111 protein-coding genes, 1 rRNA gene and 1 pseudogene (1 of these 113 running past the window's edge) are annotated in these 114,068 nt (G+C 64.8%); 59 read left to right on the forward strand and 54 right to left on the reverse strand.

Annotation, left to right across the window (positions count from 1 at the left end):
- Positions 1–226 precede the first annotated feature (226 nt).
- From rrf to ACZI8Q_RS10750, 4 genes are all read left to right on the forward strand, one after another.
- Positions 227–343, forward strand: a 5S ribosomal RNA gene (rrf, locus tag ACZI8Q_RS10735).
- A 137-nt stretch (positions 344–480) separates the two neighbouring features.
- Positions 481–1,836 (forward strand): magnesium transporter, encoded by a 1,356-nt coding sequence (mgtE, locus tag ACZI8Q_RS10740; RefSeq protein WP_463373517.1) that lies wholly within the window; start codon positions 481–483, stop codon positions 1,834–1,836.
- 72 nt (positions 1,837–1,908) lie between these two features.
- Entirely contained in the window at positions 1,909–2,556 is a 648-nt protein-coding gene (locus tag ACZI8Q_RS10745; protein WP_463373518.1) for a GntR family transcriptional regulator, read from the forward strand.
- Entirely contained in the window at positions 2,553–3,818 is a 1,266-nt protein-coding gene (locus tag ACZI8Q_RS10750; RefSeq protein ID WP_463373519.1) for an MFS transporter, read from the forward strand. Before ACZI8Q_RS10745 ends, ACZI8Q_RS10750 begins: the two co-directional genes overlap by 4 nt.
- Positions 3,819–3,848: 30 nt before the next feature.
- On the opposite strand, the gene ACZI8Q_RS10755 is transcribed toward ACZI8Q_RS10750, so the two are convergent.
- The 4 genes from ACZI8Q_RS10755 to ACZI8Q_RS10770 form a co-directional block, all read right to left on the reverse strand.
- Positions 3,849–4,097, reverse strand: coding sequence for a hypothetical protein (locus ACZI8Q_RS10755; RefSeq protein ID WP_463373520.1), 249 nt, complete (start codon positions 4,095–4,097; stop codon positions 3,849–3,851).
- A gap of 82 nt (positions 4,098–4,179) precedes the next feature.
- Positions 4,180–5,499, reverse strand: coding sequence for a M1 family metallopeptidase (locus tag ACZI8Q_RS10760; protein WP_463373521.1), 1,320 nt, complete (start codon positions 5,497–5,499; stop codon positions 4,180–4,182).
- Positions 5,484–9,392 carry a Pls/PosA family non-ribosomal peptide synthetase gene (locus tag ACZI8Q_RS10765; RefSeq protein ID WP_463373522.1) on the reverse strand — a complete coding sequence of 1,303 codons (3,909 nt, stop codon included), beginning with the start codon at positions 9,390–9,392 and terminating at the stop codon, positions 5,484–5,486. Before ACZI8Q_RS10765 ends, ACZI8Q_RS10760 begins: the two co-directional genes overlap by 16 nt.
- Positions 9,393–9,553: 161 nt before the next feature.
- A complete protein-coding gene (locus ACZI8Q_RS10770) occupies positions 9,554–10,111 on the reverse strand; it encodes a flavin reductase family protein (RefSeq protein ID WP_463373523.1) in 558 nt (185 codons plus the stop codon).
- A 254-nt stretch (positions 10,112–10,365) separates the two neighbouring features.
- Between ACZI8Q_RS10770 and ACZI8Q_RS10775 the strand changes: the two are divergent.
- A pseudogene (locus ACZI8Q_RS10775) lies at positions 10,366–11,131 on the forward strand (hypothetical protein).
- A 57-nt stretch (positions 11,132–11,188) separates the two neighbouring features.
- Here the strand turns inward: ACZI8Q_RS10775 and ACZI8Q_RS10780 are convergent.
- Positions 11,189–12,448 carry an MFS transporter gene (locus ACZI8Q_RS10780; protein ID WP_463373524.1) on the reverse strand — a complete coding sequence of 420 codons (1,260 nt, stop codon included), beginning with the start codon at positions 12,446–12,448 and terminating at the stop codon, positions 11,189–11,191.
- Between the two features lie 78 nt (positions 12,449–12,526).
- Between ACZI8Q_RS10780 and ACZI8Q_RS10785 the strand changes: the two genes are divergently transcribed.
- On the forward strand, positions 12,527–13,444 hold the full coding sequence (locus ACZI8Q_RS10785; RefSeq protein ID WP_463373525.1) for a LysR family transcriptional regulator: 918 nt from the start codon (positions 12,527–12,529) through the stop codon (positions 13,442–13,444).
- Between the two features lie 96 nt (positions 13,445–13,540).
- Here the strand turns inward: ACZI8Q_RS10785 and ACZI8Q_RS10790 are convergent, their stop codons facing one another.
- The 3 genes from ACZI8Q_RS10790 to ACZI8Q_RS10800 all read right to left on the reverse strand — a co-directional run bounded on the left by ACZI8Q_RS10790 (position 13,541) and on the right by ACZI8Q_RS10800 (position 15,935).
- Complete coding sequence (locus ACZI8Q_RS10790; RefSeq protein ID WP_463373526.1) at positions 13,541–14,014, reverse strand: YbaK/EbsC family protein; 474 nt, start codon at positions 14,012–14,014, stop codon at positions 13,541–13,543.
- A 34-nt stretch (positions 14,015–14,048) separates the two neighbouring features.
- Positions 14,049–14,735 (reverse strand): hypothetical protein, encoded by a 687-nt coding sequence (locus ACZI8Q_RS10795; RefSeq protein WP_463373527.1) that lies wholly within the window; start codon positions 14,733–14,735, stop codon positions 14,049–14,051.
- Positions 14,736–14,819: 84 nt separating this feature from the next.
- Entirely contained in the window at positions 14,820–15,935 is a 1,116-nt protein-coding gene (locus tag ACZI8Q_RS10800; RefSeq protein WP_463373528.1) for an alpha/beta fold hydrolase, read from the reverse strand.
- Positions 15,936–16,018: 83 nt separating this feature from the next.
- On the opposite strand from ACZI8Q_RS10800, the gene ACZI8Q_RS10805 reads away from it, so the two are divergent.
- A complete protein-coding gene (locus tag ACZI8Q_RS10805) occupies positions 16,019–16,849 on the forward strand; it encodes a crotonase/enoyl-CoA hydratase family protein (RefSeq protein ID WP_463373529.1) in 831 nt (276 codons plus the stop codon).
- Between the two features lie 63 nt (positions 16,850–16,912).
- Here ACZI8Q_RS10805 and ACZI8Q_RS10810 read toward each other — a convergent pair whose 3' ends face one another.
- Positions 16,913–17,404, reverse strand: coding sequence for an inorganic diphosphatase (locus ACZI8Q_RS10810; RefSeq protein WP_463373530.1), 492 nt, complete (start codon positions 17,402–17,404; stop codon positions 16,913–16,915).
- Between the two features lie 150 nt (positions 17,405–17,554).
- Here ACZI8Q_RS10810 and dacB point away from each other — a divergent pair, with 150 nt between their 5' ends.
- The 4 genes from dacB to hpt are packed head-to-tail and all read left to right on the forward strand — an operon-like array spanning position 17,555 to position 21,533.
- Positions 17,555–18,934 (forward strand): D-alanyl-D-alanine carboxypeptidase/D-alanyl-D-alanine endopeptidase, encoded by a 1,380-nt coding sequence (gene dacB / locus ACZI8Q_RS10815; protein ID WP_463373763.1) that lies wholly within the window; start codon positions 17,555–17,557, stop codon positions 18,932–18,934.
- Entirely contained in the window at positions 18,934–19,971 is a 1,038-nt protein-coding gene (locus ACZI8Q_RS10820) for a zinc-dependent metalloprotease (RefSeq protein ID WP_463373531.1), read from the forward strand. Before dacB ends, ACZI8Q_RS10820 begins: the two co-directional genes overlap by 1 nt.
- A gap of 14 nt (positions 19,972–19,985) precedes the next feature.
- Positions 19,986–20,975: a tRNA lysidine(34) synthetase TilS gene (gene tilS, locus ACZI8Q_RS10825; protein ID WP_463373532.1), complete on the forward strand. Its 990-nt coding sequence runs from the start codon at positions 19,986–19,988 to the stop codon at positions 20,973–20,975.
- 3 nt (positions 20,976–20,978) lie between these two features.
- On the forward strand, positions 20,979–21,533 hold the full coding sequence (gene hpt, locus ACZI8Q_RS10830; protein WP_463373533.1) for a hypoxanthine phosphoribosyltransferase: 555 nt from the start codon (positions 20,979–20,981) through the stop codon (positions 21,531–21,533).
- Positions 21,534–21,543: 10 nt separating this feature from the next.
- On the opposite strand, the gene ACZI8Q_RS10835 is transcribed toward hpt, so the two are convergent.
- The gene (locus ACZI8Q_RS10835; protein WP_463373534.1) at positions 21,544–22,506 is read right to left on the reverse strand and encodes an alpha/beta fold hydrolase; all 963 of its coding nucleotides are present in this window, start codon (positions 22,504–22,506) and stop codon (positions 21,544–21,546) included.
- A 30-nt stretch (positions 22,507–22,536) separates the two neighbouring features.
- The gene (locus ACZI8Q_RS10840) at positions 22,537–24,477 is read right to left on the reverse strand and encodes a serine/threonine-protein kinase (protein ID WP_463373535.1); all 1,941 of its coding nucleotides are present in this window, start codon (positions 24,475–24,477) and stop codon (positions 22,537–22,539) included.
- A gap of 84 nt (positions 24,478–24,561) precedes the next feature.
- Here ACZI8Q_RS10840 and ACZI8Q_RS10845 point away from each other — a divergent pair, with 84 nt between their 5' ends.
- The 16 genes from ACZI8Q_RS10845 (at position 24,562) to ACZI8Q_RS10920 (ending at position 41,245) form a co-directional block, all read left to right on the forward strand.
- On the forward strand, positions 24,562–25,917 hold the full coding sequence (locus ACZI8Q_RS10845) for an amidase (protein WP_463373536.1): 1,356 nt from the start codon (positions 24,562–24,564) through the stop codon (positions 25,915–25,917).
- A 186-nt stretch (positions 25,918–26,103) separates the two neighbouring features.
- On the forward strand, positions 26,104–28,503 hold the full coding sequence (gene ftsH / locus ACZI8Q_RS10850) for an ATP-dependent zinc metalloprotease FtsH (RefSeq protein ID WP_463373537.1): 2,400 nt from the start codon (positions 26,104–26,106) through the stop codon (positions 28,501–28,503).
- A gap of 63 nt (positions 28,504–28,566) precedes the next feature.
- Positions 28,567–29,184, forward strand: a complete 618-nt coding sequence (folE, locus tag ACZI8Q_RS10855; protein WP_463373538.1) for a GTP cyclohydrolase I FolE — start codon at positions 28,567–28,569, stop codon at positions 29,182–29,184.
- Positions 29,181–30,050 carry a dihydropteroate synthase gene (gene folP / locus ACZI8Q_RS10860; protein WP_463373539.1) on the forward strand — a complete coding sequence of 290 codons (870 nt, stop codon included), beginning with the start codon at positions 29,181–29,183 and terminating at the stop codon, positions 30,048–30,050. Before folE ends, folP begins: the two co-directional genes overlap by 4 nt.
- On the forward strand, positions 30,043–30,411 hold the full coding sequence (folB, locus tag ACZI8Q_RS10865; RefSeq protein ID WP_463373540.1) for a dihydroneopterin aldolase: 369 nt from the start codon (positions 30,043–30,045) through the stop codon (positions 30,409–30,411). The genes folP and folB overlap by 8 nt, the downstream gene beginning before the upstream one ends.
- 47 nt (positions 30,412–30,458) lie before the next feature.
- Positions 30,459–30,968: a 2-amino-4-hydroxy-6-hydroxymethyldihydropteridine diphosphokinase gene (folK, locus tag ACZI8Q_RS10870; protein WP_463373541.1), complete on the forward strand. Its 510-nt coding sequence runs from the start codon at positions 30,459–30,461 to the stop codon at positions 30,966–30,968.
- Positions 30,965–31,432, forward strand: a complete 468-nt coding sequence (locus ACZI8Q_RS10875) for a DUF3180 domain-containing protein (protein WP_463373542.1) — start codon at positions 30,965–30,967, stop codon at positions 31,430–31,432. Before folK ends, ACZI8Q_RS10875 begins: the two co-directional genes overlap by 4 nt.
- A 49-nt stretch (positions 31,433–31,481) precedes the next feature.
- A complete protein-coding gene (locus ACZI8Q_RS10880) occupies positions 31,482–32,405 on the forward strand; it encodes a DUF6779 domain-containing protein (RefSeq protein WP_463373543.1) in 924 nt (307 codons plus the stop codon).
- A 135-nt stretch (positions 32,406–32,540) separates the two neighbouring features.
- Positions 32,541–33,497 carry a Rossmann-like and DUF2520 domain-containing protein gene (locus ACZI8Q_RS10885; RefSeq protein ID WP_463373544.1) on the forward strand — a complete coding sequence of 319 codons (957 nt, stop codon included), beginning with the start codon at positions 32,541–32,543 and terminating at the stop codon, positions 33,495–33,497.
- Entirely contained in the window at positions 33,490–34,431 is a 942-nt protein-coding gene (panC, locus tag ACZI8Q_RS10890) for a pantoate--beta-alanine ligase (RefSeq protein WP_463373545.1), read from the forward strand. The genes ACZI8Q_RS10885 and panC overlap by 8 nt, the downstream gene beginning before the upstream one ends.
- Positions 34,432–34,449: 18 nt before the next feature.
- Complete coding sequence (gene panD, locus ACZI8Q_RS10895) at positions 34,450–34,896, forward strand: aspartate 1-decarboxylase (protein WP_463373546.1); 447 nt, start codon at positions 34,450–34,452, stop codon at positions 34,894–34,896.
- 2 nt (positions 34,897–34,898) lie between these two features.
- Positions 34,899–35,717 carry a type III pantothenate kinase gene (locus tag ACZI8Q_RS10900; RefSeq protein WP_463373547.1) on the forward strand — a complete coding sequence of 273 codons (819 nt, stop codon included), beginning with the start codon at positions 34,899–34,901 and terminating at the stop codon, positions 35,715–35,717.
- A 186-nt stretch (positions 35,718–35,903) separates the two neighbouring features.
- Positions 35,904–36,278, forward strand: coding sequence for a rhodanese-like domain-containing protein (locus tag ACZI8Q_RS10905; protein WP_463373764.1), 375 nt, complete (start codon positions 35,904–35,906; stop codon positions 36,276–36,278).
- Positions 36,279–36,355: 77 nt separating this feature from the next.
- Positions 36,356–37,867, forward strand: coding sequence for a lysine--tRNA ligase (lysS, locus tag ACZI8Q_RS10910; RefSeq protein ID WP_463373548.1), 1,512 nt, complete (start codon positions 36,356–36,358; stop codon positions 37,865–37,867).
- Between the two features lie 136 nt (positions 37,868–38,003).
- A complete protein-coding gene (locus ACZI8Q_RS10915; protein ID WP_463373549.1) occupies positions 38,004–38,351 on the forward strand; it encodes a histone-like nucleoid-structuring protein Lsr2 in 348 nt (115 codons plus the stop codon).
- 338 nt (positions 38,352–38,689) lie between these two features.
- A complete protein-coding gene (locus ACZI8Q_RS10920; RefSeq protein ID WP_463373550.1) occupies positions 38,690–41,245 on the forward strand; it encodes an ATP-dependent Clp protease ATP-binding subunit in 2,556 nt (851 codons plus the stop codon).
- 64 nt (positions 41,246–41,309) lie between these two features.
- Here ACZI8Q_RS10920 and ACZI8Q_RS10925 read toward each other — a convergent pair whose 3' ends face one another.
- The gene (locus tag ACZI8Q_RS10925; protein ID WP_463373551.1) at positions 41,310–41,879 is read right to left on the reverse strand and encodes a dihydrofolate reductase family protein; all 570 of its coding nucleotides are present in this window, start codon (positions 41,877–41,879) and stop codon (positions 41,310–41,312) included.
- 65 nt (positions 41,880–41,944) lie between these two features.
- Between ACZI8Q_RS10925 and ACZI8Q_RS10930 the strand changes: the two genes are divergently transcribed.
- A complete protein-coding gene (locus ACZI8Q_RS10930) occupies positions 41,945–42,517 on the forward strand; it encodes a TetR/AcrR family transcriptional regulator (RefSeq protein WP_463373552.1) in 573 nt (190 codons plus the stop codon).
- Here ACZI8Q_RS10930 and ACZI8Q_RS10935 read toward each other — a convergent pair.
- Entirely contained in the window at positions 42,503–43,114 is a 612-nt protein-coding gene (locus ACZI8Q_RS10935; RefSeq protein WP_463373553.1) for a TIGR03086 family metal-binding protein, read from the reverse strand. The two genes, ACZI8Q_RS10930 and ACZI8Q_RS10935, sit on opposite strands and share 15 nt — an antisense overlap.
- A gap of 62 nt (positions 43,115–43,176) precedes the next feature.
- Between ACZI8Q_RS10935 and ACZI8Q_RS10940 the strand changes: the two genes are divergently transcribed.
- Complete coding sequence (locus tag ACZI8Q_RS10940) at positions 43,177–44,130, forward strand: helix-turn-helix transcriptional regulator (protein WP_463373554.1); 954 nt, start codon at positions 43,177–43,179, stop codon at positions 44,128–44,130.
- A gap of 67 nt (positions 44,131–44,197) precedes the next feature.
- Positions 44,198–44,635, forward strand: coding sequence for an OsmC family protein (locus ACZI8Q_RS10945; RefSeq protein ID WP_463373555.1), 438 nt, complete (start codon positions 44,198–44,200; stop codon positions 44,633–44,635).
- Between the two features lie 4 nt (positions 44,636–44,639).
- Here the strand turns inward: ACZI8Q_RS10945 and ACZI8Q_RS10950 are convergent, their stop codons facing one another.
- The 11 genes from ACZI8Q_RS10950 to ACZI8Q_RS11000 all read right to left on the reverse strand — a co-directional run bounded on the left by ACZI8Q_RS10950 (position 44,640) and on the right by ACZI8Q_RS11000 (position 52,938).
- Positions 44,640–44,975, reverse strand: coding sequence for a ScnB (locus ACZI8Q_RS10950; protein ID WP_463373556.1), 336 nt, complete (start codon positions 44,973–44,975; stop codon positions 44,640–44,642).
- Positions 44,972–45,658 (reverse strand): thiocyanate hydrolase subunit gamma, encoded by a 687-nt coding sequence (gene scnC / locus ACZI8Q_RS10955; RefSeq protein ID WP_463373557.1) that lies wholly within the window; start codon positions 45,656–45,658, stop codon positions 44,972–44,974. Before scnC ends, ACZI8Q_RS10950 begins: the two co-directional genes overlap by 4 nt.
- Positions 45,655–45,939 carry an SH3-like domain-containing protein gene (locus tag ACZI8Q_RS10960; RefSeq protein WP_463373558.1) on the reverse strand — a complete coding sequence of 95 codons (285 nt, stop codon included), beginning with the start codon at positions 45,937–45,939 and terminating at the stop codon, positions 45,655–45,657. Before ACZI8Q_RS10960 ends, scnC begins: the two co-directional genes overlap by 4 nt.
- Complete coding sequence (locus tag ACZI8Q_RS10965) at positions 45,936–46,388, reverse strand: hypothetical protein (protein WP_463373559.1); 453 nt, start codon at positions 46,386–46,388, stop codon at positions 45,936–45,938. Before ACZI8Q_RS10965 ends, ACZI8Q_RS10960 begins: the two co-directional genes overlap by 4 nt.
- Before the next feature lie 63 nt (positions 46,389–46,451).
- Positions 46,452–46,649, reverse strand: coding sequence for a CbtB domain-containing protein (locus ACZI8Q_RS10970; RefSeq protein WP_463373560.1), 198 nt, complete (start codon positions 46,647–46,649; stop codon positions 46,452–46,454).
- A 167-nt stretch (positions 46,650–46,816) separates the two neighbouring features.
- Positions 46,817–47,755 (reverse strand): sulfite exporter TauE/SafE family protein, encoded by a 939-nt coding sequence (locus tag ACZI8Q_RS10975; protein ID WP_463373561.1) that lies wholly within the window; start codon positions 47,753–47,755, stop codon positions 46,817–46,819.
- Between the two features lie 41 nt (positions 47,756–47,796).
- The gene (locus ACZI8Q_RS10980; RefSeq protein WP_463373562.1) at positions 47,797–48,732 is read right to left on the reverse strand and encodes a TauD/TfdA dioxygenase family protein; all 936 of its coding nucleotides are present in this window, start codon (positions 48,730–48,732) and stop codon (positions 47,797–47,799) included.
- Between the two features lie 31 nt (positions 48,733–48,763).
- On the reverse strand, positions 48,764–50,125 hold the full coding sequence (locus ACZI8Q_RS10985; RefSeq protein ID WP_463373563.1) for an LLM class flavin-dependent oxidoreductase: 1,362 nt from the start codon (positions 50,123–50,125) through the stop codon (positions 48,764–48,766).
- Positions 50,126–50,168: 43 nt separating this feature from the next.
- Entirely contained in the window at positions 50,169–51,044 is an 876-nt protein-coding gene (locus ACZI8Q_RS10990) for an ABC transporter permease (RefSeq protein ID WP_463373564.1), read from the reverse strand.
- Positions 51,037–51,879, reverse strand: a complete 843-nt coding sequence (locus tag ACZI8Q_RS10995; protein WP_463373565.1) for an ABC transporter ATP-binding protein — start codon at positions 51,877–51,879, stop codon at positions 51,037–51,039. Before ACZI8Q_RS10995 ends, ACZI8Q_RS10990 begins: the two co-directional genes overlap by 8 nt.
- A 6-nt stretch (positions 51,880–51,885) precedes the next feature.
- Positions 51,886–52,938, reverse strand: coding sequence for an ABC transporter substrate-binding protein (locus tag ACZI8Q_RS11000; protein WP_463373566.1), 1,053 nt, complete (start codon positions 52,936–52,938; stop codon positions 51,886–51,888).
- 401 nt (positions 52,939–53,339) lie between these two features.
- Between ACZI8Q_RS11000 and ACZI8Q_RS11005 the strand changes: the two genes are divergently transcribed.
- Complete coding sequence (locus ACZI8Q_RS11005; RefSeq protein ID WP_463373567.1) at positions 53,340–54,590, forward strand: ROK family protein; 1,251 nt, start codon at positions 53,340–53,342, stop codon at positions 54,588–54,590.
- Positions 54,591–54,722: 132 nt separating this feature from the next.
- Here the strand turns inward: ACZI8Q_RS11005 and ACZI8Q_RS11010 are convergent, their stop codons facing one another.
- From ACZI8Q_RS11010 to ACZI8Q_RS11020, 3 genes are all read right to left on the reverse strand, one after another.
- Positions 54,723–55,517, reverse strand: coding sequence for a CbtA family protein (locus ACZI8Q_RS11010; RefSeq protein ID WP_463373568.1), 795 nt, complete (start codon positions 55,515–55,517; stop codon positions 54,723–54,725).
- Positions 55,508–55,702 (reverse strand): CbtB domain-containing protein, encoded by a 195-nt coding sequence (locus tag ACZI8Q_RS11015; RefSeq protein WP_463373569.1) that lies wholly within the window; start codon positions 55,700–55,702, stop codon positions 55,508–55,510. The genes ACZI8Q_RS11010 and ACZI8Q_RS11015 overlap by 10 nt, the downstream gene beginning before the upstream one ends.
- 170 nt (positions 55,703–55,872) lie before the next feature.
- A complete protein-coding gene (locus ACZI8Q_RS11020) occupies positions 55,873–56,184 on the reverse strand; it encodes an antibiotic biosynthesis monooxygenase family protein (protein ID WP_463373570.1) in 312 nt (103 codons plus the stop codon).
- Positions 56,185–56,216: 32 nt separating this feature from the next.
- Here ACZI8Q_RS11020 and ACZI8Q_RS11025 point away from each other — a divergent pair, with 32 nt between their 5' ends.
- A complete protein-coding gene (locus tag ACZI8Q_RS11025) occupies positions 56,217–57,002 on the forward strand; it encodes an alpha/beta fold hydrolase (RefSeq protein ID WP_463373571.1) in 786 nt (261 codons plus the stop codon).
- A gap of 38 nt (positions 57,003–57,040) precedes the next feature.
- Here ACZI8Q_RS11025 and ACZI8Q_RS11030 read toward each other — a convergent pair whose 3' ends face one another.
- The gene (locus ACZI8Q_RS11030; protein WP_463373572.1) at positions 57,041–57,916 is read right to left on the reverse strand and encodes an HhH-GPD family protein; all 876 of its coding nucleotides are present in this window, start codon (positions 57,914–57,916) and stop codon (positions 57,041–57,043) included.
- 99 nt (positions 57,917–58,015) lie between these two features.
- Here ACZI8Q_RS11030 and ACZI8Q_RS11035 point away from each other — a divergent pair, with 99 nt between their 5' ends.
- On the forward strand, positions 58,016–58,642 hold the full coding sequence (locus ACZI8Q_RS11035; RefSeq protein ID WP_463373573.1) for a carbonic anhydrase: 627 nt from the start codon (positions 58,016–58,018) through the stop codon (positions 58,640–58,642).
- A gap of 58 nt (positions 58,643–58,700) precedes the next feature.
- Entirely contained in the window at positions 58,701–59,468 is a 768-nt protein-coding gene (locus tag ACZI8Q_RS11040) for a hypothetical protein (RefSeq protein WP_463373574.1), read from the forward strand.
- A 25-nt stretch (positions 59,469–59,493) separates the two neighbouring features.
- Here the strand turns inward: ACZI8Q_RS11040 and ACZI8Q_RS11045 are convergent, their stop codons facing one another.
- Both ACZI8Q_RS11045 and disA read right to left on the reverse strand, forming a co-directional pair.
- Positions 59,494–60,033, reverse strand: a complete 540-nt coding sequence (locus ACZI8Q_RS11045) for a hypothetical protein (protein ID WP_463373575.1) — start codon at positions 60,031–60,033, stop codon at positions 59,494–59,496.
- A 150-nt stretch (positions 60,034–60,183) separates the two neighbouring features.
- A complete protein-coding gene (gene disA / locus ACZI8Q_RS11050; RefSeq protein ID WP_463373576.1) occupies positions 60,184–61,269 on the reverse strand; it encodes a DNA integrity scanning diadenylate cyclase DisA in 1,086 nt (361 codons plus the stop codon).
- A gap of 84 nt (positions 61,270–61,353) precedes the next feature.
- Here disA and ACZI8Q_RS11055 point away from each other — a divergent pair, with 84 nt between their 5' ends.
- Both ACZI8Q_RS11055 and pip read left to right on the forward strand, forming a co-directional pair.
- Positions 61,354–61,899, forward strand: coding sequence for a PaaI family thioesterase (locus ACZI8Q_RS11055; RefSeq protein ID WP_463373577.1), 546 nt, complete (start codon positions 61,354–61,356; stop codon positions 61,897–61,899).
- A gap of 81 nt (positions 61,900–61,980) precedes the next feature.
- The gene (gene pip / locus ACZI8Q_RS11060; protein WP_463373578.1) at positions 61,981–62,961 is read left to right on the forward strand and encodes a prolyl aminopeptidase; all 981 of its coding nucleotides are present in this window, start codon (positions 61,981–61,983) and stop codon (positions 62,959–62,961) included.
- 88 nt (positions 62,962–63,049) lie between these two features.
- Here pip and radA read toward each other — a convergent pair whose 3' ends face one another.
- Both radA and ACZI8Q_RS11070 read right to left on the reverse strand, forming a co-directional pair.
- Positions 63,050–64,438, reverse strand: coding sequence for a DNA repair protein RadA (gene radA, locus ACZI8Q_RS11065; protein ID WP_463373579.1), 1,389 nt, complete (start codon positions 64,436–64,438; stop codon positions 63,050–63,052).
- 142 nt (positions 64,439–64,580) lie between these two features.
- Positions 64,581–65,207 carry a copper chaperone PCu(A)C gene (locus ACZI8Q_RS11070; RefSeq protein WP_463373580.1) on the reverse strand — a complete coding sequence of 209 codons (627 nt, stop codon included), beginning with the start codon at positions 65,205–65,207 and terminating at the stop codon, positions 64,581–64,583.
- Between the two features lie 310 nt (positions 65,208–65,517).
- Here ACZI8Q_RS11070 and carD point away from each other — a divergent pair, with 310 nt between their 5' ends.
- From carD to rlmB, 5 genes are read left to right on the forward strand one after another with little or no spacing between them, the layout of a single operon-like run.
- The gene (carD, locus tag ACZI8Q_RS11075) at positions 65,518–66,006 is read left to right on the forward strand and encodes an RNA polymerase-binding transcription factor CarD (protein ID WP_005262216.1); all 489 of its coding nucleotides are present in this window, start codon (positions 65,518–65,520) and stop codon (positions 66,004–66,006) included.
- Between the two features lie 14 nt (positions 66,007–66,020).
- Positions 66,021–66,698, forward strand: coding sequence for a 2-C-methyl-D-erythritol 4-phosphate cytidylyltransferase (gene ispD / locus ACZI8Q_RS11080; RefSeq protein WP_463373581.1), 678 nt, complete (start codon positions 66,021–66,023; stop codon positions 66,696–66,698).
- On the forward strand, positions 66,699–67,175 hold the full coding sequence (gene ispF, locus ACZI8Q_RS11085; RefSeq protein ID WP_463373582.1) for a 2-C-methyl-D-erythritol 2,4-cyclodiphosphate synthase: 477 nt from the start codon (positions 66,699–66,701) through the stop codon (positions 67,173–67,175).
- Between the two features lie 11 nt (positions 67,176–67,186).
- Positions 67,187–68,581: a cysteine--tRNA ligase gene (gene cysS, locus ACZI8Q_RS11090; RefSeq protein WP_463373583.1), complete on the forward strand. Its 1,395-nt coding sequence runs from the start codon at positions 67,187–67,189 to the stop codon at positions 68,579–68,581.
- Between the two features lie 2 nt (positions 68,582–68,583).
- On the forward strand, positions 68,584–69,570 hold the full coding sequence (rlmB, locus tag ACZI8Q_RS11095) for a 23S rRNA (guanosine(2251)-2'-O)-methyltransferase RlmB (RefSeq protein WP_463373584.1): 987 nt from the start codon (positions 68,584–68,586) through the stop codon (positions 69,568–69,570).
- Between the two features lie 8 nt (positions 69,571–69,578).
- On the opposite strand, the gene ACZI8Q_RS11100 is transcribed toward rlmB, so the two are convergent.
- The 4 genes from ACZI8Q_RS11100 to ACZI8Q_RS11115 form a co-directional block, all read right to left on the reverse strand.
- Positions 69,579–70,286, reverse strand: a complete 708-nt coding sequence (locus ACZI8Q_RS11100) for a hypothetical protein (protein WP_463373585.1) — start codon at positions 70,284–70,286, stop codon at positions 69,579–69,581.
- 218 nt (positions 70,287–70,504) lie between these two features.
- Positions 70,505–71,437, reverse strand: coding sequence for a 5-oxoprolinase subunit C family protein (locus ACZI8Q_RS11105; protein WP_463373586.1), 933 nt, complete (start codon positions 71,435–71,437; stop codon positions 70,505–70,507).
- 39 nt (positions 71,438–71,476) lie between these two features.
- On the reverse strand, positions 71,477–72,088 hold the full coding sequence (pxpB, locus tag ACZI8Q_RS11110) for a 5-oxoprolinase subunit PxpB (protein ID WP_463373587.1): 612 nt from the start codon (positions 72,086–72,088) through the stop codon (positions 71,477–71,479).
- Complete coding sequence (locus ACZI8Q_RS11115; RefSeq protein ID WP_463373765.1) at positions 72,088–72,846, reverse strand: LamB/YcsF family protein; 759 nt, start codon at positions 72,844–72,846, stop codon at positions 72,088–72,090. The genes pxpB and ACZI8Q_RS11115 overlap by 1 nt, the downstream gene beginning before the upstream one ends.
- A gap of 318 nt (positions 72,847–73,164) precedes the next feature.
- Between ACZI8Q_RS11115 and ACZI8Q_RS11120 the strand changes: the two genes are divergently transcribed.
- Together ACZI8Q_RS11120 and ACZI8Q_RS11125 are read left to right on the forward strand one after the other, a co-directional pair.
- Complete coding sequence (locus ACZI8Q_RS11120; RefSeq protein ID WP_463373588.1) at positions 73,165–73,503, forward strand: hypothetical protein; 339 nt, start codon at positions 73,165–73,167, stop codon at positions 73,501–73,503.
- The gene (locus ACZI8Q_RS11125; RefSeq protein WP_463373589.1) at positions 73,500–73,730 is read left to right on the forward strand and encodes a hypothetical protein; all 231 of its coding nucleotides are present in this window, start codon (positions 73,500–73,502) and stop codon (positions 73,728–73,730) included. Before ACZI8Q_RS11120 ends, ACZI8Q_RS11125 begins: the two co-directional genes overlap by 4 nt.
- 90 nt (positions 73,731–73,820) lie before the next feature.
- Here the strand turns inward: ACZI8Q_RS11125 and ACZI8Q_RS11130 are convergent, their stop codons facing one another.
- Genes ACZI8Q_RS11130 through ACZI8Q_RS11140 form a run of 3 tightly spaced genes read right to left on the reverse strand, consistent with a single transcriptional unit; the run spans position 73,821 to position 76,577 of the window.
- Positions 73,821–74,723: a metal ABC transporter permease gene (locus ACZI8Q_RS11130; RefSeq protein WP_463373590.1), complete on the reverse strand. Its 903-nt coding sequence runs from the start codon at positions 74,721–74,723 to the stop codon at positions 73,821–73,823.
- Positions 74,720–75,598, reverse strand: coding sequence for a metal ABC transporter ATP-binding protein (locus tag ACZI8Q_RS11135; RefSeq protein WP_463373591.1), 879 nt, complete (start codon positions 75,596–75,598; stop codon positions 74,720–74,722). The genes ACZI8Q_RS11130 and ACZI8Q_RS11135 overlap by 4 nt, the downstream gene beginning before the upstream one ends.
- A gap of 25 nt (positions 75,599–75,623) precedes the next feature.
- Positions 75,624–76,577 carry a metal ABC transporter solute-binding protein, Zn/Mn family gene (locus ACZI8Q_RS11140; protein WP_463373766.1) on the reverse strand — a complete coding sequence of 318 codons (954 nt, stop codon included), beginning with the start codon at positions 76,575–76,577 and terminating at the stop codon, positions 75,624–75,626.
- 219 nt (positions 76,578–76,796) lie between these two features.
- On the opposite strand from ACZI8Q_RS11140, the gene ACZI8Q_RS11145 reads away from it, so the two are divergent.
- Positions 76,797–77,594 carry an SDR family NAD(P)-dependent oxidoreductase gene (locus ACZI8Q_RS11145; RefSeq protein WP_463373592.1) on the forward strand — a complete coding sequence of 266 codons (798 nt, stop codon included), beginning with the start codon at positions 76,797–76,799 and terminating at the stop codon, positions 77,592–77,594.
- Between the two features lie 420 nt (positions 77,595–78,014).
- Positions 78,015–78,713 carry a hypothetical protein gene (locus ACZI8Q_RS11150; RefSeq protein ID WP_463373593.1) on the forward strand — a complete coding sequence of 233 codons (699 nt, stop codon included), beginning with the start codon at positions 78,015–78,017 and terminating at the stop codon, positions 78,711–78,713.
- 503 nt (positions 78,714–79,216) lie between these two features.
- Here ACZI8Q_RS11150 and ACZI8Q_RS11155 read toward each other — a convergent pair.
- Genes ACZI8Q_RS11155 through ACZI8Q_RS11165 form a run of 3 tightly spaced genes read right to left on the reverse strand, consistent with a single transcriptional unit; the run spans position 79,217 to position 85,382 of the window.
- The gene (locus ACZI8Q_RS11155; protein WP_463373594.1) at positions 79,217–84,385 is read right to left on the reverse strand and encodes a putative T7SS-secreted protein; all 5,169 of its coding nucleotides are present in this window, start codon (positions 84,383–84,385) and stop codon (positions 79,217–79,219) included.
- Complete coding sequence (locus ACZI8Q_RS11160; protein WP_463373595.1) at positions 84,385–85,005, reverse strand: hypothetical protein; 621 nt, start codon at positions 85,003–85,005, stop codon at positions 84,385–84,387. The genes ACZI8Q_RS11155 and ACZI8Q_RS11160 overlap by 1 nt, the downstream gene beginning before the upstream one ends.
- Positions 85,005–85,382 carry a hypothetical protein gene (locus ACZI8Q_RS11165; RefSeq protein ID WP_463373596.1) on the reverse strand — a complete coding sequence of 126 codons (378 nt, stop codon included), beginning with the start codon at positions 85,380–85,382 and terminating at the stop codon, positions 85,005–85,007. Before ACZI8Q_RS11165 ends, ACZI8Q_RS11160 begins: the two co-directional genes overlap by 1 nt.
- Positions 85,383–85,492: 110 nt before the next feature.
- On the opposite strand from ACZI8Q_RS11165, the gene ACZI8Q_RS11170 reads away from it, so the two are divergent.
- Positions 85,493–86,584, forward strand: a complete 1,092-nt coding sequence (locus ACZI8Q_RS11170; RefSeq protein ID WP_463373597.1) for a LacI family DNA-binding transcriptional regulator — start codon at positions 85,493–85,495, stop codon at positions 86,582–86,584.
- 6 nt (positions 86,585–86,590) lie between these two features.
- Here ACZI8Q_RS11170 and otsB read toward each other — a convergent pair whose 3' ends face one another.
- On the reverse strand, positions 86,591–89,131 hold the full coding sequence (otsB, locus tag ACZI8Q_RS11175) for a trehalose-phosphatase (protein WP_463373598.1): 2,541 nt from the start codon (positions 89,129–89,131) through the stop codon (positions 86,591–86,593).
- Between the two features lie 89 nt (positions 89,132–89,220).
- A complete protein-coding gene (gene kstR, locus ACZI8Q_RS11180; protein WP_463373599.1) occupies positions 89,221–89,856 on the reverse strand; it encodes a cholesterol catabolism transcriptional regulator KstR in 636 nt (211 codons plus the stop codon).
- 93 nt (positions 89,857–89,949) lie between these two features.
- Between kstR and ACZI8Q_RS11185 the strand changes: the two genes are divergently transcribed.
- The 6 genes from ACZI8Q_RS11185 to ACZI8Q_RS11210 all read left to right on the forward strand — a co-directional run bounded on the left by ACZI8Q_RS11185 (position 89,950) and on the right by ACZI8Q_RS11210 (position 97,019).
- The gene (locus tag ACZI8Q_RS11185) at positions 89,950–92,106 is read left to right on the forward strand and encodes an acyl-CoA dehydrogenase (protein WP_463373600.1); all 2,157 of its coding nucleotides are present in this window, start codon (positions 89,950–89,952) and stop codon (positions 92,104–92,106) included.
- A 154-nt stretch (positions 92,107–92,260) separates the two neighbouring features.
- The gene (locus ACZI8Q_RS11190) at positions 92,261–93,301 is read left to right on the forward strand and encodes an acyl-CoA dehydrogenase family protein (RefSeq protein WP_463373601.1); all 1,041 of its coding nucleotides are present in this window, start codon (positions 92,261–92,263) and stop codon (positions 93,299–93,301) included.
- Positions 93,286–94,437, forward strand: coding sequence for an acyl-CoA dehydrogenase family protein (locus ACZI8Q_RS11195; RefSeq protein WP_463373602.1), 1,152 nt, complete (start codon positions 93,286–93,288; stop codon positions 94,435–94,437). The genes ACZI8Q_RS11190 and ACZI8Q_RS11195 overlap by 16 nt, the downstream gene beginning before the upstream one ends.
- Positions 94,438–94,444: 7 nt before the next feature.
- The gene (locus tag ACZI8Q_RS11200; RefSeq protein WP_463373603.1) at positions 94,445–95,434 is read left to right on the forward strand and encodes a bifunctional MaoC family dehydratase N-terminal/OB-fold nucleic acid binding domain-containing protein; all 990 of its coding nucleotides are present in this window, start codon (positions 94,445–94,447) and stop codon (positions 95,432–95,434) included.
- The gene (locus ACZI8Q_RS11205; protein ID WP_463373604.1) at positions 95,431–95,853 is read left to right on the forward strand and encodes a MaoC family dehydratase; all 423 of its coding nucleotides are present in this window, start codon (positions 95,431–95,433) and stop codon (positions 95,851–95,853) included. Before ACZI8Q_RS11200 ends, ACZI8Q_RS11205 begins: the two co-directional genes overlap by 4 nt.
- On the forward strand, positions 95,850–97,019 hold the full coding sequence (locus ACZI8Q_RS11210) for a lipid-transfer protein (protein ID WP_463373605.1): 1,170 nt from the start codon (positions 95,850–95,852) through the stop codon (positions 97,017–97,019). Before ACZI8Q_RS11205 ends, ACZI8Q_RS11210 begins: the two co-directional genes overlap by 4 nt.
- A 16-nt stretch (positions 97,020–97,035) precedes the next feature.
- Here the strand turns inward: ACZI8Q_RS11210 and lexA are convergent, their stop codons facing one another.
- From lexA to ACZI8Q_RS11235, 5 genes are all read right to left on the reverse strand, one after another.
- Positions 97,036–97,671 carry a transcriptional repressor LexA gene (lexA, locus tag ACZI8Q_RS11215; protein WP_463373767.1) on the reverse strand — a complete coding sequence of 212 codons (636 nt, stop codon included), beginning with the start codon at positions 97,669–97,671 and terminating at the stop codon, positions 97,036–97,038.
- A gap of 97 nt (positions 97,672–97,768) precedes the next feature.
- Complete coding sequence (locus ACZI8Q_RS11220; protein WP_463373606.1) at positions 97,769–97,939, reverse strand: hypothetical protein; 171 nt, start codon at positions 97,937–97,939, stop codon at positions 97,769–97,771.
- A gap of 73 nt (positions 97,940–98,012) precedes the next feature.
- Entirely contained in the window at positions 98,013–98,609 is a 597-nt protein-coding gene (locus ACZI8Q_RS11225) for a sugar O-acetyltransferase (RefSeq protein WP_463373607.1), read from the reverse strand.
- Between the two features lie 4 nt (positions 98,610–98,613).
- The gene (locus tag ACZI8Q_RS11230; RefSeq protein WP_463373768.1) at positions 98,614–100,971 is read right to left on the reverse strand and encodes an ATP-binding cassette domain-containing protein; all 2,358 of its coding nucleotides are present in this window, start codon (positions 100,969–100,971) and stop codon (positions 98,614–98,616) included.
- Between the two features lie 88 nt (positions 100,972–101,059).
- On the reverse strand, positions 101,060–101,953 hold the full coding sequence (locus ACZI8Q_RS11235) for a LysR family transcriptional regulator (protein ID WP_463373608.1): 894 nt from the start codon (positions 101,951–101,953) through the stop codon (positions 101,060–101,062).
- A 148-nt stretch (positions 101,954–102,101) separates the two neighbouring features.
- On the opposite strand from ACZI8Q_RS11235, the gene ACZI8Q_RS11240 reads away from it, so the two are divergent.
- Positions 102,102–103,412 carry an NAD(P)/FAD-dependent oxidoreductase gene (locus ACZI8Q_RS11240; RefSeq protein ID WP_463373609.1) on the forward strand — a complete coding sequence of 437 codons (1,311 nt, stop codon included), beginning with the start codon at positions 102,102–102,104 and terminating at the stop codon, positions 103,410–103,412.
- A 164-nt stretch (positions 103,413–103,576) separates the two neighbouring features.
- Here the strand turns inward: ACZI8Q_RS11240 and ACZI8Q_RS11245 are convergent, their stop codons facing one another.
- Positions 103,577–104,488 carry a VOC family protein gene (locus ACZI8Q_RS11245; RefSeq protein WP_463373610.1) on the reverse strand — a complete coding sequence of 304 codons (912 nt, stop codon included), beginning with the start codon at positions 104,486–104,488 and terminating at the stop codon, positions 103,577–103,579.
- 141 nt (positions 104,489–104,629) lie between these two features.
- Here ACZI8Q_RS11245 and ACZI8Q_RS11250 point away from each other — a divergent pair, with 141 nt between their 5' ends.
- The gene (locus tag ACZI8Q_RS11250) at positions 104,630–105,103 is read left to right on the forward strand and encodes a MarR family winged helix-turn-helix transcriptional regulator (protein WP_463373611.1); all 474 of its coding nucleotides are present in this window, start codon (positions 104,630–104,632) and stop codon (positions 105,101–105,103) included.
- A gap of 23 nt (positions 105,104–105,126) precedes the next feature.
- Here the strand turns inward: ACZI8Q_RS11250 and ACZI8Q_RS11255 are convergent, their stop codons facing one another.
- Positions 105,127–105,720 (reverse strand): TetR/AcrR family transcriptional regulator, encoded by a 594-nt coding sequence (locus tag ACZI8Q_RS11255; RefSeq protein WP_463373612.1) that lies wholly within the window; start codon positions 105,718–105,720, stop codon positions 105,127–105,129.
- A 72-nt stretch (positions 105,721–105,792) separates the two neighbouring features.
- Here ACZI8Q_RS11255 and zapE point away from each other — a divergent pair, with 72 nt between their 5' ends.
- Positions 105,793–106,839: a cell division protein ZapE gene (gene zapE / locus ACZI8Q_RS11260; RefSeq protein WP_463373613.1), complete on the forward strand. Its 1,047-nt coding sequence runs from the start codon at positions 105,793–105,795 to the stop codon at positions 106,837–106,839.
- Here zapE and ACZI8Q_RS11265 read toward each other — a convergent pair.
- From ACZI8Q_RS11265 to kstD, 3 genes are all read right to left on the reverse strand, one after another.
- Positions 106,790–107,335, reverse strand: coding sequence for a C40 family peptidase (locus ACZI8Q_RS11265; protein ID WP_463373614.1), 546 nt, complete (start codon positions 107,333–107,335; stop codon positions 106,790–106,792). The two genes, zapE and ACZI8Q_RS11265, sit on opposite strands and share 50 nt — an antisense overlap.
- Before the next feature lie 229 nt (positions 107,336–107,564).
- Positions 107,565–108,425, reverse strand: a complete 861-nt coding sequence (locus ACZI8Q_RS11270; RefSeq protein WP_463373615.1) for a MaoC/PaaZ C-terminal domain-containing protein — start codon at positions 108,423–108,425, stop codon at positions 107,565–107,567.
- A complete protein-coding gene (gene kstD / locus ACZI8Q_RS11275; protein WP_463373616.1) occupies positions 108,415–110,133 on the reverse strand; it encodes a 3-oxosteroid 1-dehydrogenase in 1,719 nt (572 codons plus the stop codon). The genes ACZI8Q_RS11270 and kstD overlap by 11 nt, the downstream gene beginning before the upstream one ends.
- A 121-nt stretch (positions 110,134–110,254) precedes the next feature.
- On the opposite strand from kstD, the gene ACZI8Q_RS11280 reads away from it, so the two are divergent.
- The 4 genes in view from ACZI8Q_RS11280 to dmpG are tightly spaced (at most 6 nt apart) and all read left to right on the forward strand, a layout consistent with a single transcriptional unit that may run on beyond the window.
- Entirely contained in the window at positions 110,255–111,868 is a 1,614-nt protein-coding gene (locus ACZI8Q_RS11280) for an FAD-binding protein (protein WP_463373617.1), read from the forward strand.
- A 3-nt stretch (positions 111,869–111,871) separates the two neighbouring features.
- Positions 111,872–112,657, forward strand: a complete 786-nt coding sequence (locus tag ACZI8Q_RS11285) for a 2-keto-4-pentenoate hydratase (RefSeq protein ID WP_463373618.1) — start codon at positions 111,872–111,874, stop codon at positions 112,655–112,657.
- A 6-nt stretch (positions 112,658–112,663) separates the two neighbouring features.
- Positions 112,664–113,569, forward strand: a complete 906-nt coding sequence (locus tag ACZI8Q_RS11290; protein WP_463373619.1) for an acetaldehyde dehydrogenase (acetylating) — start codon at positions 112,664–112,666, stop codon at positions 113,567–113,569.
- Between the two features lie 5 nt (positions 113,570–113,574).
- Positions 113,575–114,068: the start of a 4-hydroxy-2-oxovalerate aldolase gene (gene dmpG / locus ACZI8Q_RS11295; RefSeq protein WP_463373769.1), read on the forward strand. It continues 556 nt past the right edge of the window; 494 of the gene's 1,050 nt are visible here — the first part of the coding sequence; the start codon lies at positions 113,575–113,577; its stop codon lies off the right edge, out of view.

Genomic DNA, 114,068 nt, shown 5'->3' on the forward strand with positions numbered 1-114,068 from the left:
AGGCCAGAACTGGAAGTACAGCAATGTATGCAGGTGACTGGTACTAATAGGCCGAGGACTTACCACAAAGAAGCTACGCGTCCACTGTGCAGTATCTGAAACAGCACGCTCGCTCACGCGAGTGATTTCGGAGTGAACACTGCAACCCTTTTGAAGAGAAAGGGGGGGCTGTGAAACTATCGAGATCACTCGAAAAGCGTGAGTGATGTCGATAGTTTCACAGAGTTACGGCGGCCATAGCGACAGGGAAACGCCCGGTCCCATTCCGAACCCGGAAGCTAAGCCTGTCTGCGCCGATGGTACTGCACTCGACAGGGTGTGGGAGAGTAGGACACCGCCGAACATCCGTTACCTGAAGCCCCCCAACAATGTTGGGGGGCTTCAGGCATTTCCGGATCAGGGAGTGAAATAGTGCCTGATGGACCCACAGCCTGCTACTACACCGCGGCGCACAGGTGATGATTGTCCTAGGGTGTGGACGTGAGCCGTGACGAAACTACCGAGGACGGTACCCGCAGCCGCCGCATCGATCGCGCGCTTGCCGACAACGACTTGACGGCGCTCAGCCACGCTGTGGCTCCTCTCATGCCTACGGATGTCGTATCCGTCATGGAACGACTGGACCGAACACAACGAGCCGTCCTCTATCGGGTTCTCTCCAAAGATCGGGCATTGGCGGTGTTCGAGGATCTTCCGGTGATCCTGCAACGCGATCTGGTCGAAGCGCTCCGAGACGAGGATGTCGCTACCCTCTTCGGTGAACTCGACCCGGATGATCGAGTCGAACTTCTCGACGAGCTACCTGCCAAGGTCGCCGGCGAGCTCATGCGCGGACTACCGGACAAGGAGCGGCAACTGACCGCTGCGATTCTCGGATACCCGGCAGGTGCGATCGGACGTCGGATGAGCCCGGAGTTCGTAACCGCTCACCCAGAGATGTCGGCCGCAGACGCCATTGCCCGAGTGACCCGCGATCTCGAGGATGCCGAAACGGTGTACGTCGTTCCGGTGACAGCCGATCGGGTCATCGTGGGTGTTCTACACCTGCGGAATCTGCTGCTGGCCGACCCGCAGACCAGTGTTGCCGACATCATGGAACAGCCGTGGTGGGCGTACGCTACCGACGGCGCTGAGGAAGCGGCCAGGCACTGTGCACAGTTGAAGCAGTTGGCACTTCCGATCGTCGACGCGGAAATCAGGCTGGTAGGGCTGCTGACAGTCGACGACGCGTTGCGGATACTCGAAGACGCCGAGAGTGAAGATCAGGCCCGCATCAGTGGTGCAGAACCGCTCCGTCAGCCTTATCTGACGACTCCGATCGGACGAATTGTTCGATCCCGAGTGGTGTGGTTGCTGGTTCTGGCGATCGGCGCAACGCTGACAGTTCAAGTGTTGGAGGTATTCGAGTCGACACTGGACAGTGTCGTCACCCTGGCGCTGTTCGTTCCCCTGCTGATCGGTACGGGCGGCAATACCGGCAACCAGGCGGCCACTACCGTCACGCGCGCGTTGGCGTTGGGCGAGGTCGGATCCCGTGATGTCGGCAGGGTGCTGCTGCGGGAGTTACGTGTGGGAGTTCTGCTGGGTGCGCTGCTCGGATCGATAGCTTTTGCCATTGCCGGCGTCGTCTACGACCGTGACATCGGCTTCGTTGTCGGTCTGACTCTGCTTGCTGTTTGTTCGATGGCGGCCACGGTGGGCGGAATCATGCCGCTCGTTGCGCGAATGCTGCGGACTGACCCGGCAGTGTTCTCCAACCCGTTCATCACTACATTCGTCGACGCCACTGGGCTGGTTCTGTACTTTCTCATCGCCAACGCTGTCCTCGGTCTCTGATTCGAAGGTTCGAATTGCCAACCCGCGCCTTGCGCAGGTCGTTATCAACGCGTATAAATACATCTTGTGTCTATGTCGTATTCTGCCGCGGAGCAGGTGTATCGAGAGGTCAAGGAGTCGATCCTCTCCGGTGAGCTGCCCGGCGCCGAGCTGATCAGTGAAGGCGAGATCGCCAAACGTATGGAGCTCAGCCGCACCCCGGTTCGCGAGGCGTTTCTGCGGCTCGAGGCGGAGGGGTGGATGCGGCTGTATCCGAAGCGAGGCGCACTGATCGTCCCGGTTGCCGACGGGGAGGCCGAACATATCGTGGACGCCCGTCAGATGGTGGAGACCCAGAGCGTGCGTTCGGCTGCTTCTCGCCCCTCGGTGCTGAAGGACTTGGCCGCGGACCTGCGGGCGAACCTCGACGAACAACAATCGATCGCCGAGTGCGGCGACGTGGCGGCGTTCAGTAAGGCAGACGCAGACTTTCATCGCGCCATCGTGAAGGCCGGGGGAAACCCACTCCTCGACACCTTCTATGCCTCGCTTCGCGAGCGTCAGCGCCGGATGACCGCGCACTCCATCGTCCGTGACCCCGGTCAGCTGCCCAAAATCATGGATGACCACCGCAAGTTGGCAGAACTGGTAGCAGCAGGGGACGCGGATCGCTTCGGTGTGGCAGTTCTGACGCACATGCGGCAAGTGCACGGCCTCGAACCGAAAGGGGACGTGCGATGACTCAGTTGCGTGACGCTCCGCCGGTCACCGCGATGTCGTCGCCCCACTCCGCGTCGACGAGGTCGTGGATGCTGGTGGCACTGACGATGTTCACGGTCGCGTGGGGCGGAAACCAATTCACTCCATTGCTGGTGATGTATCGCCTCGACCACGGGTTCTCCTCGGTCGTGGTCGATACCCTTCTGTTTGCGTACGTATTCGGAATCGTCCCGGCTTTGCTTCTGGGTGGACCGCTGTCGGATCGTCTCGGCCGGCGTCCGATCCTGCTGCCCGCGCCGGCCATCGGGATCGTCGGTTCGCTGTTCCTTGCCGCTGGTGCGGACTCTGCGCTTCTGCTCGGAGTCGGCCGCATCCTGTGCGGGATTGCGCTGGGACTGGGTATGGCCGTCGGTGGCAGTTGGGTGAAGGAGCTGTCCTCGGCTCCGTGGGATAGCACCGCAGTCGACGGTGCGGGTGCACGGCGAGCGGCGATGAGTCTGACCGCAGGTTTCGGACTCGGCGCCGGCGTGGCCGGTGGATTGGCCCAGTGGGGGCCACTGCCTGATTCTTCTGCCTACCTCGTGCACATCGGGTTGTCCGTGGCCGCCGGGATCGCATTGTGGAATGCGCCGGAGACCCGCAGTGCACAGCCGGCGGGCGAACGCGGACGGCTGTGGGACGACTTGAAGATCCCTTCGGCCGGCCATCGCCGCTTCTTGTACGTGATCGTCCCGTTGGCGCCCTGGGTGTTCGGCACCGCGGCCGCCGCGTATGCGGTGATTCCGGCGCTGATGTCCGAGAACAGTGCAGGTGTTCCGGTGGCGTTCTCGGCCTTGCTGTGTGTGGTCGGGCTCGGATCGGGCTTCCTCATTCAGTCACTCGGCCGCAAGATCGACACCCCGGCCAATTCACGCGCAGTCGTCGTTGCACTGCTGTTCGTGGCGTTGGGGATGGCGGCTGCTGCGGTGCTTGCACACAACCTGACCATTCCGCTTGCGATCGGCGCTTCCGTAATCCTCGGGTTCGGGTACGGCATGGCGCTCGTGTCCGGACTGCAAGAAATCCAGCGTATTGCCGGCCCGGACGACCTCGCCGGATTGACCGCGGTGTTCTACTCGCTCACCTACCTGGGTTTCGCGGCCCCTGCAGTGATGGCGGTGCTGTCCGAGACGTTCCCGACGGTCACGTACACGGCGATGTTCGTATTCGGCGCCTTCGCGGCTCTCGCGTGCCTGGCCCTGGTGGTCGTCAAATGGCGCGCGCACCTGCCCAGCCTCGACTAGGTCGAGGGCGATCAGCGCCGGTCTGGACGACTAGAACGGCCAGATAGTGCCCGGTGGCAACGTGAAGGTGAAGTCGCCGAACGGGGTGTGGCACTGAACTGTCGTCGGCGGCGGCGGATAGATCATGATCATCGGCAGCGTCTCGCAATACGGCGCGGTGACCGGTGACGCGTGTGCCGGCTCGGCCGAAGCGAGTGCGGGTGCGGTGATGGCAATGGTCAGGGCGGCTGCCCCTGGTGTGATCCACCTGGTGAGGGTGCGGACTGAAGTCCGGTCCATGACGTCCTCCGAAGTATGCGGTACCTGCTCCGGCTATATCGTCGGAGGCTCGCGCAGGATTACCTGCCGTGTCCGTGTGTGATCAGATCTGCGGCAGCGCTTCGTCTTCCAACCAGGCATCCCACAGGGAGTGCAGTGATTCGTCGGTGTAGCGGCCCGCGAGGTCGGTGAACTGATCGGACGTCACGGTGGAATGACGGTGATCCGACGCCCACGTGCGGAGCAGGGTGAAGAACGTCGCGTCTCCCAGACGGCCGCGGAGAGCGTGCAGTGTCAGGGCCCCGCGCTTGTAGATGCGGTCGTCGAACATCAGCGCCGGGCCCGGATCGGCGACGATCAGGTCCTGTGGCTTCCGCTGCAGGCCGCGGTGGGCCTCTTCGGCGAGTTGCTGTGCCGATTCCCCTCCGGAATGCTCGGACCAGAGCCACTCTGCGTAGCACGCGAACCCCTCGTGCAGCCAGATGTCGCGCCACTGCCCGAGTGTGAGGCTGTTGCCGAACCACTGGTGCGCGAGTTCGTGAGCCACCAACCGTTCGGCAGGCCGATTGCCGGTGCAATGATTTGCGCCGAAGATGGACAGTCCCTGTGCTTCGAGGGGGATTTCGAGTTCGTCTGCGGTCACCACAACGCTGTAGTGCGGAAACGGGTACGGGCCGAACAGGTCGACGAACAGCTCCATCATCGCCGATTGCCGCCCGAAGTCGATGTCGAAAGCAGACCGCAGTTGCGACGGATGCACGGCATATATCGGCACCGAGCCCGTTCCGATGCGGCGGTGCTCGTACGGACCGATCTGGATCGTGGCCAGGTAGGTGGACATCGGCTCGGCCTGCTCGTAGCACCAGGTGGTCTGGCTGGCACGGGTCTGCTTGCGTAGCAGTGTGCCGTTGGCGACGGCGTAGTACGGCGAGTCCGTTGTGATCTCGATGCGGTAGCTGGCTTTCGAACTCGGATGGTCGTCGCATGGAAACCACGACGGGGCACCGTTCGGCTGGCCGGCGACGAGTGCGCCCTCGGTGAGTTCCTCCCAGCCCACCTCACCCCATTGGCTGCGAATCGGCTTCGGGGTGCCGCTGTACTGGATGGTTACGACGAAGGCTCCACCGGCCGGAATCCGGTTGCCGGGAGTGACGACGAGTTTGGCGCCGTGATGGGACCATTTCACGTTCCGCGACTTGTTCACCGTGACCTTGGCGACCTTCAGATTCTGGGCAAGATCGAGTGAGTACTTCGGGCGTTCTTCTGTGGCGACGGCGGTGATCGTTGCCTTGCCCGCCAACCGATTGCTGTTGACGCGGTATTCGAGGTCCAGTTCGTAGCGCGATACGCGGTAGCCGTGGTTGCCGCTCTGTGGAAGGTATGGGTCGACGGGGGACTTGCCCGGCTTCACTTCGTCCCCCACGGTGCAATCGGGTTGCCCTGCCAGCGGGTGGACGGGGGCACGGTGTCACCTCGCATCACCAGCGACGCAGGTCCCACCGTCGCACCGGCTCCGATTCCGGAGGCGGGCAAGGCAACACAATGAGGTCCGAGGGTGGCCCCGGCTCCCAACATGACGGTGTCCATGGACATGATCCGATCATGGAACAGGTGTGTCTGCACGACGCACCCCCGTTCCACGGTTGCTCCGTCGCCGAGCGTCACCAGATCGGCCTCGGGGAGCCAGTACGTTTCACACCACACACCCTTGCCGATCGTCGCGCCGAGGCCCCGCAGCCACACATTCAGAACCGCTGTGCCGGTTGCTGCGCGCGCGAACCAGGGGGCGGCCACCGTTTCGACGAAGGCATCGGACACCTCGTTTCGCCACACGAACGAACTCCACAAGGGGTGCTCGACCGTGCCGATACGGCCGACGACCAACCACTTGGCGGCAACCGAAATCGCGCCGGCGACCGCTCCCGCGACCAGAAGTACGACACCACTCAGGAGTGCTGCCAACCCGTAACCGGCGGAGGTGGCCACCGCTTCGAGTGCGAAGAGCACACCGAGACCGATACCGAACGTGATCATCACCGGAATCAGGCGGCACGTCTCGACGATGGCCCGGGCCACCTTCAATCGGAAGGGGGGCGCGAACGTGCGCTTCGTGTCGCCCGCGTTCGCGGCGCGACGCAAGCGAACAGGTGGACTGCCCAGCCAGGACGAACCGGACTTCGCTTTGGACGGGGTCGCGGACAGCACTGCGACGAGGCCGTTCTTGGGGACGCGTCTCCCCGGCCCGGTCATCCCCGAGTTCCCCAGGAACGCGCGCTTGCCGACCTTCGCATGTTCGATGTGGAGCCACCCGCCACCGAGTTCGTAGCTGGCGATCATCGTGTCGTCGGCGAGGAAAGCGCCGTCGGCAACCGTGGTGTACTTCGGTAGCAACAGAACGGTCGACGCCTCCACGTCGCTGCCGATCTTGGCGCCGAGAAGGCGCAACCAGCCCGGTGTCAGGAGGCTGGCGTAGAGCGGGAAAAGGAACGTTCGGGCCGAGTCCATGAGGCGTTCGGTGGCCCAGACCTGCCAGCCGATACGGCTGCGGACCGGGTGATAGCCCTCGCGCAGTCCGATGGAGAGCACACGCACCGCCACCACTGTCATGGCAGCGAAGACACCGAGGCTCAGAAGTGTTGCCAGAGGCAGGAACATGAGCGAGCGGAGAACGGCTTCGCCGATCGTGGTCGCGCCGTGCACGCCCCAACCGATGAGCGCGATCCCCGCGATCAGCGCGACAATCGGCAGACCCGCCAACACCATCGACGTCGCCCCGAATATCGGAACCCAATACGGCGCTCGCCTCGGATGCTCCCGGGGCCATGGATGATTGGCCTTGCCCGCCTTGACTGCGGGCGAACCGCCCCAGCGTTGTCCTGCCTTGACCCGGCCGAACACGGCAGAGCCCGGTTCGACAACGGCGCCTCGGCCGATGCGGGCGCCCGGCAACAGAGTCGACCGTGCTCCGACGGTGGCTCCCTCGCCGATCTTGATCGCGCCGATATGGACGACGTCTCCATCGATCCAGTGCCCGGACAGGTCCACTTCCGGTTCCACCGAACACCCGTCTCGCAGGTCGAGCATTCCCGTTACCGGCGGCAAGGTGTGCAGGTCGACGCCGCTTCCGACCTTTGCGCCGAGTGCTCTGGCGTAATACAACATCCACGGCGCACCCGAAAGATTCGACGCGCCACTGGCCTCGGTGAGGCGAACTGCCGCCCAGAGGCGGAGGTGCTCGCTGCCGCCGCGGGCGTAGGTGCCGGGTTTCAGTCCCCGAAGCAGTAGGCGTGAGCCGATCACGGAGGTTGTCATGCGGCCCAGCGGGGTGATGAACACGACGAAGGCGATCAGCACCCACCACCACGAGGCGGTCGGTGCCCACGGCACGTCGGCGAACCAGGCGAAAACGTTGTTGGCGAGGGCGAGCCACGTGACCCACTGCAATCCGGTGAGCGTGGTGAGGGGAACGGTGGCTGCGATCTGAATGATCTGACTTCGCCGGGGCGTCGGCGTGACATCGCGTTGCTGCACTACCGTTACCGGGTCCAACTCGTCGAGAAACTCTGCGAGAGACCCTAGTCGGGGATGGTCGTAGAGTTGGGCGACGGTGACCTCGGGGTAGTGCTCGCGAAGCGCTGTCACCAGTTGTGCCGCCGAGAGCGAACCTCCACCGAGTTCGAAGAAGTCGTCGTCGATCCCGCTCATCTGGGCGCCGAGGATGGATGTCCACAAACCTGCGACCCATGCGGCAGTGCCGCCCAGGCCCAGGGCTTCCGCGGCGTCCTCTCCCGTGCCCGGAAGAGGCCACGGCAAGGCGTTTCGGTCCACCTTGCCCGAGGTGCGGGTGGGGAGTTCGTCGAGCAGTGCCAGACGCGGTACGAGTGCGGCAGGCAACTGCTCGGCGAGTGCGTTGTGCGCGGCTTTCAGATCGAAATCGGGGTTGGTGCTGGCCAGGTAGCCGACCAGAATCTGGTGGCCGGCACCCGTCTTGCGTACCGCGGCCGCGGCGCCGCTCACGCCGGGAAGGTTCTGCAGCGCGTTGTCGACTTCGCCGAGCTCGATACGTCGCCCACCGAGCTTCACCTGATCGTCCGCGCGCCCCTGGAACAACAAACCGTCCAGGTCCAGGCGGACGAGGTCGCCACTGCGGTACGCACGGTCCCAGCCCAGAGTGGGCATGGGCGCGTACTTTTCGGCGTCCTTGGCCGGGTCGAGATACCGGGCGAGTCCGACGCCGCCGATCACCAGTTCGCCGACCTCGCCGACCGGGACGGGCCGGTCCTGCGTGTCGACCACCGCGAGATCCCAGCCGTCCAAAGGCATTCCGATACTGACCGGGCTCTTGCCGTCCATTTGAGCGCCGCATGCGACGACGGTGGCCTCGGTCGGCCCATAGGTGTTCCACAGTTCGCGCCCCTCGACGGCCAACCGCTCGGCAAGTTCCTGTGGACACGCTTCGCCGCCGAAGATCAGGAGACGGACCGATTCGAGGGCTTCCGCGGGCCACAGCGAGGCCAACGTCGGCACGGTCGACACGATGCTGATGTCACGCGACACCAGCCATGGACCCAGATCCATGCCGCTGCGAACCAGCGAGCGCGGGGCCGGCACCAGACATGCCCCGTGGCGCCAGGCCAACCACATCTCTTCGCACGACGCGTCGAATGCCACGGACAGGCCGGCCAGGACACGGTCACCGGGGTGGATCGGGTCGGACTGCAAGAACATGCGGGCCTCGGCGTCCACGAACGCGGCCGCGTTCCGATGGGAGACGGCGACACCTTTCGGGGTGCCGGTGGACCCGGAGGTGAAGATGATCCACGCGTCGTCGCCCGGTGTGGGGAGCCGTGCCGGTGGGGTGTCGCCGCGTTCGGGTGCTGTTCCCGGACGCACGCCGTCACCCGTGATGATCACCGCGACCTGTGCTTCTCCGAAGACCAGTTCCGCACGTTCGTCGGGATCGTCGGCGTCCACCGGTACGTAGGCCGCACCGGCAGCCAGTGTGGAAAGGATCGCAACGTACAACGAGCGCGAACCGGACGGCATCCGGATACCGACACGGTCACCGGCGCCCACACCTGCGGAAGAGAGCCGATCGGCCCCTTCGGTGACCGCCGTCATCAGTTCTTCGTACGTGAGGGTGGTCGTGCCGTCGTCGATGGCGTGCGCATCGGGATGGGCGGTTGCGGTGGCGCCGAGAATATCCAGGAGCGTTCGCGGCGGGGGTGCGTGACCCGCTCGCAGGAATATGTCGGGGACACCGGGCGAAGGGGTCGAATCCGGGTCGTCCGAGCGAGATTGCGATTGGATGGTCAACCCGAGAATCCTTCTGCTGCGTACCGGTGTTGCGTTCCGCTCGTTATCTCACGCCCAGGTGGACAGTTGGTGAACAGGACACCCCGCGCCCGCCCCCGACGAATGTCACACCGGTTCGCGTGAGTTCAGCCGCGGTGACATTGGTCGGGGAGGGGCGGATGTCATGGGGTTATCGGCGTCGGCCGGTAGTACCGACCGGCATGGTAGAGGAGGGGTGCGGCCCGCGTTTCGTCGTCCGTGTCGCTGTGTACCCGGGTGACCAGACCGATGACGAGCGTGTGGTCGCCGACGTGGATCCGCTGGTCGATCTGCACACGAAGCCAGCTGGGAGTGCCGTGCAGGACGGGTTCGCCGGTGTCCAGACGGGTCCACAGCGATTCGTCGGCAAATCGCTGATCCGCGCTGCGGGCGAAGCGTTGCGCAAGATGCTGCTGATGCTCACCGAGGAGATGAATCACCAACGTTTCCGCGGAACGAACGGCACCGATGCTCGACGACGTGTTCGCGATGTTCAGCGACACCAGCGGCGGGTCGAGGGAGAGCGACGCGAACGATGTGGCGGTGAAGCCGACCGGTCCGGACCCCGCGTCCAGAGTGACGACCGTGACGCCGGCCGGGTGTCGGCCCAGGGCGGTCTTGTACTCGGCGGCACTGATACCGGTGCTCCTCGGGGGCTCGCCGCTGCGGTACTCGGAAAGATTCTTCACTGTGTCGGCCAACGAAATCTCCAGGTTCGCCCTGTTCTCCAGGTTCACGCTGGTGGGCTCGGGTTCAGACGTGCTCCCCACTATAAGGGAACACGCTTTCGTTCCACATCGAGCTCGCTTCAGGTCGAAGGCTGGTATGCGAGGCATTCCCAATGCGCGTCGCTGGGATCACCGTTACCTTGGTTCTTCGTTGTCCGACTGGAACGAGTTCAGGAGACGGTGTGACGAAGCGAGTCGTGGTCTGGGGTACCGGTGTCGTCGGGAGCATGATGATCAGGGAGATCGTCATGCATCCGATGTTCGAACTGGTCGGGGCCGGGGTCCATGATTCGAACAAAGCCGGCCGGGACGCGGGCGAGGTATGCGGGATCGGGCCGATTGGGATTCGCTGCCAACGATCTCTTCCCGATGACACTGATGGGCCTGTGCGCAGAGGTAACCAGTGTGAGAGCCAGTGAGCTGCTTGATTACACCGACTACGAAGGCGACTACGAAGATGAAATGGGGATCGGCCGGTCCCCCGACTTCACCGCGATTCTCGAGAGCCCGGAGATCTTGATCATGGCCTGGGGCGGGACTGTGCCGATGATCGCGCACGCCGCCGGGATCGAACTCGACGAGATCACCACGACCTGGGACAAATGGGTCACGCCCAACGACCGAACGACGGCCAAGGGGGTCATCGCGGCGGGAAACGTGGCCGCGATCCGGTTCACGATCAACGGGATCCACCGTGGCCGTGAGGTGATCACACTCGAGCACATCAATCGGATCGGGCACGATGCCGCGCTGGATTGGCCGGCAGGCAGTATCGACGATGTGTATCGGGTCGACATCGTAGGCTCTCCGTCGATCAGTCAGGAGACGTCGTTCCGGTTCACCGACGGTAGTGGCCGCTCGCCTGCAGTCGCAGGGTGTCTGGCCACCGGTATGCGGGCACTCAATGCAGTTCCGGCCGTCAATGACCTGCCCGCAGGCTGGGTGACGCCCCTTGATCTGCCGTTGATCCCGGGCGCGGGCTCCATCCGGTAATCCCGCACCGGCAACCACCGATGGGAAGTGCTACGCGGACCTGTCGTCGCCTTGCTCTCAATCCTGCGACACCTGCGCGAGGAATACTGCCGCGCCGATGGCCGCGATGGCGACGACGGCCGCCGCGAACGCGATCAGCGATGCTCTCATGCTCAACATCAGGGTGGCGGCACCGAGCCCGACCACGGGGACAGCCAGGCCGGCGTAGGCGCTCAGAAAGATCCCGGCAAGCGCTTCGCCGCGATTGTCCGGGGCGGCAGCCTGCCCGGCGGCGCTGATCGCAGTGGAGAACAGGACGCCCGCAGCGCCGCCGGCCAGAACCCCGCCGATCAGGAACAACACCAGGGAGACCGTGGTCACTGCCGCGATGATTGCTGCGAAACCGGCGACATAACATGCGACCCCGGTGAGTACTGCGGCCGTCGAGGACAGCTGTCGGATGCCGATCTGCAGTCCCGCCGCGGAGGTGAAGGTGACCAGGACGACAGTGCCACCGACCATGGGCGCGCTGTAGTGGAGTTGGTCGGAGATGAACGAGGGGGCAAGGGAGGTGAACAGCCCGAGTACGGCGAATCCGGCGAACGCGAGAGCCGCTGCCGCGAAGTAGTGGGTACGTGCCGCGGCGGGGATCTGCACGCGCTGCGGCCGATATCGCCGCCGCTCGGTCGGTGGGGTCACGGTCTCGGGAGTGAGTGCGATTGCCAGGGCGGCCAGCAGCAGCAGTATCAGGAAGACCACGAACGGCGTCGTGACCGGTGCAGGGAGGAACTGGACGAGCGCACTGGTGACGAATACTCCGACCCCGAACCCGCCTATGTTTGCCGCGGTGGCGACGATATCCGCCCGGGCCCCGCCACGGCCGGCGTGGGCTCGGCGGTACAACTCGGAGATGTGTGCGGTCGCCGTGGCAGTGAACATGCCGAGCCCGAGCCCGGTCACGAACCGGGCGACGATCAGTCCAGGCAGGTCGTTCCAGAAGATGAACCCCACTGCGGCGAGTGCCTCGAGGAGTACGGCCGGCAGCATGATCGTGCGCCGCCCCATCCAGTCGCTGACATGTCCGGCCAGAAACAGACTGACCAGCACGCCGACGGCGTAGCTGGCGAACGCGACGGTGACCATGAAGGTGCTGAACTGGTCACGCTCCTGGTAGATCGACCACAGGGGTGTGGTCACGACGGTGAAGCTCGTCGCGATCAGGAACGACGCGGCGACCGCCCAGACACCGGCCCCGTGACTGATCGCGCGGCGACCCCCGTGGGCCTGCGCCGTGTCGGTGCTTTCCGGTGGGATCATGGTCTGCTGTGTCCGGCTCATATGTCTACGGTGCGCCCGCATTCGCATCACGTCCAACGATTATCAGTGATGCGCTCCATCTGTGTTTACGATGGGTTTGTGGATGTTCGTCAGTTGCAGACGTTCGTCGCGGTCGCGTCGGCGATGAGCTTCACCCGCGCGGCGTCCGAACTGCACACAGTGCAGTCCGCCGTGTCCGCGACGATCCGGTCGCTCGAACGTGAAGTCGGTGCACCCTTGTTCGATCGCACGCTGCGGCGGATTCGCCTCACGCCTGCTGGGGAGGCGCTGTTGCCCGAGGCGCGTCGCGTACTCGATGCCGTACGTGCGGCACGTGATGCGGTCGACGCGACATCCGGGGTTGTGACCGGAGAAGTCGCCCTGGGTTATATGACCTCGGTGGCGCTGGTCGACGTACCCGGACTGCTGGGGGCCTTCAGGCGGCGACACGGCCGGGTGGCGGTGCGCCTGCGGGCCGCCGAACATGGCACGGCCGGCCTGGTCGGCATGCTGCGCAGCGGCGAACTCGACCTGGCCCTGGTCGTGCACCTCGACGATGCCCCAGGATTGGAGATGATCCCGATGAGCCGCTCGCCGATGCGACTGACGGTGCCGTCCGGCCATCGGCTCGCCGCCGCCGGTCCGGTGGAAAGTCTCGAAGAGCTCAGCTGCGAACAGTTCGTCGACCTGCCCGAGGGCTTCGGCCCCCGCCGGATCACCGACGCCGCGTTCCAGGTGGCCGGCGTGGATCGTCAGATCGCGTTCGAAACCATGGATGTCGCCAGCGCCGGCGACCTCGTGGACAACGGACTCGGGGTGGCATTTCTACCCGAGTTCATAGCGGACCCCCTCCCGCACGTGCAGGTGGTGCCCCTCGACCATGAACTGCCCGACATGGTCGTGTCGGTGGCAACACTGCGGCGGCGCCCATTGAGCGCCGCCGCCCGGGCGCTACGGTCCCTGATGCTCGAATCCCATGCTGACAGTGCGGCGCTCGTCGGTCCGTTGCCGTACTGACACTCGAGGTGCCGGTCGACGAGTCGAGCACACCGACGATGCCGCAGCCGGCGCCCACGATGGTTTCTGCCTGTCCGCGCCCTGTAGGGACGAGTTTCAGTCCATGTTCACGGTCAGCCCGGCGGTCACGCGAAGCAGCTCCGAGAACGTCGTCCGGAACATGAAACTCGGGTGACCGGCCGATGCCCACAATTCGTGGTGCTCCTGAAGAGCTACGTCGACGAACGTCGGCAGGTTGGTGGGGTGCCCGAGGGGTGCGACACCGCCTACCGGTTGGTCGGTCGCAGTCGCCACCATGTCGAGGGGTGCCCGCGTCAACGTCCCTTCGAGGCGCTTGCCGGTGTTGGCCAGATCCGCTTGGTGTGCGCCCGACACCAGAAGCAGGATTGGCTCGTCGTCGAGCAGGAACACCAGCGACTTCACGATGGCGCCGACGTCGACTCCCATTGCGTCGGCTGCCTCCGCCGCGGTGTGGGCGGCGCCGGGGCTGGCCACGATCACGCCGTGATGGCCGCGCGCGATCAAAGTCTCGGAGACGTGCGCCGCATTGGGATGCAGTGGCGTCGACATGATCTCAGGGTAAGCCGCGTCGCCGTCACCTGCTTCACTTCACGAACAGTGCGTCGTCGAGAGGCGTATCGACTGCGATGATATGGACGTCGAGTTCCACGGCCCGTTCGGGTTGGATGCGTTCGATGTACACGCAGATGCCGGTCGTGACGTCGAGCCGGATCACAGCCGGCGCGAACTGCGTCCAAGTGTCGTCTCCGGGTAGCAACGAACAGCACGGGCACCGCGGATCGTAGGACTCGTTCGCGGTGACCCGGGCCTCCCACGCGGCCCGGCCATGGTGTGCGACGTGCCGAACATCGATCAGGGCGACGCCGTCGTCGGTGAACTCGACGGGATCGAGCATCGCGACCCAATGATAGTTCTGGTGGAACGGCTGGTCGTAGTCGACATCGAACTCGTCGGGGCGGCTCGCCACGAACCCGTCGGTATCGAATGCCGGTTCGGTGTCCGTCGGCCAGGCGCCTTCGACGGGCAGTGCCGGGCCGCCGGGTTTCGCCCGCATCATGCCGTCGAATGGACGGTCCACAATGGACGTCGTGATGCACCGGCCGAGCGGTCGCTCGACCCGTAGGGACGCCGGCCGTCTGATCCACGCCCGTGCGGAATCGGCGTAATGCGGGTCGTGCCAATCGAACGTGACGGTCTGCCAACGCCACGGCGACGAGCGCGCCAGGGCCCGAAAGCGCTCGGGTGTCGGGTCCATCGTCGTCTCGCTCACGCTGCAACCTGCGCGAATGCCGAAAGTCGGGTGCGTACCAGTCGTGCGACCCAGTCCGGTTTCACTTCGTCGACCAAGGCTGCCCTACCTGCGAGATGGGAGCTGATTGCCCGCAACTCCGGCCGGCAGTGCTGGCAACTCGTCCAGAAACGAATCGATGTGCGCCCAGGAGGTTTCCCGTGCGTTCGGTCCGGCAACGAGTCCGAGATGGCTTCCCGGCGCCGTTTCGAACCGGACGCGGGGTGATCCGGTGAGGACAGTGGACGCAAACGCCACAGACGCGGCCGGAGCGAGGACGTCTTCCGTACCGCCGACGGCGAGCACCGGCACCGACACATCGGCGAGGTCGATCCGGCGGCCCGCCACCCTCACGCGACCCTTTGCGAGAGCGTTGCGGAGCACCAACTGCGCGGACATCTGGTGAAACAGACGCGCAGGATAGCCGGGCATTTCCGATTGGAATCTGTCGACGGCTTCCATGCGGGACAGTGCCTCGGTTTCGTGCAGGTTGCGGGCCACGAACCAGGGTTTCGTCAGTTCGCGCTGCAGTGCAGTGAGGCGAAAGCCCACCTGTACGAGGGGTGCGGGCACGCCACCCAACGCCCAGGTGAACGCTGTGACCGGTCGTTCCGTGGTGACTCGACCGAGTACGCGGAGAGGCTCGAAACCCGTCTCGGAATAGTCGATGGGTGTGCCGATTGCGGTCAGAGAACGTATCGGTAGCTCGGGATGCGATGCTGCGGTGAGCAGCGAGACGGTTCCTCCGAGGCTCCAGCCGATCAGATCCACGTCTGCACCGTCGTGCGCGTCGCTGACCCGGCGGATCGCCTCGGGGAGGACGTCCTCCGTCCAGTACTCGAACCCGAGATGCCGGTCGGAGTAGTGCATCTCGCCGTAGTCGACGACGTACGTTGCGCGGCCCTGGTCCGACAGGTGGGCTGCGAGGCTCTGTCCGGGTCGCAGATCGAAGCACTGCGCAGGAGCAGCGAGCGGCGGCACCAGCAGGACCGGTCGCTCGGTGCCCGTGCCGGCGAACCGGTACAGATCGCGGTGGTGGCCTTCGAAGATCAGCTCCGACGGCGTGCGTTCGACCGGGGCGATACCGTCGCCGAAGGAGAGGTTCCACGCATTGCGTGCGGCCATGCCCAGCTGCGGTGAGTTCAGAGTGTTCTGGGCCATTTTCCAGGCGAAGTCGAGCACGTGCCCCCCTCGGACGTCCATTTCGATTGCTCGGCAAACCTACAGGTAGCTGGTGGGGTATTCGTAATCGCTACGCTCGACCCATGACCGAAGAGAAGACTTGGACAGCATTCACTGTCGAAAAGAAGGACCACGTTGCTCAGGTGACGTTGATCGGCCCGAGCAAGGGCAACGCACAGGGGCCGGACTTCTGGCGGGAGCTGCCGGAGATCTTCGCGGATCTCGATGCGGATCCGCAGGTGCGCGCCGTAGTGCTCGCCGGGTCCGGAAAGAACTTCACCTTCGGGCTGGACCTGCCCGCCATGAGTGGCGACTTCGGAGCGGTTTTGGCGGACAAGGCGCAGGCGGGGCCGCGTACGACGTTCCACGAGATGATCAAGCGGATGCAGAAGTCCATCAATGCGGTCGCCGATTGCCGTAAGCCCGTCATCGCGGCGGTGCAGGGTTGGTGCATCGGCGGCGGTGTCGATCTGATCTCGGCTGCCGACATCCGCTACGCAAGCACCGATGCAAAGTTCAGCATCCGCGAGGTCAAGGTCGCGATCGTCGCCGATATGGGTAGCTTCGCCCGCCTGCCCGCGATCATCGGTGACGGCCACCTGCGCGAGTTGGCCCTGACGGGTAGGGACGTCGACTCCGGGCACGCAGAGAAGATCGGCCTCGTGAACGGTGTGTACGACGACGCCGAGGCGGTGCTCGCAGCCGCACACGCAACGGCAGCCGAGATCGCCGCCAACCCGCCGCTCGTGGTGCACGGCATCAAGGACGTGCTCGATCACTCACGCTCCGCAGCCGTCGACGACAGCCTGCGCTACGTGGCCGCCTGGAACGCGGCATTCCTGCCCTCGCAGGACCTCACCGAGGCGATCACGGCAGTGTTCGAGAAGCGTCCACCCGAATTTCGGGGTCAGTAGAACCGGTACCGACGATTCGGGCCTCGACGCAATTGCGTCGAGGCCCGAATGCGCGGATGGCTGTCAGTGCCCGCCGTTGTCCTTCAAGCGCTTGAAGGAGGCCTCGACTTCGGCCTGCGCCTCCGTGAGACCGACCCAGTCGGCGGCCTCGACGTGCTTGCCCGGCTCGAGGTCTTTGTAGTGCACGAAGAAGTGCTTGATGGCATCGAGTTCGAACTGTGAAACGTCCTTGATGTCCTGGATGTGATCCCAGCGGGGGTCGCCGGCGGGAACGCAGAGAACCTTGTCGTCGCCGCCGGCCTCGTCGACCATCTTGAACATGCCGACGGGACGTGCCTCGACGATCACGCCGGGGAACACCGACTCCGGGAGCAGCACCATCGCGTCCAACGGGTCACCGTCTTCGCCCAGGGTGTTCTCGATGTATCCGTAGTCGGCGGGGTAGCCGAATGAGGTGTAGAGGTAGCGGTCGAGTTTGACACGACCGGTCTCGTGGTCGACCTCGTACTTGTTTCGTTGACCCTTGGGGATCTCGATGGTGACGTCGAACTCCACGGAAGATTCCTCGCTGTCGTGTCGGTAATGATTCGTCGAGACAATATCCGGTCACCGCTACTGTTGTCTTGGGGCACCCGACAACCACGCGAGCCGGTGACCCGGCAATCATACGAACACGGAGGGGCGTTGGCGCTTCAGGAGAAGACGATCGGATCGTTGCGGGGGCGTAATCGCCGCAATACCCGCATCTTGATCGCAGCGATCGTGAGTGTGCTGTTGGTCGCCGCATTGTTGGTGGTTGCCGTGGACCGGTTGGTCGCCGGTGAGCGCGGTGAACTGACCGTCGCACCCCCGCCCATGCCGGTCGCCGCAGCCCCCGCTGTGGTTCCGGTGGCGCCGAATGCGCCGATTCCGTCGTCCGGTGGCATTGCCGCCACCATCGGACCGGCGCTGGCCAACCCGGATCTCGGTGAGTTCAGTGGTGTGATCGCCGACGCGATCACCGGCCAGGTGTTGTGGAGCGGAGATCCGGACCGGCCGATGGTGCCTGCGTCGACGACGAAGATCCTGACCACGGCCGCTGCGCTGTCCGTGTTGTCGCCGGACAGTCGGGTGACGACGAAGGTCGTGCAGGGCTCGCATCCGGGCGAGCTGATTCTCGTCGGCGGTGGAGACCCCACCCTCACAGCAAAACCGCGAGGCGAGGAGGGGTATTACCCCGGTGCTGCCCACGTCGTGGATCTCGCAGACAGCATCCGCGCCGCAGGCACACCCGTCGACCGGATTCTGGTCGATACCGGCCTCTATGCGGGTCCGACGATGGCACAGGGATGGCTCCCGCAGGATGTGGACGCCGGCTACATCACCCCCATCGAACCCGTGATGCTCGACGGTGGACGGTTGGATCCACTGGTCGACGAGTCGCCGCGCAGCCATTCGCCGGCCCTCGACGCAGGTCGGGCGCTTGCGGCCGCGCTCGGGGTGGACCCGAATACTGTCGATTTCGGTACCGCAGCTCCCGATGCACGTCAGGTTGCCGCCGTCCAGTCCGCTCCACTGCGCGACCGATTGCGCCAGATGATGGGACACTCGGACAATGTGCTGGCCGAAACGATCGGACGGGAGGTCGCCATGAAGGTGGGTGCGGAACCGTCTTTCGTCGGCGCTGCCGCATCGGTGTCCCAGACGTTGTTCTCGGAGGGATTCGACCTCGCCGGGCTCGTGTTGCACGACACGAGCGGGCTGTCGGTCGACGATCGCATAGCGGCGCGAACCCTCGACCAGGTTCTCGTCGGCGCGGCAGGCGGTGACAAGCCGAAGCTGCGTCCGATGCTGGACTACCTGCCGGTGGCGGGGGCGACGGGCAGTTTGACGAATCGTTTCGTCTCGGGAGATCGGGTCGGAGCCGGTTGGGTGCGGGCGAAGACCGGCACTCTCTCCGGTGCCAGTTCCCTTGCCGGGTATGTCGTCGATCAGTCCGGCAGGGTTCTGACCTTCACGTTCATGTCGAACGGTCGGCCACCCGGTGTGAGCCGCCCGGCGCTCGACGCATTGGCGTCGTCCCTTCGAACCTGTGGGTGCATCTGATGGCCGACGACTCGTCGATCGGTGCGGTCGACTGGAACCTCGCAGCCAGAACCGGTGTGCGTCTGGTCCGCAGCGGGCCTGCGACATCTCGCTACACCGCCGAAAAGGCGGTAGCCGATCTTGCGGATGCCTCCGTTCGCGCGGAGATGCCGGTGCGTGAGGTGACCGGGCTGGCGGACGGACTTCCGATCCCGACTGCCCGGATCGTGGACCGCGCCGGTTGGATCGAAGCTGCTGCGCAATCGATGGGTCAGCTGACCGGTGGCGAGTCCGAATCGGGTTTGCTCATCGGGAAGCCGGCGGGCATTCAGGCCGGGGCGATGCTCGCCTACCTGTCCTCCGCCATTCTCGGCCAGTACGACCCGTTCACGGGCGAGAGCGGCACATTGCTCCTCGTCGCCCCCAACGTCATCGCCGTCGAGCGGGCGCTGCGAGTCGACCCCGAGGACTTCCGGCTGTGGGTGTGTCTGCACGAGGTGACGCACCGCGTCCAGTTCTCGTCGTCGCCGTGGCTGGCCGGCTACATGCAGGATGCGGTCGAAACCCTGGGGGCAGGTGACGACGAGTCGCTGACCGACATGGTGGGCCGGTTGTCCGCGCTGCTGCGTGACCGGGGACGCACCGATACCGAGGACGGCGCACCGGGCGGCATCGTCGGCCTGCTCCGTGCCACGCAGGCCGAGCCGCAGCGGGACGCACTGGACCGGCTGCTGGTGTTGGGGACGGTGCTCGAAGGTCACGCCGACCACGTCATGGACGCAGTCGGGCCCGCCGTGGTGCCGTCGGTGGCGAGGATCCGTGGAGCGTTCGACGCACGCCGTCACCGTAAGAGCAACCCCATGCACCGGCTGATCCGCGCGTTGCTCGGGATGGACGCGAAGATGGCACAGTACGTCCGCGGCAAGCGGTTCGTCGACGCCGTCGTCGCCCAGGTCGGTATGGAACGGTTCAACACCATCTGGACCGGACCCGACACCATGCCGAAGTTGGCGGAGATCGACAACCCTGCGGCGTGGACCGCCCGCGTTCTCGGCTGAGGAATTCTGCGTCGATGCTGCCGGAGGAACCTGCAATCCTCGAGGTGCGCCATGCGGTCCGGGCCTGGATCGGGGCGCATTCCCCGGGAAGTGAGTTGGTGGTGGCACTGTCCGGAGGGCCCGACTCACTCGCTTTGACGGCGGCGGCGGCGGCCGAGGCGGGCACCGTTCATGCGCTCCTCGTCGACCACCGCTTGCAGGACGGCTCGAAGCGGGTGGCGGAGGCCGCCGCCGAGCACGCCGTTGCCCTCGGGTGCGCGTCGGCGAACATCCTCGCGGTCGATGTCAGCGGCCCCGGCGGCATGGAAGCGGCAGCTCGTTCCGCGAGGTATTCAGCCCTCGATGGGGCTCGCCGTGGCTTGCCCGTTCTGCTCGGTCACACACTCGACGATCAGGCCGAAACCGTTCTGCTCGGACTCGCTCGCGGGTCGGGTGGGCGATCGATCTGGGGGATGAGCCCGTTCGACTGCCCGTGGGGTCGGCCCCTGCTGGGCGTGCGTCGAGCCGTGACGCATCAGGCCTGCGCAGAGCTCGGCATCGAGCCGTACGAGGATCCCCACAACTCGTCGCCGGACTTCGCGCGGGTGCGACTGCGCACCGAGGTGCTGCCACTGCTCGAGGACGCCCTCGGCGGGGGAGTCGCCCGAGCGCTGTCACGGACGGCCACGCAATTGCGGGAAGACGGCGCCGTCCTCGACACCATCGCCGGGCGGGTGGTTCACCGCGTCGTCGTCGGCAACGAGGTGTCGGTCACGGAGATCGAGGGCGAGCAGGCGCCGATCCGCCGGCGAGTGCTGCGGAGCTGGCTGCATGAACAAGGTGCGAAGGGGCTGACAGACCTGCAATTACGTGCAGTCGACGAACTGATCGGACGCTGGCGAGGTCAGGGCGGCGTGGCCGTCGGCGGCGGTACCCCCGACGCGAGGTTGGTGGTGCGCCGTCGACGTGGCAGGCTGAGTATCGGTTTGGAAGGCACAGGGCCGGACGAAGAGCGAAGGGTTTGACGCGTGTACGACGGCGACATCGCATCGGTATTGATCTCCGAAGAACAGATTCGTCGACGAACTGCGGAACTCGCCGAAGAAGTTGCTGCCCGTTACCCGGCCGGTGCACCCGAAGGTGACCTGCTGTTGGTCGGCGTTCTCAAAGGCGCGATCTTCTTCATGACCGATTTCGCCCGTGCACTTTCGATCCCCACGCAGATGGAGTTCATGGCCGTCAGCTCGTACGGATCGTCCACCTCGTCGTCGGGTGTCGTCCGGATTCTGAAGGACCTCGACAAGGACATCGCCGGCCGTCATGTTCTGATCGTGGAGGACATCATCGACTCCGGGCTCACGCTGTCGTGGTTGATGCGCAACCTCAAGACCCGCAACCCGGCCTCCCTCGATGTTCTCACCCTGCTCCGCAAGCCCGACGCGGTGAAGGTGGACATCAACGTCGACAACGTCGGCTTCGACATCCCCAACGAATTCGTCGTCGGTTACGGCCTCGACTACGCGGAGCGCTACCGCGACCTGCCCTACATCGGCACTCTCGAGCCGCACGTCTACGGCGGCTGACGCTGCTCGCTCAGCCGGTCACGGTCGAGACGAAGTTGCCCACGTCACGGGCAATCTCCTGAGGGTATTCGCCGTTGAGTGCGTGGGAGGCGTCGGGATAGACCGTGATGTGGCCGTGCGGCAGCGTCGCTCGCGCTACCTCGGCCGCCTTTCGCGCGTCGTGCATGACGGATCGTCCGGCCATGATGACGAGTACCGGAAGTTCCACTCTCTCGAGTTGTTCCGGCTTCGGTCGGACAGGCGCCGGAAGTCTCGAAACGTAGGTGTGCATACCGGCCTCGATCATGGCAGCCACCGGCTCGTCTTCGATGGGTGCGCCGCCTGCAGTCCAGCTGTTGAAGTTCTCACGCCAGCTCTTCGGAAACCAGCGAATGCTGGCCGGGATCGACCGCACGATGACCTGCGTGGACATGCCGTTGAATGTGTGGGGAGGGTCGAGCAGTGAGATGCTGGCCAGCTTCGCCGGTCGACGGATTGCCAGATTCATCGCCGCCGCGCCTCCGATCGACATCCCCAGCAGATGCACCCGCGGTTCGGGCAGCGTCATCAGCGCTTCGTGGAGCCATTGCGCTTGGGTCGCCGCGGAATCGATCGGTTTGTCCTGCACGCTCATTCCCGGTTCGCCGAGCATGTCGATCGTGTAGACGGGGCGTTGCTCGAGGAGCGATGGCACGTTGTCGGCCCAAACAGGGGAGGCGGAGGCGCGGCCGGGCAGCAACACCAGTGGTGCTCGCTCGCCGTGGTCACCTTTGAAGTAGTAGAGGCGCACGATCCCGAAATCTGTCGGTAGGTCCAGGACGCGGTCGGGGGCGGGTAACGCGTCCATCGCGATTGTGTAGGCGCGCATGAACAGATCCTTGGCGTCCGCGGACGTGAAGTGGCCCACGCGTGTCCGGGCAATGCGTACCTTCCGGCCCTGCCCCTCGTCGGCCATCGCAGTCCCTCCGATGCGTCCACCGTCTTCGACGTCCACCTACGTGAGGTATTCGCGGACCCTGGAAGTCTAGGCGGTGTCAGCGCGTGAAGCGACGACGTGTTCGAGGGCGGTCAGATCTTGCTCGAGTTCCCGGAAAAGCCAATACACGCCGACGAACGCCAAGATGCCGCCCACGCACAGGATGCGGACCGCGACGATCACCATGGTGATCTCGCCCGGTGACAGGAAGGTCACCCCGGCCACGCCGGCGAGCGGGACGGATGCGGCGACGGCGAGATATCGGATGCTGCGCCGGTCCAGGCCGCGGAGTTTCCGGTCGTCGTCCGAACCGGCGATCTCCTGCGGAATCAGTACCGGATAGATGTAGCGGACCGACAGGAACGCCACGATGAAGAACGGATACGCCACAGCCACCGCGCCGCACACCACGAGTGAGGCAACGAAATGGATGTACGCCCGTTGGGGAACGTCGCCGGCGGCAAGTTGCAGCGAGATCGGGTAGGTGATTCCGGCGATCACCCACAGCGCGAACACCACCAGCACCACGCGGTCGCCGAGGAGCAGGGTGTCCGTGCGTGCCCGGGACAGAGTGGTCTTGTCGTAGACCTTCCCGGAACGCAGCCCGCGCGGCACGAACAATGGGCGCCGCCCGAGGTAGACCAACACGATCGTGCCCAACGGAAACACGGTTCCGTTGATCGCCAGCTGAACGGCCTCGAACGATTGCCCCGCCTGCTGCGACAACTCACTGATGATCAGCATCTTGTTGTGGTGATAGTTGTATGCAGCCGCCAACCCGTTGGGCACCGCGATCCCGAGGACTACCAACAATGCCGCCCACTTCCGCAGGCGCAGACGACGACTTCCCTGTGGGGGGTCCACCAGATCACGTGCACGCGAATCGAGGCACAGATCGAACTGGTGGGCCAGTTCGCGCCCGCTCGACCAGCGATCGTGAGGACGGGGTGCCAGGCAGGTCGACAGAACACGGCGAAGCGCGGCGGGACAGTCGGCCGGAAGTTCGTTCGCGACCGCAGGCCCCACCCCGTGGGCACGTCGTTCGAGCATGCCCTTCAACGTCGAGAGCGAAGTGCCGGAGATCGGGCCGTCGTCGAAGGGGCGCCGTCCGCACGCCAGTTCCCACAGCATCACTCCGAGAGCGAAGATGTCGCTGCGCGTGTCGAGATCCGCGGCCGTGCCCGGCAGATCGCGATGGCACGCGGCGAGTTGCTCGGGCGACATGTAGGCGAGCGAACCCCCGAAATACGCCAACGGTGACGCCCCGGCCACCGTTTCGGCGAAGCTGATGTTGAAGTCGGCAAGCTTCGGAATCCCCTCGGCTGTCAGCAGGATGTTCGCCGGTTTGATGTCGCGGTGCAGCACGCCGTGCCGGTCCGCGTGGTCGAGCGCATCGGCCAGCCGCCGTCCCAGCCACGCCACCGCCTCCGGCCAACTCAACTGCGCAATTTCGTCCCGCACACTCGAATCGGTGGGACGCAGTTCGCCCTTGTCGCGCATCACCTCGTCGACCACGTCGAGCAGGAGGCGGCCGGACCGATCCTGCTCCGGCGTCGCACGTGCCCGCTCGAGGACTCGTAGCAAGGTGCCGCCGGGTAGATACTGCATGTAGAGCAGTCGGAGTTGCTGCTCCGGGAGGATGCGCTGGTCGTACACGCGCACGATGTAGTCGTGGTCGAGCTTGGCCAGGGTTTGCGGCTCGTTGCCGTGATCGCGCGAGATCTTCACCGCTACCAGGCGTTGCATCGACCGCTGACGGGCCAGGAAGACCTTGCCGAACGCTCCGGTTCCGAGTGACATCACGAGGTCGAAATCGTCGATGCGTGACCCGACTTCGATGTCCTCGAGCGATCGGGTCCGGGGCTCGGACGCGACGAGTGTGCCGTCCGGTGACTCACGCGTTCGGTCTGCCTCGGCCGTCACGGTCCAGGCGGGAGTGTCCTTGGCGGTTCCTGGGTGCTCGGCTCCCTGCGCCTGCGTTTCGGACATATGGCATCGACGCCCCGTTCCGGTCAATTCGAATCGTAACGCCGGATAGGGCATCGATCCCAGGCCCGAACATAGGATCGGATCATGACGAACGATTCGGAGCGCAGCGCGACGGCCACCACTGCTGTGGATATCGCCCGCGAGGTCAAGGCAGGCACATTGTCACCGTCGGTTCCCACAGAGGGGTCTCTCGAGGCGATCGTGGCGCGAGACGGGGGGATTCGTGCCTTCGTCACGGTGCGTGAACAGGCCCGGGCCGACGCGGCGGCCATCGGCGCGAGGAGTGACCTGGCGGATCTCCCCCTCGCTGGTGTCCCCGTGGCGATCAAGGACAACGTCGCTGTCACCGGCCATCCCGAAGGCGACGGTTCCTCGGCAACCTCACGCGAACCGCAGGTCGCCGACCATCCGGTCGTGGCGCGGCTGCGGGCTGCCGGTGCGGTAGTCGTCGGCCTGACCGCGGTTCCCGAACTGTGTGTCTTCGGTGCCACTGATTCACCGGAAGTCATCACCCGAAACCCGTGGAACCCGAAACGCAGTTCTGGCGGATCGTCGGGAGGATCTGCGGCTGCCGTGGCCGCCGGGATGGTCCCCCTCGCGCTCGGAAACGACGGGATGGGTTCGATTCGCGTTCCGTCCGCAGCGTGTGGGGTGTTCGGGATCAAACCGGGCCGCGGCTTGGTGCCCGCAGAGGTGGGGGCGAACTCGTGGTTCGGGATGGTCGAGAACGGTCCGATCGCCACCACGGTCGCAGATGCCGCCCTGATGCTGTCCGTGATGGCGGATCGTCCCGAACTGGCTCGGGTGGCGGAGCCGAAACCGATGCGTGTGGCCGTCGCGGTCGCGTCACCGACCCCGCTGGCGACGGTCGATTCCGAATGGCGAGCCGCAACCGAACGGGTCGGCGCGCTCCTCGCAGGTGCAGGCCATCACACCGCGCCCGCGAAAATCCCGTATCCGGTGAACCTGCTGCCGCTGTTCGCGCGTTGGACAGGGGGTACGGCGGCGGATGCGGCAGGGCTGGACCCGGCGCTGCTGCAACCGCGGACCCGACGGCACGCCGCGCTCGGTCGGCTCCTCAGCAGATTCATCGACCCGAAGCAGGTGGTCGACCTCGAGAACGTTCTGTGGAAGTTCTTCGAGAATGCGGATGTGGTCGTCACACCGGCGCTTGCTCAGCCGCCCCTCGAAGCGGTGGCGTGGAGCGAGAAGTCGTGGTTGTCCAACATCGTGGCGAACGTCCGCTACGCCCCGTTCGGCGCCCTGTGGAACATGGCGGGGTGGCCCGCGGCGAGTGTTCCGGTCGGGCGACATCACGGTTCCGGGACCCCGATGGCGGTGCAGATTGCGGCGCCGCCGGGCGGCGAAGCGAAGATCCTCGCATTGGCGGCTCACATCGAGCAGTTGGAGAACTGGACCAAGGTGGCACCGTGCCGGTGACAAGGCAGGGAACCATAGCGTGGTCACATCCGTTGATGGAATAGGTGCCGTGTTCATTACCAGGTGACTGCTGCCCGAACGCATGCTCGGGCATTCGCGGTAACCTGGATTGTCCGGTTCACAGCCGGAACTGCACCCCCTGGAGACCCGAACTCTCGAAAGGACCGGCCAACTCGGTCGACCTGTATGAACCGAAAGATAGTTTTTCGTAACCTGGCGATAGTTGCCGTCGGCTTGCTGATCATCTATGCCGTCAGCTATTTCACCAACGACAAGCGCGGGTTCGAAAGCGTCGACACGTCGGTGGCGATCGCGCAACTCGACAGCGACAACGTCAGCAAGGCACAGATCGACGACCGCGAACAGCAGATCCGCCTGTGGCTGAAGGAGGGGAACGACGCCACCTCGGGTAAGACCGAGATCATCGCCAAGTACCCGGACGCCGCCTCGGAGCAACTCTTCGACACGGTGCAGAGCAAGGGTCTCGAGAGCTACAACACCACGGTCTCGCAGGAAAGCTGGTTCACCTCCCTTCTCCTGTTCGTGCTGCCGATGGTGATTCTGCTCGGCATCTTCTTCTTCGTGATGAGCCGCATGCAGGGTGGCGGACGCGGTGGCGTCATGGGCTTCGGCAAGTCGAAGGCCAAACAACTCAGCAAAGACATGCCGACCACCACGTTCGGGGACGTGGCCGGCGCCGACGAGGCCGTCGAAGAGTTGTACGAAATCAAGGACTTCCTGCAGAACCCGTCGCGCTACCAGGCGCTCGGCGCCAAGATCCCCAAGGGTGTGCTGCTCTACGGTCCTCCCGGTACGGGTAAGACGCTGCTCGCCCGCGCCGTGGCAGGTGAAGCGGGTGTGCCCTTCTTCACGATCTCCGGCTCGGACTTCGTCGAGATGTTCGTCGGTGTCGGTGCCTCTCGTGTTCGCGACATGTTCGAGCAGGCCAAACAGAACAGCCCCTGCATCATCTTCGTCGACGAGATCGACGCGGTCGGTCGTCAGCGCGGTGCGGGTCTCGGCGGCGGTCACGACGAACGTGAGCAGACGCTCAATCAGTTGCTTGTCGAGATGGACGGATTCGGCGACCGCACCGGCATCATTCTGATCGCTGCGACCAACCGTCCTGACATTCTCGATCCGGCTCTGCTGCGTCCCGGTCGTTTCGACCGGCAGATCCCGGTGGGAGCGCCTGACTTGGCAGGGCGCCGAGCCATTCTCAAGGTGCACTCGCAAGGCAAGCCGATCGACCAGAACGCAGACCTCGAAGGCCTCGCGAAGCGCACCGTCGGAATGTCGGGGGCCGACCTCGCCAACGTCATCAACGAGGCAGCCCTGCTCACCGCGCGCGAGAACGGTGCGGTGATCACGGAGGCTGCGCTCGAGGAGTCCGTCGACCGTGTCGTCGGTGGGCCGCGCCGCAAGAGCCGCATCATCAGTGAGCACGAGAAGAAGATCACCGCCTACCACGAGGGCGGTCACACACTCGCGGCGTGGGCGATGCCCGACATCGAACCCGTGTACAAGGTCACCATCCTTGCCCGCGGTCGCACCGGTGGTCACGCCATGACGGTGCCCGAGGACGACAAGGGCCTGATGACCAGGTCGGAGATGATCGCCCGACTCGTGATGGCGATGGGTGGGCGCGCCGCGGAGGAACTCGTTTTCCACGAGCCGACCACGGGAGCCTCGTCCGACATCGACATGGCAACCAAGATCGCGCGTTCGATGGTGACCGAGTACGGAATGAGCGCAAAGCTCGGCGCGGTGCGTTACGGCCAGGAGGGCGGCGATCCTTTCCTCGGAAGGTCGATGGGTCAGCAGTCGGACTACTCGCACGAGGTTGCGCGTGAGATCGACGAGGAGGTGCGCAGTCTCATCGAGGCGGCGCATACCGAGGCGTGGTCGATCTTGAACGAGTACCGCGACATCCTCGATGTGCTCGCCACGGAACTGCTCGATCGCGAAACGCTCACCCGCAAGGATCTCGAGCAGATCTTCCACAGTGTCGAAAAGCGCCCCCGGATCACGGTGTTCAACGACTTCGGTGCCCGCACGCCGTCCGACAAGCCACCGGTGAAGACACCGCGCGAGTTGGCGATCGAGCGTGGAGAAGAGTGGGTCGAGAAGCCGGAACCGGTGTTTGCGCACCCGCAACCGCAACCGCAGAACGGTGAGTCGCAGCCGGAAGGCCAGTATGCGCAGCCGGGATACGGGCCACCCCAGCAGGGCGAGCACTCGTATGGGCAACCGCAACCGCAGCCCCGACACGGTGATCCGCAGTACGGGCAGCCGCAATACCAGCAACCGCAGGGCGGCTATCCCCAGCCCAATCAGGGGCAGCCTCCTCAGGCGCCGTACCCAGGCGCACCGACCCCGGGACCGCGTCCCGAGCCCTCGCGTCCGGATTACGGTGCACCGGCCGGTTGGTCTGCGCCGGGATGGCCGCCGCGCGAACCGTCCGGTAACCAGTGGACTCCGCCGCCGGTGCCGCCGCAGCAGCCGCCCCAGTCGCAGCGTCCGGAGTCCGGTGGCGACGAACAACCGCCGACGATGCCCTGGGAAGGCCCGGGCAGCTCACGCTGAACGGAGCGACAGTAGGCTTGGTGAGCTGGGCCGAAGGCCCGGAGATGCTGAAGGAGTAGTCGGTTGTCGGTGAATCATCTCGATACTGAGTTGGTGGCCCTGAAAACGGGACGGGCGTTCGATCAGCCTCGGGCCGAGGCCGCGGTACGTGAACTTCTGCTCGCCGTCGGGGAAGATCCCGACAGGCAGGGGCTGCGCGATACCCCGGCACGGGTCGCTCGCTCGTATCGGGAGATGTTCGCCGGCCTCTACACCGACCCGGATGCGGTCCTGAACACCACATTCGACGAGGAACATCAAGAGCTGGTGCTGGTGCGCGACATCCCGATGTTCTCCACATGCGAGCACCATTTGGTGTCGTTTCACGGAGTTGCGCACGTCGGCTACATTCCGGGCAAGTCCGGCAAGGTGACCGGCCTGTCCAAACTGGCTCGGGTCGTGGACCTGTATGCCAAGCGCCCGCAGGTTCAGGAGCGGTTGACCAGCCAGATCGCCGACGCGGTGGTGCGGAAGTTGGATCCGCGCGGTGTGATCGTCGTGATCGAGGCAGAGCATTTGTGCATGGCGATGCGGGGAATCCGCAAACCTGGGGCGAGTACGACCACGTCGGCCGTTCGCGGGCTTCTGCAGTCCAGTTCGGCATCGCGGGCCGAAGCGCTGGACCTCATTCTGCGGAAATGACCGTGACGCAGCGCAACGAGAGTCTCCCGCGGCCGAATCGCACGGTCGTGATGGGTGTTCTCAACGTCACGGCCGATTCGTTCTCGGACGGCGGCAGGTTCCTCGATCGTGACGCTGCGTTGGCCCACGGCCGCGAATTGCAGCGCCTGGGCACCGACATCGTGGACGTCGGTGGCGAATCGACTCGGCCGGGCGCGACTCGCGTCGACCCGCGGGTCGAATCGGAGCGAGTTGCCCCCGTCATTGCGGATCTGGTTGCAGAAGGCATCCGGGTGAGTGTCGACACGATGCGCGCATCTGTGGCGGCAGCTGCGATCGAGGCCGGCGCCACGATCGTCAATGACGTGTCCGGTGGTCGCGCCGATCCCGACATGGCTGCCGTCGTCGCGGAGGCTGGGACGCCCTGGGTCTTGATGCATTGGCGCGCCGCCGCCGACTATCTGCACCGCGGCCCTGCCGATCACTACGACGACGTGGTCGGCGAGGTGACGGACGAATTGATGGTGCAGGTGGACCGAGCCGTACGAGCTGGTGTCGACCCCGGTGCGATCGTTCTCGATCCAGGGCTCGGATTCGCCAAGAGTGCCGTGCACAACTGGGCGCTGCTGTCGGCGCTTCCGCAGCTGCGTTCGCACGGATTCCCGGTATTGATCGGGGCGTCGCGCAAGCGATTCCTCGGCGCCCTGTTGGCGAACTCAGCAGGGGAGAGCCGTCCGGCGGCAGGCCGTGAGACCGCGACCGCCGTCGTGTCCGCGCTCGCCGCCACCCATGGAGCGTGGGGGGTACGAGTACACGACGTGCAGGCGTCGATGGATGCCGTCGCCGTGGCGGACGCCTGGCAAGAAGGGGGCGCTACCGATGCCTGACCGAATCGAGTTGCGTGGATTGAAGGTGCGCGGTCACCACGGTGTGTTCGAGCACGAGAAGCGTGACGGCCAGGACTTCTACGTCGATCTGATCGTCACGATGGACCTGTCGCGCGCCGCATCATCGGACGACCTGACGGACACCGCCGACTACGGCAGGCTTGCCGAGCGGGCTGCCGCCATCGTAGCCGGACCGTCCCGTGATCTCGTCGAAACGGTTGCAGCCGAGATCGCCGACGACGTCATGACCGACAGCCGGGTGAACGAGGTCGAGGTGGTGCTGCACAAGCCGTCGGCACCGATCCCCTTGACGTTCGCGGACGTGGCGGTCGTGGCGCACCGTGTGAGGGCAGCGTCGTGAGTGGGGCAGCGTCATGAGTGGGGCGGCGTCGTGAGTGGGGCTGGAGCGTGAGCAGAGTCGTGTTGTCGATCGGGTCCAATCTCGGGGACAGCCGTGCGCACCTGCAGTCGGTGGTCGATGCTCTCGGCGCTCGCACGTTCGCAGTGTCTCCGCTGTACACGACAGCCCCGTGGGGTGGGGTCGAGCAGCAGGACTTTCTCAACGCCGTCGTCGTCGCAGACGACCCAGATTTCTCCTGCCACGACTGGCTGCGCTTCGGTCGACAGTGCGAGCAGGATGCGGACCGAGTCAGGACTCAGCGGTGGGGGCCGCGCAGCCTCGACGTGGACGTGATCACCTGCGACGACGTCGTCAGCGACGATCCGCTTCTCACCCTCCCGCATCCACGAGCGCATCTGCGTGCGTTCGTCCTGGTGCCGTGGCTCGACGTGGAGCCCGATGCGGAACTGATTGTCGGTGGGCGCCGGGTACGTGTCGCCGCGTTGCTCGCGGGTATCGACGAGAGTGAGCGGTCCGGCGTGCGGCCGAGCGCCATGGGGTTGCAATGGGCACGATGAAACCCACCCGTATCTGGGACCTCGTGCTGCTGGCCGGAACAGCTCTCGCCGTCACCTGGATACTCGTGCGCGCCTTTTACGGATCGGTGCCACCGATACCGATCTTTGCCGGTGCATCCCTTTATCTGGTGGCTGTCGCGGAGACGGTGCTGGCCTTCCTGATCCGATCACGGGTCAAGGACCACCGAATCGGTCCGGACCGCCATCAGATCCATCCGATCACCGCAGCCCGCGCAGCAGCTCTCGCCAAGGCATCGGCTCTGGTTGGGGCCGCAGCCGCGGGTGTGTGGTCGGGCTTTCTGATCTATCTCCTTCCTCAGCAGTCCTGGCTGAAGGCGGCCGACGACGACGCACCCGGCGCATGGGTCGGCCTGGTGGCCGCAATTGCTGTGATCGCCGCGGCGCTGTGGTTGGAACACTGTTGTCGCACACCAGACGACACGAACGACGAACCGGCGCATTGACCGGTGTCGCGAACACGGGCGGCCCGTCGGTGACAAGTACTCTGGCACCATGACGAATCCTGGTCGCCAGAAGGCACAGCGCCGCCCGAAACGCAGTGCCAGCCAGATGATCGTCGCCGGCCTTCTTGCGCTGGCGGTCGTGGCATCGCTGTTCCTGATCTTCAGTGACAGCGTGCAGGTGCTGCGGGTGGGTTTGGTTCTCGCTGTGTGGGCCGCCTGGCTGGGCGCAATTGCCATGACCAAGTACCGCCGCGAATCCGCTCTGGACAAGGCCAAGGTCAAGGATCTGCAGACCGTGTACGAACTGCAACTCGAGCGTGAGGTCGCAGCTCGCCGTGAATACGAACTCACCGTCGAGAAGCGTGTTCGATCCGAGGTGCGAGCAGACTCGGAGGAGTTGGCGGCGCTGCGTGCCGAGCTTGCGACGCTTCGCAAGAACCTCGAGGTCCTGTTCGACGGCGCCTTCCCCGAGGAGCGAACAGCCCTGCGTGCCGACTCGACGCGCGTACAGGAATTGGCGGGTGGCTCGTACAGCAGCTACCAACCGGCGGCTTCCGGTTTGTACATTCCGGGTTCCGGCCCGAACCAGGCCGACTCGGCGGGGTCGCGGCCCTACTTGCAGGGCGGACCTGCAGGGCAGCACCCTGCGACGGGCTACGCATTCGCCTCCCCGGACGACGCCCCGGTGACAGCGGAAACCGCTGTCGTTCCGCCCGAATACCGGTCGAACGGATACCCGCACGACGAGCGAGTACAGGACGCCGAGTTCGAGGAGGCACACGTCCGGGTCCAGGAAGTGGAGCCCGAACCCGAACCCGAGCCCGAGTTCGAGCCCGATACCGATAACGAGCCTGATGCGTCTGCCGGCGCACACTCGAGCGGCCTGACGGTTGCTCAGATCATGGCGAACCTGAATGCCGAGTCGGCGACAGCGAGCAGCAGTGGCGGCAGGCGGCGCAGACGCGCGGAGTGAACACCTACCTCGACCGCGCATGTGAGGCGTATATCACCCCTGCTTGGCATGGCGGGTCACGCTGGGCTGCGACTATCCTCACCGCAGGACGTCTGGTACCCGCAGAGCGGGACTGGAACGAACGAGAGGACGACAGTGACCTCCTTCGGGATCACGAATGAGCCTGCACCTGCACGATTGACGGTAGGTATCGTCTCGGCGGGTCGGGTTGGAACGGCTATCGGCGCTGCTTTGGAGCGGGTCGGTCATGTCGTGGTCGCCTGCTCTGCTGTATCCGATGCTTCCGTCAGCCGCGCGAACCTGCGCCTTCCCGACACCGAAATTCTTCCCGTCGACGGTGTCGCCGCGCGGGCAGAACTCCTGATCCTCGCGGTCCCCGACAGCGAACTGGCCGGTCTGGTTCGCGGTTTGGCTGCCACAGGGGCGGTTCGCCCGGGAACGATCGTCCTCCACACGTCCGGGGCGAACGGGATCGCGATTCTCGAACCGCTCACCGCCGCGGGCGCACTGCCGCTCGCCGTACACCCGGCCATGACCTTCACCGGCCACGACGAAGACACCTCCCGATTGCCGTCCGCCTGCTTCGGCATCACTGCGGCCGACGACATCGGATACGCCATTGCGCAATCGCTCGTCCTCGAGATCGGTGGCGAACCGGTCCGCGTGAACGAGGCGATGCGCCCGCTGTACCACGCGGCCCTGGCCCACGGCAGTAATCACCTGGTGACGCTCGTGTCCGATGCGGTGCAGGCACTGCGAGTGGCACTGGAAGGGCAGGAACTGCTCGGACAGGAGTTGGTGGGCGACGAACCGGGCGGGGTCGCCGAGCGTGTCATCGCGCCGCTCCTCACCGCTTCGCTCGACAACGTGCTGCGCCGGGGGCCATCCGCCCTCACCGGCCCGGTCGCGCGCGGGGACGTCGATGCCGTGTCCGCGCACCTGGATGCTCTGACCGACGTCGACCCGCGGATCGCTGCCGGCTACCGCGCGATGTCTCTGCGATCGGCTCAGCGAGTGGGTGCGCAGCAAAACATGCTCGACCTTGTGGAATCTCGAAATGTAACGAAGCGTGGAGGTGAGTCCTGTGAGTGATCCTCAGGGCGGATACACGCGCGGTGAACTCACCGTGCACGACGACCCGCAGATGATGCGCCGGGTGACCCGGGCGCTGCGTGGCGTCGGACGGACGGTGGCACTCGTGCCGACGATGGGCGCGCTGCACGCCGGGCATGTCGAACTGATCCAGCAGGCGAGGTCGACCGGCGCCATCGTGGTGGTGTCGATCTTCGTGAACCCTCTGCAGTTCGGTGAAGGCGAGGACCTCGACTCGTACCCGCGCACGCTCGACGCGGATCTCGAGGTGCTGCGGGAGGCCGGCGTGGAGTTGGCGTTCGTTCCCGCCGCGTCGGCGATGTACCCGGCCGGTCAGCGGACGATGATCCACCCCGGCCCGCTCGGCGCCGAACTCGAGGGAGCGTCGCGGCCCACCCACTTCGCCGGAATGCTCACGGTGGTCGCGAAACTGCTGCAGATCGTGAACCCGAACATGGCGATCTTCGGTGAGAAGGACTACCAGCAGTTGACGCTGATTCAGCAGATGGTGCGGGACTTGAACATCGACGTCGACATCTACGGGGTTCCCACCGTCCGGGAACACGATGGGCTCGCCTTGTCGTCGCGCAACCGTTACCTCGGCGAAGAGCAGCGAGCAGCAGCGACGGCGTTGTCCGCCGCACTGATTGCGGGTGCTCATGCTGCGGCGGGTGGCGCCGACGCCATCGTTGCCACGGCCCGGGATGTGCTCGCTGCCGCACCCGACCTCGAGATCGAGTACCTCGAGGTTCGCGGTGTGAACCTCGGTCCGGCGCCCGAACGTGGAGACGGACGGCTGTTGGTGGCCGCCCGCGTCGGAACCACCCGGCTCATCGACAACGTCGGTGTCGCGATAGGCACCGGATTCCTCGAACGTGACCCCGAAGGCGACGCCGCACTGGCCGCCGCCGCAGACGATCTGCTCTCCCGATAGAAAACGTTAGGACCCAGCATGTTTCGCACCATGATGAAGTCGAAGATCCACCGTGCCACCGTCACTCATGCCGACCTGCATTACGTGGGATCGGTGACCGTCGACCAGGACCTGATGGACGCGGCAGATCTGCTCGAAGGCGAGCAGGTCTGCATCGTCGACATCGACAACGGCGCTCGCCTCGAGACGTACGTCATCTCCGGGGAGCGGGGCAGTGGCGTCATCGGGATCAACGGTGCCGCAGCCCATCTGGTCAATCCCGGCGACCTCGTCATCCTGATCGCCTACGGCGTCATGGACGAGCAGGAGGTGCGTGAGTACGAGCCGCGAGTGGTGTTCGTCGACGAGAAGAACAAGCAGGTCGAATTGGGTTCGGACCCCGCTCACGCACCCGAGGGGTCCGGCCTCGTGACGCCGCGGATGCTCTCCGAACTCGACGCTCCGCGCGAATCCAGTCTGGTCTGACAGTGCTCCTCGCCGTCGATGTCCGGAACACCAGCACCGATCTCGGTCTCTTCAGTGGGACCGGAGATCATGCTCACCTGGTTCGGGACTGGCGGATGCGTACCGACTCGCGCGTCACCGCGGACGAGCTGGCGCTGACCTTCCGGGGATTGCTCGGATCGCACACGGACGAGATCGTGGGTGTGGCTGCATTGTCCACTGTCCCCTCGGTTCTGCGTGAGATCAGGGTGATGTTGTCGCGGTATTGGGATCACGTGCCCCACGTGGTGGTGGAACCCGGTGTGCGAACGGGAGTTCCGCTGCTCGTGGACAACCCGAAGGAGGTGGGCGCAGACCGGATCGTGAACAGTCTGGCCGCTCATCACCGGTACGGAACGCCCGCGATCGTCGTCGACTTCGGGACGTCGACGTGCATCGACGTGGTGTCCGAGAAAGGTGAGTTTCTCGGCGGCTCGATCGCGCCGGGGATCGCGATCTCGACCGATGCGTTGGCCTCGCAGTCCGCGGCCTTGCGGAAGGTGGAGCTGATCCGTCCGCGCTCGGTGGTCGGAAAGAACACCGTCGAGTGCATGCAGTCGGGTGCCGTGTTCGGGTTCGCCGGGATGGTCGACGGACTCGTCCGCCGGGTGCGGGCCGAACTTCCGGCATTTGCGGGCCCGAATGTGTCCGTGATCGCGACGGGCGACACCGCGCCGCTCATCGTGCCGGAATCGGACACCATCGAGCATCTCGAATCTCACCTGACCCTGGAAGGGCTGCGGCTGGTGTTCGAGCGCAATCAGGCGCGCCGTGGTGCAGGTCGGCGTGCTGCACATCTGTGAGGACGCCTTTCCCCGGCCCCCGGGTTGTGACATAATCATCGACGTGAATTTCGCTGCGAGTGCTCAGGAGTGTTGTCGAGGCTGAACGCTGCCTCGACCAATTCACACATTCCTGGAGTCTCACTCGTGCTCTCTACACTTTCTTCCCCTGCTGTATCCGTGCCCGCCCCGTCGCTGGCCGATCGAATGTACGCATTCCAGCTGCCCGAGGCGCTGACCCGCGGCGCAATCGTGGTGGACATCCGCACGCAGGAGCAGCGCCAGGACGAAGGCACCCTGCCCGGGGCGCTCGCGATCGAACCCAGCACACTCGCACAGCGGGTCGACCCGAAAGGTGACTCCCGCCTCGCCCTGGCCGTGAGTCACGACGTCGAATGGATTCTTGTCTCCTCCGAGGGAGGCTCATCGACCCGTGCCGCCGTCTCGCTGCGACAGAGTGGCCTGCACCGCGTCACCGCCGTCGTCGGCGGGTACCAGGCGATCAAGGCCGCCGGCATGGTCGGCTCGCTGGCGGCCACCGCCCACTGCACACGCGAAGTGGCGACGGTCACCGCACACTGATCTGCAGCACACTTGTCCGGCCGAGCATTCACGGGTGCACTCGGGTTGTCCACCCGCAGGTATTAGGCTGGCTACCCGTGAGTGAAGTAGCAGCGCAGCCAGTCGACGATACCCCCGAGCAGCTCCGCATCCGGCAGGAGAAGCGCGAGCGCCTTCTCGCCGAGGGACGCGAGGCATACCCGGTGTCGGTGGCACGCACGCACTCGCTGGCCGAGGTCCGGCAGAAGTACCCCGAACTGGAAGCGGACACCGCAACCGGTGACCAGGTCGGCGTCGTCGGTCGCGTGATCTTCATGCGGAACACGGGCAAGCTCTGTTTCGCCACCCTGCAGGAAGGTGATGGCACCCAGCTCCAGGCCATGATCAGCCTTGCCGGGGTGGGAGAGGATGCGCTCGCAGCCTGGAAGGCGGACGTCGACCTCGGTGACTTCGTATTCGTTGCGGGCGAGGTGATCAGTTCTCGTCGCGGCGAGCTGAGCGTGATGGCCGCGTCCTGGCAGATTGCCTCCAAGGCGTTGCGCCCGCTGCCGGTTGCGCACAAGGAGATGAGTGAGGAGTCGCGCGTCCGTCAGCGGTACGCGGACCTGATCGTGCGCCCCGAGGCCCGAGAGAACGCGCGCAAGCGTGTCGCCGTGGTGCGGGCCCTGCGGAACGCGCTCGAGCGTCGTGGATTCCTCGAGGTCGAGACCCCGATGTTGCAGACGCTGCACGGCGGAGCGGCGGCGAGGCCGTTCGTGACGCATTCGAACGCACTGGACATGGACTTGTACCTGCGGATCGCGCCTGAGCTTTTCCTCAAGCGTTGCGTCGTCGGCGGTATCGAGAAAGTGTTCGAGATCAATCGCAATTTCCGGAACGAGGGTGTCGACTCGACGCACTCACCCGAATTCGCGATGCTCGAAACGTACGAGGCCTACGGAACGTACGACGACTCGGCCGTGATGATTCGCGAGCTCGTCCAGGAAGTGGCGCAGGAAGCGTTCGGCACTCAGATCGTCACTCTCGCGGACGGAACCGAATACGACTTCAGCGGCGAATGGAAGACCCTCGAGATGTACCCGTCGCTTTCCGAAGCGATCGGCACCGAGATCACCCCCGACACCACGGTTGCCGAACTCGAAGCTCTCGCGGCAAAGGAGGGTCTGGAAATTCCCGAGGGCAAGGGTTACGGTCACGGCAAGCTCGTCGAGGAGTTGTGGGAACACCAGTGTGGCGACCAACTTCACGAGCCCACTTTCGTCCGGGATTTCCCGGTCGAGACGTCGCCGCTCACACGTGATCACCGCAGCAAGAAGGGTGTCACCGAGAAGTGGGACCTCTACGTTCGCGGATTCGAGTTGGCCACCGGCTACTCCGAGCTCGTCGACCCTGTTGTTCAGCGCGAACGCTTCGTCGACCAGGCGCGTCTGGCGTCGGCAGGTGACGACGAGGCGATGGTGCTCGACGAAGAGTTCCTGGCAGCCATGGAGCAGGGCATGCCGCCGACCACCGGTACCGGGATGGGAATCGATCGGCTGCTCATGGCACTGACCGGATCGGGAATCCGTGAAACAATTCTGTTCCCCATTGTTCGGCCCTCGTCCCGCTGATTCCTCGGTCATTCGTCTGGAATGAATGGATGGCCGTTTCGGCCATTCGGCCGACATCCTCGAATGTCGGCGGTTGGGGGTAGAGTCGTGGGCGGACACAGCCGTAGTGCCGTTTCATTCGAGAGGAATTGGATCCATGGCTAAAAAGGTCACCGTCACTTTGATCGACGATGTCGATTCGAATAAGTCGGCAGACGAGACCGTCGAGTTCGGGCTGGACGGAACGCACTACGAGATCGACCTGTCCGCGGAGAATGCTGCGAAATTGCGCGATGAGCTCGACGTGTGGGTTTCGAATGCGCGCAAGGTCGCTGCGCGTAAGCGTGGCAAGGGCGCGGCCGGCGCCGTCGGAAAAGCCCGCGCAATGGTGGACCGCGAACAAAGTGCGGCGATTCGTGACTGGGCGCGTAAGAACAACAAAAAGGTTTCTGCGCGCGGACGTATCTCCGCAGAAATCATCGAGGCATACAACAACGCCAACTGAGAGTTAACTGTGCACAGGGCGGAGCCGCCTGTGCGTGGCCCACGAGTCTCGGTACTCGTTGGCCACGCACAGGCCCGTGCCCTTGTTCGCTCCCGGCGTACAGGTAGGGGGAAACGTTTGCTCTAGCTGCGGCGTTGATTCAAGTGAACGCCGCAGAAGCTCCGTCGATCCGGATGGAGGGGCACCCATTGGATGTGCGGCCCACTACAGTGTGAAGTGGGGTCGTGGAACCGTCGAAGGTTCGAGGCCATCCGCTATTTGTGCCGGAGCGAAACGCGGCGGACGGAGACGAGACACCCGGTCTCGTGATCGGTCGTCGGAAAGTGTGAGGGAGAGCGATGTTCGAGAGGTTCACCGATCGCGCACGGCGCGTTGTTGTCCTGGCTCAAGAAGAAGCCAGGATGCTCAACCACAACTACATCGGTACGGAGCACATCCTGCTCGGCCTCATTCACGAGGGCGAAGGTGTCGCCGCCAAGTCGCTGGAGTCGTTGGGCATCTCCCTCGAAGGAGTGCGCAGCCAGGTCGAAGAGATCATCGGTCAGGGTCAGCAGGCCCCGTCCGGTCACATTCCCTTCACGCCGCGCGCCAAGAAAGTCCTCGAGCTCAGCCTGCGTGAAGCGCTGCAGCTCGGACACAACTACATAGGCACGGAGCACATCCTGCTCGGCCTCATCCGGGAGGGCGAGGGCGTTGCAGCCCAGGTGCTGGTCAAGCTCGGTGCCGACCTCAACCGAGTGCGTCAGCAGGTCATCCAGCTGCTCTCCGGCTACCAGGGCAAGGAGCCGGCCGAAGCCGGCGGCGCCCGCGGCGAGTCGGGAACCCCGTCGACATCGCTCGTGCTCGATCAGTTCGGCCGCAACCTCACGCAGGCCGCCATCGAGGGCAAACTCGACCCGGTCATCGGCCGCTCGAAGGAAATCGAGCGGGTCATGCAGGTGCTGTCGCGCCGTACCAAGAACAACCCGGTCCTCATCGGTGAGCCCGGTGTCGGTAAGACCGCCGTCGTGGAGGGTCTTGCGCAGGCCATCGTCAACGGCGAGGTCCCGGAGACTCTCAAAGACAAGCAGCTCTACACGCTCGACCTCGGGTCGCTCGTGGCCGGCAGCCGCTACCGTGGTGATTTCGAGGAACGCCTGAAGAAAGTCCTCAAGGAGATCAACACTCGCGGCGACATCATCTTGTTCATCGACGAGCTGCACACGCTCGTGGGTGCGGGAGCTGCCGAGGGTGCCATCGACGCGGCCTCGATTCTCAAGCCCAAGCTGGCTCGCGGTGAGCTGCAGACCATCGGCGCCACCACCCTCGACGAGTACCGCAAGTACATCGAGAAGGATGCTGCGCTCGAGCGTCGCTTCCAGCCGGTTCAGGTCGGTGAGCCGTCCGTCGATCACACCATCGAGATCCTCAAGGGTCTGCGCGACCGTTACGAGGCACACCACCGTGTGTCGATCACCGACGGCGCTCTCGTCGCGGCGGCCACCCTCGCGGATCGCTACATCAACGACCGCTTCTTGCCGGACAAGGCGATCGACCTCATCGACGAGGCCGGTGCCCGGATGCGCATCCGCCGGATGACCGCGCCGCCGGACCTGCGCGAGTTCGACGACAAGATCGCCGATGCCCGCCGTGAGAAGGAGTCGGCGATCGACGCACAGGACTTCGAGAAGGCTGCGAACCTGCGCGACAAGGAGAAGACCCTCGTCGGGCAGCGCGCGGAGCGGGAGAAGCAGTGGCGCAGCGGCGACCTCGATGTGATCGCAGAGGTCGACGACGAGCAGATCGCGGAGGTCCTCGGCAACTGGACCGGCATCCCCGTCTTCAAGCTCACGGAGGAGGAGACCACCCGTCTGCTCCGCATGGAGGAGGAGCTGCACAAGCGGATCATCGGTCAGGAAGACGCGGTCAAGGCGGTGGCGAAGGCCATCCGTCGTACCCGTGCCGGGCTGAAGGATCCGAAGCGCCCGTCCGGTTCGTTCATCTTCGCCGGCCCGTCCGGTGTCGGTAAGACCGAGCTCGCGAAGTCGCTCGCCAACTTCCTGTTCGGCGAGGACGACGCCCTGATCCAGATCGACATGGGTGAGTTCCACGACCGCTTCACCGCTTCGCGACTGTTCGGTGCCCCTCCCGGGTACGTCGGTTACGAAGAGGGCGGCCAGCTCACCGAGAAGGTGCGCCGCAAGCCGTTCAGTGTGGTTCTGTTCGACGAGATCGAGAAGGCGCACCAGGAGATCTACAACACGCTCCTGCAGGTGCTCGAAGACGGCCGTCTCACCGATGGTCAGGGCCGGACCGTGGACTTCAAGAACACGGTGCTCATCTTCACCTCGAACCTCGGTACGTCGGATATTTCCAAGGCCGTGGGGCTGGGCTTCACCACCGGCAAGGGCGACGAGTCCAACTACGAGCGGATGAAGCTCAAGGTCAACGACGAGCTGAAGAAGCACTTCAGGCCCGAGTTCCTCAACCGTATCGACGACATCGTCGTGTTCCACCAGCTCACCACCGAACAGATCGTCGAGATGGTGGATCTGATGATCACGCGCGTCGAAGCGGCGCTGAAGAACAAGGACATGGCCATCGAGATCACCGACAAGGCGAAGTCTCTTCTCGCCAAGCGTGGGTTCGATCCGGTGCTGGGTGCGCGTCCGCTACGTCGCACCATCCAGCGTGAGATCGAGGACCAACTCTCGGAGAAGATCCTCTTCGGTGAGATCGGACCCGGCCAGATCGTGCTCGTCGACGTCGAGAACTGGGACGGTGAAGGCCAGGGCGAGGACGCCAAGTTCACGTTCTCGCCGAGCGAGAAGCCGGTCGAGGTTCCGGATTCGCCGGAGTCCGTGCTGTCGAGCACTTCGGGCGAGGGTGAAAGCAACACCAGCCAGGAGTCCTGACACCAGGCAACGAGAAGGGGCCACCAGCGTCTTGCTGGTGGCCCCTTCTCGTTCGTTCCGGGGATCAGGTTCGGCTCAACCAGGTGACCACCGCGCCGTTGTCGAACTGTTCAGATTTCGTCGGGTGGAACATGGTCGGGCTGAAGTCTCCGTCGAACACAGGGATACCCGAGCCCACGACGACGGGGTATCGCTTGATGATCATCTCGTCGATCTCGTCGAGCAGTGCACCCGCGAGCTTGCCGCCGCCGGCGAGCCAGATATCGAGTCCGGACTCTTCTTTGAGCGTGTGTATCAGTTCGACCGGGTCGGTCGAGACGGTAACAGCTGGATCGGCGGATTCACCGAGGGTTTTCGACACCACGTACTGACGAAGGTGCGCGTACGGACTGGTGACTCCGATGGACAGGGCCGGGTCGTAGGTGCTGCGTCCCATGACAACCGTGTCGAATGCTCGGTTCTTCTCGCCTGCGAGCCCGAACGGTCCCCGGAGGTGCGTTGGCACGGTGTCGGGATAGCGCTCGTTGATCCAGGTGGACATCTGCTCCGAGACCGGGAAGAAGTCCACTTCCTCCTGTGGTCCGGCGATGTAGCCGTCGAGGGTGGAGCCGACGTAGTATACGAGGCTTCGCATGACCACTCCAATCGTAGTACTCTGACTGTAGTTGCGACTATGTACTACGAATGGAGTGGTGTCAAGTGCGAAAGAATCCTGAACGTCGAGCGGCGCTCGTGGACGCGGCGATCGAGGTATTGGCCGACGAAGGTGCGCGAGGTCTCACCTTCCGGGCAGTCGATGCAAGGGCTGAGGTTCCGACCGGAACGGCCTCCAACTACTTCGCCAATCGCGACGATCTGTTGACCCAGTCGGGTGGACGTATCTACGAGCGGCTCGTCCCGGCCGGTGAGGTATTCGACGATCTTGCGCACGGGGCGCACGACATCGCACACCTGACGCGATTGATGCGCGAGACCGTCGAGCGTGTTGCGACCTTCCGTACTGGCTTTCTCGCGTTGCTCGAACTCAGACTCGAGGCGACGCGCCGCCCGGAACTTCGCCGCGTTCTGGGGGGACGGGTGCGGGCGGACCTCGATCTCAACATCGAGCAGCACCTCGCATCCGGCATGCCGGGCGACGCCACCACTGTGGAACTGCTGGATTCGGCCCTCAATTGGATGATCGTGGACCGGCTGACCCTGCCCGACTTGCACGACGAGGCCCACTTCGATCGCCTCGTCGCGGCGGCCGTGGAGCGCTCACTGCCGCGATGACGCCCTCAGCCTGCGACTGTGGCCGGACCAGTTCGCCAACCGTTCGGTCGGTCCGGCATCGGGCGCCGAATTCACGACTTCGGCAAAGGGCATGAAGTCGCCGCGCGGCGACGCCGGAATCATCGCCTGGGCCATGCCCAACGCCGCCTCGGCAATCGCGGGGTCGGCCTCGGACTCCTGTCCGGTTGCGACTGCGAGATCCCAGCCGTGCACCAGTGTCTCGTTGAGATAACCCGCAATTGCACCTCTGCCGGGGACCTTGCCCCACGGGGGTCTCACCTCGGCGTCGAGGAGGGTGTCGTCGTTCCAGACCGTCCACATGCGCCTGATGGCCGATTGGTAGGCGCCGGCGTAGTCGGGATCGTCGATTCCTTCCATGACCAGCGGGATCGAACCGGCCTCGCAGCCTTCGCCGATGACGCGAGCGCGTTCGACAGTGGCAACGAGGTGTCCGAGCAGGGTGCGGACATCGAATTCCGGGCAGGGGGTGGGCGAGTCGAACTGGTCAGGCTTGGCCCCGCTGATCAGTTTCGCGACCCAAACGAGTGCATCGCGGTAGAGGGGGCGGGGATCTGTGTGCGTCGTTGTCTGTGTCATGAAATCGATCCTGGTCGGGATACATGACATCTTGTGTCGTATATTTTTGGCAGACTTTCGATATGCGTGCTGACCGGCTTCTGTCTCTTGTTCTGTTGTTGCGCAATCGTGGTCGGATGTCCGCCTCGGCGCTCGCGCGGGAACTGGAAGTGTCCACCCGCACCGTGCTACGCGATATCGACGCGCTGTCGACCTCCGGTATTCCGGTCTTCGCAGAACGAGGTCGTGACGGCGGATTCGAACTCCTTCCCGGCTTCACCACCGACCTGACCGGACTTACCGCCGACGAGGCCAAAGCGCTGCTCGCCGCGGGGTCGGCAGCCACATCCGAGTCGTTGGGTATGGCGCCCGCTTTCGCGTCGGCGATGCGAAAAGTGGTGGCGGCAATGCCGGATGCGCATCGCGCGGCGGCCGGCAAGCTGGCAGAGCGCATCTATGTCACCCAGGACGGATGGTTTCGCGATGTCGAGCGGAACGAACACCTGGGCTTGGTGCAGCAAGCGGTGTTCTTGGGGCAACGGTTGCGGATTCTCTATGCCTCGCGCGGACGCGAGCCTACCTGGCGCACAATCGACCCGGAGGGTCTGATCAATGCGGCGGGGCACTGGTATCTCGTGGCGCGCGACCACGGTGACGAGCGGACGTATCGCCTCGATCGGCTGTCCGAGGCACAGCTCATGGACGAACCCGCGGCTCGACCAGCCGATATCGACTTGCAGGCCCTCTGGCAGCGTCGGCGTTCGAAGTTCCGTGCCGGTCACGTGCCGCTGAGCGTCGAGCTTCGGGTGAGCTCTGCAGCGCAGGAGCAGTTACAGGCGAGGGCCGTGGCGGTACAGTCCCTCGTCCCGGGCGAGGACGGGTGGATCATTGCGCACGCGATATTCGCGGACGTCGGGCATGTCGGAGCTGCCCTATGGGCGCTCGGGGGCCGAGCGGAGTTGCTGGGGCCGCAGGAGGTGCGTGCCGAGATCGCTGCGCGGGCGCGCCGGATGGGGGAACTTCATGACACGACCTGACACGGCCAGTCGACCGTGCGCGTAGGTTCGGTAGTAGACCTGTCAATCGATGAGAAGGGGCTCCGCAATGCCGACACGTACCGCACGTACAGCATGGAACGGTTCACTCGAGGAGGGGAGCGGCCAGGTAGAGCTCACCAGCTCGGGCGCCGCCACGTTCGACGTCTCGTTTCCGAAGCGCGCCGCCGACGACGCCGGTGGGACGACCAGCCCGGAGGAACTGATCGCCGCCGCGCACGCATCGTGCTACGCCATGCAACTGTCCGCCCTGATCGCGGAGGCCGGTGGAACCCCGCAAGCTCTCGATGTGAAAGCCGACGTGTCCCTCGGTCCCGACGACCCCGGATTCAAGCTGACCGGTATCACGTTGTCGGTCCGGGGTGAGGTCGACGGTCTCGACGCAGACGGGTTTGCGAAAGTGGCGCAGGCCGCCAAGGAGTCGTGCCCGGTCAGCAAGGCGCTCACCGGTGTCGAGATCACGCTCGACGCCGCGCTCGAATCCTGACGGTCTACTTGCGGTGAAACCGTCGCCGCACTTCGTCGATTTTCGCCCGTAGTTCGTCCTGACTGATCACGCCCCGGTCGAGCAGCACGTGGGTGGTGGTCACCACGGATCGAGTGTGGACGGGGAAGTCGCGGTACACGGTTTCACCCAGGTCGTCCTCTGTGCGTCGCCGTTCGAGATTGTCGAAAGCGCCTCGCCAGGAGAGGCATTCGCAGGTTGCCTGCATGCTCGACTCCCACGGGTCCGGTTTGCGGTCCAGGTCGGGGAGCGTGGCGTCGGTCCGTGTCGATTCGGGGGTGAGTGTCTCGAAGATGACGTCGTACCCACTGCTGGTGGTCATGACGGAACTCCCGCGCCGGACGGGGCACCGCTCGCCGTCCAGTCCGTCTGCGGCAATGCGACCCCGATCATGGTGTCGCGGGTGACGATCTGGGCCAACTGCTCCTCGGTCCAGTCCTCGGTCCCTTCGGGACGCATCGGCATCACCATGAACCGTGACTTCTGATTCGAATCATGCACCCGCACTTCCACGTCCGGCGGGAAATGCAATCCGAATTCGGCGATCACCTCGCGGGGCCACCGGACCATGCGTCGTCGGTAGTTGGGCGTTCGGTACCAATCGGGGGACATGCCGAGGACCGGCCGGGGGTAGCAGGAGCACAAGGTGCAGACGATGACGTTGTGCACCTTCGGGGTGTTCTCGAGGACATAGAAGTAGGTGTAGTCACTGGGCGTTCCGGAGCCGGTGGGGTCGCGCCAGTCGATACCGACCTCTTTGCAGGTCTCGGTTCCGTCTTCGAGCAGACGCTTCTTGAATTCCGGATCGACCCACGCTTTGGCGACGAGACGCGAACCGCCGGACGGTCCGACCGATTCCGCCCACTCCGAGAATCGTCGGTGATCCTCCGACGAGAAGAGCCCCTTCTCGATCGACAGCTCACGGATCGCCGCTTCGAGGATTTCGAACTCGCTGATCTCCTCCGATGCCCGGATCGGGGTGTGATCGTCGTGTGCACCGCTCATGTAGCCGCCTCCAGCCATCGCTGCGAACATTCTGTTTCCAAAGTGTCGACATCGAAACCGGTGTATCGATCCCACAGGTCTGTCTGCTTGAAGCGCACCACGTAGAAGGGCTCTTTACGGCCGTCGTCCCGGCCCCAGGCCTCGTCCTCCGGGATCACCCATTCCGGGCGGTGCTCGACGATCACTCCGGTGTGACCGCGAATGAATGCCTGGGTGCGGGTATGGAACATGGACGTGGTGTCACGAACGGTGACGCGATCACCGATTTCGAACTTTCTCATGACTTGTCCTCGTGCAGTGTCGCCTCGCGCATTCGCGCGCGAACCTCGTCGATCTTGGCGGAGAGCTCGTCTGGTGTGATGGCACCTTTTTCGACGAGTGTCTTGGCGGCGACGGTGATCCACCGTGCGTAATAGGGAAGCCCGAAATACAACGTGGCACCGAGATCGTTTTCGGCTCGGCGTCGTTCCTCGGAGTTCCACACGCCCCGCCACCCCAAACATTCGCAGGTGACGTAAGTGTTCATCTCCCAGTCTTCTTCGACCTTCTCCTTGTATTCGACAGGGAGTGCCGGTTGGCCGCCCACATCGTGAACGACGTGCCGTAACGCGTCGAAAGAGCTGTTGGACAGCTCGTACGGGGAGTCGAGGGACTCTCCACGCACGGGGTTGTACTCGGCAACGTGGTCCGAGACCGAATCGAATGCGGCTCGGGTGGATTGCGTACCCATCTTTCTCTCCGCTCGAAGAGTAGTTCAGCGACGCGCACTCACCGGGTCAGTGACAGGGCAATGTCAGTGGCAGGGCAAGCCCAGGAGGTGCCGACCGTCGTGCATGAGTTCGTGCATGAACATGCCGCTGCGAGAGATTGCCCCCTGATCGAACCCGACCAGGTACAGAGTGAGTAACGCCAGCAGAACGGCACCCACCGCGAACAGTGCGATGCCGATGGTGTCGGTGATCGGCCGGTTCGGCGAATAGGCCAGAGTCATTTAAGCCCCCTGCGGGTGACCGCCGGGCGGTCACCCGGCACATTCGACGTTACTCTTCGGGCCCTGTCGGATGGAACAGATTCGGGCGCCCTCGCTACACGGACCAAGCCCCGTTTGCCGTCTGGAACGGCAAACGGGGCTTCGAGCAAAGCCCTTCGATCCGTGGGTCAGGCCCGCTGTGGTTGTTCTTCTGTAGCTTCCGCGCCGACGAGGTCGCCGGTATCGGTTTCGGTGTCGACTGGGCGTTGTGCTTGTCGACGCGTGCCGTGAACGGCGATGCTGACCGCAACCGCCCACCCGAGGGCCAATATGCCGTAGACGACGGGGTTGACGAGTCCGTCCAGGCCGAGTGCCTCGAGGAACGCCTTGGTGTTGGTCAGGATGATGATGCCGCCGACCAGCGTGCCGATTACTCGTGCGTTGAGACGGCCGACGATCCATGCCGCAACAGGGGCGGCGATGACTCCGCCGACGAGCAGCGCTCCGGCGACGCGGAACGGTATGTCCTCCGAGCTGAGCCCGAACAAAAAGCCGGCACTGGCCCCGACCGTGACGATGAATTCGCCGGCTGCCATGGTTCCGACCACCTTGCGTGGTTCCATCCGTCGTGAGGCAAGTAGCGTGGACGACCCGACCGGGCCCCATCCGCCGCCACCGACCGCATCCATGAATCCGGCAATGACCCCGAGCGGAACGAGAAATCCGCGTGGCAGGTTGCGGATGCGCGTCACCGATCCACCGCGGTCGAAGGCGAAGCGAACGAGGATGTAGGTGCCCAACCCGAAAAGGATGACTCCCACGATGGGCTTGGCGGCGTCGGTGGGTAGCGATACCAGGAAGGTGGCCCCGAAGAACGCGGCAATGCCGCCGGGCACCGCCAACCACCCGATCTTGCCCCAGTCGATGTTTCCGAACTTCCAATGTGCGGCACCCGAGGCGAGTGTTGTACCCAGCTCTGCCAGATGTGTGCTGGCCGATGCGATTGCCGGGGTCACTCCGGCAGCGAGAAGCACGGTGGTGGAGGTGACGCCGAATGCCATACCCAGCGCACCGTCAACCATCTGTCCTGCGAAACCGGCGAGGGCGATCAAAATCAAACTAGGCATTGTGTTGCCCTATTTCCTTTCGTGATTCGTTGCGGCGACCGTCACGCGTTGGCAAGGGCTGGTTCGGCGATCGACGAGTAGTGCGATGCGTCTCCGCTGATGACGCGACTGTGCTCACCATTGCGAGCGACCGGTATGTCACCGGCGAGGGTGATGCGGTGCATCCGCCGAGGTTGATCGTCGTAGTCTGCGACCGCGTAGTGCTGGGTGGCGCGGTTGTCCCAGATGGCGACATCGCCCGGCGACCAGCCCCAGCGAACCGTGTTCTCCAACTTGGTGACCCGGTCCTGGAGCAGCTGGAGCAAAGTCCGCGACTCGGTCGTGGACAGTCCGACGAATCTGTTGACGAAGTGTCCCAGCAGCAGGGCCGGTTCACTGGTTTCGGGGTGGATCCGGACGACGGGGTGTTCGGTTTCGAACTTGGTGGATTCGAACTCGGCGCGGTATTCGGTTGCCCTGTCGTTGGTGGTGATTGCCCTGTCGTCGGTGATCGGGTTGTGGGCGGCGTAGTCGTAGACATTCGTGTGGACGGCCCTCAGGTTCTCGACGAGGGACCGCAGGGGTTCAGGCAGCTGATCGTAAGCGGCGACCGTGGACGCCCAGGTGGTGGTGCCACCATAGGTAGGCAGTACCACCGGTCGCAGAATCGATGCCGCGGGGATTCGATCGATGAATGTCACGTCCGTGTGCCAACTGTTCGCCTTGCCGTACTCGGCATCGATGGGCAGAACCGTATCGCCTCGCGAGGTGACGGTGGGATGTGCCTTGGTGGGTTCGCCGAAGAGTCGGGCAACCTGAAGTTGGGTTTCGTCGGTGAGGTGGTGTTGATCGCGGAAGAAGACGACCTTGTGGGTCAGCAACGCCTGCCGGATGGCATCGACGGTGGGTGCGTCGAGGTCGGCGTCGAGTCGTACTCCGTCGATTCGGGCCCCGATGTTGGCGCCGAGGCGGGTCACGGTGATGGGTGCTGTTGTCATGGTGAGTTTCCTTGATGGTCTTGTGGATACTTCAGGAGGCGCGCGCAGCAGGCGCACTGGTGTCGAAGCGGCTGGAAGGGCGTGCCAGCCCGTAGTGGTCACGGAGGGTTTCGCCGTCGTACTCGGTACGGAACAGTCCGCGTTGCTGCAGAATCGGGACAACCTGGTCGACGAACTCGTCGAGTCCACCGGGAAGTAGCGGCGGCATGATGTTGAACCCGTCGGCCGCGCCGGATGTGAACCACAGTTCGATCTGGTCGGCCAGCGCTTCCGGTGTTCCGGCCACCACTCGGTGGCCACGACCACCGGCGAGTCGGGCGATCAGCTGCCGGATCGTGAGGTTCTCCCGCCTGGCGAGGTTGACGACGAGGGTGTAGCGACTCTTGTTTCCGTCGATCGTCGACTCGTCGGGAAGTTCGGGCAGTGGGCCGTCGAGTCGATAACGGGAGATGTCGTGCTCGAGGATGCGAGAGAGCTGGGCGACACCGTATTCGGGAGTGATCAAAGCGTTCAGGTTCGCTTCGCGCTCGCGTGTCTCCGTCTCGGTGGTACCGAGAACCGGGCAGATACCGGGGAGAATTTTGACCTGATCGGGCGTGCGGCCATGCCGTGTGGTGCGCGCCTTCAGGTCTGCGTAGAAGGCTTGGGCGTCTTCCAGTGTTTGCTGTGCCGTGAAAACAGCCTCGGCGAACTTGGCCGCGTAGTCGCGACCGGCAGCCGAGGAACCGGCTTGCACCAGCAGTGGGTGACCCTGCACCGGACGCGGAACGTTGAGTGGCCCGCGGACCCGGAAGTGTGTGCCGGCATGATCGATCGTGTGGATTCGATCGGTGTCTGCGAAGCGCCCTGCCTCCTTGTTCAGGACTCGGGCGTCGTCATCCCAACTGTCCCACAGCTGTTGGGCGACGTGAAGGAACTCGGTGGCGCGTTCGTATCGGGCCTCGTGCAGAGGTCGTCCGGCCAAACCGAAGTTGTCGGCCTCGTCCGCCCCGGCAGAGGTGACGATGTTCCACCCGGCGCGTCCTCCACTGAGATGATCGAGTGAGGCGAAGGCCCGAGCAAGCTGATACGGGTGGTTGTAGGTGGTCGATGCGGTGGCGATGAGGCCGATTCGGCTCGTATGGGTGGCGATCGCGGACAGCAACCCGATGGGTTCGAGCGAGTTCTGCGCGTTGTACGCCACATGGTTGCCGACGGACAGCGTATCCGCGAAGAAGATCGAGTCGAGCTTGCCTCGTTCAGCCGTCTGCGCCAGCTGGATGTAGTGCTGGGCAGTCAGTGCCCCCTCCGGTGCGGCATCGGGGTGCCGCCAGGCCGCTTCGTGGTGTCCGTTGCCCATCAGGAACGCGTTCAAGTGCAGTGTCCGTGCGAGATCCGATGATGCGTGAGTCATGTCTGCCCTTTCGAAGGCGTTGAGTGCGCGGTGGTGTGGCCTGTCAGCCGGCGACGCGTCCTCGCGAGGCGCGGTGTTCGGCGGCGACGAGCAACTGGTTGAAGAAGACGCCTACGACGGCGATGGTGACGATCCCCGCGTACATCTGCGGGATTTGGAAATTGAACTGTGAACTGCTGATCAAATAGCCCAGGCCGGCCTTGGCGCCTACCAACTCCGCGGTGATCAGGACGAGAATCGAGACCGCACCCGACAAACGGATTCCGGTGAAAATGGTGGGCAGAGCGGCGGGAACGATCACCTTCTGGAACAGGCGAGGACCGGTGATTCCGATCGACCGTGCCGACCGGATCAGCAGTGGATCGACGTTCTTTGCGCCGCTGATCGTGTTGTACAGCACAGGCCAGAAGCAGGCGTACGCAACGATCGAGATCTTGGAGGTGTTGCCGATGCCCAGGACCAGGATGAAGACCGGCAGCAGGGCACCTGCGGCGGTGTTCAGGAATAGTGTCAGCAGGGGACCGAGGATGTCGGCCAGATGACGATTCCATGCGATCAGCAGTCCCGAGGGGACGGCGATCGCGATAGCGATGACGAAGCCCGATACCGCGCGAATCAAGCTGGCCTGTACGTTCTTCCACAGTTCGCCGCTTGCCGCCAGATTCCACCAGGCCTGTGCGACCTCGGAAACGGGAGGCAGGAAGGTTTCGTCCACCCAGCCCCAGCTCGGGGCAAACTGCCACACTGCCAGGAATACAGCTATCGCGATCGACTTCTTGGTGACGGTTCCGATGATGCGGGCAGTCCTCGCCCCGGTCTTCGGCTTTGCGGTCCGAACCTGCGGTGTCTGTGGTGGTGGTTCGGATGCGGCGTCCGAGCTTGCCTCGGCGTCCGCCCGCGTGAGCAGTGTGCTAACCAACGGAAAGCACCTCCTTGTTCGAGTTCGGGTTGTCCGACGGAACCGAAAAGTTCTGCGCAGCAGCGATTTCGTCGTGCAGCAGGTTCCATACGCGGCGGCGGTAGCCGATGAACTCGGCAGTCGAACGCAGATCCGTGTGTGGTTGTGGGTCTGGCAGATCGACGTCGATGACGTGCTTGATGCGGCCGGGATGTGAGGTCATCACCGCTACCCGCTGACCCAGGTACACGGCCTCGTCGAGATCATGGGTGATGAAGACGATGGTTGCGCCGGTTCGTCGCCACAGGGCGAGAAGCTCGTCTTGCAGTAGCTCGCGGGTTTGTGCGTCGAGAGCCGCATAAGGTTCGTCCATCAGCAGCACGCTCGGCTCGTAGGCCAGGCTGCGCGCGATCGCCACACGTTGCTTCATCCCGCCCGACAGCTCGTGCGGGTAGCGGTCGCGGAACCGGTCGAGCCCGACCCGTGTGAGGACCTCACGGGCCCGATCGCGCCGCTCGCGTCGGAAGAAGCCGGCGGCCTCGAGCCCGAGTTCCACATTCGACTGGGCTGTGCGCCACGGCAGTAGCGCGTACTGCTGGAAGATGATGCCTCGGTCCAACCCGGGGCCGGTGATCGGACTCCCATCCAGAGTGAGGCTGCCGGTCGTCGGCGACGTCAACCCGCCGATGAGGTCGAGCAGCGTGGATTTACCGCATCCACTCGGCCCGACGAGGGTGAGAAACTCACCTTCGTCGACCGTGAGGGAAATATCTTCCACTGCAACGAAGTTGCCGCCCGTCTGGCGATCGGGAAGGGTTTTGGTCAGGTTCTGCACGGAGATCTTCGGAGCGGTCACGGCGGATCACTTCTCCTCAGGTGCCGACGCCGCTTCGACGTCGACGAAGTCGTTGTATTCGTTGGTGTAGATGGACGACGCATCCAGCGGGGCATCGATCGCCCCGGTGGCCTTCAGCCAGTTTTCCCACAGCGTGAAGTCCTCATCGGTGATCTGTCCGTAGTGGGAGGGCACACCGAACCCGGTCCAGTACTCGAGGACGGAGGTGTCGTCGTTGGGCCGCTTCCGCGTTTCGATGATCTCGGTGAACTTGGCGATCACTTCCTCGCGCGGCGTGGTGCGTGCCCATTCGATTGCCTGTGCCACGCCGGTGGTGAAAGCACGGACGCCCTCCGGGTTCGCTTCGATGAAGTCGTTCCGAAACACATACTGACCACCGTCGATCGGGCCGTAGAGGCTCTTGCTGCTGAACAGCGGCCGCACTCCGCCATTGGCTACGGCGCGCAGACGAAACTGGCCGTGTAGTGAGACAGCGTCGAGCTGCCCGTTCCGCAACGCGGCCTCGAGATTGGGCGGCGGGAGAGTTACCAACTGCACCTGGTCGATCTGTGACTTGTCGAGTCCCGCTCTCGTGAGCGTGTTGTAGATGTCGGCCTCGTTCTGGCCGCCCAATGTATTGACACCGACCTTCTTCCCTATGAGGTCTTCCGGCCGGGTGATCGGGCTGTCCTCGGTCACGTAATAGCCGACGAACGTCTCCTCGTCGGTGCCGTAGTAGTTGAGTACTGCCGTGATCGGTGCGCCGGCGGAGACCAGTTTCGCGACCGCACCGGCGAATGCGCCGCCTACGTCCGTCGATCCTGTCGCGGCCGATTGGATGTCTTGTGGTCCGCTCGAGGTGTTGCCCACCCACTTCAGGTCGACCTTGCCGTCGAAGAATCCGAGGCTTTCCGCCAGCTCAGGTAACAGAACTTGGTTGGACCAGCCCTGATAGCGGATGGTGGTCACGCCGTCCTGAGTGGACGATGCGGAGTTTGCGCCGCACGCGGCAACCAGACTCAACACGGCGGCGATGAGCCCGATGCGACCGAGGGTTCTGTGTCGTGCGGTGGGTTTCACTGTGATCCTTAGCGTTCAAGCGCATGGCTGATGGACGGGGTGTCATTGCGACGGATTCAGCGTGCGGTTCTTCGCCGGCATCGGGAAGTATTGGAATCAGGCTGATTTCAGGTCCACGCCGCGCTCTCAATCTTCGGATGCTTGTTTGCGAGGGTTTTGCTAGCATCGCGGCCATGAATGTCGGCCCTACTCGTGCGCTCCCGGTGACTGCCGGGGCCTCTGTGGGTTGCGGCCGACACTTCCTTAAGCGAATGCCTGTCCTTACGCGAATGAACTGTCGCGGCATGCACTGTTGTGTCATGCACTGCTGCCGCTGACCTCGTCATTTCCTGTTATCTGCGCCACCCGGACCGACTACCGGAGCGGGTTCGTTGCGCCGCTGTATCCGTAAGGACATCTCGATGACTGCTGTACTCGCCCACCCCACCTCGGTCCATCCCACTTCGGCCCGCTCCACCTCGGGTCCCGCCCGGCAGGGCCGAGTGGTGGCGCCACGATTGCGGGTCTCCGACTCGCCGGCCGGCGCGGTCCTGCGCGTTGCGCGTAGCGGCGGCCCCGTATATCGAGATGCGGTTGTCCGGCACACCGGACTCAGCGCCGCAACGGTAAATAGGCAGGTCACATCGTTGCTCGAGGCGGGGCTGCTCGTCGAGCGCGGTGATCTCACCGCGGCCGGTGCAGTCGGCCGTCCACGGGTGCCTTTCGAACTGAACCGGCGCACTTTTTTCACCGTCGGAATCCACATCGGCTATCGCTCCACGACGATCACCACCCACGATCTGACCGGCCACATTCTCGGTGGTGTGCAGATTCCGACCAGTGTCGTCGACGGCGATCCGCTGGCGGCGCTGCAGCCCCTGACCGACTCCGTCAGCAAGCTCATCGCCCGGTGGCAAGGGCGGCTGCCGCTGTGGGTGGGGGTTGCGGTCGGTGGTCGGGTCGATGGCGCCGGACGTGTCCGCCATCGCAAACTCGGGTGGGACGACGCGCCTGTAGGTGAATACCTGAGCACAGCACTTCGTCTCCCGGTATCGGTGGCCTCGCATGTCGACGCCATGTCGGCTGCCGAACTCATGAGCCCCGATTCCAGTTTGGAGTCGGGTAGCACCCTATATTTTTATGCCCGTGAGACCGTCGAAATGTCTTTGACCATCGACGGCGCGGTCCATACACCGTCCGGGGGGCCCGGGACGTTGGCCCGTATGCCCATCGGCCCGACCGAGTATCTCGACCCTAACCGCACCGGCACACTCGAGGACGCGACGGGTGACTCCGGGGTGGTGTCTGCGGCGCTGGAGGCGGGACTCGAGGTGGATGCGATCGGGGACGTGCAACGACTCGCCAGAAGCGGAGATGCTGTTGCGTTGGCGTTGTTGCAGGAGCGTGCCCGCGTGTTGGGCAGGGCGGCCGGGTTGCTCGCTGATGTGCTCAATCCCGATCGCATCATCCTCGGTGGGCAGGCGTTCACCGACTTCCCCGAAGCGCTCGGCGACTTCGCGCGTGAGGTGCCCACGTCCACCTCGGGGAAACGGCACGATTTGCGGGTGACCGGTGCTCGTGGACTGGTTCAGCAGCACGCGGCCGGCACCGTTTCGCTCGCCGAGCTCTACTTCGAGCCACTGAAGGCAGTACGCAAAGCGGCAACGGAATGAATTTGGGCGGAGAGTGTTTCGATCCGATCGGGCATGAGAAGGCCCCTGCGGTACGAGATGAAGGCTGAAATTCGATCCTCGAGCCGCAGGGGTCATCGGTGCACCACACCAGGGGTGGTTTCATCCCTCTACTCAGGCGTTGTTCGTAGCGTGAATGCTCCGGGTCGCCCGTTCGGTGAGGAAGGCGAAGGCTGCGCCGAGCGTCAACCACAGAGTTGCCTGGGTGGCGAGCGAGGCCAATCGGAACTCCCACAGCAGCGTTGCAGGGAAGTCGTCACCGACCTCGTCGATCGTCGGCAGTACCAGGTATCCGATGACGACGATCGCGAGGAACGCTGCGATCGGGGCAACCACTCGCACGGTGAGGCTCTGCTCGGAAAGCCGCCGCGCCACGAAGACGCCGATGGTGACCGCGAGCAGACCGAGGATCACCGCGGCAAGCCACAACCAGGTGCGCTGCGCGATGGTTTCCGGGTCGCCCACGGCCGGTGGGTTTGCCGGGTACTTGAAGAACGGAACAGCCTCGATCGCAACCCAACCGAGCCCGGCAACGATCATTGCCAGCAACGCCCCGGATATCGCTGTGAGTCGGCGCGTGTAGTACAGCACCACTGCGAAGATGGCACCCAAAGCGAGGCCGGCCAGTGACGTAGCGAGGAACAATCCGGCGCGCTGACCATCGCGACTGACAAGCGGATCTTCCTCACCGTGTGAATGCCCACCGGCTTCGGCCGCCGCGTGCTCATGTGACTCGGCGGCTGCCGCAGCTTCTTCCAGTGCGATGGCCGCATCCACATGCGGCTCGCCGATAACGAACGCGACGCACCCGGCGAGAATGCCGGCGATCAGTCCGGCGAGGAGTCCGCGAATAAGTAGTTTTGTGAACGATTCGGTAGCGTGACGCGGCTGCGCCGCTGTCAGTGACACGGAAGGCCCATCAGGTGGCGACCGTCGTGCATGAGTTCGTGCATGAACATGCCGGTGCGGGAGACAGCCCCCTGATCGAATCCGACAATGTACAGCGCGAGCAGCGACAGCAGCACTACCACGAAGGAGAGTGCCGCAAGTTTCGTCGAATCGATCGATGTATCCGGTGCGTAGGCGAGTGCCACGGTGGTTCCTCCTGGGATTTCGCGTCCCCTAGGTCCGTGCGATGGCCCGAAGTGTCTGGCTGTTCAGTGGCGCGACCGCTCCGGAATTGCACCGGATTCCTGCCGAACCATCGCTTTGTCCTGCGAACTTTTGCACCGGATGGGCCAAAGTGTCAATCAGTGCTGGTCGATCAGCTCTTGGCTGGGACCACGTCGAGGACGACCTCGAACTCGAGCAGGGATGCACCCGAGGCCACCGGCTTCTGGCGTTCACCGGCGTGAGCCTGCCGAGCCGGGCCATCGCGCCAAGCCTCGAACGCTTCCTCGGTTTCCCATTGGGTGATGACGAAGTAGCGGTCCTCGCCCTTGACGGGGCGCAGGAGCTGGAAGCCGAGGAAACCTGGTGAGTTCTCCACGGCTTGTGCACGATTGGCGAAGCGCTTCTCGAGCTCGGCGCCCGCACCCTCGGGGATTTCGATTGCGTTGATCTTGACGACTGCCATGCGCGTCAGACTACTCCGCTACCGTGACGGTGATGTCGGACCATGATGCACTTCACGACGAAGGTGGAAGCGGTACTCCGATCCTGCTGCTGCACGGCCTCATGGGCAGTGCGCGTACGTGGCGTCGCCAGGTGCCGTGGCTGCGCGAACACGGCCATGTCTACACCTTCGACGCGGCCGGGCACGGTCGGCCGGAACCGGACGAGCTGACGACCGAAGCGTTCGTCGACGATCTGGCTGAGCACGTGGTTGTGATTGCGGAGCCGATGATCGTGATCGGCCACTCCATGGGAGCACTGCACGCCTGGGCCTTCGCGGCGGCGCATCCGGAGAGGGTGCGTGCTCTGGTCCTCGAGGACATGGCCCCGGACTTCCGTGGGCGGACGGCGCGAGACTGGGCGGCGATGATCGAGGAGTGGCCGCAGCCGTTCTCGACGGAAGATGCGGCGCTCGAATACTTCGGTCCCGTTGCCGGCCGCTATTTCCTCGACGCCTTCGAGCAGCGCGCGGACGGTTGGTATCTCCACGGTGACGTTGCGACCTTCCGTGACATTTCCGAGGAGTGGGGTGGCCGGCACTTCTGGGATCAGTGGCACGACGTCGACGTTCCGGCGTTGCTGATCGAAGGCGAGTTCACGATCACCCCGGAAGGTCAGATGCGGCAGATGGCCGACACGCATCCTGGCGCCCGATACGTGCGTGTCGCCGACGCTGGGCACCTCGTCCACGACGACCAGCCCGGCAGGTATCGCGAGGCGGTAGAAGACTTCTTACGTGACCTCGACCCGACGAATGTCACACGCGTTCAACACAACTGAACTGGTGTGACATTCGTCGGGAGGGGGACGGGTGGTGATCAGCCCTCGCCGGCGAGGGCGAAGAGGCCGTCGTCGGTCTGCTCCACGAGCCCGTCGACGAGCAGCGAATGCAGCGCCCGGTCACGCTGGCCGGGATCGGTGAGCCACACGGTGTCCAGGCGGGCACGTTCGACCGGATCGGTGCTCTCGCGTAGTACCGCCATCAACTTGCCGCGCACCTGCCGATCGGTGCCCGCGAACTTCTGCGTCTTCTGCCGTTCACCGGTGTAGGCGGGCCGGCCGGCGTCCACCCAGGCGCAGTGGGGCAAGGGGCAACGCCCGCACGACGGATTGCGGGCTGTGCAGACGGTTGCTCCCAGTTCCATCAAGGCCGCCGAGAATGTCGCGGCGCGGGCGCGGGTTCGCGGGAGTAGGGATTCCACGGCCGCGAGATCCCTGGTTGTGGAGGGCTTGCCGGGTTCGGCAGATCCGTCGACGGCGCGGGCCACCACCCGTCGCACGTTGGTGTCGACCACCGGCACCCTCTCGCCGTAGGCGAAGCACGCGAGCGCCCGCGCGGTGTAGGCGCCGATGCCGGGGAGTTTCAGCAGCGTGTCGACGTCGGCGGGAACGGTGTCGGCGTGCTCGGTTGCGAGGACCCCGGCGCATTCGTGCAGTCGCATCGCGCGACGCGGGTACCCGAGCTTCCCCCAAGCTCGCAATACATCCGCCTGGCTGGACGCCGCCATCGCGGAGGGAACCGGCCAGCGGCGAACCCACTCCTCCCAGATGGGAGCAACCCGCGCGACCGGGGTTTGCTGCAACATGATCTCGCTCATCAGGATGTGCCAGGCGGTGACATTCTCGCGCCGCCACGGCAGGTCGCGAGCGTGCGTCTCGTACCACGCGACGAGTGCGGAAGAGTCCACCGTCAACTGTCCTCACACCTTCTCTTGTCGCAGCGTAGGCCGGATTTCGCACCGTCGTAATGTGCCCGCCGGATCGCCGAAATCACGCGGGTGCACAATGGCCTCATGCCGAACTCAAACCCGATATCAGCCTGGAGGTCACTGCGCCAGGGTAACGAGCGTTTCGTCAGTGGAAAGTCGATCCACCCGAGCCAGGGGATCGCGGACCGCGCGAAGCTGGTCGACGGTCAGCATCCCACTGCCGTCGTATTCGGATGTGGTGACTCCCGAGTGGCTGCGGAGATCATCTTCGATCAGGGGCTCGGCGACATGTTCGTGGTCCGTACGGCTGGCCAGGCCATCGACGACTCGGTTCTCGGTTCGATCGAGTTCGCCGTGGACATCCTCAACGTGCCGCTCATCGTGGTTCTCGGTCACGAGGGGTGTGGCGCCATCAAGGCGACTCTGAACGCCCTGGACAACGGTGAGATTCCGAACGGGTTCATCCGCACTCTCGTGGAGCGCGTCACGCCGTCGGTCCTGATGGGGCGTAACGAGGGATTGACCACGCCCGACGAGTTCGTGGCCCGCCACGCAGTCGAGACCGGCGCGCTACTGGAGCAGCGCTCCCGCATTATCGCGGACCGTATCGCCAACGGCACCCTGGCTGTTGCGGGCGTCACATACAACCTCTCGGACAGCCGTATGCACCTGCAGGGTGTAGTGGGAGACATCGGCGAAACGGTCGCTTGAGGCGACACGCCGCACCTGGTGAGCGATACCGGTACGGCCCCGAACTACCGTTGACATCGTGCTAGAACCTAATGGACCGTTGCCCCCCGAGATCTACTGGCGTCGACGTGCGCTGGCGATCGGCGTCGGCGTCGTCGTGCTGGCTCTCGTGGTGTGGTTGATCAGTTCATTGGGCAGCGGGGACGATGACCCGGAAGCCGACGCTGCAGCGTCGACGTCCTCGCTCACTTCGGCGCCGCCGACCTCGAGCGATGAGGCCGAGGAGAAGAGTGCCGACGGCGAATCCGGGCGTTCGGGTGAGCCGGGTAACGCTGCTGCCGGTGTGGGTGGCTCCGACACAAGTGGTTCGGAATCGTCCTCCGCCAACTCGTCGAGTGGTGAACCGACGAGTGGTGAGTCGAGTGCGCAGCCGGTGCCTGCAGGGCAGTGCCCTGACCAGTCGCTTGCTATCAAGGTCAGCGGCGACAAGCCCACCTACAAGCTGGGTGAGGAACCGACCTTCACCACAGTGGTCACCAACATCGGCACCACGCCGTGTGAGCGTGACCTGGGCAGTGGCCTTCAGCAGGTGCTCGTCTACACGCTCGACGGTAACCACCGTCTGTGGTCCAACATCGACTGTTACCCGCAGTCGGAACCCGATGTTCGCACCCTTGCGCCCGGTGAGCAGGCAGTGTTCTCGGTGAAGTGGTCCGCGAAGACCTCGGCTCCAGATTGCCTGGAGAAGCCCGAGCCGCAGCGTGAGCCCATCGGGCCAGGCGCTTACACCGTGGTTGCGCAGTTGGGGCAGCTGCGCAGCAGCCCGGAGCCGTTCAACGTCGGTTGATCAGGCGCTGAACGGCTCAGCCTGCTCAGCCGCGGCCGGGAACGATGGACACGGTTCCCTTGCAGACCGCAGTCTGTGGGTTGATGAAGTGCCACGCTGCGCCGGTCTCGATGGTGACGGTGAAATCCACCGTTCCTGTTCCGGTCCAGGTGCGGTTGATCGGGATTCCGGGCTTCTGCTGCCAGGCAGTGGTCTCGCTTTCGCTGTGGCCGGACTGTCCCGTCGTCACGTTGTGCCAGTCGACGAGAACGCGGTTGCCGTACCAGTTGGGGCCGATGCTCGGAATGAGACCGCTCGGAGGTGCCGGTAGCTCGTTTCCGCCACTCAGCAGGAGTGAGGGTTCGAGATGGTCGGCGCCGGGGCGGCGTGATTCGCCGGATGCGGCGCGGACATTCCATGTGAATGACGGTGCCCAGAACAAGGGATTCGCGCTCGAGCACGACATTCCGGTCGACGTCGGTGGTTGAGCATTGGCGACAGCCCCGCCACCGGTCGCCAACGCGGTGCCGAGTCCAGCGGCGGTGAGCACCGTGGCGAACGTACGGCGCATCGAGTGGTTGCCCATTGTCAATCTCCTGTGGGTCGTGTGAGAGCGCTGTGTCGTTGTTGCGAGGACCGGACGGTCACCGCACTGGGTTACAGCGGCGACGACCACCGATCCGTTACAGAACGTATGGTCTGGATCTTCGTGGGGCAACAGATTCAGGCCGGAGTGTCAGTCGTAAGGCCCGGAAATCGAGGCTTCCGCGAGCCGTGATAGACCTTCGCGAATGTGGCGTGCCCACAGGCCGCCGATGCCTTCGACGGACTGCAGGTCGGCGGCGGTGGCCGCCAACAAGCCCTGCACGGTGCCGAAGGAATTGACCAGGCGATGAACCTGGTTGAACTGAAGCCGGGGCACACGGGTGAGCACCCGGTAACCACGTGGACTCATCGGAGCCTCGAGTGCTTCGAGAGTTCCGGGGTAGCCGAACGCGCGGGCCAGGGCAGTCAGGTCCAGGAGTGCGGTGTCGGTGATCGCGTCGAGGGCAACGAGCGCCGCATCGACCTCGGTGGTCGTGGCAGGACCGCGGCCTGCGAGGTAGTCGCGCACGATCAGTTGCCGCGACACCTCGTTGTCGCCCACCAGTTCTTCGAGCTGCAAGGCCAACTGACGGCCATCCGTACCCAACTCGAGGACGTCCTGCTCGATCTCCACCGAAACTCGTCGCACCATCTCGAGGCGCTGCACGACGGTCAGTGCATCCCGAAGGGTGACGAAGTCCTCGATCTCCACGACCGACAGCTGCCGTGTCACCTCGTCGAGGCGGGCCTTGTAGCGCTCGAGCGTGGCAACGGCCTGGTTGGCGCGAGAGAGGATCGTTGCGGAGCCTTCGATGACGTGGCGGATGTTGCCCACGTAGACCGTGACGATGCTCATGGACTGGCTGACCGACACCACCGGGTACCCGGTCTGTACGGCTGTGCGCTCGGCGGCGCGGTGCCTGGTGCCGGACTCGATTGTGGGTATCTTCGGGTCGGGCACCAGTTGCACGTTCGCACGCACGATCCGGCGGCCGTCCGTCGACAGCACCACGGCACCGTCCATCTTGGACAACTCACGCAGACGGGTGGGTGCGAACTCGACGTCCAACTCGAAACCGCCGTCGCACAGCTGCTCCATCCGGTCGTCGTAGCCGAGCACGATGAGTGCTCCGGTGCGTCCGCGGAGAATCCGCTCCAGACCGTCACGCAGTGCTGTGCCCGGCGCCAGACGGGCGATGGTTTCGCGCAGAACGGCCGAGGAATCGGCATCGGTCATCGCGAAACTCCTGCTGAGGTAGGCGTCACTTTCGGCAGGTCCGTCAGCGGAGTGCTTGTGGACCCAGGTTTACATTACCTAGCTATGAGCAGTACTTGGACCTTGCCCGATGACGCCACGCTGCCCGATCGGGCGGTCACATTCCCCGCCGCTGGTCGACCGCTTCCGCAGCATTGGTCGAAGTGTTTCGGTTGTGGTGACGATCAGCCGTCCGGCATGGCGATGAGTTTCACGGCAGGCGAGGGGCTCGAAGTGTGGGGCCGGCTCGAAGTCGCTCAGCGTTACCAGGGTGGACCCGGCGTGATTCACGGTGGAATTCTCTCCACCGCTTTCGACGAAGCCCAGGGCATGGCTTGCCAGGCGAGTGAGCGGCAGGTCGTCACTGGGCATCTCGAGATCGACTACGCCAGGCCGATCCCGCTCGGCTCCGTGCTCGAGATTCGTGCCCGCATCGACGGCACAGTGCGGCGGAAGATCTACACGAGCGCGGAAGCCGTCATCGTCGAAGGCCCCACCGCAGACCCGAATACGGTCGTGGGCACCTCGCGTGGCCTGTTCCTCACCATCACGGACGAACATTTCGTGAAGGTCCAACAGAGCGTCGCCGGTGAAGGTGCCTCCTCGATCTGACAGAACGTCTGCATATCGAGCACTGTTGCTCGGCAGTGCAGCGTCCTATGGAGGACGACCTGTCGTGAAAGACTCGGTCGAATGGAGCTGTTCCCAGCTATAGAACCGCACGAGTCCGGGTACCTCGAAGTGTCGGACGGTAACTCGCTGTACTGGGAGACCGTCGGCAAACCGACGGGCCTTCCGGTGGTCTACCTCCACGGAGGGCCTGGTTCCGGTTGCACCCTGGGGATGCGCAGATATTTTGACCCGAGTCTCCTTCGCGCTGTGTTGTTCGATCAACGTGGCTGCGGGCGCAGCACGCCCCTTGCCGACGATCTGGACACCGACCTCTCGACGAACACGACCGAGCACTTGATCGTCGACATGGAGCACCTTCGCGAACACCTGGGAATTGAGATGTGGGTTGTAGCTGGCGCGTCCTGGGGCGTCACTCTCGGTTTGGCCTACGCGCAAGCGCACCCCGACCGAGTGATCGGGATGGCCTTGGGTGCGATCACCTCGGGCAGCCGCAAGGAAATCGAATGGATCACCCGCGACATGGGGCGCGTCTTTCCGCGGGAGTGGGAACAGCTCGTCGAGCCGGTGCCGGAGGACGAGCGGGACGGTAACCTTGCGGCCGCATATTCGCGTCTGCTTACCCATCCTGATCCGAATGTTCGCGAGAACGCGGCACTTCGGTGGTGTGAATGGGAGGACACCCACGTGTCCCTGGTGCCCGGATGGGCTCCACTCCCCAGATACCGGGATCCCACCTTCCGAATGGTGTTCGCCCGCCTCGTTACCCACTACTGGGGTAATGACTGCTTCCTAGTCGAAAACCAACTACTCGACGGAATGACCGAGCTTGCCGGCATCCCCGCGGTCCTCGTCCACGGCCGCTACGACGTATCCGGTCCACTCGACACCGCATGGGAACTGACTCGACGGTGGGACGGTGCCCGCCTCGTCATCGTCGACGACGCCGGCCACGGCGGCGGCAGCTTCACCTGCGAGCTCGCCGAAGCGATCAATTCTTTCGCTGCAACGACCAACTCATGTCAGTTCGAACTCGAACGATAAGAACTATGCGCAGCGTGGGTCGATAGCTGACCATTGCGACAGCTCAGTACTGGCTACAGGCATGGGATCTCAGGGCGAACCGTGACGCCTACTGCAACCCTAGTGTGCGAAGTGCGCCGCTCAGGTCGGACACCTCGGTTACGCGCATGCCCCTCGGGGCATCGCCGGAGTCCATGGGAACGATCGCACGGGTGAATCCAAGCCGCGCGGCCTCCGCCAACCGGCGCCCGACGCCGGGGACCCGTCGGACTTCGCTCGCAAGGCCGACCTCGCCGAGCACGACCGTCCCGTCCGGAACGGGTCGTTCCTTCACCGCTGACGCCACCGCCACTGCCAGCGCCAAGTCAGCGGAGGGCTCGGTCATCCGCATGCCGCCGACGGTCGCGGCGTAGACGTCGTTCTTGGCGATCGGCACTCTGCAGCGCCGGTCGAGCACAGCCAGCACCATTGCGACCCGTGCGCTGTCGAGGCCACTGACCGCCCGCCTGGGTGCGGGCATGCTGGTGGCAGCGACGAGTGCCTGCACCTCGCCGAGCAGCGGCCGCTTGCCGTCCATCATCACTGTGACTGCCGTGCCGGGAACCGACTCCGCCCGATGATGCAGAAACAAGCCGGATGGATCGCTGATACCGGCGATTCCGTCCTCTCGGAGTTCGAAACAGCCCACCTCGTCGGCGGCACCGAACCTGTTCTTGACGCCACGGATCATGCGCAGCGTCGAGTGCTTGTCTCCCTCGAAGTGGAGAACCACGTCCACGAGGTGTTCGAGTGATCGGGGACCGGCCACCGCACCGTCCTTGGTGACGTGGCCGATGAGCAGCACGGGCACGCCGCTCGCCTTCGCCAGTGACGTGAGTGCACTCGTCACCGCCTTGACCTGGGTGACACCGCCAGTGACGCCGTCGACGTCCGCGGCAAGCATCGTCTGGACCGAGTCGACGATCAGCAGGGTCGGCCGAACCTGTTCGACATGCCCGAGCACCATCGCCAGATCCGATTCTGCGGCGAGATAGACGCGTTCGTGGACGGCGCCCGTACGGTCTGCACGCAGCCGCACCTGCCCCGCAGATTCCTCGCCGGTGACATACAGGGAACGGTCGTCGTCCCCGCGCCGCGCCCACTGGTGCACAACCTCTAGCAGCAACGTGGATTTTCCCACCCCGGGCTCTCCTGCGAGAAGAACCACAGAACCGGGAACTACACCGCCCCCGAGAACACGGTCCAGTTCGCCGATGCCCGTCGACTTCGCGCGGGTGGTGGTTCCGTCGATCTTCGTGATGGGGCTGGCCGGAGTGGACGGGAGCACCGCCGCGGCACCCGCACGAGCCAGAGATGCACCGGGACGACTCGACACTGCGGCCGCGACCGAGACCTCGTCCATCGTGCCCCAGGCGCTACATTCCGGGCAGCGCCCGACCCACTTGGGCACGGCACACCCGCACGAGGAACAACGAAAACTCGTCTTGATCTTGGCCACGCGGTCAGCCTATGCAGAGCCGCAGACAACACCAGCGATCAGGCAGAACGGTTCAGTGTCCGCCTTCGGCTTGCAGAACGGTTCAGTGTCCGCCTTCGGCTTGCAGAACGGTTCAGTGTCCGCCTTCGGCTTGCAGAGCAGTTCAGTGTCCGCCTTCGGCTTCCACGGGCGACTTGTCGGACACATGGCGATCCCGCTCGTGACCGGCATCGATCGGAGTCGGAACGGTGACCTCGCCGGCATTCTCGAAGGAGAACGTGATCGGGATCGTGAGTCCGGGGCGGACGCCTTCCGTCAGGTCTTCGAGCACAACGAGGACGACGTCACTCGGTGCGTCGGTGTCGTCTTCGGTCTGGCTCTCTGCCTCGGCGAGCGCCGCCGTGTCCTCGTTGGCTGTTCCGGCGCTCAGCGAGACCTTCGGTGCGATGGCCACGCTGCCGGCCCCTTCGGCGATGGAGACGGAACCGGCGAACTCGGTCGAGATGTCGGTCAGGGTGACCGTGTCGGTCTCGCTTTCGTTGACCGCAGTGAAGGCCAGGACAGCATCGCCGCCTGCTTCGAGGCTGTACTGCGCGCCGACCGGGTGCTCGATGTGCACGTTGCGAAGCTCGACCGATCCGACATCGGCGGGCGTGCCGTTCACTGCGGCTACTTGCGTTGCGGTCTGGCTGATCTGTCCTGCGCCACAGCCGGACAGCGCGAGAGCACCGCCAGCGGCGAGAGCGACGGCAGTGGCGACTCGGCGAGTCGACTTGTCGAGAGCTGTCACGGTTTGTCCTCCATGGCGTCAGATACGAACTCCACTAGGCAGAGTAGTAGTTCTGCGGTAGCCCCTGCTCGTCGGGTGCCGAAGCGGCGTGGCGTGAGTTGTCGAAGCGGCACGGCGCGGGAACTCGCAAATGCTTGCCGGAGTGCACGTTAGGGGTAGTTGACGGCATGATTTCGGTCGTCCGTAATGCACGTATCGGCGCCCCTGTCAAGTCCTACGTCCCGTGCTCGGCACCCCTGACCTGCACCGTTGATGCGACGCCGTTTTGGTCGCGTGTTAAACTCGTAAGATCGAAAGGGGCACGGGACAGATGATTTTTAAGGTCGGAGACACCGTCGTATACCCCCACCACGGTGCGGCGCTGATCGAAGCAATTGAAACCCGCACCATCAAGGGTGAGCAGAAGGAATACCTGGTTCTCAAGGTCGCTCAAGGCGATCTCACAGTTAGGGTTCCAGCAGACAATGCAGAGTACGTCGGAGTCAGGGACGTAGTCGGCCAAGAAGGTCTAGACAAGGTGTTCCAGGTGCTGCGGGCGCCGCACACCGAGGAGCCCACAAACTGGTCGCGCCGGTACAAGGCGAACCTCGAGAAGCTTGCATCCGGTGACGTCAACAAGGTCGCCGAGGTCGTCCGTGACCTGTGGCGACGTGAGCAGGACCGTGGGCTGTCGGCCGGCGAGAAGCGCATGCTGGCCAAGGCTCGTCAAATCTTGGTCGGTGAACTCGCTTTGGCCGAAGGCACCGACAGTGACAAAGCCGAGACGATCCTCGACGAGGTTCTCGCGGCCGCGTCGTAACAGCCACAAAAACAGTGACCGAACTGAAAAGTCCGGTAATAGCTCTGGTGCCCGCCGCAGGTCGGGGAGTGCGATTGGGTGAAGACAAGCCCAAGGCATTCGTCGATCTCGGCGGGAGAGCCATGCTTGCGCACGCGGTCGATGGGCTCCTGGCTTCGGGAGTGGTCGACCGCGTTGTCGTTGTGGTGCCGGCAGACATGATTCACACGGTGGCCGATCTGCTTCCCGGCGGCGTGCAGGTGGTGGTCGGTGGCCGTGAACGCACCGATTCGGTGCGGGCAGGTTTGGATGCGGCGCCCGACGCCGAACTGGTGCTCGTTCACGACGCGGCCAGAGCGCTCACCCCGCCGGAGCTGATCAGACGAGTCGTGGCGGAGTTGCGGTCCGGAAGTGATGCGGTGATTCCCGTACTTCCGGTCGCGGACACGATCAAGACCGTGGACGGTGCGGGCGTCGTCGTCGGAACACCGAATCGAGCCGATCTGCGAGCAGTACAGACGCCGCAAGGCTTCTCCGCCCGACTGCTGCGCAACGCCTACGAGGCGGCCGGCGAGAACGCGACCGACGACGCCGGGCTCGTGGAGCGAATGGGTCGGAGCGTGCGAACGGTCGCGGGCGAACCCCACGCATTCAAGATCACCACACAATTGGACCTGCTGCTGGCGCGTGCGCTGGTAGGGGAGGGAACGTAAGTGCGAGTCGGTATCGGCACGGATGTGCATCCGATCGAGCCGGGACGGCCCTGCTGGATGGCCGGGCTGCTGTTCGAGGATGCGGACGGCTGCGAAGGCCACTCCGACGGAGACGTCGCGGTGCACGCCCTGTGCGACGCGTTGCTCTCTGCAGCCGATCTGGGCGATCTCGGGTCGGTGTTCGGGACGGGGCGCCCCGAGTGGGACGGCGTCACCGGGGCGGCGATGCTGACGGAGGTTCGCCGACTTCTCGACGAGGCGGAGTTCGACGTGGGGAACGCGGCCGTTCAGATCATCGGGAACCGCCCGAAGATCGGCCCACGCCGTGCGGAGGCACGCACGGTGCTCGGCGACATTCTCGGGGCACCGGTATCGGTATCGGCGACCACCACGGACGGGTTGGGTCTCACTGGTCGCGGCGAGGGTATAGCCGCTGTGGCGACCGCATTGGTCATGGCACGCAGTACGGGCAGGTAGGATCGCTGGTCGTGACCTTGCGCCTGTTCGACACCGAGACCAGGGCCCTGCGCGACTTCGTTCCGCTGGCCCCAGGCCGTGCATCCGTGTATCTGTGTGGTGCAACGGTGCAGGGCGACCCCCACATCGGGCACGTGCGCAGCGGCGTGGCCTTCGACGTTCTCCGCCGGTGGCTTCTTGCCCACGACTACGACGTCGCGTTCGTTCGCAATGTCACCGACATCGACGACAAGATCCTGAACAAGGCGGCGGAGGCGGGCCGCCCCTGGTGGGAGTGGGCGTCGACGTACGAGCGCTCGTTCTCGTGGGCCTACGACCAATTGGGTGTGTTGCCGCCGTCCGTCGAGCCGCGCGCCACCGGTCACATCACGCAGATGGTCGAGATGATGCAGCGCCTCATCGACAACGGTCATGCATACGCGGCCGGCGGTGACGTTTACTTCGACGTGCTGAGCTATCCGCAGTACGGCAGCCTGTCCGGCCACAAACTCGACGACGTGCATCAGGGCGAGAACGTCGCGGAAGGCAAACGCGATCCACGCGATTTCACGTTGTGGAAGGCCGCGAAGCCGGGTGAACCCTCCTGGCCCACGCCGTGGGGGCGCGGCCGTCCCGGGTGGCACCTCGAATGCTCGGCGATGGCGGAGTTCTATCTCGGTGGGGTGTTCGATATCCACTGCGGTGGCATGGATTTGGTGTTCCCGCACCACGAGAACGAGATCGCGCAGGCCAAGTGCGCGGGCGACGGTTTCGCCCAGTACTGGATGCACAACGGTTGGGTCACCATGGGTGGCGAGAAGATGTCGAAGTCTCTCGGCAACGTGCTGTCCATCCCCAACGTGTTGAAGAAGGTGCGTCCGCAGGAGTTGCGCTACTACCTCGGCAGTGCGCATTACCGGTCGATGCTCGAGTACTCCGATACGGCGCTCGACGAAGGTGCTGCGGCGTATCGGCGTATCGAGTCGTTCGTCCAGCGCACCGGAGAGCGTGCCGGGACGGTGGTGCTCGGTGAATGGACCGAGGCGTTCGCCCGCGCCCTGGACGACGATCTCGGGGTACCGGCCGCGCTCGCCGAGGTGCACGGCCACGTTCGTGAGGGTAATACCGCCCTCGACGCGGGTCGTCTCGACGACGCGCGCGATATCGCGTCGCAGGTTCGTGCGATGATGTCGATCCTCGGAGTCGATCCCTTGGACCGCCATTGGGCGCAGGAGAGCGCCGACGCTTCCGCTGGCCACGCTGCGCTGGACGTCCTCGTGCGCGCAGAACTGGATCGACGTCAGCAGGCACGTGCCGAGAAGAACTGGGCAGTGGCAGACGAAGTCCGTGATCGGCTGGTGCAGGCCGGTATCACGGTGACCGACACACCCAATGGGCCCGAATGGGCTCTCGAGGCAGGGCAGTAGCAATGGCAGGAAACTCGAGTCGCCGCGGAGCGGTCCGCAAGGCCGGAACCAAGAAGGGGCAGGTGGCCGGGTCCGGCGGTCGTCGGCGCAAGGGCCTCGAGGGTCGCGGGGCAACCCCACCGGCCGAGGCTCGCACCAAGCACCCCGCCGCGAAACGCGCGGCGCGTGCTGCGAAGGCTGCCGACAAGTCGGCTGGGGGCAGGGGACGTCCGGCAGGTGGCGGCAGGTCAGGCGGACGCAAACCGGCCGACGCTCCCGAGAACGTGCTGGGCCGCAACCCGGTGCTCGAATGCCTGCGTGCGGGCGTTCCTGCGACCGCACTGTACGTGGCGGTCGGCACCGATAGCGATGATCGACTGAAGGAGTCCGTGCAGCGGGCCGCGGACACCGGGATCTCGATTCTCGAAGTGCCGCGGCACGAACTGGACCGGATGAGCGCCAACGGTATGCACCAGGGTGTTGCCCTGCAGGTGCCGCCCTACCGCTACGCGCATCCGGACGATCTGATCGCCGAGGCTCGCAAGCATCAGGAAGCTCCGCTGCTCGTCGCGCTCGACAACATCACCGACCCGCGCAATCTGGGTGCGGTCGTGCGGTCCGTCGCCGCGTTCGGTGGTCACGGCGTGGTGATTCCGGAACGCCGAAGCGCGGCGGTGACGGCGGTGGCGTGGCGGACCAGCGCGGGCGCCGCAGCACGCTTACCTATTGCGCGCGCCACCAATTTGACCCGCACCCTGAAGGATTGGGCGTCGAAGGGCGTTCAGGTCATCGGTTTGGACGCCGGTGGCGACACCACTCTGGACGAGTTCGACGGAACGGGACCGGTTGTGGTGGTCGTCGGATCCGAAGGGAAGGGTCTGTCGCGGTTGGTGCGCGAAAACTGCGACGCGATCCTGAGCATTCCGATGGCAGGCCCGGTCGAATCCCTCAATGCGTCGGTCGCCGCCGGCGTGGTGCTGTCCGATATTGCACGCCGGCGGCGTTCCTGACGCTGGTTCTAGCTTCCGTTCTGCAAGACGTTGCTGATCACGTCACCGACGAACCCGGCAGGATCTTCCAGCACTGCGGAACCGGAACCGCCTTCACCGTCCGACGACCCGAATCCGGCTCCCGCCGAACCCGAGGTGATGGATTCGCCGAGGTTCTTGTCGCGGATCTGCACCCAGGTGTCTGACACGGTCTGCTGGGTGGCGAAGAATGCAACGTCGACGTCCGACCTGGTCTCGAGGTAGGTGCCTACGGCGGCGTCGTCAGGCACCAGGTAGGTGACCTCGAGCGTCACGGTCTTGCTGCCGATGGTGTCGACCGGCCACGTGCCGTGCACCGTCACCGTTCGGTCGTCGATGTTCACGGTCGGAGTGACGGCCTCGGTCTTCTGCCCGCCGATGAGATGAAATGCGTTCACTTCTGCACTGCCGTGGAGGTACTCGAACCCGGCGGGGTAGTGGTCGGTGATTGCCTCGATCGACCGTACCGGGATGCTGGTGGCCGCGATGGTTGTGCGGAAGGTGACCTTTCCGCCCGCCGCGGCCGTTCCGTCGCCCACGACGGACTTGGTGATTGTCAGATTGCTGGTGTTCACCGAGTTCGAACTCGGGTGTTCGGTGTCCGCTGATGCGGTACCGGAACCGATCAGTGTGAGGCTGACGGCGGTGGCCGCGACGGCTGTGCTGGCGACGAGGCGTCGCAGCGAGAAGCGAGACATGCAGTTCTCCGTTCGGTGCATGGGTCGGTCGGCGCAAGTGAGCGTCGACACTGGCGTGGGTCACATCACGAATTGGTAATCGTTGTGACCTGTCTCATACATATACGGATGTCCAACTCGGAATGCAAATTGTCCGTTTCGTGCCCCAGGGCCGCTCGACCTGCAAGTATGCGGTACTTGCGGTTGCAGTCATTGGGTGTTGCCGTGAAGTGCGAACACTACGAATTGGTGACGGTGAGCCGCTGTTCTCGTTGGAGACTGGTTCCCGACGATGTGGTGATCGAGTGTTCGGCGGCCCGGACGAAGCGAAGTCGGTGTCCGGGTCGTAGCTGTGCGACGATCGGGAGGTCCTCGGTCGACACCACGGCGATCACCGGGTAACCACCCGTCGGCGGGTGATCGGCGAGGAAGAGGATGGGCTTCCCGTTGGGTGGGACCTGCAGTGCGCCGGCCACCATTCCCTCACTCGGTAGTTCGCCCCGCCGGCTGCGGTGCAGGGGGCCGGGGCCGTCGAGCCTGGCGCCGATTCTGTTGGTGTCGTTGGTGATCGACCATTCTTGTTCGAGTAGTGCTCGGATCGAGGCGGGTGTGAACCAGTCGTCTCTGGGGCCGAGATGCACGCGCAGGGAAACGGGGCTTTCCGGTGGCACCGGAGGGGGAATGAAGTCCTCCGCGGGCCAGTCCGCCATGTCGGTTCCGACGAGGAGTTGGTTCCCGGGTTCTATCGGGTCGGGACCGAGTCCGGCCAAGATGTCGGTGGACCTGCTGCCCAGCACTGCGGGGGCGTCGATTCCGCCGCGGACGGCCACGTAGGTGCGGAGCCCGGCGTCCGGAACGCCGATCTCGAGAACGTCGCCGGTGTGCAGGTGCAGCATCGTGTAATCGGCGACGGGCTTCGAATTGACGGTCACGGTCGCTCGCGCGCCGGTGACGGCAACTGTGGTCGAGCCGACCGAACGCAGCGCCAACCCGCCCACGGTTGCTTCGAGAGTTGCGGCATGAATCTTGTTGCCTACGAGTCGGTTTGCAGCATCGTGTGAATCGCGGTCGACGGCACCGGACTCGCCCACGCCGATCGCAGCGCTGCCCGGCCTGCCGCGGTCCTGAACCGTGGTGAGGGCGCCTTTCCGCACTACTTCGAGCCACGCCATCGCTCGATTGTCCCGCATCAGGGTGCGTACCGAAAGGTGTTACACGGCGTGAAAGCGCACGGTGACTCCGGGACGCAGCAATGCTGCAGGGGTGCGATCCGGGTCCCACATCTGCTCGTCGGTGCGGCCGATCAACTGCCATCCACCCGGCGAACTACGCGGATAGATGCCACTGAACTCGCCCGCCAGGCCCACCGCGCCGGCGGGCACGCTCGTGCGCGGCTCGGATCGCCTGGGAACGTGTAGACGTGTGTCGCCCCCGGCAAGGTAGCCGAATCCGGGGGCGAATCCGCCGAAGGCGACGGTCCACGGGGTGCCCGAATGTACAGTGATCACCTCGTCGGTGCTCAGGCCGGTCAGCTCCGCGACCTCACCGAGGTCGGGGCCGTCGTAGTGCACCGGGATTCCGATCTCCTCGGCGTCGCTGTCACCGGTTGCCCTGTCGGGGGTGGTGGACCGGACCCAGCGGACCACCTTGTCGTGCCCGATCGCCTCGGGGTCGAAGCGCACGAGCACGGTTCGTGCGGCCGGAACCAACTCCCACACTCCGTCGGGCCGGGTGCTGTCGAGCGCGCGGTAGTGGGCCAGAGTGGCATCCAGATCACCGAACTCTGCGAGTACCGCGGCTGCACCGACTTCGAGGAGTTCCATCACACAAACGGTGTCACGTCGATGCCTTCGGCGTCCAGAAGGTCACGGACGGCTCGTGCCATGGCGACCGCGCCGGGGCTGTCGCCGTGCACGCACACCGATTCGGCGGGGGAGTGGACCGCGGTGCCGTCGACGGCTTCGATCGTGCCGTCGGTCACCAGCCGGCGAACCCGCTCGGCGGCTGCGGCGGGGTCGTGGATGACGGCGCCCGCCTCGCGTCGAGACACGAGAGTTCCTTCGGGGGTGTAGGCGCGGTCGGCGAACGCCTCCGCGACGGTGCGCAGACCTGCGTGTTCCGCTTCCACCAAGAACACCGAGCCGGGCAGACCGAGGACGGGGAGGGTTTCGTCGTAAGCGCGGACTGCGTCGACGACGGCACGGGCTTGCGCGCGGTGATGGACGATCGCGTTGTAGAGGGCGCCGTGCGGTTTGACGTAGGCGACCGCGGAGCCGGTGGTCTGGGCGAGACCGTCCAGTGCCCCGAGCTGGTAGATGACGTCGGCGGTCAGGTCGGCGGGTGCGATGTCGATGAAGCGTCGGCCGAAGCCGGCCAGGTCGTGATACCCCACCTGGGCGCCGATCCGCACTGTGCGTGCTGCCGCGGAACGACACGTGGTCAGGAGGGTGGACGGGTCGCCCGCGTGGAATCCGCACGCAACGTTGGCGCTGGTGACCACGTCGAGGAGGGCATCGTCGTCCCCGAGGGTCCACGCCCCGTAGCTTTCCCCGAGGTCGCTGTTCAGATCGATGGCCGCCACGTACTCGATCCTAGAGTGCATCTGAAAACTCCAGGTCGGGATCAGACGCCACGGGAAAGTCGACGTGACATCGTGGCGATCATCGCGATGTGGACCATCGCCTCATGACGGTCGAGTCGGGTCGGCGAGGTGACCCGCGTAGCCGCTGTCGGCCTACACCAACTCGATCGTGGAGAACTTCTCCCGCAGTGCGCCAGCAGCAACCCGTTCGAGTCCACCGAGCCTCCGGTTCCGCCCCGCGAGCTGGACGACCTGCCCGTATTATGAAGGGAACCACCCGACCCGTTGCTGGCGAACCAAGTATGAGAGGAGCCGAAGATGACCGACGTCAACACCAAGGTCGTCCGGCAGAAGCTCATGCAGACCGCGGTCCTCGACAAGATCGATCGCGGGCATCTCTCGGTCGACACCGAGCAGGTGTACCGCAGCCTGCGGACCGTCCGCCAGCGAGTCAGCGGCGGCCCGCTCATGAACGGGTACCTGGACCGCTGGGAAGAACTCGTTCACGGAAACGACATCGACGGCATCCGCCTCATCGTCGCCTCCGACGACGAGACCGGTACCGAAATGCGGAACCTGTCACCGTTGTCGGTGCTGCTGAGCGAGGGCGAACGTCTGCGGGTTCTCGATGACCTGCGGGGCCGGCTGACCGGGTGAACCGGGAACAACTCGGACGCGCGATCAAAGCTGCCTGCGCACATCTCGACGAGACGCGGGCCAAGGACCACGAGTTCGTCGCGGCCCTTGTCGACGGCGGCATCGTCACCGCCGACGAGATCGTCGGCCGGATCGATCGCTGCGGCATCGACTGGCCACCGACCTACACCCCGAATAAGGATCTCGCCCTCGACCGAGCCCACAGGTGGCTGACCAACAGGCGATGACGATCATGACCTATTCCCAGGGAGGGCATTCGCGGTCGCATTTGACGGCACGGCCCATGACGATCTCGCCGTGCTCTTCGTGACGCTCGCTCAGGTATGCGTAGGCGCTGCGGGGGAGTCGGTGACGATCCTGCCCGTGTTTGCGCGCCGAGACCGACCGATCAGGCGGCAGGCGATGTAGATCACGAATGAGATCGCGGTGACGAAACTCGAGACGGGCACGCCCGGCGCGAGCGAGAGCAGGATTCCGCCGACGGCGGCGATCTCGGCGAAGACGATGGACAGAACGGTCGCCCGCAGTGGGCTGGCCGTCACGTACGCGGCTGCGGCAGCGGGGGTGATGAGCAGGGCCATCACCAGCAGTGCCCCGACGATCTGTACACCCAGCGCGGCCGTGATGCCGACCAGTACGGCGAACACGATGGACAGTTTGCGGACCGGGACGCCGCGGGCCTCGGCGACCTCCGGGTCGGTGCTCGCGAACAGTAGTGGGCGGTAGATGAAGATGATCGCGCCGATGACGAGGACAGCGCACAAGGCCAGCAGTTCGAGTCCGGTGCTGCCGGGGGCCACGATTTGCCCGACCAGCAGTGAGAAGGCGGAACCAGTTCTGCCCTCGTATGCCCACATGAACAGTACCGACAGGCCCAGGCCGAAGGCCATGATCACGCCGATAACCGAATCGCGGTCGCGGGCTTTGGCGCCGAGCAAGCCGAAGAGCACGGCCGCGACCACCGAGCCGGCGATGGCGCCGAGGCCGACGCTCGTGCCGATCAGCAATGCCGCCGATGCACCGGTCAGGGACAGCTCACTGGTGCCGTGGACGGCGAACGACATCTGCCGACTCACGATCAGCGGTCCTATGACACCGGCCAACAAACCCAGGACCGCACCGGCGATCAACGCTTGCTGGACGAAGTCGTACTGCAGCAGTTCTACGGTGGTCGACACGTCGAACATCCGGGAGAGGGCTTCGCCGAACTTGCCGTTCATCCGTGATCCTCGTCTGTGTGGTGCACGCCTTCGCCGGGGCGCAACCCGCCTGCGCTGCCGAGCGCATCGATGGCGTCACCGGTCCCGACCACCACGAGTCGGCCGCGCACATGCAGCACCTCGACGTCCGTGCGATACAGCTCCGACAACACCTCCGACGTCATCACTTCCTCGGGTGTGCCGATCCGGAACTGGCCGTCGACGAGGTACAGGACCCGGTCGACGAGCGGCAGGATCGGGTTGATCTCGTGGGTCACGAAGAGGACTGCGGTGTCGTGGGTGCGGCGACGGCGGTCGATGAGGGAGGACACCAGATGTTGGTTTGCCAGGTCCAGGCTCAACAGCGGTTCGTCGCACAGCAGGATCTTCGGGTCGCCGACGAGGGCTTGCGCGATGCGGAGGCGTTGTTGTTCGCCGCCGGACATCGATCCGATGGGTGCGTCTGCGAACGCTTCGGCACCCACCTGGTGGATGGCGTCGTCGACGATCGCCCGGCGCGAGTGGCGGCGGAAGATGCCGGTGCCCCAAAGGTGGCCGTCGATGCCGAGCCCGACCAGGTCGCGGCCACGAAGTGGTAGTCCGTCGTCGATCGACTTCTGCTGTGGGATGTAGCCGACGTGCGCGTTTCCGGTGCGGGCCGGTTCGCCCGCGATCCGGGCAGTGCCCGCGCCCAACGACAGTTGTCCGAGCAGAACCTTGAGAAGCGACGTCTTGCCGGAGCCGTTCGGTCCGAGGACGGCGATGAACTCTCCGGGCCGCACCTCGAGATTCAGATCGTTCCACAGCGTGCGGTCGCCGAACGACAACCGCGCATCCGTCAGTTCCAGTGCGGGTGCGCGGTCGGGGGCAGGGGAAGGTGTGGGGGGTTCTGTCACGAGAAGGTCGGTTCTGTTGGCTGAATCATGCAGGGGTTTCGAGCGCTTCGGCCAGGGCTGTGGCGTTCGCGGTTTGCCACTGAATGTAGTCCTGGCCCTCGGGCAGGGTCTCGGTAACTTCCACAACCGGAATCGACGACTCTTCGGCGGTGCGGCGAATGTCCTGAGTGACGCGGTCCTGGGTTTGGACGTTGTAGATCAGTACTCGGACCTGGTGGTCCGTGAGGATGCGCCGAGTGTCGGCGATCGCGGCAGGCGCGGGCGCATTGCCCTCTTCGATCGCGCTGGTGAACTCTTCGGGTGTCAGGTCACGCGCGCCCACCGATTCGAGGAGGTAGTGGGCGAGGGGTTCTGTCTGTGCGACAGGGGCGCCGGGGTGGGCCGCGGCGATACCGTCCGTGATGGCGGTGATGTCCTGCAGGTCCGCATGGAATGCGTCGGCCCGTGCGCGGTACCCGTCGGCGCCGGCCGGATCGAGTTCGGTGAGCTTGTCGGCGATGGCGCTTGCGGTGGCGTCGACCGTCGGGACGTCGAACCACACGTGCTCGTTCACGGCACCGTGTTGGTGGCCGTGATCGTGCCCGGCGTGGTCGGAGTCGGAGTGCTCCGACTCGGAGTGGTCGTGCTCCGCATGATCGTGCCCGGAGTGGATGCCTTCCATCAACTCGAACGCGTTGACGGTTGCCCCGCCGGGGCCGGCGGAGTCGAGTATGTCGTCGACGAAGCCGTCGTAGCCGCCGCCGTTGTAGACGAGCAGCGAGGCGTCCGAGATCTTCGCAGCATCGAGGGGGCTGGCCTCGAACGAATGCGGATCGGCCGACGGCTCGTCGATGATCGAGGTCACCTCGATCCCGTCACCGGCAATGGCTTGGGCAACGCTGCCCCACACGTTGGTGGAGGCGACCACTGTCAGCTTGCCGTCGTCTGGTGACGAGCCGCAGGCCGTGAGGGTGAGTGCGGCCACCGACGCGGCGACCATGATCGTCGCGGCGCGTAGGCCGGTGGCGACGCGTGCTGAAACCACTGAGAACTCCGAACCCGCACTAATGCTATTGGAAACCGTTACCGTTGCACATTAGCGGATTCGTGCAGGTAGCGCACTCCTGGGTCGGTAGCCTGGCATCAACGCGAAGTCGGACGACATGCGGACGTCACGACGTAGCGCGCCCACTCACAGGTCGAACGAAAGGGGACGGCGGTGAACAGGCTCGACGACAAGAAGGTCGTCATTACCGGAGCGGCGAGCGGTATCGGCCGGTCGGCTGCGCAATTGATGGCTGACGAAGGCGCGCAGGTACTGATTGCTGACCTGCACGAGTCGGCGGCGCAGGAGGCGGCTCGCGAGATCCGCGATGGCGGGGGCGCCGCGGTCGGGGTGGGTGTGGACGTGATGGACGAGGCGTCGGTCGCCGTGATGATCGAGCGCGCGGTCGCCGAGTTCGGTGGCATCACCACGCTGTGCAACCACGTCGGCGGCAGTGATCCGAAAAAGGACCTCGACCTGCTCAGGCTCGACCTCCACGAGTGGGACCGGGCGATGACGCTCAACGCGCGCAGCACCGTGGTGGCCTCACAGTTGGCGATCCCGCACATGATCGAGGCAGGCGGCGGGTCGGTCATCAACACCGCCTCGGTGGGGGGACTTCTCGGCGATTCGCTGCAGTGCGCGTACGGGTCGGCGAAGGCAGCGGTGATCCGGCTGACGCAGTACATCGCGACGCAGTACGGCCGCCAGGGGATCCGCTGCAACGCGGTGGCGCCGGGCGCGATCATGACGCCGGCGTTGCGGGACAACCTGCCCGCAAAGGTGGTCGCCGACATTCAGGGGGCCAACGCGTTGGACATGCTCGGTAGCCCGGAGGATATCGGGTACGCAATGGTCTACCTGGCATCGGACGAGTCCCGGTACATGTCGGGGCAGACGCTGGTCGTCGACGGCGGGTTGACCGCCCAGAGCCCGCTCGCTTCCGCTCGCCGTTCGATGGTCGGCGACTGAACGGGTGCGAGTGTAGGAGGCCGGTGGTCGACGTTCGTGCCATCACCGGGCCGAGGTCGCAGCGTTACCAAAAGACGATGCCGGGTCAACCGTGTTCCGTCCGACTCAGCGGAATCGAGGTTGGTGACCGTGTGTGCGGTACTTCTCGGGCTCGTCGAGGGCGCAGTCGCGTAGGACACGCACGAGCGGTGTCGTCCGTGTTTTCAGAAATACCAAACTGAAATTGCTCGAGGGTGCGTCGTCGAGGTCGAGGAAAGTGACGGCGGTGTCATAGCCGAGTCTTTCCCTCACCTCGGGTTGGATGTAGTAGTCGGTTCGCTGACACTTCAAACGCATGAGAGCTTCGTCCGAGCCGAATGTCGGACCCTTGGTTCATGCTGAAACGGTGCAGATGAACCACAATTTCGGGAGGGCTTGAGGATGGAACCGAGAACCGTGACGATGATCGCGATACTCGCGGTCGTAGCTTTGGTCGGGATGTGGCGCTGGGACCACGTGACACGCCGTCGGCTTTCGGGTGAACAATGCAAGGACCTCGCGCAGGCGCTGTCTGCAGAAGTATTCGAGTTGTCTTCAGGACCGGGGCATTACGTCCGCCTTCATCCGAATCTGCAGAGGGACCTGGGTTCGATGAAGTTGATCGAGCTGGCCCGGTGGATGAATGGGAACGGCTATACAAGGACAGTCGAGGGCTGGGGATTCGTCCAGATTCTGTTGGGGCTACCGCCGACAGCCCTAACCCTTACTCAGCGCGAGTATGACAAGGCGCTCGCTGGACTTCACAGTTCGAACGTCGTACACGGTGACGGCCATATAAATGTTGGGGGGATCCAGGTAATTGCTGACGGAGACGTCTACTTCGAAGGCGACATGCTCATGGAACTGGCGTGTGCTGTCCGCCGTGAGGCAACTGGGCTTGGTGGCCTGGACTGCGCAGAGGCCATGGCGGCCGCCGATGCCGTCGAGTCTGCCGCCAACGGCGACTTGGATCAGGATTCGCCTCGGTTCCGGGGTGCGATCTCCTGGCTGAAAGAGCGCGCGAGCCAGGTGACCGTTGGAGCAACTGGGTCCGGGGTGTGGGCAGTTACTGCGGACTTGCTCGCGCGAATGGGGCTGTAAGCGTGGCGGCAAAGCTGTGGACCCGACGCCACTCGGCCGAATCGGGCGCTTCGTCACGACCGGACGCCCCATCCACTGGCTAGCGACAGAGCACCACGAGATGCCACGCTTGCCCGAAGAACGTGAAGGTGGCGAGGTTCGCCGCCACGCGTTGTACGGGCGAAGGGAAATCAGGCCGGAGTGCATCTGTGGCGTTGGCCTCCGTGGTGATCACTGGTTGGCTCGGTGTGGGGTGGCCGACGTTGGTCGTCGTCCGCAAGATTGTTTGTCGTCACCCTTGTCTACATCGGTCGGTGGTTGAATTTACCGACTCCAAGGTGCAGGCCAGTCGTCGAACTCAGCTACGTCCTCCCCCTCTATAACGAGTGTGTACAGGGCTTCTTCTGGAAAGTCGCCCAGACGAATCAGTAGCGACTGGTTACCAGACCGGCTTCGATAAGGGTGTGTAGCGTCGCCGGTCGACTCCCAGTGGAGCGGTTCGTTCAGGATGGGGTGTGTCAAAGTCAGCCGCCTCCCAGCAGTCGATTGTTGACTTCAGCATTGGTCCGATTCGAGCTTCCGATGATGTATTCGTAGATCTCGTTGCCGGAAAGACCCTTTTTGCCAGCTTTCTCGATAAGTTGATCGAAGGTGGGCCCGTCCGGATTTCCGTAGACTTGCAAGTCGCGGGCGCGCAACTGCTCGACTTCGATCGGGTCGGCCATCATTCCACGCGCTTGCACTCTCGCGTCGTGACGAATCTCTGCCGCCATTTGCGCACGCTCTTCGAGTGGGATGCCAGTATCAGCCCACCCGCGGTTCAGGTCGGGAATCGACGACACCTGGTCGTTGTACCACTGACGAACCTCCGCGTTTGTCTTCGGCTCGCAGGCGTCGGGTGTGAGCCCGAGCGGGTCGGTCCAGCCGGTGGGGTTGTGGGGGTAGGTATTCGGGTTCGCGGCCGGTGCGAGACCAAGCGGGTCTTGGGTGGTGTAGCGGGCGGTGGCGGGGTTGTAGTAGCGGTGCAGGTTGTAATGCAGCCCGGTTTCGGTGTCGTGGTACTGCCCGGGGAAACGCAGCGGCGTGTCCACGCCCTGCCAGGTGGTGCGGCCCCACAGGTCGGTGGTGGCGGTTCCGGCCGATTCGGCGGTATCCGGTTCGATCAGCTGGACGGGGGTGCCGACGAGGTCGGTGATGATGGCATAGAACTCGGTGTCGATCTCGGCTTGGCTGGTGGCCTGCGTGATCGGGGTGTGCGAACCGGGTTGGTAGTTCCACCGCATGGTGGTGTCGGCGCCTGTTTGTTCGACGAGTGTGGTCCCATCCCAGGTGTAACGGGTCAACTCGGCAACATCACCGCCCTCGTCCACACGCGTTTTGGTGGTGCGCCGGCTCAGCGCGTCGTACGTGTAGCGCCAGCGCTGCCCGTCCGGGGTGGTGACGTCAACGAGTTGATCGAACGCGTTGTACCGGTAATGCCAGACGTCCGGGGCGTGGGAGAGCCGGGTGGTGGTTTTGCGGATCAGCCGCCCGGCCTCGTCGTAGTGGAACCGGGTGCGACCATCGCGAATCAGCAAGTTCCCCCGGTATTCCCGCCGATCCGAGACGTCAGCATTGTCGGTGACGGTGCTGTTGGTGATGTTGCCGAGGCGGTCGTAGCCGAACTGCTCGGTGGGGGTGCCGTTGTGGGAGACGGTGGTGATGCGACCGGCAGGATCGAGGCTGTAATCGCGGCGCAGCACCCGATCAGCGATGGCGACCGCATCGGAGGTGGTGGTGTGGTTGGTGAGGTAGCCGTCCGCCCGGTACGCGTACGCATCCTCACGCAAGATCTGCGGCGGCTGGGCAGGGGCGTCGTCGAAGTCCAGGCTCAGCGACGACGCCGGGTGCGCGGTCACCGTTTGGGCGGCCAACTGCCCACGGGCGGTGTGGTTTCGCCGGACGTCGAGTTCGCCGATCCGCCAGCTGTTCAACACCCCACGCGGGTCATGATCGAAGGTGAGCCGGTGCCCGTCGGTGGTGAGCGCCGACAGTTGCCCTGCCGGATCCCACTGCCATGTGGTGTCGCCGCCGGTCGGCGACAGGCGTCGGCTGCGGCGGCCCGCGAAATCGTGTTCGAATCGCATGGCGGGTTGGTCGTCGACGGTCTGGGCGACGAGTTGCCCGGTGACCGTGTATTCGAAACCAACTGTGTGGATGCGGTTCTCACCGTCACTGGTGACCGCGTTCGTGACACGCCCGGCCAGGTCGTGACCGAACTGCAGATGTTCACCCGAATCGGCGTGAATGTCGGTGAGCCTGCCGAGGATGTCGTAGGTGTTGCGGCGGGCCACCCCGGTAGCCGGGGTCACCGACGCCACCCGCCCGGCCCTGTCGTGGTCGTATGTGGTGGTGGCTCCGTTGACATCGGTCTCCGAAACGAGGCGCCCAGCACGGTCGTACCGGTACGACCAGGTGGCGCCGAGAGGGTTGGTGACCGCGATCAATCGTCGTTCGGTGTCCCACAGATATGAGGTGACGCTGCCGTCCGGGTCGGTGCGCGCGGCCAGCAGGTCGAAGTCGCCGTATTCGTAGCTGGTGACGGCGCCGCCGGTGTCGGTGTGGGTCAGGAGGTTTCCTTCCCCGTCGTAGACCCATGACTCGCCGGCCCCGTCCGGATGGGTGCGGGCAAGGAGCTGCCCGTCCGCAGACCAGCGGTAACCGGTGACCGCGCCGGTGGGGTCGATCACCGCTTCCGGTCGACCGAAACCGTCCCGCACGATGCGGGTCACGGCGCTACGCGGATCGGTGATCGACACGGGTAGGCCGGCGTCGTCGCATTCGATGAAGGTGGTGGCCCCGGTCGGACCGGTCACCGACGCCACCGTCCCGTTCGGGTGGTAGCTGTACTGGGTGCGGGCGCCGGCAGCATCCGTCACGGCCACAAGGTTGCCGGTTTTGTCCCATTCCTGACCGGTGACGGTCCCGTCTGCGCTGGTAATGGTCGACGGACGGTTCGGGCCGGCATAGTCGATGGTGATGGCGTTGCCATCAGGGCGGATGATCCGCGCGACGTCCCCGTCCTCGGTGTACAGATATCGCGTGAGCGCCCCATCTGGGGTGACCACGCGCAGCGGTTCGCGCCGCGAGTTGTAGTCGGTGTGGGTGTGGCAGCCCGCCGGGTCCACCACATCCCGCAGTCGCAGGTCGTTGTCGAAGCCGTGCGCGGTGGACGCACCGGTCGAACCGGTGACGATGGTGGTTCGTCCGGTGCCGTCCGCGGTCGCCTGGTAGTCGAACCGGCAGTCCATGATCCCGGCCGTGCCGCGTTGCACGGTGACGCGGCCGGCGTCGTCGTAGGTGTTGAGCATCTGGTTGCCGTTGTCGTCGAGCCAGGACAGCATGCGTCCGGCGTCGTCGTAGGCGTAACGGGTGGTGCCGCCTACCCCGTTGGTGACAGCGGTGAGATGCCCGGCGTCGTATGCGAATCGGCGGACCGGGGTGAGTTGCTCACCGTCCTTCACGGACAGCGCGGTGATGCGTCCTCCCGCGGTGCCGAGGAGTACCCGGTACCCACCCGAATGCGAGATTTCCGTCGGCGCCCCGTCTGCGTCGTAATGGAAACGGATGCGGTTGCGGTGCCGGTCGGTGATGGCACTGATCGACAGGTTGCCGAGCGCCGAGTCGAGTCCGCCCAGTTCGGGTTTTGGCGCGAAATGCCAGGTGAGGTTCCGGTCCGGGTTGTGGACTCGGTAGCCGCCGGTGTCGGTGCGCGAGAGCGGCCACCGCTGCCCCGAATCCGGGAGTACCGGGGTGCCGGCCTGCGGGTGGGCGTAAGTGAGCATCACCCCGTCCTCGGCGAGCAGGGTCACCCCCGACTCCTCGACCACGACGCGCATGTCGATCGTGGCCGACCAACTCGGCCCGAACCAGCGGCCGAACCGATAGCCCGACCGGTGCCGACGCCCGAACGTCAACGGCAGCACACCGGGCAGCGTCAGATCCGTTTCCGGAAGCAGGAACTCACCCGTTGCGACGTCGACCGGGTCGCCGCCTTCGCAAATCTGGTTGCTCGTCTGGTTGACATCGCACCCCGCTTCGTCGGCGGCCTCGCGCACACCCGCATCTGCGTCCGCCCACTCTTGCTGCCCCGGATTCTCACCGGTATCGGGACTGCCGGGTTCAGGGGTGTCGACATCCGGCCCGGTTGGATCGCCGTCGGTACTGTCCGGGTCCGGGTCGGAATCCGGCTCAGTGGACGGCGAGGTGTCTGGGCCTGAATCGGCGGTGTCGTCGGTGTCCGGGGCTTCGCCGCCGGAATTCGGTTGCTCCCCGACGGTGTCGGCTTCGGGGGCAGTCGGGTGGGTGCCCGGCGCCGTGTCCGACACCGTTTCCGACGGTTGCGGTTGGCCCGCCTCGACACCGGTCGGCTGTGTGCTCGGCGCGGATTCCGGTGTTGCGTCGACGCGTGGGGCATCGGGTGTGGGTGCGTCGACGTTCGGCGCGTCCACCTTCGGCATCTCGGGTGTGGGAAGGTGCCGCCCCAGGTCCGACACCGTGTCGCTCATTCGCGAAACATCGCCCAAATCTCCGGCCATGTCCGCCACCCGCATCCCCGCACGGGCCGCCGCGACACCACCACCCGCACCACCGGTGGCCAGCGTCAGCGCCGCATCACCGGTGAGGCTGCCGAGGAACTCGAACGGATTCTTCCGGGCATCGTCGACCATCGCCGACACCATCGCGCCCGGATCGGCGGCGGCCACCACCAGTCCGGTCTTGAGGTCGGACATGGCGGTCTGATACTCGGCCGGATGGGTTAGGTTGTACACATCCGCCGGGTTCACCTGGCGGGCGAACTGCACGATGCCGGTCACCCCGGTCACCAACCCGGTGGTGAAGCTGAGGCTGGCGTGGTCCGCGATGGCGTCGAGGTCGGAAAGGTTGGCCGCCCAGCGCTGCGTGAACGGTGGTTCGGTGGGAGCCGACGCGGTTGCCTGATCGAGGGCACCGGCCACCTGCCCGGCGGCATTGTCCCGTTCGATCCGCGCACCGCGCAGAATGTCCCGCGCCTCGGCGTACATCGCCGTCCAAGTGTCGACGAGAGTGGTGGCTGCCCGTTGTTCGCTGCTCAGCGCGTTGTAGGTGGCCTTCTTGGACGCCTCCTCCCGCTCCGCCTGCTGCCATTTCGCGATGGCGTCGGCGGCCTTGCCCTGGGCGGCCTCGACGGTGTGACTCCACGTGGTCAAACTCTGCCCGGCCGTAGTCATCGCATCCGCGGCGTCGTGCCACAGACCGGGCTGCTTGTCGAACACCTCGTTGAAACCGTCGGCGGCCTCCCCCGACCAGTCGGCGGCGTCGACCGTGCGCAACGCGTCACCCGTCGACGAGATGCCGGTGGACAGCTCCGTCAACGCGGTGGTGGCCTCGGTGATGGCGGCGGGGTCACCGAGAATCAGCTCGTCCGGTTGGTCGGTCTGCCCGAGTTCACGTTCGTCGACAGCGCCGCCGGTGAAGCTGGCCACCTCGTCACCGAAGTCGTCGAGCGCCTCGGCCACCGCGTCCGCTCCGAGATCACGCGCCACACCCGATGCCGCATCGAGACCGGAGTCGACTGCCTGCCCGGCAGCCTCGGCACCGCTCTCGACGGCGTCCTCGACGAACTCCCCCGCCTTGTCGAGCCCGCCGATCACATCGTCCCACCCGAACCCCATCAGTGTTCCCCCTGCGCGGCAGTGATGTTCGCGGCCTGTTCGGCTGCCCCGGTGTTGAATCCGCGCTCCGCGTCCACCCCGGCAACATCCGCGATCACCGGCGACACGTTCGCCAACGCCTGCGGCCCGACCTCCGCGATGACATCGTTGTTGGCCTGTATCGCCTCCGCCGACTTCGCGAAGGATTCCGCACTGTAATCGGCGTTGCGCACGTGGTTGACCGGGTTGTCGGCCAGGGTCTGCTCCCACGTGCGTGCGGCGATCTCCTCACCGCTCAGATGCGGATTGCCCGCCATATGAGTCCACACCGTCTTGACGGCATCCGACGTCTCCTGCTCCATGATGTAGTAGCGGCCCGCAGCCAGATCCAGCGTCTCCGCGATCGAGTTGCCGGCCTGCACCAAATGACGCACACCCCACGACCAGCGCTCCGCGAACTCCTCGAGACTCTTCTGCACCCCCTGGTCACCCGCCTCCAACGGGGAGAGCGCCAACAGTGAGAATCCGCGACCCGAGGATGCCGTCTCACCAATCCCCAATTCGGACAGGACATCGATGACCGCCGTAATGCCCTGCGCCGCCTGAACCAACACCTGCGGGTCCACCGCCAGCTCACCCATCACGCCCCCTCGTCCACGGCGGGCGGGAATGCCATCGGAGCCGCGCCGCAAATGTTCACCACCACCCCCGTCGGACGTGAAAGTGTGGGAATCAGATCATCCACGATCCGCCACCCGAACACCGTGTGAAACCTGTGCTGCACGCCCCGGTCACCGCGCGCCACCACATACTCGGCGTACTCGTACTCACTGGTGAACGCGCACACCCAATCGATACCCTCGACCTCACACGTCGGCACCCGATCGTCGCCGGTCAACGGCACGAACAACACCGCCTCGCGAAACGCCTCGGTCAGCGCAGCAGAATGCCCGAACCCCTGGTAGAACGCATCGATCTCCCCCAACAACATCCCGCAACGATCAGCTCCGCCGTCCATTACACCCCCGTCTGATCTCGCTTCCGGGAGTGTAGAGGCAAGTGGGACGTAGCGCACGTTCGGCTGCACCCGACCGGAGCGAGCAGCACCGAAAGTACTAGCGTTTCTCTATGCCCAGGTCACGTCAGCCACGCCGTCAGGCCACGTTGGCGTCCCTTGCCGCCGAGCTCAACATCTCGCGGACCACGGTGTCCAATGCCTACAACCGCCCCGATCAGCTTTCCCCCGAACTGCGTGAGCGTGTGCTCGAAGCCGCACGTCGGCGTGGGTATCCCGGCCCCGACCCGGTGGCTCGCTCGCTGCGCACCCGGAAGGCCGGCGCCGTCGGTCTCCTGCTGACCGAGGCGCTGAGCTATTCGTTTCGCGATCCGGCGGCCATGAGTTTCCTCTCCGGACTCACCGAATCCTGCGAAGTGGCAGGTCAGGGCCTGCTGCTGATCCCGGCCGGTCCGGGCAGAGAAGACGTGGATGCTGCCGTGGTCGTGCAGCAAGCGGGCGTCGACGGATTCGTCGTGTACTCCGTTGCCGACGACGACCCTTACCTCGCGGCCGTACGTGACCGGAATCTGCCGATGGTGGTGTGTGATCAGCCGCTCGAGATTCCCGGTGCATCACGAGTGGGAATCGACGACCGATCGGCAATGCGCGAGCTCGCCGACTACCTGATCGACCTCGGACACGAGAACATCGGTGTGCTGTGCATGCGACTCGGGCGTGACCGCGTCGACGGTGTGGTGACCGAGGAACGGTTGAAGTCGCCGCACTTTCACGTGCAGCGCGAGCGCATCGAGGGCGTACGAGACGCGATGGTGGATGCCGGACTCGACCTCGCCGGGTTCACCGTCGTCGAAAGGTTCCAGCACTCCCGCGATTCCGGGCACACCGCCGCCGCACAAGCTTTCCGCGCCGACCCGAACATCACCGCCCTCGTATGCACGTCCGACGTGCTCGCCCTCGGCGCGCTCGAATGGGCACGGTGGCAGGACATGGATGTGCCGGGCGCCCTGTCGATCACCGGGTTCGACGGCATAGGTGAGGCCCTCCGTGAAGGACTGACCACCATCCGCCAGCCCCAGGAAGAGAAAGGGCGGCGGGCCGGCGCCATGCTGATGTCGCCGCCGTTCTCGGGGATCGCCACCGTCGAGATGCTCGGCACCGAGTTGCTCCGCGGTCGTACGGCCGGACCTCCGGTCAGATCCTGACCCGGCTCAGGCAAGGAGTTGTGCGCACCGCAGCAGACCGAGATGGCTGTAGGCCTGCGGATGATTCCCGAGTGACCGTTCCGCGACGGGATCGTATTCCTCGCTGAGTAGTCCGGTCGGTCCCGCCGCATCCACCAGCTGGGCGAACAGCGCCTCGGCCTGCGAACGGGCACCGATCAGCAGGTATGCCTCCACCAGCCATGCTGCGCACAGGTGGAATCCACCTTCGGTGCCGGGTAGGCCGTCGTCGTGACGGTAGCGGTACACGGTGGACCCGCTGCGCAACTCGGCCTCGGTGGCGATGACCGTGGCCGCGAACCTCTCGTCGCTGGGGTCGATCAGCCCGGACAGACCGATGAACAGGGTTGCGGCGTCCAGGTCGGTGCCGTCATAGGCGGCGGTGTACGAGCGGACCTCGTCGTTCCAGCCCTGCTCCCGCACTTCGGTGGCAATCTCGTCACGCAGATCCGCCCATTCGGGACCGGGGGTGCGCCCGAACTCCGCGGCCAGCTTCAACGCCCGGTCGACCGACACCCAGCCCATCACCTTCGAGTACACATGATGGCGAGGGGTGTCGCGGATCTCCCAGATGCCGTGATCCGGTTCGAACCAACGCCGCTCCACCGCTTCGACCATGGCGCACACCAGTTCCCAGTCGCGGTCGCCGAGAGCATCGGTGATCCCCGAAGCTTTTCGGCTGTGGGCAAGGCTCGAGATCAGTTCGACGATGGGACCGAACACGTCCAGCTGCACCTGCTGATTGGCCGCATTGCCCACCCGCACGGGGCGCGACCCCGCGTACCCGGGCAGCGAGTCGATGACGGCCTCGGGTGGCAGGCTGGTGCCCGCCAACGTGTACAGCGGATGCAGACGTTCGGGGCCGGGGAGGGTTTCGAGCACATCGTGCACCCAGTCCAGGTAGTTCTCGGCTTCCGCGGTCGAGCCCACGCTGACGAGTGCCGATGCGGTGAGCGCGGCGTCGCGAAGCCAGCAGTACCGATAGTCCCAATTGCGGACCCCGCCGATCTCCTCGGGGAGAGACGTGGTGGCGGCAGCCATGATCGCGCCCGAGTCGGCATGGACCAGGCCACGCAGAGTCAACGCGGAGCGCTTCACGAGATCCGGTTTCAGCGGCGGAAGCGACAGGCCGTTCACCCAATCGCGCCAGTACGATTCCGATTCCTGTCGACGCTCGTCCTCGGTGCGTGAATGTGGACCCGAATCTTCTGTTCCGCAGCGCAATTCGAGTACGACGTCACCCTGCGACGGATCGACCACGGCCTGCGCACTCTGCTGCGCCCCGTTGGTGGTGACCGTCCACACCACACCGGGGGAGCGCAGCACGATCGGCTCGTTCGTGCCGTACACGCGCAGCCCATCGCCCTCGGCCTCGAGGTGGACCTGTCCCTGCCCGAACTCGGGTCGCGGCGCGAATGCCACCACCGCGGATGCTGTGCCGGTGATGACGCGGGTCAGGTCGGTGCGGCCCACTTCCACGTCGTGGGGCAGGTAATCGGTGACGGCCAGGCTCGCCCAGCGGGTCTGCACCGTCATCGTGCCGTCGATGTAGCGCTGACTCAGCGGCAGTGACGGGCGCTGCGGCGCAATCGTGAAGTGTCCGGCATCCTCGCCCCCGAGCAGGTGTGCGAACACTGCCGCGGAGTCGGGTTCCGGGTGGCACATCCAGGTCACCGTGCCGTCGGGGGTGACGAGGGCGACGGTCCGCGGATTCGCCAGCATCGTCAGCCGCTCGATGGGAGGTGCATGCGCCCCGGACAGCCACGTGCGCCGTTCCTCGAGCAGAAATGCAAGTGCCGCCGCAACGTCCTCGGTGCTGGCCACCCGGTACTCGGCCGCGCTTTCACCCTCACCGACCTTCACGCCGATGTCCGGCCCCTGAAGACGGCGAAATGCTTTCTCGTCCGTGACGTCGTCACCGATGAAGACGGCGGCGGTGGCGGCCTCCTGATGCCGAATGATGTCGAGCGCATGACCCTTGTCCGTCACGATGACGGCGAGCTCGATCACGGCCTTGCCCTCGGTCACCTCCACGCCTGTCCACGTGGCCGCCCCCGCACGGACGGCGGCGAGCGCCCGCTCCGCGTCGTCGGGCTCCGCCTTGCGGACGTGGAACGCAACGCTGGCAGGTTTGATCTCCACGCTCGTGCCGGCATAGATGACGGCGAGGCGTTGAAGTTCGTTGGTCACCTCGACGAGGAGTTGCTTGGCGTCCGCGTCGATGGCGTGCACGAACCCGACGTCGAACTCGGAGCCGTGACTGCCGACGAGATGCACCTCGGACGGCAGCCTGGACAGAGCCGCGAGGTCCTTGAGTGCGCGTCCGGAGATCACCGCCGCCGTGGTCGCAGACAATCCCGCCAGTGCCCGGAGGGCGAGCACGGATTCGGCGTGCGGAAACGCCTTCTCCGGGTCCGCCACGATGGGTGCCATAGTGCCGTCGTAGTCGGACGCGACAAGCAGTCGCGGTGTCCGTGCGGCCGTGGAGAGGGCACGTCGAAGTTCGATGGGCAGATCTTGGGCGCTCACTGTTCACAATCTAGGTGATCGAGCACGACGAGTCGCGGGATAGAGCGATGTGAATTGGCGAGTCGGTCTTTCCTGGTCGGGTAGTCCGATCAGGCGGATACTCGATCTCCCTCGCCGAGCAGCAGTTCCACGGTCAACTCCAGCCGTTTTGCCACATCGGTGGCGGAAGAGCGGCGTGTGAGCCACGCCACCAGGTTGGAGAGCCATACGTCCGAGATCACGCGCGCCACGGCGTACTGTTCCTCGGTCGGCTCGCCTTCGGTCATGGCCCGAACGAAGAGTCGGTCCATCAAACTTCCGACCTGCTCGACCTCTGCTGCGGCAGACGCGTCCGCGAACATGAAGGCCCGAGTCATGGCCTCGGTGAGCAGGGGGTCGCGCTGCATGGCACGGGTGATCTGACTCAGAATGATCTGCATCCGCTCGCGCTGATTGTCACCGGGCGGATTCTTGCCCCGCGAATCGATGCGATCGAGTTCTCGTCCGAGGGCGGACACCAACAGATGCACCTTGGACGGGAAGTATCGATAGAGGGTTCCGACGGCGACATCGGCACGTTCGGCCACCGCCCGCATCTGCACGGCCTCGTAGCCGCCTTTGGTTGCGAGGGCGAGGGTGGCGTCGAGAATCCGCTTCCTGCGCTCGCGCTGCGCGTTGGAACTGAGGTCGTCCTCACCCAGCGTTGCGGCTGCGGTCGTGGACCGCGTGCGGGAAGTGCTCGTCATCGCCTGATTTCCTTCGCTCCTTGACTCTTCTCAGGTGACATATTAGAACACGTTCTAGACTTGTGTGTCATTACCGAGAGGCGGAAACGCGTTGTGAGTATCGCCACCACCGAAGAGCAGAGGGCGGTGCAGGAGTCCGTGCGGGCGTGGGCCCGCTCGGCCGTGCCCCTCACCACATTACGACAAGGACCAGCGGATTCGTGGAATTCGACGTGGGAGTCGTTCGCTTCATTGGGGGCGTTTTCCGTCGCCGTCCCCGAAGAGGTCGGCGGTTCGGGGGCCGAGGTCGTCGATCTGGCCGCAATGCTGGAACAGGCGGCAACCGAGCTTGTGCCAGGTCCAGTCCTCACGACGGCCCTGGCCGCGCTGGTGGTCGGACGCAGCGGCGGTCCGGCGGCCAAGCGGTGGTCCGAGGAGCTCGCGGAAGGCGCACTGCCGTGCGCCGTCGTCCTGGGCGAGTCGGTGCTCACTGCGCAGCGCGCCGACGACGGCGGACTGACCCTGACTGGAAGCGCCGGACCGGCAATGGGCGTGGGTGCGGGCGTATCGGTGCTCGTTCCCGCAGAAGCCGGCGACGGTGTTCTGTGGTGCCTCGTGGACGGCGAGGCGAATGGCCTCACCGTCAGTCCTGCCGATTCCATCGACAAGACGCGCTCGTTCGGCAGCATCGAATGCACGGACGTATCGGTCGCAGCAGACCGCGTCATCGAAGGTGTTCCCGACGGACTGGTGCGTGATCTCGCAGCCACCCTCGCCGCCGTCGAGGCATCCGGAATCGCAAGCTGGTGTCTGAACACCGCTGTCGACTACGCCAAGATTCGCGAGCAGTTCGGTAAGCCGATCGGTTCCTTCCAGGCGATCAAACACCTGTGCGCGGAGATGTTGTGCCGCGTCGAGCAATCCGGGGCGGCCGCGTGGGATGCCGCAGTCGCGGCCGAAGACGCGTTCTCCGACGGGTCCGAACTTCCGATCGCGGCTGCCGTTGCGGCGACGGTTGCCTTGGACGCAGCGGTCGAGACCGCGAAGGACTGCATTCAGGTACTCGGCGGCATCGGCTTCACCTGGGAGCACGACGCGCACTTCTACCTGCGTCGGGCGACGTCCCTGCGGCAGCTGCTCGGCGGCTCGTCGTGGTGGCGCGCACGCGTTGCCTCTCTGACCCGCTCGGGTAATCGTCGGCATCTGTCGATAGACCTGTCCGATCACGACGGAGAACGCGTCGATGTTCGCGCCGAGATCGCCGACCTCGTCGCACGCCCCGAGTCGGAGCAGCGCGCCGCGCTGGCGGAATCCGGTTACCTGGCGCCGCACTGGCCGCCGCCGTACGGGCGGGGCGCCGACGCTGCCCAGCAGATCGTCATCGAGGAGGAACTTGCCGCTGCGGGGGTCACGCGACCGGATCTGGTGATCGGGTGGTGGGCCCTGCCCACGATTCTCGAGCACGGCAGTGAAGAGCAGATCGAGAGGTTCGTGACACCGACGCTGCGCGGCGAGATCGTCTGGTGCCAGCTGTTCAGCGAACCCGGTGCCGGATCGGACCTTGCCGCACTGCGAACCACGGCGGAGAAGGTGGACGGCGGCTGGAAACTGCAAGGGCAGAAGGTGTGGACGTCCAAGGCTCAGATGGCGGATTGGGCCATCTGCTTGGCCCGCACCGACCGGGATGCGCCGAAGCACAAGGGGATCACCTACTTCCTCGTCGATATGACGTCGCCGGGGATCACGATCAAGCCGCTTCGTGAGATCACCGGAGATGCGCTGTTCAACGAGGTTTATCTCGACGGGGTCGTCGTGCCGGACGAGCTCGTCGTGGGCGGCCTCGGTGACGGGTGGAAGCTGACGCGCACGACGCTCGCGAACGAGCGCGTCGCGATGAGTGGCGGTTCGTCGCTCGGCGCCGCCATGGAGGACTTGCTCGCTCTTGCCGGTGATGCGGATCCGGTCACGGACGACAAGCTCGGGGTGCTCATCAGCAACGCAATGGTCGGTTCGCTTCTGCAGTTGCGAACCACCCTCCGCCGGCTGGACGGGCAGGACCCAGGTGCGGCCTCGAGCGTGCAGAAACTCGTGGGGGTGCGTCAGCGGCAGGCGGTTGCGGAGTTCGCGATGGAACTCGGTGGCCGGGACGGATGGGTCGAGGGGCCGTTGTCGTTCCAGTTCCTCAACACCAGGTGCTTGTCCATTGCCGGAGGTACGACGCAGATCCTGCTGACAGTCGCGGCCGAACGAATCCTGGGCCTGCCGAGATGATGCCCGGTTCGGTCGGGTGAGGGTGACTCTTCCCCGTGGCTGCAGATGGTGATACAACTAGAACACGTTCTAAATACCTCCTGTGAGTGGTTAAGGAGTCTCTGGACTCGCAAACCACTCACAGGGGGTCGGGATCAAAGGTGGGATTGTCAGCGTGGACTTCACTAGGGACGAAACACAGCAGGCCGTGGCACAGGTTGCCAGTGGCCTTCTCGCTCGTGACCTCGAACCCGACGCGCTCTGGGCAGCGTTCGCAGATGCAGATCTGCTCACACTCGCCTTGCCCGAACGTCTCGGCGGCGAGGGGCTGTCGGTGACGGATGTGGGTGCACTCCTCACGGAGGTGGGCCGTAAGGCGGCGGAAGTTCCCGCGCTCGCGACGCTCGGCTTCGGCGTCCTGCCGATCGTCGCGCTCGGCGACGAAGGGCAGCAGGACACACTGCTCGGTGGTGTCGCGGAGGGCCGCACGTTCACCGCTGCCCTTGCCGAACCTGGTGCGCAATTTCCGGAAACGCCGTCCACCGTGGCAGTGCAGTCGGGGGACGGGTTCGTAGTCACCGGCAAATCCGTCGCGGTGCCGTTCGCGGACAAGGCTCATCGAATTCTCGTTCCGACGGACGCCGGTGTGGTGCTCGTCGACCCGAACGCGGACGGGGTGACGCTCACGCCCACGCCGAGTTCGTCGGGCGCGCCGGAGTTCTCGGTGACGTTCGCCGACGCACCGGGTGAACTGCTCGCCGCGGGCGCGGATGCGGTGGCGACGCTGTACCGCATCGCACTCGCGAGCATCGGAGCGGTCGCGGACGGCTTGTTGTCCGGAGCGACGGCGTTGGCCGCCGAACACTTGGCCACTCGTCACCAGTTCGGGAAGCCCCTCGCGTCCTTCCAGGCCGTGGCCCAGCAGATCGCCGACGTATACGTGACGTCGCGGACGCTGCACGTGTCCGCTCTCGCCGCGTCGTGGCGGGTCTCGCAGGGCCTCGACGCCGCTGACGATCTCGGCGTGATGGCCTACTGGATCGCCACGGAACTTCCGGCAGCGATGCAGGTGCTTCACCACCTGCACGGCGGCCTCGGCGTCGACGTCACCTACCCGCTGCATCGCTACTACTCGACCGCAAAAGACCTGGCCCGCCTCGTGGGCGGCGCCGCATACCGACTCGACCTCGTGGGGGCCCGGTGTTCATCGATCTGACCGACGAGCAGCGTGAGCTGCAAGCCGAACTGCGCCGCTACTTCTCCGGCCTGATCTCTCCCGAAGAGGCCGAGATCATGAGCACGGAGCGGCATGGCCCGACCTACCGTGAGGTGATCCGCCGCATGGGCAAGGACGGCTGGCTCGGGGTGGGCTGGCCGGTGGAATTCGGCGGACGTGGCTTCGGCGAGATCGAACAGCAGATCTTCGTCAACGAGGCAGTGCGGGCGGACGTGCCGCTGCCCTCGGTGACCCTGCAGACGGTGGGTCCGACCCTGCAGAAGTACGGCACCGAGGAGCAGAAGCGGAAGTTCCTTCCCGCCATCCTTGCCGGTGAGGTGCACTTCGCCATCGGATACAGCGAGCCGGAGGCCGGTACCGACCTGGCGTCGCTGAAGACCACCGCGGTGCGTGACGGTGACGAGTACGTCGTCAACGGCCAGAAGATCTTCACCACCGGTGGACACGACGCCGACTATCTGTGGCTGGCTGTGCGAACCGGCAGTGCGGACTCGCGGCATCGCGGCATCTCGATCCTCATCATGGACACGAAAGACCCCGGCTACAGTTGGACGCCGATCATCACCTGCGACGGCGCCCACCACGTGAACGCCACCTACTACTCGGACGTGCGTGTGCCCGCAGACATGCTCGTGGGTGAGGAGAACCAGGGCTGGAAGCTCATCACCACCCAACTCAACCACGAGCGCGTGATGCTCGGACCCGCCGGTCGCGTCGGTGGCCTGTACGACAAGGTGTACGACTGGGCGGCTGCGAAAGACCTGCTGGGCGAGCCGGACATGCGCCGTGCCCTCGGTGAAATCCATGCCACCTATCGGCTGAACGAGCTGCTCAACTGGCAGGTGGCTTCCGCCGATCCGGGCGCGGTCGACATCGCCGACGCGTCGGCCACCAAGGTGTTCGCTACCGAACGTATTCAGCGCGTCGGCCGGCTTGCGGAGGAAATCGTCGGCCGCTACGGAGACCCGGCGGACCCCGACACCGCGAAGCTGTCGAAGTGGCTCGACATGCAGGTCAAGAGAAACCTGGTCATCACCTTCGGTGGCGGTGTCAACGAGGTCATGCGTGAGCTCATTGCGACCGCAGGCCTGAAGCTGCCCCGAGTTCCGCGATAGGAGAACTGTGTCGACCTCAGATCAGATCCTGGCCGACGCCGAGGAGTTGCGTGCTGCCGGCCCGAGCAAACCGCGTACGGGACGAGACCCGATCAATCTTCCGATGATCCGCAATTGGGTGGAGGCGATCGGGGACGAGAACCCCATCTATGTCGACGAGGACGCGGCCCGCGCGGCCGGACACGACGGTCTTGTCGCTCCGCCGGCAATGTCGCAGGTGTGGACGATGCGCGGTCTCGGCGTCAAGCGGGAGGCGGACGACCCGCTGGGCAGGATGACCGAGATCCTCGACGAGGCCGGGTTCACGTCCGTGGTCGCCACCAACTGTGATCAGACGTATCACCGCTACGTGAAGGTCGGTGAGGAAGTCACCGTCACGAGCGTTCTCGAAGATGTGGTGGGCCCGAAGAAGACCGGGTTGGGGGAAGGGTGGTTCTTCACCACCCGCAGTTCCTGGTATGTGGGCGACGAACTGGTTGCGGAGATGATGTTCCGCATCCTCAAGTTCATGCCCAAGACCGCTGCCGCGCCGGCGCCGACGGGTGTGCCGGACGACCTCGATGCGGCGAAAATGCTGCGTCCCAGCGCGTCTTTGGACACCCAGTTCTTCTGGGACGGGGTGGCAGCCCACGAACTGCGCATCCAGAAGCGGCCGGACGGCACCTTGCAGCACCCGCCCGTTCCCGCATTGTGGAAGGACAAGACGGAGCAGACCGACTACACGGTGGCGTCCGGGCGCGGCACCGTCTTCAGCTACGTCGTTCATCACGCACCGAAGGTGCCCGGCCGCTCGTTGCCGTTCGTGGTCGCGCTTGTCGAACTGGAGGAAGGCGTACGGATGCTCGGCGAACTCCGCGATGTCGATCCTGCGGAGGTGAACGTCGGAATGCCCGTGCAGGCAATGTATCTGGACATTCCCGGAGACGAGGAAACCGGTAACACACCCTGGACGCTGTACGCGTGGCAGCCGACCCCCGGAGAGAAGGTGCAGGCATGACCGTGTCGACTCTGACGGTGGCCGTCGGCGAGAAACTACCGGAGCTGGCCATCTACGGCGATCCGACGTTCATCGTGTCGTCGGCGATTGCCACTCGTGACTACCAGGATGTGCACCACGACCGAGACCTGGCCCAACAGAAGGGGTCCAAGGATATTTTCGTCAACATCCTGACGGACACCGGCTTGGTGCAGCGCTTCATCACCGATTGGGCGGGCCCGCGCGCCGTGCTGAAGTCGCTCGAGTTGAAGTTGGGTGTGCCGTGGTACGCGTACGACACCCTGGTTCTGTCCGGGGAGGTCACCGCAGTCGAAAACGACGTGGTGACGGTGGCTGTCGTCGGCAAGGACAGTCTCGGCGACCACATCAAGTCGACGGTCACCCTGACGTTCAATCTGAAGGACGGTGCGCACGCATGAGCGAGTTGTCGGGGAAGGCGTCGATCGTCGGGATCGGGGCCACGGACTTTTCGAAGGATTCCGGCCGCAGTGAGCTTCGGCTTGCGGCGGAGGCCGTGACGGCCGCGCTGGACGATGCGGGTCTCACACCCGCGGACGTCGACGGCCTCACGTCGTTCACTATGGACACGAACACCGAGGTGGCGGTGGCGCGTTCAGTGGGGATTCCGAGCCTGAAGTTCTTCAGCCGCATCCACTACGGCGGCGGCGCGGCGTGTGCGACCGTGCAGCAGGCGGCGATGGCTGTGGCAACCGGGGTTGCGGATGTAGTGGTGGCCTACCGTGCGTTCAACGAGCGTTCCGGTATGCGGTACGGGCAGGTCAACAGCGGTCTCGTACAGCAGGTGAATTCGTCGGGCACGGACAATGCGTTCTCGTATCCGCACGGGCTTTCCACTCCGGCTGCCTTCGTTGCGATGGTGGCTCAGCGGTACATGCACGAATACGGTGCGAAAAGTGAGGATTTCGGGCGCATCGCGGTGACCGATCGCAAACACGCCGCCACCAACCCGAATGCGTTCTTCTATCAGAAGCCGATCACCCTCGAAGATCATCAGAAATCGCGCTTCATCGCCGAACCGTTGCATCTGCTCGACTGCTGCCAGGAATCCGACGGTGGTATCGCGATCGTGGTCACCTCACCCGAGCGGGCGAAAGACCTGAAGTGCAAGCCGGTCACCATCGCCGCGGCGGCGCAGGGAAGTGGCTCGGACCAATACATCATGACCAGTTACTACCGTCCCGAGCTTGCGGGACTGCCGGAGATGGAACTGGTCGGAAACCAACTGTGGGATCAGGCCGGGCTGCGTCCGGGTGACATGGACATGGCCGTGCTGTACGACCACTTCACCCCGTATGTGCTGATGCAGCTCGAAGAACTTGGGTTCTGCGGACGCGGCGAGGCCAAGGACTTCATTGCAGACGGCGCTATCGAACTGGGCGGAAAGCTTCCTCTCAACACGCACGGCGGCCAGCTCGGTGAGGCCTATATCCACGGCATGAACGGCATCGCCGAAGGTGTCCGTCAGATCCGCGGCACCTCCGTCAACCAAGTGCAGGACGCGCAGAACGTCCTCGTCACCGCTGGTACCGGCGTCCCCACGTCAGGGCTGGTGCTGACGGCCTAGACACCAGCCTTCACGATCAGACCCGTCGCATCACCGATACGACTTTGCCGAGGACGGTCGCGTGGTCACCATCGATCACGTCGTAGGCCGGGTTCCGCGGCTCGAGATAGACGTGACCACTTCGACGGCGAAGCACCTTCACGGTGGCTTCACCGTCGATCATGGCAGCAACGATCTCGCCGGAATGAGCTTCCGACTGTTGCCGCACCACGACGACATCGCCGTCACAAATCGCGGCGTCCGTCATCGAATCCCCACGTACGCGCAGTGCGAACACGGTTCCGGAACCGACCAACTCGCGCGACAGCGTGAGCGTCTCGTCGGTGTGTTCCTCGGCAAGAATGGGCACGCCGGCCGCGATGTCACCGACCACGGGAACGGATACCGAACTCTCGGACGCCCGGACTGCGTCGCTGCCGACGAACGGGCGTACGTCCAATTGGCGTGTCATCGACGACCCGCGGCGGAGAAAGCCTTTGTCTTCGAGGGTTCTGAGGCGCTTGGACACCGACGATGTCGACCGCAGTCCCACGGCGTCCCCGATTTGCTTGGTGCTCGGCATATACCCATGGGCGACCACCCAGTCGCGGATCGTGGCGAGGATCTGCTGGTCGCGCCTGGACAGTGTGGCGGGGTCGAAACCCCCGAACATGTCGAAATAGTCGTAGTCGGTCACCGGGGCATCGTATGGTCCAGGCCGAACATCGAAACCGCCGACCTGCCCGGCTACGGTCGTCGCTTACGCTGGCTCAACCGGCCAGGGTGACGACCGCATCCACCGCGACGAAGATCAGCGTCGCCAGCAGTGCCGCGTAGGCGACAAGCAGTACGATCTTTGTGGCGTGTTCACTGGTAGGCGGGAAGATCTTGGGGATTACCCGCCCAGCGGCGTCGTAGACCTTCTCTGTCGAAGTGGCCACTGATCGGCCCTCCTCTCGGTGCAGCATCAATTCGCGCGCCCGTCCAGATGTGGCCACCCGGATCAGGTGCGAATTACTCCCCGATTCTAGGCCCGTTCGCGCGGTCGTGCCCAGAAAGTTCGCGGATCACCCGGCACGGATTTCCCGCAGCGAAGACGTGCGACGGCACATCTCGTGTGACGACGCTGCCTGCTCCGATCACACTGTTGGAGCCGATGGTGACACCGGGGCACACGATGACACCTCCGCCCATCCACACGTTGTCGCCGATCACGATCGGTGCCGCAGACTCGAAACGCCGGCGGCGTGCCTCGTGATCGTCCATCGGATGCAGGGCGGTGAGGAGCTGAGCGCGCGGTCCGATCGAGACGTCGTTGCCGATGGTGACCGGTGCGCAGTCCAAGATGACGGCGTCGTAATTGAGGAAGCTGTTCGAGCCGATTCGAATCGAGTACCCGTAGTCGCACTGGAAGCGCGGCATGATCCACGAGTCGGCGCCGATCTCGCCGAGGAGTTCGGTGAGGACGGCTCGGCGTTCCTCGTCCTGATCGGCCGTGGTGGCGTTGTACCGATCGACCAGACGGCCGCACGCCTTCCGCTCGGCCACCAGTTCGGGATCACTGTCCTTGTAGAGATCGCCGCGCAGCATGCGGTCCTTCTGCTCACCCATCCGATCACCCTATGTAAGCGGCAAGGTGCTGGCCGGTGAGGGTGGAGCCGTCGGCGACGAGATCGGCGGGCGTCCCCTCGAAGACGACCTGCCCACCGTCGTGACCGGCGCCGGGGCCGAGATCGATGATCCAATCGGCGTGCGCCATCACCGCCTGGTGGTGCTCGACGACGATGACGGACTTGCCCGAGTCGACGAGCCGGTCGAGTAGACCCAGCAGGTGCTCGACGTCGGCGAGGTGCAGGCCCGCAGTGGGTTCGTCCAGAACGTAGGTGCCGCCTTTCTCGGACATGTGCGTGGCGAGCTTGAGTCGCTGGCGCTCGCCGCCGGACAGAGTGGTGAGCGGCTGCCCGATTCGTAGGTATCCGAGCCCGACGTCGACGAGGCGTTGCAGAATCTTATGGGCCGCAGGGATTTTCGATTCCGGGCCGCCGAAGAACATCTCCGCTTCGGCCACCGACATCGCCAAGACTTCGGCGATGTCCCGCCCGCCGAAGTGATACTCGAGAACCTCTTGCTTGTAGCGCTTGCCCTCGCACTCCTCGCACGGCGTGGAGACTCCCGCCATCATCGCGAGGTCCATGTAGATGACACCCGCACCCTTGCACGCGGGGCAGGCGCCCTCGGAATTGGCACTGAACAATGCCGGCTTCACTCCGTTGGCCTTCGCGAATGCTTTGCGGATCGGATCGAGCATCCCCGTGTAGGTGGCGGGGTTGCTGCGTCGTGACCCGCGGATCGCGGCCTGATCGATGGATACCACGTCCTCGCCGGCGGGGATGGAGCCGTGGACGAGGGAGCTCTTGCCGGAGCCGGCCACACCGGTGACGACGACGAGAACGCCCAGCGGAATATCGACGTCCACGTCCTGCAGGTTGTGTTCCGATGCTCCACGGATCGCGAGCTTGCCAGTGGGTTCGCGTACCGAATCCTTGACGGCGGCGCGGTCGTCGAAATGGCGGCCGGTGATGGTGTCGGTGGCGCGCAGGCCGTCGACGCTGCCTTCGAAGCAGATGGTTCCGCCGTCCGAACCGGCGCCCGGGCCCAGATCCACGATGTGATCGGCGATCACGATGGTCTCGGGCTTGTGTTCGACGACCAGCACCGTGTTGCCCTTGTCTCGCAGACGCAGCAGCAGGTTGTTCATCCGCTGTATGTCGTGCGGGTGCAGGCCGGTGGTGGGCTCGTCGAAAACGTAGGTGATGTCGGTGAGCGACGAATGCAGGTGGCGAATCATTTTCGTGCGCTGCGCTTCACCGCCGGACAGTGTTCCCGACGGACGCTCGAGCGAGAGATATCCGAGCCCGATCTCGACGAACGAATCCAGCGTCTGCTGCAGTGTCTCCAACAGCGGGGCCACCGACGGTTCGTCCAACGTGCGGACCCACTCGGCGAGACCGTCTATCTGCATCGAGCACGCGTCGGCGATGTTGATTCCCGCGATCTTCGACGAGCGGGCACCCTCGTTCAGCCGAGTGCCGCCGCATTCGGGGCAGTCGGTGAAGGTGATCGCACGCTCCACGAACGCGCGGATGTGTGGCTGCATCGCGTCGACGTCTTTGGCCAGGAACGACTTCTGGATCTGCGGGATCAGCCCGCTGTAGGTCAGGTTGATGCCCTCGACCTTGATCTTGGTCGGCTCGCGATAGAGAAGGTCGTCGAGTTCCTTCTTGGTGTATTTGCGGATCGGTTTGTCCGGGTCGAAGTATCCGCAGCCACGGTAGATGCGGCCGTACCAGCCGTCCATGCTGTAGCCGGGGATGGTGAGGGCGCCTTCGCTCAGTGACTTGCTGTCGTCGTACAGAGCGGTCAGGTCGAAATCCGAGACTGCGCCGCGCCCCTCGCAGCGCGGGCACATACCGCCCGTGATGTTGAAGTCGCGGCGCTCCTTGACGGTCTTTCCGCCCTTCTCGAACTTGACCGCTCCGGCCCCGCTGATCGAGGCGACGTTGAACGAGAACGCCTGCGGCGAACCGATGTGCGGTGTGCCGAGCCGACTGAAGAGGATACGCAGCATCGCGTTGGCGTCGGTGGCGGTACCCACCGTCGAGCGCGGGTCCGCGCCCATGCGCTGCTGGTCGACGATGATCGCCGTCGTCAAGCCTTCGAGCACGTCCACGTCCGGACGCGCCAGCGTGGGCATGAAGCCCTGTACGAAGGCGCTGTAGGTTTCGTTGATCATCCGCTGCGACTCGGCGGCGATCGTGCCGAACACGAGGGAACTCTTACCCGAGCCGGAGACGCCGGTGAAGACAGTGAGACGCCGCTTCGGGATTTCGACCGTCACGTCTTTCAGGTTGTTCACCCGCCCACCCCGAACGCGAATGAGATCGTGGCTGTCGGCTGCGTGCGGCTTGCTCATCATGTCTCCATCTGTCGAGGTCGCCATCTTGGAGTCGCTTGGTCGATCCAATCAGATACGGGTGACACTGTCTTGCACGAATTCGGCGTCAATTCGGTCCGCCCGAGGCTGCGATCGAATCACCCAACGCTTGGAACAGCCCGGTGAGTTCCCGACGCGGTGTCGTTCCGCTACGTATCACCCCGCACACGGGGATACGCAACAAGTTCTGGGCCTCTCGCATGAAGCTCAACCCGGCGCGAGGGGTGGTGTCGGCGGCGTTCGCGTAAAGCACGGTCCACGCGCGCGGATTTGTCAGCACGTCGAGGGTGGCCGTGTGATCGTGCTGGATCGAGGGCCCGAGGCGGACGGGCCTGCCGGTGTGACCGAACGCGGTCTCGACGACGGAATGGATCAGCGTCTGACGACTGCGTGGCGGCAGGAGCAACGGATACGGGGCGAGCTCGGCGAGTTCCACGGTGGCGAAGGCGGACAACGGGTGCTGGTTGGACGTGACGATCACCAGATCCTCCCGGCCGAGGGGGACTGCTTCGAGCCCCGGTCGGTCGACTTCTCCGCGGATCAGCGCGAGGTCGGCATCACCGGACGCAACTGCGGTGATGCGGTCGTTGAAGTCTTTGATGACGAACTCGATGTCCACCTGAGGGAACTGATCGCGCACCTGGGAGATCGCCTCGAGGCTTTGCGTGGCGAAGCTCATGCTGGCGGTGATGCGCAGCCGGTTGCGTGGATCCTGGCCGACGAGGAGCGCTCGCGACTCCAGGCTCATGACCTCTGCTGCGAGCGGCATCAGGCGCTGTCCGGCGGGGGTCAATTTGACGACGCGGGTGGAGCGTTCGAGTAGGGGAGCGCCGAGTTCCTTCTCGAGCTTCGCGATCTGATGGCTGATCGCGGACTGGGAGATGAAACAGCGCTCGGCTGCCTTCGAAAAGCTTCCTTCTTCGCCTACTGCGAGAAAGTAGCGCAGTTGCCTGAATTCCATGTCCTCATGTTACCCGTCGGTACGTCTATTTATGAGCAATCGAGATAACAGAATTTCGATATCTGCAGGTAGGTGGTGATTCCGGCAGCTTCACGCTTAGTGTGGTGCTCATACGCAACGACGCGATATACGTTCCGGGAGGTACACGATGGATCGCACACAGGTCGTCATCGTCGGCTCAGGCTTCGGTGCCCTGGCGGCAGCGAAGAAGCTCGGCAAGGCAGGCACCCCGTTCGTGCTGATCTCCGAGACCACGGAACACCTGTTCCAGCCCCTGCTCTACCAGGTGGCCACCGGTGTCATCTCTCCCGGCGAGATCGCCCCGTCGATCCGCTCCATTCTCGCGAAGTACCCCAGCGGCGACGTTCGCCTCGGTCGTGTCGTGGACGTCGACCCGGACGCCCACGAGGTCGTCTACGAATCGGCCGGTGTTCGCCACACGATCGGCTACGACACCTTGATCGCCGCCACCGGTGCGCGTCAGGCCTACTTCGGCAACGATCACTTCGCCGACGTCACGTACGCCCTCAAGACGGTGCAGGACGCCGACCGCCTGCGTCGCCAGATCGTGAGCTGCTTCGAGGAAGCCCACACCACCACCGACCCCGAGCGGCGCCGGAACCTGCTCAACTTCATCGTCATCGGTGCAGGCCCGACCGGAGTCGAGCTCGCCGGGCAGATCAAGGAACTCGCCGGCCGCTACTTCGCGAAGTCGCTCCGCGACATCACCGCCGACGACGTCACGGTGACTCTCGTCGAGGGTGCGAACGAGGCCCTTCCGGTCTTCGGCGGAAAGCTCAGCAAGTACACGCTCGAATCGCTCGAGAAGGCGGGCGTCGAGGTCGTTCTGGGCACGATGGTCACCGATATCGACGAAACCGGCGCAACCCTGTCGTCGCCGGCCAAGGACTTCGAGAAGCGGCTCACCGCAGAGACCATCATCTGGTCGGCAGGCATTCAGGCCAACGACTTCGCGGCAGTGCTCGCAGAGCGCACCGGTTGCGAGACCGGCCGCGGCGGGCGTCTGTTGGTCGACGAAGACCTCACCGTCGGCAAGTACGACGACATCTACGCCATCGGGGACATGGCGTCGCTCAAGGACTTCCCGGCGCAATCACCGTTCGCCATGCAGGGCGGTCGCCACGTCGCGGCGATCGTCAACGGCAAGCGCGAAGCCGGCGCCCCCTTCTCCTACAAGGACAAGGGCAGCATGGCGATCATCAACCGATTCCGGGCCATCACCCGCGTCGGCAAGGTCGAGCTGACCGGCTTCATCGCCTGGATGCTGTGGCTCGTCGTGCACCTCGTCTACCTGGTCGGTTTCCGTAACCGGTACGTCGCCGTGATGTCCTGGTGCGGATCGTTCCTCGGTCACCGTCGCCCGCACTTCTACTACGCGCAAGATCTGCCGTCCGAGCACGAAGGCTCGAAGAAGGAGCCTGAACGGGCCGCCGCCTGACCACCCCTGTGAGTGGTCAGCGAGTCCAGATACTCGTTGGTCGCGCACCGAGGTATTGCCCCACGAAGGTACGCACCGAGAACCCCCGCCAGTCGATCGATGCCGGCGGGGGTTCTGGTTTCGGTTCGTGGCAGTTGCGATGACCGGACGCACCGAGCCTGTCTTTATCCGGTGGTGGTGAGGCTGCGGAGGATGCCGGGCGGGGTGGTCAACGCAGCCTTCGTGTAACGGTGTCCCCAGAAGCTCGGCTTGTTGTACGTGCGGGCGACCCAGCTCAGGTCGTCGACGACGAGTCCGTCGTAGCCGAGTTCGATCTGGAACCCGGACGGCGTCCCGATGTACGTGGAGGTCATCAGGTCGTTGCTGTGTCGGCCGAGCGTTTGCATCACGGGGGTTTCGTACTTGGGCAGCAGGTCGATCGCTTTCCCTAGATCGTCCATGGTTTCGTATTCGAGCATCAGGTGGTTGAACCCGACGTGACCGGGTATCTCGGCGAGCGCCAGCGAGTGGTGGCGGCCGTTGACGTGGTAGAAACGCACGTTGAAGTGCTCGGAGATGATTCGGTCGGAAAGCCTGAATCCGAGAGTATCGGCGTAGAATTCGTTCGCTGCGGTCATGTCGGGCACCTGAAACACCACGTGGCCGAGACCCTGTCCGTCGGTGACGAAGCCGCCGCGCATGGTTCGGCCAGGCCGAAATGAATACGGGGTGGCAGTCTTACCCCAGCTCAATTCGTGACGTAGGCCCCACGGGTCCTCGAAGCTGGCGAGTTCCGCAACCTGGCGTTCGGTGCAGAGGTCGGCGTTACCCCACGTGAGTGTGATGCCCTTGGCCTCGAGTTCGTCGGCATAAGCGTGCAAGTCGGTCTCGTTGGCCAGACCCCATCCGGCGTAGCGGAACTCGTCGGCGTCGGTCGGATGGACAGCGATACGGTAGTCGACGTCGTCGACAGCCAAGCGTGTAGCGCCATCGGGTCCGTCGTCTTTGACCATGGCGCCGAGCAGGCCAGGACCGTAGGTCTTCCACGTGGTGGCGTTCGGCGACCCGAACCCCACATATGACAGTTCTTGGATCATGACGTCCCCTTCGAATTCGAGATGCAACTCTGGAACACGTTCTCATCAGAATCGTAAGCGTAACCAATCATTGGTGCAACCAATTAAAGGTCGACCGGAGGTCTCGTCAGCGAAAGCGCCGCACGCGCTACCGTCGAACACATGACGCCAGACAAGTCCGCGCCGCAAACGGAGCCCACGTCGTTGGATGACCGTGTCGGCTACCACTTGGTGCGGACCGCGATGCGAGTCCGGCGCCGTTACGTCGATGACCTCGGTTCCTGCGGTTTGTTGCCGAATCATCACGCGATTTTGGCGGTGCTCGACGAAGAGGGCCCCACCTATCAGAAGCGACTTGCCGAACGCACCACCGTCGATGCCGGAGACCTTGTCGCTTACCTCGATGTGCTCGAGAAGCAGAAATACGTTGCCCGGGCACGCGACCCCCAGGATCGTCGTCGACACACGGTGACACTGACCTCGGCCGGGCGGCGCAAACTCGCCGAAGCGGACCGCTGCATGAGCACCACCGAGCAGATGCTGTTCGGCGACATCGGTGAAGTGGAGCGCAAGCAACTCGTCGAGACCATGCGCGCAATCTACGTTCGCACCGGCCGACCGTCCGCTGACTTGTAAGACGAATCCGAATCAGCGGCCGACTAGGGGGATTCGGTCACACCGCGAAGAAACGCGCCGAGAACCCCCGCCAGCTGATCGATGCTCGCGGGGGTTCCCGGTGTCAGTCCATCGAATGACCGGGCTCCGGCGAATCGGTCGAACACCGCACCTTCCACGACGCTGACGAAGTCGGCGCCCGCAGTGTTTGGATCGGTTGCCCCGAGCGTGTCCAACAATTCGACCGCCCGCGGACGTGAGAACAGGCTCCCGGCGAGCAGGCGATGAAGTTCGGGGTCGTCGGCCAGTTCGACTGTGAGGGCGTATCGGGCGCGGACGTCGTCGATCCTCTCGCCCAACAATCGGTCCAGGATTTCGGCACCGAATCGGGCCATGTCGTCCACGCTCGGGACTACTTTCAACGCTGTGGTGGCCGATTCGAAGTGCCGTCTGGATCGTTCGGTGAGGCGGCGGACAGTAGCTTCGAGAAGGGCTCGCTTGGTTCGGAAGTAATAGGAGGTCGAACCGCCCGGCAGATCGAGTTGACTGTCGATTGCTCGATGCGTCAGGGCGCGCAGGCCCGAGCGGGCAATCACCGCGATCGCGGCGTCTGCGATCAGTTCACGCCTGTCGGACATGCGCTGTCTCTCCGCTCACATCGATTCTGATTCCATTGACCACATCTACTCTACATCCATAGAGTTTCCTCTATGGATGTAGAGATCGAGTGGGATGACGCCCAACGTGCCGTCGTGGAACATCTTGACCTCACCGCACGTCAGTTGCGTAGGAAGTGGCCGTGGAGTCGCCGGCCGACGGGTACCTACTTGTGGGGGCCGGTTGGTCGCGGCAAGACCGTCCTGATGGATGACTTTTTCGAGAAGGTGACGGCTCCGAAGCGTCGCGTGCATTTCCATGGGTTCTTCCAGGAACTGCATCGCAGCGCACACGCGCGTGGGTCCGCCGACCGGGCGATGGACTTGCTTCTCAGCGGTGTTCGTCTGCTGTGCTTCGACGAATTTCACGTGCACGATGTCGGCGACGCCACCCTCTTGGCCCGGCTGCTCGCGCATGTAGAAGAGCGCGGAATCACCCTGGTTGCCACGTCCAACTATCCACCGAACGGACTGTTGCCCAATCCCTTGTTCCATCACGCCTTCCAGCCCTCCATCGAATGGCTCGAGGTGAATCTCGATGTGGTGTCCGTGGACGCGGGAATCGACTATCGCACAGGTGGGACGGTGAACGCAGACAACGAGCGATTCGCTTCCGGACGGTTCGTAGAGTCCATCGATCCGACTCTCCCGACCGAGAATTCGCGGCAAACTCTGTACCCGGGCAGTCGCGGAGTCAGTGCACTCGAGGTCGATGGAACCGCGGCATGGTTCGACTTCTGGGATCTGTGCGCGACGCCGAGCGCGGTGAGCGACTATCTCGCACTCGCCGAGACGTATCGGTCGTGGACGATCAGCGGTGTTCCCCGGCTGGAGACCGCCGGTAGCGATGCGATTCGGCGGTTCGGCAATGTGATCGACGTCCTCTACGACGCGAACGTGTCGGTGACGGTCGTCGCGGAGGCGTCGTTGACAGACCTGGTGGCCGGCGCGGAAGGGTCGGTTGATCTGGATCGACTCACCAGCAGGTTGTCACTCCTACCTCTGTGCGTGGCCGGCGAGTCTGCAGACTCGCCGGCCACGCACAGAGGGGTCAGAAACGGCGAATGTCATAGATGTGGTCCCAGTACGACAGCGGGGTGAGACCAGTGGGGACGCCGGGGCTGTGAGCATTGAAAACTTGCCCGAATCCCGCGTAGATACCGATGTGTGAGGCGTCCCGATTGAGAACGATGACATCGCCGGGAGCCAACGCCCACCGTGGAATGTGCGTTCCGACTTCGGTTTGTTCCCAGGTGGTGCGGGGCAGGTTGACGCCCGCCTGACGGAAGGCCCACTGCACCAGGCCGGAACAGTCCCAGGCGTTCGGGCCCGTACCGCCCCACAGATACGGGTCTCCCGTCTGGGTGGCGGCCGCGGCCAGCGCCGTCAAACCGGCAGGTGTCGGGATCGGCAGCGGCAATACTGCAGATCCGCTGGAACTGCCCGAACTGCTGCCAGAACTACCCGAGCTGCCTGAGCTACCCGGTTGGGCGAGAGCCGGACCGGCGGAGAGTGCCGTGGTGGCCAGGGCGATGGTGCCGATCACGATTGCGCGGCGGAGTTTTCTCGGTTGGGGCACGTTACTCGGTTGGGACACAGGGTCCCCCCTTCGTTCGTCGCTACCGATGTTCATTGGCTATCGGTCGGACAGTCGGGGGATGAGCATCCTCGACTTCCGAGGGATCGAGTAGAGCGTACAAAGGGAAACCCGGTGGTACCTGCCGAATCGTTATATTCGTTCGGCAGGTGCCACCGGGCTTTCGTCACCATCACGTGATATTGGCGGACCGCAATCACACCGTCACGGCTTCCGCGTAGCTAACCCTTTACATCAGTGTCAGCACCACGTCCGCGAGTGCCGGAGCATCGTCGCGCTCGAGAACAGTGACAGCGATGAGAAGTTTGCCGTCTTCTTTCCAGATGCGTGAGTGCAGCGTCTCGCCCGGATAGACGACGCCCGCGAAGCGCGCCTTGTAGCCCGCAACTCGGGTGGCGTCTCCGTCCAGGACGGCATCGACTGCGGCCTTGCAGACCATTCCGTAGGTGCACAAACCGTGCAGGATCGGTGCGGGGAACCCTGCTCCTTCCGCGAACTTCGGGTCGGAGTGCAGTGGATTGCGGTCTCCGCACATGCGGTACAGCAGCGCCTGCTGGGGGAGTACCGGGGTGTTCACCTCGACGTCGGCGGGCCGGTCGGGGAGTTCGACGGACTCGGACGGTCCGCGCTCGCCGCCGAATCCGCCTTCGCCGCGCGCGAAGATCGACGACCGGGCTGTCCACAGCGGCGTCCCGTCGGGGCTGACCGTGGTCGATTCCTGAACGATCACCGCGGCCTTGCCCTTGTCCCACACATCGGAGATTCGGGTGGTGGTGCGTGCCTTTCCTTCCGGTGGGATCGGCTGGTGCACAGTCACTTCTTGACTGCCGTGCACCACCTTCGCCAGGTCGATCTCCACTCCCGGAAACGAGACCTTCGGTGCTTCGGTCGCATGAAAGTTTGCCGCCACAGTGGCGAAAGTCGGGAGTACCTGGGGTGTTCCATCGGTCAGGTATCGCAGTTCGTTCTCGTCCAGCGGGCTCGAGCCGGCCCCGAGAGCCAGGTGATAGTGCTGGACGTCCGAACTCGCCCACGAGAACTCCTGCGTCGGCAGCTCTGCGCCCAGCGCAACCTTGGGATCAATTGGCATTGGTCACTCCAGTCTCGTTCTGTGCGGCGGTGCGTCCCTGCTTGACCTTCTTCGCGATATCGAGAACGGCGAGGTACGCGAAGGTCATCGCGGGGCCGATGGTCGCGCCAGGGCCGGCGTAGGTGTGTCCCATGACCGGTCCGCTGGCATTTCCTACCGCATAAAGGTTTTCGATGATGCTGCCGTCCTCGCGGAGCACGTGAGCGTCGGTGTCGGTTCGCATGCCGCCCTTGGTGCCGAGGTCGCCGGGAACCATCTTGATCGCGTAGAACGGTGCCTTGTCGAGGGCGCCGAGGCTGGGGTTCGGCTTGTTGCGCGGATCGCCGTAGTAGTGGTCGTATCCGCTGTCGCCACGGCCGAAGTCCTCGTCCTTGCCCTTGTGCGCGAAACCGTTGAAGCGGGACACCGACTCGGCGAGCTGGTCCGCCGGCAGTCCCGTCTGCTCCGCAAGCTCGGCCAGACTGTTCGCCTTCACGACGACACCTGCTTTCAGCCAGCGGCCCGGGAACGGCGAGCGAGGCGTGATGCCGGCGAACGTGTAGCGGTCGCGGTAACGCTGATCGAGGATCATCCAGCATGGGAGGTTCTCGCCCGGGCCTTCGCCCTGGCCGTACTTGCCGCCGTACATGGCGTGGGTCGCCTCGACGTAGGGGGCGGACTCGTTGACGAATCGCTCGGCCCGATCGTTGACCATGATGCAGCCCGGGAGGCTGCGTTCGGACAGTGCGAACCACGGACCGCCGGTGAGTGGGATGGACGGACCCCACCACGCGTCCTCCATGAGGTCGAGTGCTGCGCCGTGCTTCTCACCGGCCCAGATGCCGTCGCCGGTGTTGGCCTTGGCGCCGACGGTCCATTCGGTTCCGATGGGGGCCCGCTGAAACTTCTTGCGGGCCTCGTCGTTGTGCTCGAAGCCGCCCGACGCGATGACGACGCCGTGCCGTGCGGTGAACGTCTGCGATTCACCGTCCACCGTGGCAGTGACACCGGTGACGGCGCCGTTGTCGACCTCGAGGTCGGTCAGTGGTGTGTTCAGCAGGATGGGGACACCTGCGGCCTCGAGTCCGGTGTACAGGCCGGCCATGAGTGCCTGACCACGCACGAGAAGCTTCTTTCCGGTGGCCTTGGCTGCCAGGAAACGCATGCCGACCCGCATGGCGCGGAGGGGTCCGCGTGGGTTGCGGACCAGCAGGTTGAGCCAGCGGTAGTCGGCCTGCGTGATGACGAAGTTCGACGGCGCCTTGACGTAATCGGGTTCGAGTTCGCCGAGCTTGGCGCCGAGCTTCTTACCGTTGAACGGCTTGGGTTCGACCGATCGTCCGCCGAGTCGCCCGCCGGGGGCTTCGGGGTAGTAGTCGGAGTAGTTGGGGACCCACTGGAGTTCGAGCGAGCTGTTCTTCAGCACGAAGGAGAGCATTTCGGGGCCGCGATCGATGTAGGTATCGATGCGATCCTTCGGGACGACGTCGCCGATGATGCTGTGCAGGTAGGTGCGTGCGGCCTCGGTGGTGTCGTCGACGCCGTCGCGTACGAGCACTTCGTTGTTCGGGATCCAGACGCCACCACCCGAGCGGGCGGAGGATCCACCGAAGTGCGCCGCCTTTTCGAGGACGACGACGCTGAGTCCGTTGTGGGCCGCGGTGAGGGCTGCCGTCATCCCGCCGGCACCGCTGCCGACGACGACGATGTCGTATTCGTGCTTGCTCATGTAGAACACGTTATAGAATGATGTGGGTATCAGTCCATCCTTTCTGCCTGGAACTTTCTGGGGGCAGGATGGGCGGCAGCGGAACACGTTGCAGTCAATTTGCCGTGAATACGAAGGTGGTATGAGTGTGACCTGGGATGCGACGACCGACGTGCTGATCGTTGGATTCGGAGTCGCGGGCGCGGCAACGGCGCTCGAGGCAGTGGCCGGCGGTGCCGAGGTGCTGGCCGTCGACCGGTCGTCGGGCGGCGGTGCGAGCGCAATCTCGGGTGGAATCTTCTACGCAGGCGGCGGCACGTCCATTCAGCGGGAGGCGGGGGTAGACGATTCTCCGGAGGAGATGCTGAAGTACCTCCAGAAGGAGGTGGGCGACGCCGTGTCCGCCGAGACTTTGCAACGCTTCGTGGACGCGAGTCCTGAAACGATCGAGTGGCTGATCGGGCACGGGGTGCCTTTCGAGGCGTCGCTGTGCCCGTACAAAACGTCCTACCCGAACAACAAGTACTACTTGTATTACTCGGGCAGTGAGGCCGCAGGCGAGTTCCGCGCGGTGGCGAAGCCGGCACCACGAGGACACCGACCCAAGGGCAAGGGCACCTCAGGGAAAAAGCTGTACGCGCCGCTTGCGAAGTCCGCGCAGGACAAAGGCGTGCGGCTGTACCGGCAGACCAAGGCGACCAAGCTGATCGTCGACGACGCCGGTGCCGTCATCGGACTCGAATGCGCGACCCTGCGGGATGCGTCCGCGAGCGTGCGTCGACGCCACGCGATCTTGTGCGCGCTGTCCGACAAACCTGGCGTCTACTCGCCGCCGACACGGAACATCATCGACAAGGTCATCGCACGGATCGAGAAGAAGCACGCCCGGACGATCCGGATTCGGGCACGTCACGGTGTGGTTCTCAGCGCGGGTGGATTCGCACAGAACCGAAAGATGCTCTACACCCATGCGCCCGACTACACCGGCGGCATCCCGCTCGGTACCTCCGGTGACGACGGCACGGGAATCAACCTCGGCGTCGAGGTCGGCGCCGACACCGACAAGCTGGACAAGGTATCGGCCTGGCGTTTCATCGTCCCGCCGAGCGCCTTCCTCGGCTCGCTACTGGTGGGCAGAGACGGAAGCCGGATGGTCGACGAATCGCGCTACGGTGCGGCACTGGGCAGCGCGATGGTCAAGAACAGCAGTGGTGAAGGGTGGCTACTGGCGGACGCGAATCTCGTGCGCGAGGCAAAGAGCCAGATCGGATCCCAAGCGATGTGGTTCCAGCGCGTCCAGACGGCGGGAATGATGCGGACCGCCGTCACGGGCGCCACCCTGGCCGAGGTTGCCCGTAAGGCCCGAATCGACCCGGCTGGGCTGGAGGCCACGGTGGACGCGCACAATGCCGCCGCCGCTGCCGGCGAACCCGACCCGATGGGCAAATACCAGGACTTCGTCCGCCCGGCCCTGACAGCCCCGTTCACCCTCTATGACGTATCGGTGAAGCCGAGCATGATGAACCCATGCCCCATGATCACGCTCGGGGGATTGGTGGTCGACGAGACCACCGGCGCCGTGCAGACACCAGACGGTCAGGATATTCCCGGCTTGTACTCGGCCGGACGGACCGCCGTCGGCGTGTGTTCCAACTCGTACGTCAGCGGACTCTCACTCGCCGACTGCGTCTTCTCGGGGCGTCGCGCCGGCGCCCACATCGCGGCACTCGCAACAGCAACCACAGGGAAGGCTTGATCCATGCTCTCGACGGACATTCGCACCGAGCTGGCCGACCGGCTCGACGCTGCTGAACGCAGCCGGACCCCGATCGGGCCGCTCGTGGCCGCGTATCCCGACATCGACGTCGTCGACGCGTACGAGATTCAGCTCATCAACATCCGTCGACGGCTCGAGGCCGGTGCCCGCGTCGTCGGGCACAAGGTCGGGCTGTCGTCGCTCGCGATGCAGCAGATGATGGGCGTGGACGAACCCGACTACGGGCACCTGCTCGCCGACATGGAGGTGTTCGAGGAGCAGCCTGTCGATACCGCGAAGTTCTGCTTCCCGCGCGTCGAGGTGGAAGTCGGTTTCGTCCTGGGCAAGGACCTGCCCGGCGCCGGCTGCACGGAGCAGGACGTCATCGATGCCACGGTCGCGTACGCACCGTCGATCGAGCTGATCGACAGTCGCATCAAGGACTGGAAGATCGGGTTGCCCGACACGATTGCGGACAATGCGTCGTCCGCAGGATTCGTACTCGGCAAGGAGCGGGTGAAGCCGGCCGACATCGACATCAAGAACATCGATGCCGTGCTCACCTGCAACGGCGAGCAGATCGCCGAAGGCCGCAGCGACGCCGTACTCGGGAACCCGGTCACCGCCGTCGCCTGGCTCGCGCAGAAGGTGGAGAGCTTCGGCGTGCGTCTGAAGGCGGGAGACATCGTGTTGCCGGGGTCGTGTACGCGGGCGATCGATGCGCACCCGGGCGATAACTTCCGTGCCGAGTTCAGTGGGCTCGGCTCCGTTTCTTTGCAGTTCAAATAGGAGTTGTTGATGACAAAAGCAAGTGTGGCAATCGTCGGTTCGGGCAATATCAGCACGGACCTGCTCTACAAACTTCAGCGATCCGACTGGCTCGAACCCCGTTGGATGATCGGCATCGATCCCGAAAGCGAAGGCCTCGCCAGGGCGCGAAAGCTCGGTCTGGAAACCTCCGCCGAGGGTGTGGATTGGTTGCTGGCGCAGCCCGAGAAGCCGGACCTCGTGTTCGAGGCGACCTCGGCGTACGTGCACAAGGATGCGGCACCGAAATACGAGGCCGCCGGTATCCGCGCCATCGACCTCACGCCCGCAGCCGTCGGCCCCGCCGTGGTACCGCCCGCGAACCTGCGCGAACACCTGGACGCCCCCAACGTCAACATGATCACCTGTGGCGGGCAGGCGACGATTCCGATCGTCTACGCGGTCAACCGTGTCGTGAACGTGGAGTACGCGGAGATCGTGGCCTCGGTGGCGTCACTGTCCGCCGGACCCGGAACCCGCGCCAACATCGACGAGTTCACCAAGACCACCAGCCGCGGGATCGAAACCATCGGTGGTGCCACACGCGGCAAGGCCATCATCATTCTGAACCCTGCCGACCCGCCGATGATCATGCGCGACACCATCTTCTGCGCCATCCCCGAGGATGCCGACCGCGACGCGATCGCAGACTCGATTCACCGGGTGGTCGCGGACATCCAGCAGTATGTGCCCGGATACCGACTCCTCAACGAACCACAGTTCGACGAGCCCAGCGTGGTATCGGGCGGACAGGCCACCGTCACCACCTTCGTCGAGGTCGAAGGCGCAGGGGACTTCCTTCCCCCGTACGCCGGCAACCTCGACATCATGACAGCGGCGGCAACCAAGGTGGGCGAAGAGATCGCCCAGAAGCTTCAGACAGTGAAGGCGTGAGCGGCATGGTTCATTTCGACGATCTACATTTCGACAGCGCGTGGGACATTCGCATCACCGACACCTCGTTGCGCGACGGCTCCCACCACAAGCGTCACCAGTTCACCGGTGAAGAAGTTCGCGCGATCGTCGGTGCTCTCGACAACTCGGGGGTGCCGGTCATCGAGGTCACCCACGGTGACGGATTGGGCGGCTCGTCGTTCAACTACGGCTTCTCGAAGACACCCGAGCAGGAACTGATCAAGATCGCCGTCGATACGGCGAAGAACGCCAAGATCGCCTTCCTGATGCTGCCCGGATTGGGCATCAAGGAAGACATCATCGAGGCACAGGACAACGGCGCATCCATCTGCCGCATTGCCACGCACTGCACCGAGGCCGACGTTTCCATCCAGCACTTCGGGCTTGCGCGCGAGCGTGGTCTGGAGACGGTCGGATTTTTGATGATGGCCCACTCCACACCGCCGGAGAAGCTGGCGAAGCAGGCCCGCATCATGGC

This window comes from Rhodococcus quanlei (assembly GCF_055231015.1).

Coding starts and splice junctions, on each gene's coding strand:
- ACZI8Q_RS10745 (WP_463373518.1), top strand. CDS start 1,909: ATGTCGTATTCTGCCGCGGAGCAGGTGTATCGAGAGGTCAAGGAGTCG.
- ACZI8Q_RS10750 (WP_463373519.1), top strand. CDS start 2,553: ATGACTCAGTTGCGTGACGCTCCGCCGGTCACCGCGATGTCGTCGCCC.
- ACZI8Q_RS10755 (WP_463373520.1), bottom strand. CDS start 4,097: ATGGACCGGACTTCAGTCCGCACCCTCACCAGGTGGATCACACCAGGG.
- ACZI8Q_RS10780 (WP_463373524.1), bottom strand. CDS start 12,448: ATGAGCCGGACACAGCAGACCATGATCCCACCGGAAAGCACCGACACG.
- ACZI8Q_RS10790 (WP_463373526.1), bottom strand. CDS start 14,014: ATGTCGACGCCACTGCATCCCAATGCGGCGCACGTCTCCGAGACTTTG.
- ACZI8Q_RS10805 (WP_463373529.1), top strand. CDS start 16,019: ATGACCGAAGAGAAGACTTGGACAGCATTCACTGTCGAAAAGAAGGAC.
- ACZI8Q_RS10820 (WP_463373531.1), top strand. CDS start 18,934: ATGGCCGACGACTCGTCGATCGGTGCGGTCGACTGGAACCTCGCAGCC.
- tilS (WP_463373532.1), top strand. CDS start 19,986: ATGCTGCCGGAGGAACCTGCAATCCTCGAGGTGCGCCATGCGGTCCGG.
- ACZI8Q_RS10840 (WP_463373535.1), bottom strand. CDS start 24,477: ATGTCCGAAACGCAGGCGCAGGGAGCCGAGCACCCAGGAACCGCCAAG.
- ACZI8Q_RS10845 (WP_463373536.1), top strand. CDS start 24,562: ATGACGAACGATTCGGAGCGCAGCGCGACGGCCACCACTGCTGTGGAT.
- ftsH (WP_463373537.1), top strand. CDS start 26,104: ATGAACCGAAAGATAGTTTTTCGTAACCTGGCGATAGTTGCCGTCGGC.
- folP (WP_463373539.1), top strand. CDS start 29,181: ATGACCGTGACGCAGCGCAACGAGAGTCTCCCGCGGCCGAATCGCACG.
- folB (WP_463373540.1), top strand. CDS start 30,043: ATGCCTGACCGAATCGAGTTGCGTGGATTGAAGGTGCGCGGTCACCAC.
- ACZI8Q_RS10875 (WP_463373542.1), top strand. CDS start 30,965: ATGAAACCCACCCGTATCTGGGACCTCGTGCTGCTGGCCGGAACAGCT.
- ACZI8Q_RS10880 (WP_463373543.1), top strand. CDS start 31,482: ATGACGAATCCTGGTCGCCAGAAGGCACAGCGCCGCCCGAAACGCAGT.
- panD (WP_463373546.1), top strand. CDS start 34,450: ATGTTTCGCACCATGATGAAGTCGAAGATCCACCGTGCCACCGTCACT.
- ACZI8Q_RS10905 (WP_463373764.1), top strand. CDS start 35,904: ATGTACGCATTCCAGCTGCCCGAGGCGCTGACCCGCGGCGCAATCGTG.
- ACZI8Q_RS10915 (WP_463373549.1), top strand. CDS start 38,004: ATGGCTAAAAAGGTCACCGTCACTTTGATCGACGATGTCGATTCGAAT.
- ACZI8Q_RS10920 (WP_463373550.1), top strand. CDS start 38,690: ATGTTCGAGAGGTTCACCGATCGCGCACGGCGCGTTGTTGTCCTGGCT.
- ACZI8Q_RS10925 (WP_463373551.1), bottom strand. CDS start 41,879: ATGCGAAGCCTCGTATACTACGTCGGCTCCACCCTCGACGGCTACATC.
- ACZI8Q_RS10935 (WP_463373553.1), bottom strand. CDS start 43,114: ATGACACAGACAACGACGCACACAGATCCCCGCCCCCTCTACCGCGAT.
- ACZI8Q_RS10940 (WP_463373554.1), top strand. CDS start 43,177: ATGCGTGCTGACCGGCTTCTGTCTCTTGTTCTGTTGTTGCGCAATCGT.
- ACZI8Q_RS10945 (WP_463373555.1), top strand. CDS start 44,198: ATGCCGACACGTACCGCACGTACAGCATGGAACGGTTCACTCGAGGAG.
- ACZI8Q_RS10950 (WP_463373556.1), bottom strand. CDS start 44,975: ATGACCACCAGCAGTGGGTACGACGTCATCTTCGAGACACTCACCCCC.
- scnC (WP_463373557.1), bottom strand. CDS start 45,658: ATGAGCGGTGCACACGACGATCACACCCCGATCCGGGCATCGGAGGAG.
- ACZI8Q_RS10960 (WP_463373558.1), bottom strand. CDS start 45,939: ATGAGAAAGTTCGAAATCGGTGATCGCGTCACCGTTCGTGACACCACG.
- ACZI8Q_RS10965 (WP_463373559.1), bottom strand. CDS start 46,388: ATGGGTACGCAATCCACCCGAGCCGCATTCGATTCGGTCTCGGACCAC.
- ACZI8Q_RS10970 (WP_463373560.1), bottom strand. CDS start 46,649: ATGACTCTGGCCTATTCGCCGAACCGGCCGATCACCGACACCATCGGC.
- ACZI8Q_RS10975 (WP_463373561.1), bottom strand. CDS start 47,755: ATGCCTAGTTTGATTTTGATCGCCCTCGCCGGTTTCGCAGGACAGATG.
- ACZI8Q_RS10980 (WP_463373562.1), bottom strand. CDS start 48,732: ATGACAACAGCACCCATCACCGTGACCCGCCTCGGCGCCAACATCGGG.
- ACZI8Q_RS10985 (WP_463373563.1), bottom strand. CDS start 50,125: ATGACTCACGCATCATCGGATCTCGCACGGACACTGCACTTGAACGCG.
- ACZI8Q_RS11005 (WP_463373567.1), top strand. CDS start 53,340: ATGACTGCTGTACTCGCCCACCCCACCTCGGTCCATCCCACTTCGGCC.
- ACZI8Q_RS11020 (WP_463373570.1), bottom strand. CDS start 56,184: ATGGCAGTCGTCAAGATCAACGCAATCGAAATCCCCGAGGGTGCGGGC.
- ACZI8Q_RS11025 (WP_463373571.1), top strand. CDS start 56,217: ATGTCGGACCATGATGCACTTCACGACGAAGGTGGAAGCGGTACTCCG.
- ACZI8Q_RS11035 (WP_463373573.1), top strand. CDS start 58,016: ATGCCGAACTCAAACCCGATATCAGCCTGGAGGTCACTGCGCCAGGGT.
- ACZI8Q_RS11045 (WP_463373575.1), bottom strand. CDS start 60,033: ATGGGCAACCACTCGATGCGCCGTACGTTCGCCACGGTGCTCACCGCC.
- disA (WP_463373576.1), bottom strand. CDS start 61,269: ATGACCGATGCCGATTCCTCGGCCGTTCTGCGCGAAACCATCGCCCGT.
- ACZI8Q_RS11055 (WP_463373577.1), top strand. CDS start 61,354: ATGAGCAGTACTTGGACCTTGCCCGATGACGCCACGCTGCCCGATCGG.
- pip (WP_463373578.1), top strand. CDS start 61,981: ATGGAGCTGTTCCCAGCTATAGAACCGCACGAGTCCGGGTACCTCGAA.
- carD (WP_005262216.1), top strand. CDS start 65,518: ATGATTTTTAAGGTCGGAGACACCGTCGTATACCCCCACCACGGTGCG.
- rlmB (WP_463373584.1), top strand. CDS start 68,584: ATGGCAGGAAACTCGAGTCGCCGCGGAGCGGTCCGCAAGGCCGGAACC.
- ACZI8Q_RS11100 (WP_463373585.1), bottom strand. CDS start 70,286: ATGTCTCGCTTCTCGCTGCGACGCCTCGTCGCCAGCACAGCCGTCGCG.
- ACZI8Q_RS11105 (WP_463373586.1), bottom strand. CDS start 71,437: ATGGCGTGGCTCGAAGTAGTGCGGAAAGGCGCCCTCACCACGGTTCAG.
- pxpB (WP_463373587.1), bottom strand. CDS start 72,088: ATGGAACTCCTCGAAGTCGGTGCAGCCGCGGTACTCGCAGAGTTCGGT.
- ACZI8Q_RS11120 (WP_463373588.1), top strand. CDS start 73,165: ATGACCGACGTCAACACCAAGGTCGTCCGGCAGAAGCTCATGCAGACC.
- ACZI8Q_RS11130 (WP_463373590.1), bottom strand. CDS start 74,723: ATGAACGGCAAGTTCGGCGAAGCCCTCTCCCGGATGTTCGACGTGTCG.
- ACZI8Q_RS11140 (WP_463373766.1), bottom strand. CDS start 76,577: ATGGTCGCCGCGTCGGTGGCCGCACTCACCCTCACGGCCTGCGGCTCG.
- ACZI8Q_RS11150 (WP_463373593.1), top strand. CDS start 78,015: ATGGAACCGAGAACCGTGACGATGATCGCGATACTCGCGGTCGTAGCT.
- ACZI8Q_RS11155 (WP_463373594.1), bottom strand. CDS start 84,385: ATGGGGTTCGGGTGGGACGATGTGATCGGCGGGCTCGACAAGGCGGGG.
- ACZI8Q_RS11160 (WP_463373595.1), bottom strand. CDS start 85,005: ATGGGTGAGCTGGCGGTGGACCCGCAGGTGTTGGTTCAGGCGGCGCAG.
- ACZI8Q_RS11165 (WP_463373596.1), bottom strand. CDS start 85,382: ATGGACGGCGGAGCTGATCGTTGCGGGATGTTGTTGGGGGAGATCGAT.
- ACZI8Q_RS11170 (WP_463373597.1), top strand. CDS start 85,493: ATGCCCAGGTCACGTCAGCCACGCCGTCAGGCCACGTTGGCGTCCCTT.
- kstR (WP_463373599.1), bottom strand. CDS start 89,856: ATGACGAGCACTTCCCGCACGCGGTCCACGACCGCAGCCGCAACGCTG.
- ACZI8Q_RS11205 (WP_463373604.1), top strand. CDS start 95,431: ATGACCGTGTCGACTCTGACGGTGGCCGTCGGCGAGAAACTACCGGAG.
- ACZI8Q_RS11210 (WP_463373605.1), top strand. CDS start 95,850: ATGAGCGAGTTGTCGGGGAAGGCGTCGATCGTCGGGATCGGGGCCACG.
- lexA (WP_463373767.1), bottom strand. CDS start 97,671: ATGTTCGGGGGTTTCGACCCCGCCACACTGTCCAGGCGCGACCAGCAG.
- ACZI8Q_RS11225 (WP_463373607.1), bottom strand. CDS start 98,609: ATGGGTGAGCAGAAGGACCGCATGCTGCGCGGCGATCTCTACAAGGAC.
- ACZI8Q_RS11230 (WP_463373768.1), bottom strand. CDS start 100,971: ATGAGCAAGCCGCACGCAGCCGACAGCCACGATCTCATTCGCGTTCGG.
- ACZI8Q_RS11235 (WP_463373608.1), bottom strand. CDS start 101,953: ATGGAATTCAGGCAACTGCGCTACTTTCTCGCAGTAGGCGAAGAAGGA.
- ACZI8Q_RS11240 (WP_463373609.1), top strand. CDS start 102,102: ATGGATCGCACACAGGTCGTCATCGTCGGCTCAGGCTTCGGTGCCCTG.
- ACZI8Q_RS11245 (WP_463373610.1), bottom strand. CDS start 104,488: ATGATCCAAGAACTGTCATATGTGGGGTTCGGGTCGCCGAACGCCACC.
- ACZI8Q_RS11250 (WP_463373611.1), top strand. CDS start 104,630: ATGACGCCAGACAAGTCCGCGCCGCAAACGGAGCCCACGTCGTTGGAT.
- ACZI8Q_RS11255 (WP_463373612.1), bottom strand. CDS start 105,720: ATGTCCGACAGGCGTGAACTGATCGCAGACGCCGCGATCGCGGTGATT.
- zapE (WP_463373613.1), top strand. CDS start 105,793: ATGGATGTAGAGATCGAGTGGGATGACGCCCAACGTGCCGTCGTGGAA.
- ACZI8Q_RS11270 (WP_463373615.1), bottom strand. CDS start 108,425: ATGCCAATTGATCCCAAGGTTGCGCTGGGCGCAGAGCTGCCGACGCAG.
- kstD (WP_463373616.1), bottom strand. CDS start 110,133: ATGAGCAAGCACGAATACGACATCGTCGTCGTCGGCAGCGGTGCCGGC.
- ACZI8Q_RS11280 (WP_463373617.1), top strand. CDS start 110,255: ATGAGTGTGACCTGGGATGCGACGACCGACGTGCTGATCGTTGGATTC.
- ACZI8Q_RS11285 (WP_463373618.1), top strand. CDS start 111,872: ATGCTCTCGACGGACATTCGCACCGAGCTGGCCGACCGGCTCGACGCT.